Genomic DNA, 111643 nt, shown 5'->3' on the forward strand with positions numbered 1-111643 from the left:
GGTGGAAATATGCCGGCAGCCAAGGCCGCGTGGTGGGCATGGACCGTTTCGGCGAATCGGCCCCGGCCGGCCAGCTCTTCAAAGAGTTCGGCTTCACCGTGGACAATGTCGTCGCTAACGTCGAAGCAGTGCTTTAAACTACTAGGTCGTATGCCCCCCCTTGCCGGCTTGCCGGCAAGGGGATATTTGAATAGTAAGGTAAGGTGGAGAATATGAAAGACACTAAACTAGCCGCTGTCGCTTTTGTTGTATCGCTGCTCGCCGCGCCGTCCGTAGGGGCTGTTGATTACCCGGCGGCGGATTTTCAGCCGAAAGTTGTTTATCGCGATTCTTCTGTTGCTGAAGTGGCGCCTGCTGCGGCCAACTCTGCCGCCGCCGCGAGTAGCGCGGCTCCATGCGTTAACCAGACACAGCAATCCGAGGTCGATCCGAAATTTCCGGCTGCCAATTTTCAGCCCAAGATCGTCTACAGCGGCACGGGATCGTAGCGTTAATAACGGTTTTATGGCACTCTGTTAGTAGTGGTCCGCCGCAGTTGGTGTGTAGGTCGCAACATATAAAAATTATTACATTCAGGAGTATTCTCAAATGACAACAAGCAGTTTGATGAATAGCTTATTCGGCTTTTTATTCGACAAACCTACTGACGACGGTAGCTGGCTGGATGCTGATTCAAGCGTCGGCGATGCGCAACTGACCGGTGTTGCCCGTTATTTGCAAAAACTCGAACCGCCAAAGCCGGAAGTGGACGAAAATGGTGAGCCATTGACAGGAGTGGCCAAGTATTTGGCAATGCAACGGCAAGCTGAACAGGCAGCGCAGTCGGTCGTCGAGGCAACTGAGATCGAGGCGGTCGTTGAAGAGGTTGAAGAAATCGAAGAAGTGGCCGCGGAAATCGAGATTGAACCCGTGGCTGTCGCTGTACCAACTGGCGTCGAGAAGTATCTTAGCCAGCAGGCCGACAATCCGGTGACTCGGGTTACCAAGTACTTGATCAAAGAATCGATTCAAGCCAAGTCCGCGCCTGTTACCGGCGTATCCAAATATGTCACCAAGCATGATCGCGAAGAGCCAGGGGTGACGGGGGTTGCCAAGTATGTGATCCGCCAGAATATGGCGCAGCAACCGGCAGTGACCGGAGTTGCCAAGTATGTGCTCAAAAAAGACCTTGCGGCTAAAGATGCGCCATCGGCAACTTCAGTGAGCAAGTATCTGGCTAAGCAAACCTTGGTAAACAAGGATGCGCCGATTGTCACTGGGGTTGAAAAATACTTGATGCGCCAGGAACGTCTGTTGAAAGAACAGGAGCCGGTAACCGGCGTGGCCAAGTTTCTGGCCGAGCAGGCGCTGGCAGCGAAAAAGGCTGCGGCAGCCGCGCTGGTGGCCCGTTACGTTGAGGCCGAAGCGAAATTACAAGCCGAGAAGGCCGAGGCTCTGATGAACCAATCGCAACAAGAAGAGTTGATTGCCGACCGTGAAGTGATTATCGAGGGCTCGGCCGTCGATCGCTATCTGGCGCGGCAGGCCGCGGCCCAGGAGAGTGCGCCTAAGCCGACCGGAGTGGCGAAATATTTGGCGAAACAAGTGCAGTTGCAAAGCCAGGCAGAGCCTCTTACCGGAGTAGCGCGTTACTTGGTAAAACAAGCAATTGCGGCCAAACAAATGCCCACACCTACCGGGGTGGCTAAATATGTCGCTAAACAACGCCTGACGGTCAATCCGGTGCAACCGCTCAGTTCGGTAGCCAAATACGTGGCAAAACATCACGCGGAGGAAAAAGCGGCCGGTGAGGTCACGGGGGTTGCCAAATACATGGCCAAGCAAGACGTCAGGCAGGTGGAATCTGTCGGTCTTTCCGGCGTAGCCAAATACGTGGCGAAACAAGCGTTGAGCGATAGTGACACCGGCTTTGCCCGGACTACCGGCGTCGAAAAATATTTGCGCAAGCAAGCCTAAGTCTTGCGAGACGGCAAACCGGCATCTCCAGTGAGTTGCCGGTTTTTTTGTGCCCACGGTCTTTTCGGTCGGTAGCAGGCGGTTGCCGATACAGCAGGCGAAAACTGTATTATTATGGCCTACCGTAATTAGCCTCAGAGATTCCGATGCGCCTTTTAATTCGCTGCGTACCGTTTGTTTTCGCTCCCTTCGTCGCAGCGTGGGGGGCGCCGGATGAGCCGGCGCCGGTGCCCGAGCCGCCCGATTTGCCGGCGCCGGTGCAATCGGGCGAGGAAATGGAGCCGGACATCACCATTATTCGCAAAGGTAAAGATACGATTCAGGAGTTCCGGCGTAACGGTAAGTTGTACATGGTTAAGATTCAGCCCCAGGTCGGGCCGCCTTACTATATGCTCGATACCAACGGCGACGGTGAAATGGATGTGAAGAAGAACGACTTGGACGATAACACCAACATCAATAAATGGACCTTGTTCGAGTGGGATTGGCCTTGATGATCCCGGCGCCCTTCACCAGATAGTCAGTTGGGCGCCGAGTGTTGTTAATCCGAAACTTTGAGTAGCCAGCCTTCTTCGGCGCTGCATTTTTCGAATTTCGCTTTCAAACTGACCGATACCCGGACGGTGGTATTTTTGATGTCAGCGGGCAATTTGCCTTTCACCAGATAAAACGTATCTTTATCTTCCACCGTTATCGGAACGGCTTGTTGCTTAATGCTAACGTGGATGTGGCCGGGGCCGTTGCTACCCGACGCGGCAAACGAAAATTCTGAGCCCGGCGCGACGCTGGACAGGTGTTCCGGTTTGATGCGGCTGACTTTGGCTCGAATACAGCCTGACTCGCTGGCGTTGCCGCCATGGCCTATGTGGCCGGTCGATTGGCTCAAGCTCGGTTGGCTGAAACCGAGAGCCAATATTGCTATCAGAATTTTTGAAATTTGCATGGTTCCCCCTTGATTTGATAGTAATTATTGCCAAGCGCCCTCGATTATAGGCTTCGGGATGGTAACTTAGAAGTGGAAGGAGTCATTGGCTGGCCCGGCGACGAGATTGATGTTTCTATGCAAATTGATTACATTGAAATTTGCTGTTTACGATCGGTTTTCATAACAATAAAACGATGAGGATGGAGGGGGCATGTATTTTTTAGCGAAGCTGTTCGGAATCTTAACCTTGGTTTGGTTTTACCTGACGGCAAAAAACCAGAATGCGCCGTTGCTTAACTGGTCGATCATTGGCTTGGTGGGGTATTGGTTGACTTGGTGGCTGGCCAAATTTTTCGTGCTGGAGCCCCTGTCTAAATTGGTTGCCAAACATTCGGTGATGGAAATGGTCTTGACCCAAGTGCCGGTAGCTTGTGCCGTAGTGGCGTGCATCTTGATTCGTAAGAGGTTAATAGCCAGTATTTCGGCAAATTAGAACGCTTGGATGCCTAACGTAGTGCTTGTCACCGGCGCGGCCCGGCGCATCGGCGCAGCTTGCGCCCGTATGTTGCATGCTGCGGGGTATAACGTAGTTTTACACTTTAAAAGTTCGGAGTCCGACGCGATAGCGCTGTGCGAGGCATTAAATAATCTGCGTTACGCTTCGGCGGTATCGGTCAAAGCCGATTTGCAGAGTGTAACTGACGTCGAACGGTTGGCAACGGTGGCTGCGTCAACCTGGGGCGGGCTGGATGCGTTGGTGAACAGCGCTTCGGTGTTTTACCCGCAACCGGTAGGTAAGGTGGTCGAACAGGATTGGGAGCAAGTCTTTGCCGCTAACCTGAAAGCGCCATTCTTTTTGTCGCAGGCGTTGTTGCCTACGCTCAGAGCAAGGCGAGGCTGTATCGTGAATATCGCCGATATTCACGCCGAAACCGGCTTGCCTGGTTTTCCTGTCTATAGTATTGCCAAAGCCGGGTTGTTGGCGATGACGCGTTGTCTGGCCAAAGATGTGGCGCCTGAAGTCAGGGTCAATGCGGTTTCGCCTGGAGCTATTTTGTGGCCGGAACACGGTGGCAGTGAAGCAGAGCGTGCGGCGATCTTGAGTAAAATTGCGTTGGGCCGCCAGGGAGAGGCTGACGACATAGCCAAGGCGGTTAAGTTTTTGATTCAAGACGCCGGGTATATTACCGGTCAAACCATCAACGTTGACGGTGGGCGGAGTTTATACCGTTAGCCGGAATCAGTCCGGCTGCAGGCTTTTGATCTATGGGCCGGTTTCAAGCCTGAGAATTCACTGTCAATTTTTTTTGTTTGACGTCTTTTTTATCGAATTGGTGCCATAGCTCGGCATAGCTTTTTTTGGTATTGGGATGGGTCAAGTTAGGTGCGATTTCGGCCAGCGGTTCCAATACGAACGCATATTTTTCGATTTCATCCCTTGGTATTTGCAGGCGACCGTCGTTGATGATTTCATCGCCGTACAGGATCAAGTCCAAGTCCAGCGTTCTGGCGGAAAACTTTTGGCTGTCCCTGCTGCGGCCGTGGTCAAGTTCCACCTGCCTAAGTAATTTGGCGACGCTTTTGGCCGGCAGATCGGACTGAAACCCAATCACAAGGTTGTAAAAGCTGTCGCCGACGAAGCCGACCGGTTCGCTTTCGTAGATACTGGATACCGTTAGTTCGCCGAATAAGTCGCGCAGTGCGTTTAGGCTCGACGGAATATGGGTTTCCTTGTCGATGTTACTGCCGATGCTGATGTATCCGGTGGGCATGGGCTATTTTTGGCCGCGTTCGATGATAATGCCGACATCTCGAGCTCGACTGATGGCGCCTTTTTTGTTCAAGGTGATTTTTACCCAAGGAATTTGGAATTCGCCCAGCAGAATATTGGCTATTTCTTCGATCAGGGTTTCCACCAGGTAGAATTCGCTGCGTTCCACGAATTCCACTACCCGATCAGAGACGGTTTTATAGTCGAGGGCGTGGGCGATATCGTCGCTGGCTGCCGCTTTGCGGATGTCGAAGCCCATTTCGATGTCCAAGATAACTTTTTGCTTGATTTTCCGTTCCCACTCGTAAATTCCTATCACGGTGTCTATTTCGAGGCCGCCTAAAAAGATGATGTCCATCGTTGCTTTCCGGTTATTATATTTCGTAACAAAATCGCCGCAGTATCGAGGAAATGGCTGCGCTGTACAAGTATTGATATGAGGTTGTTTGAATGATGGAGTGGTTGTTGGTGCCGTTGGCCTATTTGGCCGGTTCGGTGTCGAGTGCGATTATTGTCTGTAAAATGATGGGCTTGGCCGATCCGCGAGAAAACGGTTCCGGCAATCCCGGGGCTACCAATGTGATGCGCATCGGCGGAAAAAAAGCTGCGGCGATTACGCTGGTCGGCGATGCGCTAAAAGGTTTGTTGCCGGTGTTGGTTGCCAAAGCATTGGCGGTCGATAGCTTGGTATTGTCCGCGGTGGTGTTTGCCGCTTTCATCGGTCATTTGTATCCGGTATTTTTTCAATTTAAAGGCGGCAAGGGTGTCGCGACTTCGTTGGGCGTGACGTTGGGAGTGGCTTGGCTGCTGGGTGTGGCTGTCGCCGGAACTTGGTTTATCGTCTATAAATTGGGCAAAATCTCGTCGTTATCTGCACTGGTGGCCGCGACGTTGGCTCCGATCTACACCTGGCTGATCGTCGGTGATGTGTATTTGACGGCCACGTTTACTTTTATATCCCTGATTTTGCTTTGGCGCCACAAGAGCAACATCCAGCGGCTTTTGGTTGGTCAGGAGTCCTGATCACAACTGCGGCAGCTGTTCCATCGGCCAGCGCGGCCGGGCAAAGATTTCCAAGTTTTGCGTTTGTCCGGCCATCAAGCGTTGGGCGCCGGCATAAGCGATCATAGCGCCGTTGTCGGTGCAGAAGTCCGGGCGCGGGAAATAGATCCGGGTATTCGCGCTGTCGGCCATAGCTGAAAGTTGGTGGCGAATTTCGCGGTTGGCGCTGACGCCGCCGGCAACAACCAGGGTTTTCAGGCCGGTGATTTGAAGTGCGCGCCGGCATTTGATGGTCAAAGTTTCGGCAACGGCCTGCTGAAAGGCAAAAGCGATGTCGGCTTTGTCTTGCGGCGATTGGTCGGTTTCGTGCAATGCGTTTAGGGTAAAGGTCTTTAGGCCGCTGAAGCTGAAATCCAGGCCTGGGCGATCGGTCATTGGGCGTGGAAATTTGAAGCGGGGCAGGCCTTGTTCGGCTAGTTTTGCTAATCTGGGGCCGCCGGGGTAGTCGAGCCCCAGCATCTTGGCGGTTTTGTCGAAGGCTTCGCCGGCGGCGTCGTCCAGCGACTCGCCCAACAAGCGGTAATGACCGATGCCGGTAACTTCGATCAGCATTGTGTGGCCGCCGGATATAAGCAGGGCGACAAACGGGAATGCTGGCGGATTGTCCTCCAGCATGGGCGCCAACAAATGGCCTTCCATGTGGTGGACGGCGATGGCCGGTACCTGCCAGGTCCAAGCCAAACTTCTGGCTGTGGCGGCGCCGACTAGTAGCGAACCCATTAAGCCGGGGCCGGCCGTGTAAGCGATGCCGCCGATATCCGTGGCTTGCAGTGAGGCGTCGGCCAGTACGGCTCTGATCAACGGTACTAGTTTGCGAATATGGTCGCGCGAAGCCAGTTCCGGTACTACGCCGCCGTACTCGGCATGGGTGGCAACTTGGCTGAACAGGGTATGGGCAATCAAGCCTCGATTGGCGTGGTAAACCGCGACCGCCGTTTCGTCGCAAGAGGTTTCTAGGCCGAGAACAAACATTAGTTTTTGGAATAAAAGATATTTATGAGTATAATCGGCCGTTTTCGGTGGGCAAGGTTCGCCGATTGCTTGAAAAGATACTAACACAATTCGGATTATTGCTAATGCCATCAGTTAAAGTTAAAGAAAACGAACATTTCGACATCGCGATTCGCCGCTTTAAACGTGCCTGCGAGAAGGCTGGCGTCTTGGCGGAAGTGCGCCGCCGTGAGTTTTACGAAAAACCGACTACCGAGCGTAAGCGCAAGGGTGCGGCGGCGGTAAAGCGCCACCTGAAAAAATTGGCTCGCGAACGCTATGCGCTGAAAAATTTGCGCCGCGGTCGTCCGCAGGTTTAAGGCTGTTAGATGGATGTGTTGAAGGAACGTATCAAGGAAGATATGAAGGCCGCGATGAAAAGCGGCGACAAGGCTCGGCTCGGTGTGATTCGTATGATCTTGGCTGCGATTAAGCAAGTTGAGGTTGATGAAAGGATCGAGTTGAGCGACGATCGAATCATTTCAGTACTCGACAAAATGCTCAAGCAGCGCCGGGAATCGATCAAACAGTTCCGTGATGCGGAACGCCATGATCTAGCCGATATTGAGGAGGCTGAAGTGCTGGTAATACAGGACTTTCTGCCGCAGCAGTTTACCGATGCCGAAATAGATGCCATGGTTGTCGAGGCGGTCACTCAGGTTGGTGCAACTTCGGTGAAAGAGATGGGCAGCGTCATGGCTTTGTTGAAGCCGAAAATGCAAGGCAAGGCCGATATGGCGGTCGTTAGTGCTCGAATCAAGGCGCGTTTTATAGCCTAATGTCCTGTCGGTAATATGTCCGGCAGAATACCTCGCCAGTTTATCGATGATCTGTTGGTGCGGGTCGATATTGTTGATTTAATCGACTCGCGCGTCCCCTTAAAAAAGTCAGGTGCCAATTACGTTGCGCGCTGCCCTTTTCATACCGAGAAAACTCCTAGTTTTTCCGTAAATCGCGCGAGACAGATTTATCACTGCTTCGGTTGTGGTGCTAGCGGTAATGCCATCGGATTTTTGATGGAGTTCAATCATTTGGGCTTCGTTGAGGCGGTCGAGGATTTAGCGAATTTTGCCGGAGTGGATGTGCCGCGGGAGGCGGGCGGCGGTTTTAGTCTGCCGGTGTCTGATAAGCAGGGGTTGGTAAGGCTCTACGATGTATTGGCGGACGTTGCCAGGTTTTACGTCGAGCAATTGCGGTCCAGTCCGGAGGGGCGGCGGGCTCAAGAATATTTGAATAAGCGCGGTGTCGGCGGCGAAATAGCAGAGGAATTTCTGCTTGGTTATGCGCCGGACCGTTGGGATGGGGTGCTGACACGATTCAGTCGCGCTGAGTTGAGCGAAGCTGGGTTGCTGGTAGCCAGAGATGATGGAAAGATCTACGACCGGTTTCGCGGGCGGTTGATGTTTCCGATTCGTGACAAACGTAAGCGTGTTATTGGATTTGGGGCTCGAGTCCTGGATGATTCTCTGCCCAAATATCTGAATTCGCCGGAAACTCCGGTTTTTTCCAAAGGTAAAGAGCTTTACGGGTTATGCGAGCTATTGCAGCGCAATTCCAAGCCGACTCGGATTTTGGTGGTCGAGGGATATATGGATGTTATCGCTTTGGCTCAATTCGGCATCGCTTATGCCGTGGCTGCGCTCGGAACGGCGACGTCAAAGAGTCAGATCGATTTGCTGTTTCGCTTCACCTCCGAATTGGTGTTTTGCTTCGATGGCGACAATGCCGGGAGGCAAGCGGCGTGGAAGGCGGTAGATGCGTCTTTGCCCTGTTTGCGCGACGGCCGGCAGATCAAAATCATGTTGTTGCCGCAAGGGCAAGACCCCGATTCTTTGTTGCGGTCGGACGGAGTAGAAAGTTTTTTGGAACGAATCGGCTCTGCGCAGGTCTTGTCCGATTACTTTTTTGCAAATATTGGGTCGGGTGCCGATAGGGCGACTGTTGAAGGTAGGGCGCAGGTGTTGGCTGCCGCCAAGCCGGCGCTGGATAAAGTCCCTTCTGGTTTTTTTCGGGAAATGATGTTTGCACGGTTGCAGGCTTTGGTGGCGGTGCCCGGAGTCATCGACCTTGGCGAAAAGCGGTCTACACTTAAGGGTGGGCGTGGCGATGCGCCAGCGGTCAAGGACTCGGTCAGGTTATCGCTTCCGCGTAAAGTTATCGCACTGTTGGTGCAGCATCCTGGGCTCGCTATTTTGCTCGAACGGCAGGGTGTCGAGCTTGAAGAGTTGGATTTTTCTGGTATCGCCGTGCTCAAGGATGTGTTGCGGGTTATTGCACTTGAAAAGCCGGAAAACAGCGCCATCTTGTTGGAAGCTTTCCGCGGGTCGGCTCAGGAAAAGACGGTAAAGGCGTTGGCGGCGCTGGAGTTGGGGGTGCCGGCTGGGGGCGAAGAGGCTGAATTCAGTGGGGCGTTACAGCAGCTTTGCCGGCAAACCAGGGAGCAAATGCTGAATCGCCTGATAGACAAGGAGGGTCGTGAAGGTCTGGCGCCTGATGAGAGAGAGTTGCTGAGAGAATTGTTGAAAGAAAAGCTTTAGGGAACTGAGCTGATGTGATGTTTTAAAGGGCAACAGCGCGGGTCTCTTGTTTTGACGGTGGCCGGTGCGAACAATGGCTTTTAGGTGACCGGGTCGGGGTTTATCGTTATAATTTCCTGTTCTGCGGCGCTTGGTGCTGAAAACGTATTGTGAGTAAAGAATGAATCAAGAACAACAGCAATCCCAATTAAAACAACTGATAGCGAAAGGCAAGGCGCAGGGTTATTTGACTTATGCCGAGGTTAACGACCACCTGCCTAGCGATATTATCGATCCCGAGCAAATCGACGATATTATCGGGATGATCAACGACATGGGGATTCAGGTTTATGAGGTTGCGCCCGACGACGACGATTCCCTGATTACCTCCGATGCGGTTGTGACCGCTGACGACGACGAAGAGGTTGCGGAAGTCGCGGCTTTGGCTTCGGTCGACAGCGAGTTCGGTCGAACCACTGATCCGGTGCGGCTCTACATGCGCGAAATGGGGTCTGTAGAGTTATTAACCCGTGAAGAAGAATTAAAAATTGCCAAGCGTATCGAAGAAGGGCAGCGGCAGGTTGTCGGGGCGATTGCTCGTTCCGGTTTTATCGTCGAATCGTTTATCGAGGCTTTCGATTCGGTGAAAGACGACGACTCCGGTGTTCGCCTCAACGATTTGGTGATGGGCTTTGTCGACTTGACCGAAGTTGAAGATATCGACGTCAGCGGCATTGAAATGGAAGCGCCGGCCGAAGAGACAGAAGAAGAGTCTAAAACTATCGACTACGAAGAAGTGAAACTGAAGGTCGATGCGCTACGTAAGGCGTTGAAAGCGGCGTTCGCGTCAGTGAAAAAGCATGGATACGGACACGATAAGTCCGAAAAAGCGTTTGATGCCATGGATGAGATATTCTGCGAGTTCAAGTGGACTCCGCAATACCTGAAAAAAATGGTATCCGTTTCCGAAGAGTTGATGGCCGCTATTCGTGAAGAAGAGCGAGTCATTTTGGATATTTGCGTCAAGAAAGCGAAGCTGCCGCGCAAAGACTTTATCAATGCGTTTTCAGCAAATGAGACTAATCTCGAATGGTTGAATCAGTTTGTCAACAGCCACGCTGCATACGCCGGAACGCTTGCCGAGAATGCAGAGGCGATTAAGGCAGCTCAACAAAGATTGGCGGAACTTGAGACGCGTTACGGGTTGAGCATTGCGGTTCTGAAAAGTATTTGCCGGAACATTTCGTTGGGCGAAGCCAAGGCTCGGCGAGCCAAAAAAGAAATGATCGAAGCCAACTTGCGTTTGGTGATTTCGATAGCGAAGAAATATACGAACCGCGGATTGCAGTTTCTGGATTTGATTCAAGAAGGCAACATCGGTTTGATGAAGGCTGTCGACAAATTCGAGTACCGGCGCGGTTACAAATTTTCGACCTATGCTACGTGGTGGATACGTCAGGCTATAACCCGGTCGATAGCGGATCAGGCTCGCACCATTCGGATTCCGGTGCACATGATTGAGACTATCAATAAGCTGAATCGGGTGTCGCGGCAAATTCTGCAGGAACTTGGCCGGGAGGCAACGCCGGAAGAGTTGGCCGAACGAATGGAAATGCCTGAAGACAAGATTCGCAAAGTGCTGAAAATTGCTAAAGAGCCAATATCGATGGAGACACCGATTGGCGACGACGAAGATTCGCATCTTGGCGATTTTATTGAAGATTCGAAGATGCTATCCCCTGTCGAATCTGCTACAATCGCCGGCCTTCGCGAATCGACGCAGAACGTTTTGGCGGGCTTGACCGCCCGGGAAGCCAAGGTTCTGCGGATGCGTTTTGGCATCAACATGAACACCGACCACACGCTGGAAGAGGTTGGCAAGCAGTTTGACGTTACCCGGGAACGGATTCGCCAGATTGAGGCCAAGGCTTTACGTAAGTTGCGGCATCCGTCGCGCTCCGAACAATTGAGATGTTTTCTCGACGGTGAGTAAGGCGTTGTAGCGTCGTAGATACACCGACAATTTCGGGCCCTTAGCTCAGTTGGTCAGAGCTTCCGACTCATAATCGGCAGGTCGTAGGTTCAAGTCCTACAGGGCCCACCATGATACCAGGCCGTTTAAGCGGCCTTTTTTTATACGCGCAAGTTTTCTTTTGACGAGGGTGTTAACCGTGAATAAAAACTACCTTTTTACCTCAGAATCCGTATCGGAAGGCCATCCGGATAAAGTAGCGGACCAGATTTCCGACGCCGTGGTCGATGCTTTGTTGGCTCAGGACCCTCGTTCGCGGGTGGCTTGCGAAACTTTGGTTAAAACCGGCATGGTCGTATTGGCCGGTGAAATTACCACCAACGCCTGGGTCGATACTGAAGAGTTGGTTAGAAAGGTAGTTTGCGAAATCGGTTACGATTCCGGTGATATCGGTTTCGATGGCAATAGCTGCGCGGTGTTAAACGCAATTGGCAAACAATCTGCTGACATCGCCATGGGCGTGGATGAATCCGAAAACCACGAACAAGGCGCCGGCGACCAAGGCCTAATGTTTGGTTATGCCAGTAACGAAACCGACGTGCTGATGCCAGCACCGATTACCTATGCTCACCGCTTAGTTGAGCGGCAAGCGCAGATTCGTAAAAATAAAACCCTGCCGTGGTTGCGCCCGGATGCTAAAAGCCAGGTGACTTTCCGTTACGAAAACAACAAGCCGGTAGCGATTGATGCAGTGGTATTGTCTACTCAGCACTCGCCGGAAATCGGCGGCAAACAGCTCGAAGAAGCGGTGATGGATGAAATCATCCTGCCGACGCTGCCGAAAGAATGGCTGCATAAAGACACCAAGTATTTCATCAATCCAACCGGCCAGTTCATCATCGGCGGTCCGGTCGGTGACTGCGGATTGACCGGTCGTAAAATTATCGTCGACACCTACGGCGGTATGGCTCGTCACGGCGGTGGTGCCTTCTCCGGTAAAGATCCATCCAAAGTCGACCGTTCGGCGGCCTATATGGGACGCTATGTGGCCAAGAACATCGTGGCCGCCGGCCTGGCCGAACGTTGCGAGATCCAGGTGTCTTACGCCATCGGCGTTGCCGAGCCGACCTCGATCAGCATCGAAACTTTCGGTACCGGCAAAATCGACGAAGAACGTTTGGTCAAAATCGTCCGCGAACACTTCGATTTACGTCCGAAAGGCTTGATCGCTCAACTCGGCTTGTTGAAACCGATTTACCGCCCGACCGCGGCCTACGGCCACTTTGGCCGCAACGAAGCGACCTTCAGCTGGGAAAAAACCGACAAAGCCGAGGCTTTGAAAGACGCGGCTGGCATCTAAATTCAGGATCAGGAAACTCAAATGACTCAAACCGATTACAAAGTAGCGGACATGGCTCTGGCCGATTGGGGCCGTAAGGAAATCAAAATCGCTGAAACCGAAATGCCAGGTTTGATGGCCTTGCGCGCCGAATACGGTGCTCAGCAGCCGTTAAAAGGCGCCCGCATTGCCGGCTGCTTGCACATGACGATTCAAACCGCGGTGTTGATCGAGACCTTGACTGCCCTGGGTGCCGAAGTGCGCTGGTCGTCTTGCAACATCTTCTCTACTCAAGACCATGCCGCAGCGGCGATTGCCGCAGCCGGTATCCCGGTATTTGCTTGGAAAGGCGAGACCGAAGCCGAAGCCGAATGGTGCATCGAACAAACCATTCTGGGCCCTAACGGTTGGCGTCCGAACATGATTTTGGACGACGGCGGCGACCTGACCAACATGATGCACGACAAGTTTCCGGAGCTGATGGCAGACGTCAAAGGCCTGTCGGAAGAAACCACCACCGGCGTATTGCGTTTGACCGAAAGGGTTGCCAAAGGCAGTTTGAAAGTACCGGCGTTCAACGTCAACGACTCTGTAACCAAATCCAAATTCGACAACCTGTATGGTTGCCGCGAATCCTTGGTTGATGGCATCAAGCGTGCCACTGACGTGATGGTCGCTGGCAAAATTGCCATCGTCTGTGGTTATGGGGACGTGGGTAAAGGCTGTGCGCAATCACTGCGCGGCTTGGGTGCTACCGTTTGGATTACCGAAATCGACCCGATTTGCGCGTTACAGGCGGCGATGGAAGGCTATCGCGTGGTAACGATGGACGAAGCCGCTTCACAAGGTAACATTTTCGTCACCGCGACCGGTAACGTCCATGTCATCACCCATGACCACATGAAAGCGATGCGCGATCAGGCCATCGTCTGCAATATCGGTCATTTCGATTCCGAAATCGATATCGCTTCGTTGCGCCATTACACCTGGGAAAACATCAAACCGCAGGTCGACCACGTGATTTTCCCGGACGGTAAGCGAATCATTGTGTTGGCCGAAGGCCGCTTGGTAAATCTGGGTTGCGCAACCGGCCACCCGAGCTTCGTAATGTCCAACTCGTTCTGCAATCAGGTATTGGCACAGATCGAACTGTGGACCAACGCGTCGGCTTACGAAAACAAAGTCTACATTCTGCCGAAAAAACTCGACGAAAAAGTGGCGCGCTCGCATTTGGCGCAAATCGGCGTGAAATTGACCCAGTTGTCGCCGGAGCAGGCCGCTTATATCAACGTGCCGGTCGAAGGTCCGTACAAACCGGAACATTACCGTTACTAAACGGGCATTAATCCGCTATAAAGGGGCGCAAGCCCCTTTTTTGTGTCAGCCATGAACAATAAAACCATTGTCGAACGCGATCTCGCCGTGCTCTGGCACCCGTGTAGCCAGATGAAGGATCACGAGCGCAATATGCCGATGATTCCGATCAAGTCCGGTCAGGGGGTCTGGCTGGAAGATTTCGACGGTAAGCGCTATTTGGACGCCATCAGTTCTTGGTGGGTGAATCTGTTCGGTCACAGCAATCCCAGCATCAACCAGGCGCTCAAGACTCAACTCGACACGCTGGAACACGTCATCCTGGGTGGTTTTACCCATCAAGCGGCGCTGGACTTGGCGGAAAAGCTGGTGGAAATAACTCCGCCGGGCCTGGATAAATGCTTCTATGCCGATAACGGCTCGTCGGCAATCGAAATTGCGCTGAAGATGAGCTTTCATTATTGGCGTAATCTCGGTCAAAGTGGAAAAACCAAATTCATCACGCTGGAAAACAGTTACCACGGCGAAACCCTGGGGGCTTTGGCGGTTGGGAATGTCGCGTTGTACAAGGAGACTTACGGGCCGCTGTTGATGGAGGTCATCACGGTTCCCGGGCCGGACTGTTACTACCGTGAGCCCGACGAAAGTTGGGAGGCCTACTCGATTCGGCGGTTCGCCGACATGGATCGGACGCTAGCCGAGCACGCGGATCAGGCTTGCGCTGTCATCGTCGAACCGCTGGTACAGTGTGCCGGCAATATGCGCATGTACCATCCCTTCTATTTAAAAATGTTGCGCGAGGCTTGCGATAAATACGGCGTGCACTTGATTGCCGATGAGGTCGCGGTCGGCTTCGGGCGGACCGGCACCCTGTTCGCTTGCGAGCAGGCCGGCATCAGCCCCGATTTCATCTGTCTTTCCAAAGGTTTGACCGGCGGCTACTTGCCGTTGTCGGCGGTCTTGACCGGCAATTCGATTTATCAGGCGTTTTACGACGATTATCAAAATTTGACCGCATTTCTGCATTCCCATAGTTACACCGGTAATGCTTTGGGCTGCCGAGCGGCGCTGGCGACCATCGACATATTCCAAACTGAGGACGTTTTGGGCAGAAACCGTAATTTGGCGGCGGTGATGGCAAACGCACTGGATCGTTTTCGCGATCACCCTAACGTCGGCGAAGTCCGGCAAACCGGCATGATTGCCGCGATCGAATTGGTAAAAGACAAACAGAGCCGAGAAGCGTATCCATGGCAGCAGCGGCGCGGATTGCGGGTTTACCGCCATGCGCTGGCGCAAGGGGTATTGTTAAGGCCGCTCGGCAACGTGATTTATTTCATGCCGCCTTACGTGATAACCGAACAGGAGATAGAGCTGATGGTGGATACGGCCTGGCAAGGCATTCAATTGGCGGTGCAAGACTGATGCGGGTATCGCGCTTATACGTTGACCTGGCGCTGAACGTTGGTCGACATATTGAGTTGAACGATGCGGCCGGACATTACCTGCGCACGGTGCTGCGATTGAAACAGGATCAGGAGATCGTGCTGTTCAACGGCCGTGGTGGCGAATACCGCTGCCGGCTCGAGGAAGTGAGCCGGAAGCGGGTAAGCGTGGCCGTCGAACAATTTATCGACCGTTCAGTCGAGTCGCCGCTGGCGATCAATCTGGGGTTGGGTATTTCGCGCGGCGACAGGATGGATTGGGCCGTGCAAAAAGCGGTCGAATTGGGTGTGGCCAGTTTGACGCCGTTGATTAGCGAGCGCTGCGTGATCAAGTTCGACGACGACAAGAAGCAACAACGGCAACAGCATTGGCAAAGCATCATTCAACATGCTGCCGAGCAATCGGGGCGGACGCGTTTGCCGGAATTAGATCCTCCGCTCGCATTAGCTGATTGGGTCGACGGTCAATGCGGGCTCAAGTTGTTTTTGGATCCTTATGCCAAGCAAGTGTTCTCCGAACTTAATCCGGGGGGCCAGGGCGTGACTTTAATGTCCGGGCCGGAAGGCGGATTTAGCGAGCAGGAACGCGAGTACGCCAAAGCGGCCGGCTTCATCCCGGTTAGAATGGGTGGCAGAATTTTGCGCACCGAAACCGCGGTGCTGGCCGCGTTGGCCGCCGTGCAAACCTTATGGGGTGATTTTCGTTGATGCGCGGGTTGGCTTCCGCTCTGGCGCCTTTGCTGTTGTTGGTAATGCTGGCGATGCTGGCCAGCGTGCTGGGTTACGCTGTGCTGAAGCTGGCCGGAGACGTTTTGTCCCTGGCCAAGGTTGTCAGCAAAATTACGCTGGTATTGCTGCTGCTCAGCGTATTTCCGTTAAAAAAGTATCTGCAACTCAGTTGGACGGATTTGGGATTCGCGCCGTTGCCCCATTTTCTCAAGCAAGTCGGCAACGGTTTTGCATTGAGTTTGGTCACTTTGCTACCGGTCTTGCTGATTTTGTACCTGCTGCAAGTGCATGTCTGGGACGATAGCCGGATTTGGGCTTGGGAAGCGTTTGCTGGTAAAGCTTTGCTGGCATTGCTATTGGCGATGTTGATCGCCGTCGGCGAAGAATTGTTGTTTCGCGGTTTGCTGTTGAGCGGCCTGCGCCGGCAAATGCCGTTGTATGCGGCTATGTTTGCCAGTTCGCTGTACTATGCCGCGTTGCATTTCTTGAAAAGTTCGACGCCAATCGCTTATGCCGATATCACACCATTTAGCGGCTTGCCGTTGCTTGCCGAGGCATTTGCCAATTGGTTCAATCCGGCAATCGTTAGTGCCTTTATTGCTTTATTCGCGGTCGGACTATTCCTCGCCGTACTAAGAAGTCGTGAGGGGCAAGGATTGGGGTGGTCGATTGGCTGTCATGCCGGGTGGGTCTGGCAGATCAAACTCAGTCGGGATTTGTGCAACGTCAATTTGCAGGCTGATTCGGTTTATCTGGTCAACACCTATTACGACGGTGTGATTGGCCCACTGGTGGCTGTCTGGCTGACGTCGGTATTGATTGGTTACGGGTTGTATGTCAGCTACATGAGGTCACGCTAAGCCAAGCGGCGGCGGGAGGGTGGATTGAAAAAACCGTTGCAACAGTTCGCACTGTTTTGCAATATTCCGTTTAATTTTTGTTTTTACTGCGTAACAAGAGGACATGATCATGCGCAATAACAACTATCTGCTGGTTTCCCTTATCATGCCCGTTTCGGCGTTGCTACTCGGCGGTTGCGCCAGCGAGCCGGCGCCGAAAGCGTCCGCCGAAAAGATCTTGTCTGGCGAACAAATGCTACGCGACAGCCAGGGCATCGCTCAATTGGGCAGTCGTTGGCAGGAAGGCAAGCAAATGGTCGAGCGCGGGCAGGCCATGCAGCGCGAGGGTCAGATCAAAATCGACGAAGGGCGGAATTTGATTGAAGAAGGCCAGAAAATCATGCGCGAGAGCGAAGAAGGCTACAAAAATCTGAAGCAGTGATCTTGGCTAAAAAACCGGCCCGAAGCCTTGACGGTTGGGCCGGTTTTTTAATGCCGATTGTAGCCGGATGAATGCAGTGGAGAGTATGCCGTCGGATTAAACTGGAGAACAGGTTCTTGGTTTCGGTTTGCGGGCGAGGCGTATGACGGTTTTGGCTTTCGGTTGTTTGGTCGCATGGATTTCAATCGCTTCCGAAACAATATTACTGCACAGCGCGCACAGAGACGTATCCGGCAAAAACTGCAATTCGTCGGCCGTGATGTCGTCACCGCAACGCGAGCAAAAGGTTAGCGGCTTTGAAATCGGTTTCATAATATCCCTCCTGGTGGTCTGACGGGTGAGGATAAACTCAATCCAAGCTACCTTTTGTCGATATGTCGTCACTTCTAAAGATGCACTGTTTGGGTACTGTGAAAAGGTCGAAAGTTCCGGCCTCGAGTCTGCTTAAGCGCGTACAAGTGTTTGTTTTGACTGCTCCCCGAACGTCGGTCCGGCCGCTGTATGATAGCGCTGCGAACGCCAAGTGCATATGATCTTCTAGCGTGAGTGATTGCTGCCAAACCCGTTTTGTCGCATTTGCGAAAAAATGCGGCCTATTTTCGAATTTAATCTTCACCTCGATTCGAAATGAGCGCTATTATTTATTGAAAGTATTCGAAGAATGCTGGTCAATAACCTTGACGACAGTGCTCTGAGCTCTCAGCGTTAAATCGGAATCCAAAAGCAAAAATGAATCGACTTTTCTTGCGCATATCATTACTGACGGTTGCGGCAATTCTACTGAATGCTTGCGGCGGCGCACCGGTCAAGCGCGATAAAATTGCCACTGCCCGTCCCAATTACGTACCGCAGCGCCAGGCTTACCAAGCGCCGCCTCAGAGCTACCGGCCTGCCAGCTATTCTGGGGTTTTTCTGAAGCCGGCGTCGTTGGAGCCGGCCGTGGAATTCTGGCGTAAAACCTATGCAGTCTGGCAGCGTTCCGAAGTCGCTTTCCACGACGACCGCTATTTGGACGTGATTTATGAAGTCATGTCCTTGCCCGGTTACGTTGCGGAAGGTCTGACCGTCGAACAAAAAGATCTGATCAGTCAGCGGCGTGATTACTGGAAGGCGCAATTAGCGGGATTGGAAAGCAAATTGCGCTACGGCGCGGCTTTGACCCCCGGGGATAGGCTGTTGATTGCGAAACTGGAAGCCAACGGGCGTTCTTTGTCCAGTGTGCTGGCTGGTGCAGATGCTCGGGTGCGTTCGCAGCGCGGGACGCGTGAGCGGTTTAAGCGCGGGTTGGAAATTAGCGGGCGTTACGATTTGCAGTTCAGAAAAGTGTTCCGCGATGCCGGTTTGCCTGAAGACTTGGCCTATCTGCCGCACGTCGAATCCTCATTTCAACCGGGCGCCAAGTCCTCGGCCGGTGCGGTCGGCATGTGGCAGTTCACCAAAGCAGCCGCTAAAACCTTTATGCCCGGCGGTGGTGTAGTCGATCAACGTTTCGATCCTTTCGCGTCGGCAAACGGTGCCGCGCGATATTTGAGTTATGCGTATGGAAAACTGGGCGACTGGCCGGCTGCGGTTACCTCCTACAATCACGGTATCGGTGGTATGAAACGGGCACAAAATCAGGTTGGCAGGGATTTCGCTCAAATCGTGGAAACTTACGATGGACCGGCATTCGGTTTTGCGTCCCGGAACTATTACGCGCAGTTTCTGGCTGCACGCGAAATTGCCTCGAATCCGGAACCGTATTTTCCGGAGGGCGTGCGCTACGAAACACCGCTGGCTCCGGGGCAATATTTGGCTGAAGAGTAGTCTTCCCCCTGCTTACCGCCGAAAGCCTCAAGTGGCGACGGCGTTTATGCAGAGCCTAGTCTAGGGTAATGGGCTTTGCTTGCTAGTTGGTTCCAGACAGAGCTCCAGCGACACTATTAGCCAAACGGTTTTTAAGTTGTCGCCGCTTAACCTCACCTCCAATAGCTGGTCGGGAGTAACTTAATGAGTAACCTGGCCCGGAGTTTCAGGCGGTGTTTGGTGGAAAAGGCTCAATTTTTCTCCCAGCGTCAGATGCTCGGTTCGAACTCAGCTCTGCGGCTAAGTCGATGGTGTGCTCAATAGCAGCATGCGCCCGCGGAAAGTTGGCGGAACTCCATTCAAGCTATTGGCTGTGGCTTTGTCGGTTCAGGCACGCTTGGTGCCGAGTTTTTTGTCATAAAAAGGTAATATAGCGCTGCTAAATTCCGCATATTCTCGGAATCATTACACTTAAGATGACTATGTCGAATTTGAACGTCCTGGTTGTGGAAGACGAAGACGCCATTAGGGAAATGCTGGTGATGGTGTTGGAGCAAGCGTCGTTTAAAGTGTTGGCGGTAGCCAGTGCGGAGCAGGCGCGGGAAAGTCTGGCGGATAATATGGTGGATTTGATTGTGCTGGATTGGATGTTGCCCGGAATCAGCGGCGTTGAAATGGCCAGACGCCTGAAAAGCGAACCTGGCTATAAGGATCTGCCAATCATTTTGCTGACGGCGCGCGGCGAGGAAGAGGATAAGATCCGCGGCCTGGAGATCGGCGCCGACGACTACATCACCAAACCCTTTTCGCCCCGGGAATTGATTGCCCGGATTAAGGCCGTAATGCGGCGTAGCGGCAAACTCTCCGAATCGGGTCAATTGAGCATAGGCGACTTGACGCTGGATGCCGAGCAGCACAAGCTGACGATAGACGGTCGAAGCCTGGAAGTCAGCCCGACGGAGTTCAGACTGATGCAGTTTTTTATGACCAATCCAGACAAAGTCTACAGCCGTACCCATCTACTGGACCAAGTTTGGGGGCGTAGCGTTTACATCGAAGAACGCACGGTGGATGTGCATATCCGCCGCCTGCGCAAAATTCTGGCGGAATACGGCCGCGAAGAACTGATACAAACGGTACGCGGCTTCGGTTACCGGTTTTCCTTAGCGAATTAATCTTACATGCAGCGTTGGCGGCGGGAAAGAAACATTGCGATCGCGCTGGTCGTGCCGGCTTTTGTGGCCAGCGTCTTTGTTGGTCATTTGAGCGAATTGCTATTGCTCGTGATTTCTTACCTGCATATCAGCCAGACGGCAAGCATCAATAAATTGGAACGCTGGCTGAGCCAGGGCGGCCAAGGCGAAAAGCCCGATTTCAAAGGAATCTGGAGCGATATTTACTATCACGTCTATAAAATCAGGAAGAGTCAGAAGCGGCGTAAGAAAAAGCTGGGCAAGATGCTGGACAGCTTTCGCAAATCCACTGGCGCCTTACCTGATGCGGTCGTCGTATTGGGCAGCTACGGCGAAATCGAATGGAGCAACAAAGTCGCGCATGATTTTTTGGGTTTGAAAAAGTCCGACAACGGTCAACGTATTCCCAATTTGGTTCGTCATCCCTTGTTCATCCAGTATTTAAAAGAGCAGGATTACCGCCACAAGATTTGCATCCCGTCGCCGGTCAATGAAAACATGTTTTTGCAGATCGGGATCGTGCCGTACGGCTCGGGTTTGCGATTGTTGATGGCTCAGGACATCACATTGCAAAAAAACATCGAACGGATGCGTACCGATTTTGTGGCAAACGTTTCGCACGAACTACGTACGCCGTTGACCGTGTTGCGCGGTTATCTGGAAACGCTACAGGAAATGGACAGCGGCAGTGGGGTTTACAGCCGCTCGTTTCAAAACATGGCAGCCCAGACTGAACGCATGCAGGCTTTGATCGACGACTTATTGCTCTTGGCACGGTTGGAAAGTAAGCAGAAGAAGTCGGAGTCGGTAGCCGTAGCCGCGTTATTGCATGAGGTTTGTCAGGAGAGCGATTTACTGGAAAAGGACGAACGCCGCGTCGAATTGCATGTCGCCAGTGGCGCCAACCTGCTGGGTGACGCCTCCGAGCTGCGCAGTGCCTTCAGCAATCTGTTGGTCAACGCGTTGAAATATTCGCCGGCGACTTCGCCCGTCAAGGTCGTTTGGCAAGACAGCGCCGATGGCGGGGCGTTTTTGGAAGTCGAAGATTTCGGGCCGGGTATCCCTGCAGTCGATATTCCGAGGATTACCGAGCGCTTTTATCGAGTCGATGTGAAACGCAACCAGAAGATCGTTGGTACCGGTTTGGGATTGGCCATTGTCAAGCACGTGCTGGTAAGGCACGATGCCAAATTGGATATCGACAGCCAGTTGGGGCGGGGTAGCCGCTTCCGTTGCCAGTTTCCGAAGCAGCGTATTTGCTGATTCGCATTAGATGTCAACAAGGCTTTCCGCCTTAAATTTCGTCCGTCATGTTGGCGAAGGCATGGCCGGCCGGAGCGCTGCTTTTCAGCGCTTGTGCGGCGACTTGCTGTAAGCGGTCGGCGGCGTCTGCGTCGTCGGGACACACCGCAATCCCGATACGGCAGTACAATTGTAAATCCTGCGCTTGCTCGTCAACCACAAACGGCTCGCCGAGTTTTTGGCTGATCGTGTCGGCGATGCGTTCGATATGATCGATTTTTTCCAGATCGGTCAGGATCAGCCCGAATTCCACACCGTCCATTCGCGCGACTAAATCGGTTTCCCTGACGCTACGCAAGATGCGTTGTGCCGCTTCTCGTAAAATGTGGTCTCCGGCTGTGTAGCCCAAGCGGTCGTTCACCTCCTTGAACTTGTCGATGTCGATCAGCAGCAATGCCAGAAACAGGCCGCTGCGATGAGCTTTTTTGATTTCCTGGTCCAATCGGTCGTAGAACATGCGGCGGTTGCCGATACCGGTCAAAGGATCGAAGTAGGCTTGTTTGCGTAATTGTTCTTCGTTAAGTTTGCGTTGGGTTACGTCGAAAAATAGGCCGATGCGGCGTAGCGGCAAGCCGTTGGCATCGAAAACGGTATTGATGCTGAGTTGTTCGACGTATAGTTCGCCGTTTTTACGACGGTTCCAAATTTCCCCGTGCCACTGGCCCAGGCTGTTGATGGTTTGCCACATGTCCTGAAAGAATCCGGAATCGTGGCGGCCGGAACCGAGAATACTGGCGTTTTTACCAATGACGTCTGCCGCTTCGTAGCCTGTAATCTCGCTGAAAGCCGGATTGACCGAAACAATCGTCGCATCCACTTCGGTAATCATCATCCCCTCGTTGCAATTCTGGTAGAAAAGCATGGCCAATTGGCGGTTTTCGTCGGCAAGTTTTTGAAGCGTGATGTCCTGGATAATCCCCGTCATTCTTGGGTATAGGCTATGGTGGCGACCGGAACCGCGAATCCAGCGAATTTCGCCATCCAATCGGCGAATTTTGCATTCGAAATTCCAATTGCTGCGGTCGCGGCGGGCGTGGCGGAAGTCTTGGTCGACGGTGTCCCGGTATGTCGATACGACGTGACCGAGAAAGGTTTGGTAAGTCCAGACCGGTAACAGGTCGTCGTAGCCGAAAATCCGGTCGTGGATCGGAGTGCGCATCACGGTTTCTGTTTCAAGGTCGAGATCCCAGGCGCCGGTGTCTATGGTTTGCAACGCAAAGCTCAGGCGGTTTTCGCTTTCTTGCAGTGCTTGGGCTTTTTGCTCGCGGTCGTAAAGCATTAACGCCAACGGAATGCCGACACAGGCCAGGACCAGTAAATAGAGCCAAATATTCAGCAGACCGGCTTGCAAATCGCCGGAGGCAAACAGGCCGCACTGGCGTTCCAATCCCCACAGAGACTGGATCGCGGTCATGCCAATCAGGAGCATGACGCCGTGGCGTCCGAAGCGAGCCGCCGCCCAAACCACAAACAGAAAAGTCCAATACCCGCGGGCGTAACCGCTGATTACATCCGGACACCAACTCAGAAATATCGCTTGGCCGCTGAAAAAACTCAGCGCCAAGAAGGTCGCAGTTTCCGGCAGACGTTTGACGACGAACCAGCCAGTTGGCCATTTTCGCCAAATCAGAATGCAAGGGGTTACTAAAGCGATACCAAACAAATCGGCCATCCACCAATGCAGCATGCTCGGAAACAACTGGTCTTGGGTCAGGTAGCCGCCCAGCAACAACGCCATCGGCCCGATCAGCGCACTGAAACAGGCGGCAACCGCGCCGGTGACGGCCAGCCACGCGAAGTCGCTCGGGTGGCGCAGTTTGATCGAAAAACCGGGGTTGCCAAGCAGGAGCCAAGCGCCAATCCACGATTCCAGAGTGTTGCCGGCCGCAATAAAGGCCGAGATTGTCCACGAGTCGCCGACCAATAAACCCGCTATGAAAGCGCCTGACAGTACGCCGGCCCAATAATGTTTGGCATTCAACAAAAATGCTGCCAGCCCCAGGCCAGCCGGAAACCAGATCAGTGTGACGTTTCCGCGGTCGGAAAAAAAAGCCAATACCAGCTTGGCCAAGCCGGCGTAAAGTAGCGCCAAGCCAATGATTTTCAGTCCGATTATCCAGCGGGGCAGGAGCTTCATGGAGTGTCGTAAACGCGGCCGTAGTCCGTCAAAGTGTATATCAGTGCCGCTTATTCTCCATGGTCTGGCGGCCGATATAATGCGACTTGATCGAGAAAAACGCAGACAAACGGGCGGATAATTTTATAATTGCCGCCATTTTGAGCTTGGCCTAGAGGTAGGAATGGTTTCCGAAACGGTTATTGAATTGTCTCGCTCGCAGTTTGCGATCAATGCAGTACAGCATTTTCTGTTTGTACCGCTGACGGTAGGCTTATCGTTTTTCTTACTGGTATTGGAAACTTGGGGGCTGGCTGGCGGCCGGGGCGATTACCAAACCTTATGCCGGTTTTGGGGCAAGTTGTTCGCACTCAGTTTCGGATTGAGTTTAGCGTCGAGTGTGGCCATGCTGTTCCAATTCGGTGGCAATTGGTCGTATTTTGCTCACTATGCCGGCGATGCCTTTGCCGGGCCGGTGCTGGTCGGAGTTTTGGCAGGCTTGTTTACGGCGGCGAACGCTTTGGGCTGGATGTTGTACGGCTGGGACAGGTTGGGTGGCTTTCCGCATCTTCTCGCTACCCTGGCGGTGTGCTTGGGCTGCCATTTGATATTGTTTGGTTTTTCGGTCGCCAGCGGCTGGATGCAATATCCGGTCGGTGCCGAATTCGACGTACAGGCGTTGCGGATGGAGATGGCAGACTGGCGTGCCGTGTTATGCAATCCGGTGGCGCTGGCCAAATTCGCCCATAGCTTGCTTTCCAGCTATGCGTTGGCAGCCGGGTTCGTGTTGGCTATCAGCGCCTATTACCGGCTAAGGTCGGCCGAAACGGGGCTGTCCGGGCCGTCGTATTCCATTGCTGTGGGGTTGGGTTTGCTGGCGATTGTCGCTACCTTGTTGTTGGGAGACGCCGGCATTTACAAACAAAGTTCGTTTCAGCGCGGCAAGCTGATGGCAATTAACGGCCTGCCTGCCGACGACATTCTGGCGCAAAACCGGCAACGAATCGAAAACGGTGTCCGCGCTTACGCCATGTTGCAACAATTGCGCGACGATAACCCGCAAGCGCAATTGTGGGAGGAATTCGGTGCCGCTAAAGCCGATCTTGGTTACGGATTGTTGCTGAAACGTTGGCGAGACGGTGTGGTCGATGCTAGTCCGACGCAAATTGAGCAGGCGGCGCAAGCCAGTTTGCCGCCGGCAGCGCCCCTGTATTGGGGGCATAAGGCCATGATCGTGTTCGGTGTGTTGGCATTAGTGACATTTTTGACAGCCGGTTTCGGTGTCGTCACCGGCAGCCGGCAGCCGTGGGTGCTGAAGTCGGCGATGTACGCATTGCCTGCTACTTGGTTGGCCAGCGTTGGCGGTTGGTTCATCTCCGAATTCGGCGACCAGCCTTGGATTGTGGTCGACATTTTGCCGACGTGGTTGGCGGTATCGACTTTAACGACTAGCGACTTGGTACTCGGTTTGGCTGTTTACGCCTTAGCGTATTCCGGGTTACTGGCCCTGGCGATTCTGCTGGCGATGCAATTGATAAAACAGGGAGCGGCGTCAGCTCAGGAGGGCGGCGATGCTTGATTACGATATTTTGCGCTTGTTGTGCTGGGGACTGCTCGGTTTGTTTACGGTCGGTTTTGCGTTGAGTAGCGGTCTGGAAATGGGCGTGGCGCTGTTGTTGCCGTTTTTGCAGTTGTCCGAACCCCAACGGCGGCAGATCGCTGCCAGACTGGCGCCGCTCAGCGCGGGAAATCAAGCCTGGCTGGCTGCAGTGATCGCGGTGTTGTATGCGGGCTGGCCCACGGTCTATGCCGTGGTGTTTTCCAGCTTCCAGAATTTGCTGTTGTGCGTGATACTGGCCGTCTGTATCAGGCCGATCGGTCTTTACTTTAGAAATAGCCTTGAGCATCCGGATTGGCTGCCGTATTGGGATAAGGCGCTATTTCTCAGTGGATTATTGCCCGTCGTCGTGTTGGGCCTGCTGGCGGGAAATTTGTTGAAGGGCTTTCCGTTTCATCTGAGCAGCGACATGCATATCGCTTTTTTGGGTAGTCTGGCCGGCCTGTTCAACCCGTTTGCAATGTTGGTTGCGGCCTGTTGTCTGGCGTTGTTGGCCGCTTACGCAGCAGTCTATTTGCAATTGCACGGCGATCCTGCGTTACAGTTACGCGCAAAAGCGGTGGCGCAAACTACGGTAATTCTGTTTTTATTGTTATTTGCTTTGTGTGGCGGTTGGATTACCCATTTGGAAGGCTACCACGTCACTACCGAAATCCTGCCGGACGGCGTTTCCAATCCGTTGGCTAAATTCGTCAAGCGCGGCGACGGCTTGTGGCTGGATAATTACGAACACGAGCCGGCGTTGTGGGTGATCCCCGGTCTGGCTTTCCTGGCCGGCATCGGTGCCTGGGTGCTGTGTAAGTTCGATCGGGCGTATTGGGCGTTGTTAGCGCTGGCGCTGGCGCTGGCGCTGGCAGTGCTGACCTTAGGCGTATCCATGTTCCCGTTTCTGGCGCCGTCCAATATATCGTTAAACAGTTCGCTGACGCTTTGGGACGCCAGCGCCAGTCAAACCGCATTGACGGGGTTGCTGGGGTTTGCCGGGCCGGCTCTGCTGGTTATGGCGGTAGCGACGCGGGGGCTGTTCAGAATTCTGCGTTAGGCCGTTTTGACGGAGCCGGGCTAACTGGCGCTTTCTAATCAGGCTTAACTTTGATAAAACCGTGTATCGATAACAACAATAACTAATGAGGTAGGCGCATCATGAAGAAAATTCTGAACCACACCCTGATCGGCGTATTAGCGTTCATTCCGATTATGGTGATCGTGCAAATCGTGCTGTTCGTTAAAGACCGGCTGACCGATTTGTTCCAGTTCGTATACGGTTATTCAGACAACTACTTGGTGACCTTTCTGCTATTTGCGGCCAGCTTCGCCACCATCACTTATGTCGGCCACCGCGTAAGCCTCGGCCGCTTTTCGATTATCGCAATGTTCGAGCATCTGATCGAACGCATTCCGCTGTTGAGTACGATTTACCGGGTCACCAAAAAACTGGTGAACATGATTGCCGGCCACCAGTTGCAGGAACCGCGCGAAGTGGTTTATGTCGAGTATCCGAAAGAGGGCATTTGGGTGCCGGCTTACGTGACCAACAAAACCGACGATCGATACGTACTGTTTGTGCCGACTTCTCCAAATCCGACATCCGGGTTTGCCATCATCGTCCACGAATCGAAAGTGGTTAAATCCGAAATGAGCATCGAACAGGTCACCAGCTTCATCATCAGTGTCGGTGCCGACTTCGAAAAAGTCGGCGAAGTCAAAAAGCTGCCGCAATGATGACCGGTAATAGTGCCGGGAGACGATACTGCTGTGGGCAGGGCTTGGGGCGTTGATGCGCGATCCGGGTTATCTGTTGTCCGAGCAGCTCGGCGAGGGTTTGCGAGGTTTGAACCGGGTATTGGGTTTGGCAGAGTCCTGTACCGGGGGCGGTATCGCCGCGGCGATCACCGATGTGCCGGGCAGTTCCGCTTGGTTCGACCGCGGTTTTGTCACCTACAGCAATGCGGCCAAGGTCGAACTGCTGGGGGTACATCCGCAGACATTGCAACGTTACGGCGCGGTTAGCGCCGAGACTGCCGGAGAAATGGCGGCCGGCGTCCTCGAACACAGCTCGGCTGACTTGGCTTTGGCCGTTACCGGCATCGCCGGCCCGGATGGCGGCACGGCCGAAAAGCCGGTGGGGACGGTTTTCGTCGCCTGGCGGCAGCGGGGGGGCGAGGAAGCTGTGTGCGTAAGAAAGCAGTTTTCCGGCGACAGGCAAAACATTCGGCAGCAGACCGTGTTGTTTTGTTTGCAGCAACTTCTGCAGCTGGTGCGGGCGGGGTAGGCGCAAACCGGCGTCGGTTCGGCTTTTCGTAAGGTCATCTGAGTGCTCAGTTTATTGTGCGCTATCCCCTCCAGCTGGCATAGCCAAAAAGCGTGTAACCCCCTGGCGAGTTAGGCTAAAATGGCCGGCCATTTCTCTGCGGGTAGTTAAGCCATGTTGACTAGAAATTTGCTTATCGCTGCCGGTTTCGTATTGCTCAATAGTTGTGCAACCAGTCCGACCGGCCGCACCCAGTTTATTTACATGCCCGACAACCAAGTCGACCAAATGGGTTTGCAGGCCTTCGACAGCATGAAGAGCAAAAACCCGGTCAGCCGCAATTCTCGCGTCAACCAATTTGCCCAGTGCGTGGCTTATGCAATTACCCAACAAACCGGCGGCCAGTGGGAAGTGGTTGTGTTCGAAGACGAAACCCTGAACGCATTCGCGTTGCCCGGTAATAAAATCGGCGTGCATACCGGTTTGATCAATCTGGTCGACAATGCCGACCAGCTGGCGGCGGTCGTCGGCCATGAAGTGGGCCACGTGTTGTCGCGCCACAGTAACGAGCGTTTGTCGCAGGAAACCGCGGTCAGCACCGGTCTGGCGATGGTACAGGCCGTGACGCAGCCGCAGACAGCCATGGGGCAAACTGCATTGGGCTTGCTCGGTGTTGGCGCCCAGTACGGGGTGATCCTGCCTTACAGTCGGATTCACGAGACCGAAGCCGATACCATTGGTTTGGATTTGATGGCTCGCGCCGGCTTCGACCCGCGGCAAAGCATTAATTTGTGGTTGAAGATGGACAAGGCCGCGCAAGGGGGGCAGCCGATCGAATTCATGTCGACCCACCCGTCGCATGCCAGCCGCATCGACAATCTGCAACAGAACATGAACCGCGCGTTGCAAATTCAACAGCAAGCCTGGAGCCAAGGACGCCAACCGCGTTGTAGCAAATAAAGCATGAATCCGTATTTATCCGCCTTACACCCGTACCCGTTTGAAAAGCTGGCAACGCTGAAGCAAGGCATTACGCCGCCGGCCGACAAAGCTCATATCGCTTTGTCGATTGGCGAGCCTAAGCATGTTACGCCGCATTTCATCCAGGAGGCCTTGCTGCGGCATTTGCATGGCCTGACTCAGTACCCCACCACCAAGGGCCTGCCGGAACTGCGTCAAGCGATAGCCGATTGGACTTGCCGTCGTTTTGGGATTTCGGCGGGTGGTGTGGATGCCGAAACCCAAGTGCTGCCGGTAAATGGCACCCGCGAGGCCTTGTTTTCGCTAGTGCAAGCCCTGGTCGATCCGGCCGACAAGCCGGTAGTGATCATGCCCAACCCGTTTTATCAGATCTACGAAGGCGCGGCGCTGTTGGCCGGTGCCGAGCCGTATTATCTGAACACGGTTGAGGCCGATGGTTATTTGCCGGATTTTGACAGCGTGCCGGAAACGATTTGGCAACGCTGCCAACTGATGTTTATTTGCTCGCCCGGCAATCCGACCGGCACGGTGCTGACACAGGCCGACCATCTGAAATTATTGGCCTTGGCCGACAGGTACGATTTTGTCATCGCCTCCGACGAGTGTTACACCGAACTCTATGACGACGAAGCCAATCCGCCGCAAGGTTTGCTGCAAAGCGCTTACGCGGCCGGCAGTACGGATTTCAAACGTTGCGTGATTTTTCATAGCCTGTCCAAACGCTCGAACGCGCCCGGTCTGCGCTCAGGGTTTGTGGCCGGCGATGCCGAGGTGCTGAAACAGTATTTCAAATACCGAACCTATCACGGCTGCCCGATGCCGGTGCCGACTCAGCACGCCAGCATCGCTGCCTGGAACGACGAGGACCACGTCAAGCACAACCGCCAGTTATACCGCGCTAAATTCACCGCGTTTATCGAGATATTGCAAGACGTTTGCGAAATCGAGCGGCCGCCGGCAAGCTTTTACATATGGCTGAAAACGCCGATGTCCGATACCGAGTTTGCCCAAAAACTGTTTACAGAGCAAAACGTTACTGTACTGCCGGGCAGTTATTTATCGCGCGACAGCGGCGGTCTCAACCCCGGCGCCAATCATGTCCGTATCGCGTTGGTCGCGCCGATTGAGGAATGCGTCGAAGCTGCGCAGCGTATTAAAGATTTTCTCAATGAAAACACCGCGTAGGTTGGGTTAGGCGTAAGCCGTAACCCAACGAGAGGCCTTAATTGTTGGGTTACGCTTCGCTTTTATGCCCTACGGGTAAACCCAACCTACATTCTTTTTTATCCAACCCACGAAATACCATGTCAAACCTGGAAAACATCATCAACGACGCCTTCGAAAACCGCGCCGAAATCAGCCCGTCTACCGTCTCCGCCGAAGTCCGCAACGCGGTTGCCGAAGTGTTGAACATGCTCGACAAGGGCGAAATGCGCGTCGCCGAGAAAAAAGACGGCGACTGGGTTACCAACCAATGGCTGAAAAAAGCCGTGCTGCTATCGTTCCGGATCAACGAAAACAAAGTGATCGAAAGCGGCGACGTGCGCTATTACGACAAAGTGCCGACCAAATTTGGTAGCTACAGCGAGGCTGATTTTGCGCAAGCCGGCGTTCGCGTTGTGCCTAACGCGGTAGCCCGTTACGGTTCCTACATCGCCCCCGGCGCGATCCTGATGCCGTCTTACGTCAACATCGGCGCTTACGTCGACAGCGGCACCATGGTCGACACCTGGGTAACAGTCGGCTCCTGCGCGCAAATCGGTAAAAACGTGCATTTGTCCGGCGGCGTCGGCATCGGCGGCGTGCTGGAACCGCTGCAAGCCAACCCGACCATCATCGGTGACAACTGCTTCATCGGCGCCCGCTCCGAGATCGTCGAAGGCGTGATCGTCGAAGACAACTGCGTGGTATCGATGGGCGTTTACATCGGCCAAAGCACCAAGATCTTCAACCGCATGACTGGCGAAGTCACTTATGGCCGCATTCCAGCTGGCTCCGTGGTTGTCTCCGGTAACCTTCCTTCCAAAGACGGTAGCCACAGCCTGTATTGCGCGGTGATCATCAAGCAGGTGGACGAGAAAACTCGTAGCAAAACGGGGATTAATGAGTTGTTGCGGGATTAACCGCTCTTTTCCTTCGGCGCATGGTGCTTGTTTGGCGCCATGCGCTACAATGCGGGCAACGGCTGGTTCTCTAAGGGCATAGATGTATGAACGCGATACCATTCGACACCTTGAAATTTGCACTACGTTTAAAAGCCGCAGGCTTTACCGAGGCTCAAGCCGAGGTGATTACTGAAATGCAAAAAGAAGTTGTGGACAACACGCTGGAGCAAGCCAAGCACGAATTTCATCTCGACGATGTTGCCACCAAACGCGATTTAAAAGACTTGGAAGGCGTATTGCGTACCGAAATTAAAGCGCTAGAGTCCGAGTTAGTTCACAAAATAGAATTGCTCAGAGCAGACGCCAGCCGCAACCAAGCGGAAACCAGAGCCGATTTAACTCGCTGGATCATTGCTGCCGGGTTTCTGCAAACCACGGTTATTGTCGCAGTGTTGCTGAAAATAGCGCATCTGATTTGATTCATCGCTGCTTCAGTTTTGGCGCTAGAGCAATATAAACAAGCGATGGATTATTACTCGAACCAAAATCCCCGTGACTTAGAAGTACGTTCTGGCTTTTGCGTATTGGGGGCTATGTTGGCACTGTTTGTGTCTTAAATCATGGTTGACTCTTCTATTCCTCTGTTTGCGGCGGGACATGTTCCGGCAAGCGATTGTTCTCGTCAGAGAAGACGGCTATTGTGCGAATTGGGCAAATTGGGTTTGGGTAAGGATTCCCGATCATATGCAGGGGCCTTTGGATGCAATAGGTCATTTGTTGTTTGCATTGGCCTTGGTCTATATCGCTTGGCGTTTGCTGAAACCTCTATTGACTAAGCTAAGCCGGCCTTAGTAAGCACAAGCGTTTCCGACCTTTGCAAGTTTCTTGGGAGCTAGTTGTTAACACTATGATTAATCCAGTATCTCCAATCTCTCCGCCCGAATCGTAAACACCATCAATAACTCCTCGCTCTGTGTTAGCTCCAATGGCGTCGGCAGACCATCTGCGCCGAGTTGTTTGCCGATAATCGGCTCGATACAGACATACTCGGCTTTTTTGTCGCTCCAGACCCCAAATGCCAATGCGACATCGGGCGTCGGTGAGTTGATCTGGCAGCTCAGTTCCATGCTGTATCCGCTGGTGTTGAGCCTGACCTCGTCGAGCACTGAGTTTGCCGGATAAGCCCGCATACTGTCGTGCGGCAGCGTCGCCACGTCTATCCGCGTGCCGGCAATATCCACAAAACTGTTCGGCGTAATCGAAAAATACGGGTGAAAGCCGGGCCGTACCAGCGCGGTTTCCGAGAGGGCGCGGATGGTGGTGGTGACTTTCAGCGTTTTGCTGTGTTGTTCGTCGGTTTCTTCCCAATCGGTAACCACCTCGATGTTGCCCCAGTCGTTTTGGTTGGATGCTGCCAGATTCTTTTGATGCGGCAGCGTGACGTCGCAAACTGTGGTGCGGTATTCGCCGTGCTTGATGCTGAACGGCGGCGACAGTTCCTCGAAATTGGGGATACAAAGATATACCCCGCCGCGCGAGCCGCCGCCCGGCTTGTCGTGGAGCGGTGCGACAACGTCGATATCGTCCAGTTGCCATCTGATCAGAGTGCCGGTATCGGTGAATTGCATGGTGAAGTTTGTCCTTGTCTTTGGCTGGATTTGGGATACAGCCGGTGTCGGGGCTTGCATAGTGCGTAACAAGAGCTGTCGCGTTGTGTTTAAACCGTTAGGTGCCGGCTCGCAGCCGATTATTGTAAACTGCAAGCATTCATATCAGGTAATCGAATGCAGAATAATTTACTTAGGCGAATTAAACCCGACTGTCATTCGTGATTGTTGCCGCTGTTTTTCTATAGGAATTGCATGCGCGTGATCGAGCTTTTTTCTCTGGCCAGCCATGCCGGCGATTACCGGAATTGGCCGCTGCAAACCCGGCTATTACAGCATGGCGTGCCGACTGCTTGCCATGTCCCCGGCTATCGGCTGTTACATCAGTTCCAAACCGAAGCCGGCGACTATTTGCTGATTTGCGATTGGGATTGCCCGTTCGAAGAAGCCAGCGAATTCGTGTTGCTGAACCGGGAATTGCAGGTTTCGGCCCGGCGCAGCCTGGGCCTGCCGTATGCGTCGTTGGTGTTGGAGGGTGTGGAAATCGTCGGCCCGGACGAATTGCGATTGAGCTATTATCCGGATCGAAAATGGGCGCTACGTGTCATGAGCCCCGTCAAATGGCTGCCCGGTTTTCTCAGTCGATGCCGATTTTTCTGGCGTAATCGGCGGCTGCACTTGCGGCGTTTGGCCTGACCCGACAACTCGGTCATCGATGCACTCGGAATGCCGGGATTTTGCCGGTTTTATCCGGCATACTGCCGTTTAACGGCGCGGTGTATCGTTCGCACTTGCCGATCGGCCCCAACAATAGAGACTTGTATGGCATTGAACCTGTTGCTGTTCTGCAAAGAAGACATTTGGCGGCTGGATGAACGGAGCCTGACTTACTGGCCGGCGCTTGGCATCCGCTGTTTGAAAATCGCGTTGTTGGCGGTGCAAGGTTTTCGCCGCGATTTATGCCAACTGCGAGCCTCGGCGCTGACCTTGTACAGCATCCTGTCTATCGTGCCGGTGATTGCGATGTTGTTCGGCATCGCCAAGGGCTTCGGTTTCGAAAAGCTGCTGCAGCGACAATTACTGGAGCGGGCGCCGCAGCAGGACGAGCTGATGTTGCGTTTGATCGGCTTTGCCCAAAATTTGCTGGCCAAGACTCAGGGCGAAGTGGTGGCCGGCATCGGTATCGCGGTTTTGTTTTGGACCGTGGTCAGCCTGATCGCCAATATCGAAGAATCGTTCAACTACATCTGGAAAATCGATCAGGGCCGCAGTTGGGGGCGCAAATGCAGCGATTATTTGTCGCTGATGTTACTGGGGCCGGTACTGCTGATGGCTGCCAGCGGCCTGACCGTGTTCCTGCAAACCCAGATAGGCTGGTTGGCCGGGGCGATACATCTGCCGGCTTTCGGCGTCTGGCTGGTATTGAAAGCCTTGGGGCTGTCGCCGTTGCTGCTGATGATCGTGCTGTTCACGGTGGTATTCGTATTCATGCCGAACCACGCCATCGACTACCGGGCCGGGCTGGCTGCCGGCGCCGTGACCGGCATGCTCTACCACGGTTTGCAGTGGGCCTATTTGAGCCTGCAAATCGGCGTGTCCAGCTATAACGCGATCTACGGCAGTTTCGCCGCCTTGCCGCTGTTTGTGGTCTGGCTGCAAAGCTGTTGGATGATCGTGTTGTTCGGTTGCGAGATGGCGTTTTATATCCAGAACTACCCGATTCACCGCCACGGTGACCGTTTCCGCAATCTGAGTTTTTCGTTGAAGAAAATCCTGGCGCTGCAAATCGCACATGCCCTGGTTAAACGCTTCGTCAACCAGGACGCGCCGCCGTCGGCCGAGGAATTGGCCCGGGATTTGATGATTCCGTTGGCCTTGGTCCAGGCGTTGTTGCATAAGCTGATCGTCAGTCGCATCGTCGTCGAATTCTGCCATCCGGAACAAACCGTTTCGGTCTACCAGCCGGCGGTCGATATCAATATTCTCAGTATCGGTTATGTAGCCGATGCGCTGGAAAGCTGCGGCCAAAACCAGTTGCCGGATATCCAGCCGGAGCAGGCGTTTGCCGAAGCTGTCGAGCATTTCCGTCAGGCGATGGCGGATAGCGCCGGCAACCGCCTGCTGAAAAACATTTGACGCCGAACGCCGCGGTTAACATCGCTCGCCGGCAATGCGTTACAATGCGGCCAAATTTGATGGAGGCGGTACTTGCATGCATGCAACGACTATTGCCGGGTTTAGCTCGGCGCCAATCCTAGCGGCCTCCTGCTCAGTTCTGTTCTTCCATTTCAACCTGCGAGCACACCATGCCAGAAAATATTTCGAATAATGCCTTGATCCTTGCGCTGCTGTCCTTGAACGGCGAAATCGCGATCCAGAAAGACTATTTGGAATCCGACGAGATTCCGGAAGACGAAGTGGCCGACGAGGAGGAAGTGTTGGACGATCTCGAACAAGCGTTTATGGAGTTCGTCGATGTCTACAAAGCCCGCGCGCAGGCCGATAAAAGCTTGCCTAGCCTGGACGAACTGTTGGCCGGCGAGGCATAACCGGCAATGAAGGTGTTGTACGGTATCAAGAACTGCGACACGGTGAAGAAAGCCAGAGCATTGCTGGATTCGCGCCGTATCGAGTACCGCTTTCACGATTACCGGGTGGACGGGCTGGAGCAGGCCTTGCTGCAAAAGTTCGTCGATGCGCTCGGAGTCGATGCCGTTCTAAACCAGCGCAGCACCAGTTGGCGCCAACTCGACGACGAGCAAAAACGCGACTTAACGCCTGAAAAAGCCGTGCAGTTGATGTTGGCAGTACCGACTTTGATCAAGCGTCCAATCCTGGACGACGGCCGACAACTACTGGTCGGTTTCAATCCCGAGCAATATCCCAGCGCATAATGACAGAAACGCTTTCCCTGCTGGAGCAACTGATTCGGCGCGAATCGGTGACTCCCAACGACGCCGGTTGCCAGGATTTGCTGGCCGAACGTCTCAGTAAACTTGGCTTCAACGACGAACGCCTGAATTTTGCCGATACCCAAAACCTGTGGCTGCGTCGCGGCAGCGAGCCGGCATTGTTTGTGTTTTTGGGGCATACCGACGTGGTACCGACCGGGCCGTTGGCGGCCTGGGATTCGCCGCCGTTCGAACCGACTATCCGCGACGGCAAGCTTTACGGTCGTGGTGCGGCCGATATGAAAGGCGGCATTGCCGCATTCGTCACCGCGGTTGAGCGCTTTATCGGTCAATATCCGCAGCACAAGGGTTCGATAGCGATCATGATGACCAGCGACGAGGAAGGCGCTGCCACGCACGGCGTCGTCAAAGTGGTCGAGGTGCTGGAGCAACGCGGCGAAAAGATCGACTGGTGCCTGGTCGGCGAACCTTCCAGCGATAAAGCTATCGGCGACGTGATCCGCGTCGGCCGCCGCGGTTCGCTCTGCGCCAAACTCACCGTATTCGGCATCCAGGGCCATGTGGCGTATCCGGAATTGGCGGAAAATCCGATCCATACCTTCGCGCCGGCTTTGAAAGAACTGACCGAAGAAGTCTGGGACCACGGCAACGCGTTTTTTCCGCCGACCCGGCTACAGGTGTCCAATATCAACGCCGGCACCGGCGCCGAAAATATCATTCCGGGCCAAGCCGAAGTGCAGTTTAATTTGCGGTTTTGCACCGAGCTGGACGAAGCGACCATCAAAGCCCGTACCCAGGCCATTCTGGATAAACACGGCTTCAAATACGACTTGCAATGGCGGCTGTCGGGCAATCCGTTTTTGACGGCGCGCGGCGAATTGATCGACGCCACCCACGCGGCGATCGAAACCGTGTGCGGCTTTCAAACTCAGGACGACACCGGCGGCGGTACCTCGGACGGGCGTTTCATCGCACCCACCGGTGCCCAGGTCATCGAGCTGGGGCCGTTAAATGCCAGCATTCATAAAGTCAACGAGCATATCGGCCTGGACGATTTGGAAACGTTGAGCCGGATATACCAGCAGATTTTGATCAATCTGCTGGTCTAGCCGGGCCTGCGCCGACTGGTCGGCACAACGAAAGAACGTTGTGCCGGACCTAGCCATGCTTCGAAAATCATATACTCTTAAATCCTGAAAATTTGCCGAAAATTCATTGGTGCCAAGCCGATACCGCGGCGTTTGTTTGATCGCAAAACGGGTCGTTGATTTGGTTGCCGTCCGTCTGCCATGATGGTCGAAGCGCTGCGTGCGCTGGTGATTCGAGACAAGTCCTAGAAACCACCCAATAAGCAGCTGATAAGGCGTGGGGGTATGCCATGGTAAGCTCAGTCGGGAAGCTTTCGACGTTGCGTTACCGGCACTATATGCCGGTGCTGTTGGTGCTATCGGTTTCGGCAGCGTTTTTATTTTTTGCGTGGCAAGCTCTCGAACGGCATTATCAACAACGACTTCGCGAATATTTCGAATTCGAAGTCGAGCGCATCACCTCGAATATCAGCGAACGCATGGCATTGCATGCGCTAACACTGCGGAGTGCGGCCGGCGTCTTTGCCGCCAGCAACGAAGTGAGCCGCGCCGACTGGCGGGCTTTCGTCGAAATGTTGGGCTTGGACCAAAACCATCCCGGCGTGCAAGGCGTCGGTTACGCACAGTGGATTCCGGCGAATGAGTTGCAAAGTCATATTTTGCAGATTCGCAGCCAGGGATTTCCGGATTACGTCGTTGCTCCGGCGACTCCGCGGCCTCATTACAGCAGTATCGTTTACCTGGAGCCGTTCTACGGGCGCAATTTGCGGGCCTTCGGCTTCGACATGTTTTCCGAGCCGGTACGGCGCGAGGCGATGGAACGGGCGCGGGATAGCGGAGACTTGGCTTACTCCGGTAAGGTCACCTTGGTGCAGGATTCCAAAGCCAATCCTCATGCCGGAATGTTGGCGTTTTTTCCGGTTTACCGTCATGGGAGCATTCCGCAAACGCCGGAACAACGCCGAATTGCCATCCAGGGTTGGGTCTATATACCTTACCGGATGAATGATTTGCTTCGGGCGATACTCGGAAAGCAATTGTCGGCGTTGCGGCTGGAAATTTTCGATTCCGACCGTGCCGACGCGGAAAGTTTGTTGTACGACAGTAGTGATACCCTCGATTTTCAGCAGCAAAGTCTCGGATTTGGCCATTTGCGTCTGGAGCGGCGGCTGGAGCTGGCGGGGAGGCATTGGACTTTGCGCTTCACCGAATTGGCCGGCTTTAGTAAAGCGAGTAAATTGGAACCGCCTTGGGGCGAATTTCTGGCCGCCGCGTTTATCAGTTTTCTGCCGGTATTTTTCTGCGCGGCCTATATCAAGGCCCGCCGCAGCAGTCTGATCGCGTTACATCTCACCGAATCCTTGAAACAAAGCGAACGTCGCTTCCGCAGTCTGTTCGAGAACTCGCCGGTGGCCTATATGGCATTGGACCGGCACGGTTGCCTGCTGGATGCGAATCCGCAATTGTGCGCATTGTTGGATTACCCGGGCGACGAGTTGATAGGGAAAAAATTGCCGGATTTTTTAGTTGACGACGCCGATGCCGGGGCCGATTTCGGCTTGAAACTGCAAATGTTGAACCATTACGGCGTGTTGGAGTGCGAACTGACGCTGCGCAGAAAATCCGGCGGCACCATCACGGTGATATTGGACGGCCGCCTCCAAAGCCGTAAATCAGGGCCGGCGATCATTCACTGTATTTTGACCAATATTACCGAGCGTAAGCGCGCCGAGGGCAAATTACAGTTGGCGGCACGCGTGTTTGCCGATGCGCACGAAGGGATCACCATCACCGATGCCGACGGGATTATCATCGACGCCAACCCGACCTTTTGTGCGATAACCGGGTATCCGCGCGACGAAGTGATCGGCCGCAACCACAACTTCCTCAAATCCGGCAAACACGATGCCGAATTTTATAAAAACCTGTGGCAAACCCTGCAAACCGAGGGCTGTTGGCAGGGCGAGATATGGAACCGCAAGAAAAACGGGGAATTGTATGTGGAACTGTTGACGATCTCGGCGATGCGCAACCAGAAAGGTGAGGCGGTCAATTACGTCGGTTTGTTCTCCGATATTACCCAGTCGAAGTTGCATCAACAGGCATTGGAGGAGATGGCACATCACGACCCGTTGACGCACTTGCCTAACCGAACCTTGTTTACCGACCGTTTTCAGCAGGCCATGGCACGCTGCAAGCGAGACAATTCCTTGCTGGGCGTGGTGTACATGGATTTGGACGGCTTCAAGCAAATTAACGATAATCTGGGCCACGAGGCCGGCGATCAGTTGTTGGTGGAAGTCGCGGCGCGGTTGCGGGCCGGCTTGCGCGAAGAGGATACTGTGTGCCGTTTGGGTGGCGACGAGTTTGCAGTGTTGATGTGCGGCGTCGAATCGAAGCAGCAGTGCATACAGGCGCTGGAGCGGATTCACCAGAACGTTGCCCGCAGCTACCCGATTGCCGGGCAGCAGGTACAAGTAGGGGTTAGTAGCGGCGTGACCATTTATCCTTACGATCCCAGCAATCCGGATTATTTGTTGCGGCATGCCGATGAAGCCATGTATATCGCCAAGCAACAGGGCCGCAATCGTTTCGAGTTTTATCAGGCCGGCTGCAATGGGGAGTCGGTGCAGCCCGATCAGGCGTTTTCCAATCAGAGTTGATTTTTTGCGGAGAGTTTATGAATTGCCACGAAGTTGATTACCGGATTGTCGGCCACGATATTCAGATGGTCGAAATCGAATTGGATCAGAACGAAACCGTTGTTGCCGAAGCCGGCGCGATGACCTATCTGGAGCAGGATATCGAATTCGAAACCAAAATGGGCGACGGTTCCGGCGGCGTCATGGATAAGCTGTTCGGTATCGGCAAGCGCTTGTTGACCGGCGAATCGGTTTTTCTGACCCATTTCAGCAACCGCGGCGGCCAAAAACGGCAAGTGGCTTTTGCCGCACCGTTTCCGGGCACCATCATTGCGTTAAATATGGCTGAGTTGGGGCAGGAAGTAATCTGCCAGAAATCGGCATTTTTGGCGGCGGCGTTCGGTACCCAGGTCGACATCGCCTTCAACAAACGATTGGGCAGCGGTTTTTTTGGCGGCGAAGGTTTTGTTTTGCAGCGCCTGCGCGGCGACGGGATGGCCTTCATCCATGCCGGCGGTACGGTGGTGCGCAAAGAATTGCGCAATGAAACCCTGCGGCTGGATACCGGTTGTCTGGTCGCTTTCAGCGGCGACATCGATTACAACATCGCCTTGAGTGGCGGCCTGAAAAGCATGCTGTTCGGTGGTGAGGGTTTGTTTCTGGCAACCTTGAAAGGCACGGGATCGGTTTGGATCCAAAGCATGCCGTTCTCGCGTCTGGCGGAACGGGTGTTAAGCCAGTATCGACCGCTAGGTCAGGATAGCCAATAAAGTCGGTTACAGCAGGCCGTGTTCGGCGAACGAGAACGGCGGACCGTCGCCGACGATGAAATGGTCCAACACCCGGATATCGAACAAGCCCAAGGCTTGTTTCAGTTTCTCGGTAATCTGCCGGTCGGCCTGGCTGGGTTCGTTGATCCCCGAAGGATGGTTATGAGCGAAAATCACCGCGGCGGCATGGTGAAACAACGCCCGCTTGGCGACTTCGCGCGGATAGACGCTGGTGCCGTCTATCGTGCCGCGGAACAATTCCTCCCATTGGATCACCCGGTGCTGGTTGTCGAGAAATAGGCAAGCGAAAATTTCGTAACTGTGGCCGCGTAGTTGCGCGCTCAGATAGGCGCGAGTGATATCGGGGCTGGTCAGCGCGTTGCCGCGTTGCAGAATTTCGGCAAAATGGCGGCGGGCCATTTCCAGCACCGCCTGAAGTTGTGCATATTTGGCGTCGCCCAGGCCGTGGCTCTGGCAAAATCGCTGCTGGTCGGCGCCTAGCAGCGCGCGCAACGAACCGTATTCGCTGAGTAGTTCCCGTGCCATATCCACCGCCGATTTACCGGCCGTGCCGGTACGCAAGAAAATCGCCAGCAATTCGGCATCTGTCAAGGCGCTGGCGCCGCGCTGCAACAGTTTTTCCCGCGGGCGTTCGTCGGCAGGCCAATTTTTAATGCTCATCAACTCGCTCCGGCCGTTAAGAAACGGTTTTAAGCGTAGAAGAATCGGACCGACTTTGCCATAATTCCGTAATTAGCCATTTTGGGGCGTGTTATTAACAAGCGAATTTTACTGGGAGTTTGCGGCGGTATCGCGGCCTATAAAGCGGCGGAATTGCTGCGCCTGCTGCGCAAGCAAGGCTGCGAGGTCAGGGTGGTGATGACCGCCGCCGCCGCCCGCTTCGTGGCTCCGCTGACTTTCCAGGCCCTGAGCGGACATAGCGTGCACAGCGAATTGCTTGATCCGGAGCAGGAACAGGCGATGAGCCATATTCAACTGGCGCGCTGGGCCGATCTGCTCCTGATTGCACCGGCAACTGCGGATACATTGGCCAAAATGGCGCACGGATTGGCCGACGATTTGTTGTCGACTTTGTATCTGGCCGCCGAATGTCCGGTTTACGTGGCGCCGGCCATGAACCAGGCGATGTGGGGCAAGCCGGTTACCCAAGAAAATATCGCTCGTTTGCAACAGCACGGAGTGACGGTGATTGGCCCGGCTGCGGGCGAGCAAGCCTGCGGCGAGCAGGGATACGGGCGCATGGTCGAGCCGGCCGAAATCGTCCAAAGCGTATTGATTCAGTCCACTAGCGGTTTACTTGCCGGCCTGAAACTGGTGGTCAGCGCCGGTCCGACCCGCGAGCCGTTGGACCCGGTGCGGTTTATCAGTAACCGTAGTTCCGGCAAAATGGGTTATGCGTTGACCAAAGCCGCTGTCGCCGCCGGCGCCGATGTGACTTTGGTCAGCGGTCCGGTGCATCTGCCGGCGCCGGCCGGCGCCAAATTCATTCAGGTCGAGACTGCATTGCAGATGAATCAGGCCGTGCTGAACGCTTGCGCTGATGCAGACCTTTATATCGGTGCGGCGGCAGTGGCTGATTATCGAGCCAAACAGGTCGCCGGGCACAAACTCAAGAAAGGTGAAGCCGAAGACAGCGTGATTGAGTTGGAAAAGAATCCGGATATCGTCGCCGCGGTTGCAGGACTACTGCCCAAACCTTGGGTCGTCGGTTTTGCCGCCGAAACCGACGACCTTGAGAACTACGCGCTGGGCAAGCTGCACAGTAAAAATCTGGACATGATTGCCGCTAACTGGGTAGGGCGGGCCGAAGGCGGCTTCGATTCCGAGCGCAACGCCTTGCAGGTGTTCTGGCGGGATGGCCGAAAAACGCTGGAGATGGCCGACAAAACCAGTCTGGCGGTGCAGTTGTTGCAATTGATTGCCGAGAAAATGCATGAGAAAAATCCAATTAAAAATCCTTGATTCACGCTTGGGCGAGCAGATCCCGTTGCCGGCTTACGCCACGCCGGGTTCAGCCGGGCTGGATTTGCGCGCCTGTCTGGAACAGGCGTTGACGCTGCAGCCCGGCCAGACTGCATTGATTCCGACCGGTCTGGCGATCCATATCGACGATCCGCATTTGGCGGCAATGCTGCTGCCTCGATCCGGCTTGGGCCACAAACATGGCATCGTGTTGGGTAACCTGGTCGGTTTGATCGATTCGGATTACCAGGGCCAAGTGTTCGTGTCCTGTTGGAATCGCGGCACTGAGCCGTTTACCGTCGAAGTGGGCGAACGCATCGCCCAAATGGTGTTCGTGCCGGTTGCGCAAGTGGAATTCGAATGCGTTGCCGAATTCGATGCCAGCCATCGCGGTAGCGGCGGTTTCGGACATAGCGGTCGGCATTGATCGAGGGCAACCATGGGGCGCATATTCAGCATCGTCGCCGGCATTGCCGTCTTTATGGTCTTATTGGCCGGCGGCGGCGCATATTGGTTCTCGGCGGCCAAAGTCGCAGAGACGCAACAAGCCAGCGTTACAGCCGTAGCGAACGGCATGGCCGTCAGTTTGTCGACCCAAATCGACACCTTGCAACACGTTGTCGATGGCCTGGCACTAGCGCCGGACGTAATTGCCGTGTTCAGCCCCGAGACGCAGGATGCTGCAAACCGCATTAGCGTGGCAGCCAGATTGCAGAGCGTGATCCCGAACGCATTGAAAGTGCGTTTGCTGCCGGCGAATGTCAGCGAACCGGATTTGACTCAAGCACCGAACATGGGGTTTGCCGACTTGGAAATGGTCAGGGCGACGCTCGCCGCCAAACAAAAACCGTCGGTGCAAGGCGAGGGCGAACACCGGCACCTGGCGATAACCAGCTTGGTCATTAAAGATCAGCAGCCGATCGGCGTGATACTGGTCAGTTTGAAACCTGATGCATTGCAATTGTTAATCGGCAAAACCAGTTTCAGCGGCGGTTTTGTCGAAGTTCGCCAAGACAGTGCCGTATTGGCCACTGCCGGCAATTCCGCAGCCAAACTTGACGATCCCCAGACACTGCCGTTGCTTAACAGTCGCTGGCAACTGGATTTGTGGACAGGTGAGGCTACCGAGCTTGCCGATGTGGTGCTGTTTCTGTGCATTATTCTGATCCCGGCGTTGTTGGTGAGTCTGGCGTTTTTTATCGGTTACCGAAAGTTGGCAGACTATTTGCGGCACGACCAGAGCAGTATATTGAAGGCTGCCAAGGATATGATGACCGGCAAAAGTGCGGGGCATTATCCGGTGCAACTGGACGAGATGCGTCCGATCGTGTCCACCTTGGCCCAATTCAAACGCATTCTGGAACATGAAAAGCAACCCGAGAAGCCGATCGAAGTCGACGAAGATTTCGATTTTTTCGAGGAATCGTTCGATATGGATTTTGTCGAGCCCTCCAAGTCTGCCGCGGCTGCGGACCAGTACGCCAGCGTGCCGATAGCGTTGTCCTCGGCGCCGGTTAGTCTGCCCGAGCCGACGCCTGCGGCCGAGGTAAAGCCTGCCAAGCCCGCGGTCAAGAGCGGCGATATTTTTAAAGCTTACGACATTCGCGGCGTAGTCGGTCGCGACCTGACAGCAGAAACAGTGCGGGCGATCGGTTTGGTGCTGGCGAACGAGGCTCGGCAACAGCAGGTCAGGACCATCGTGTTGGGCCGAGACGGCCGTTTGACCAGTCCCGAGTTAGCGGATGCCATGGCTCAAGGTTTGACAGCCGGCGGCTGCGATGTGCTCGACATCGGTTTGGTGCCGACGCCGCTGTTGTACTTTGTCGCTCACCACAGCGAAGGCGCTAGCGGCGTGATGGTGACCGGCAGCCATAATCCGAAAGAATACAACGGCCTCAAACTGGTTTTGAACGGCGAGACCTTATCCGGCGAAAAGTTGCAACAATTGAAACAGCGTCTGGAAGCAGGCGACTACAGCCAGACCGAGCCCGGCTCGATTCAACGCAACAGCCTGTTCGGCAACGAATATATCGGCATGATTACGGAAGATCTGCATCTGGTGCGACCGATGAAGGTCGTCGTCGATTGCGGGAACGGTGCGGCCGGACGGTTGGCGCCGATGTTGCTGAAAACCCTGGGTTGCGAAGTGGTCGAGCTGTTTTGCGAGATCGACGGCAATTTTCCCAATCACCATCCGGACCCCAGCAAGCCGGAAAACCTGAGCGACTTGATGTCTGCCGTCAAACATTACGCGGCCGATATCGGCCTGGCTTTCGACGGCGACGGCGACCGTTTGGGCGTGGTGGATTCGACCGGTAAAATTATCTGGCCGGACCGGCAAATGATGTTGTTTGCCCGCGATGTGCTGACGCATAAGCCTGGATCGGAGATCATTTACGACGTGAAATGCTCCCGGCATTTGCACGATCAGATTGTTAAACGCGGAGGTCGGCCCTTGATGTGGAAAAGCGGCCATTCGCTGATGAAAGCCAAGCTGAAAGAAACTGCGGCGGCCCTGGCCGGAGAAATGAGCGGCCATATATTTTTCAACGATCGGTGGTTCGGTTTCGACGATGCGCTGTATGCCGGCGCCCGGCTGGTCGAGATCCTTTCCAACGATATGCGAAGTAGCGGCGAGTTGTTTGCCGATCTGCCGGACAGTATCAACACCCCGGAACTGCACGTGCCGGTGGCGGAAGGCGAAGGAGCCGGTTTGATGGATCGCTTATTCGCTCAAGCCGAATTCAAGGGCGGAAAAATCGTCAATATCGACGGTATGCGCGTCGAGTTTGCCGATGGCTGGGGCTTGGTCCGCGCCTCGAATACCACGCCGGTGTTGACCGTCCGGTTCGAAGCCGATACCCAGGAAGCGATGCAGCAAATTCAGGCGCAGTTCAGGCAGCTGCTACTGAAAGTGAGTCCCGACCTTCATTTGCCATTTTAATTGTTAGAGACCATGAAAGAAAAAACCGCACACCAGATTGCCCACGTCCTGATCGAAGCCCTGCCGTACATTCAAAAATTCAAAGGCCGGACGGTCGTGATCAAATTCGGCGGTAATGCCATGGTCGACGATGCGTTGAAGCACAGCTTCGCGCGTGACATCGTGTTAATGAAGCTGGTGGGGATCAACCCTATCGTCGTACACGGTGGCGGCCCGCAGATCGGGAACCTGCTGGGGCGGCTGGGCAAGACCTCAGAGTTTGTCGACGGTATGCGCGTGACCGACAGTGAAACCATGGACGTGGTGGAAATGGTTTTAGGTGGCTTGGTCAACAAAGAGATCGTCAATTTGATCAATCTGCAAGGCGGTAAGGCGGTAGGTTTGACCGGAAAGGACGGCAACTTCATTCACGCCCGCAAAATCAATATCACCAAAGCCGGCGCTTCGCTGGACGATGCGCCGGAAATCATTGATTTAGGCCATGTCGGCGAGGTCAGCAGCATCGATCCGGCGGTGGTGGAAATGCTGGGCAACAGCGATTTTATTCCGGTGATAGCACCGATCGGTGTCGGCAAGGACGGTCATTCCTACAATATCAACGCCGATCTGGTGGCGGGCAAGGTTGCCGAGGTGTTGAAAGCCGAAAAGCTGATGCTGCTGACCAATACCCCGGGCATTTTGGATAAACAGGGCAACTTGCTGACCGGGCTGACCTTGACCGACATCGACAACTTGATCGCTGACGGTACGATATCGGGCGGCATGATTCCGAAAACCCGCTGTGCGACTGATGCGTTGAAAGGCGGTGTCACCAGCGTCCATATCATTGACGGCAGGGTTGACCATGCCGTGTTACTGGAGTTGTTTACCGACCAGGGCGTCGGTACATTACTGCTGCGCCGCTAATTGGGATTGGATAAACGGGGCGAACGCTTCGCGAATGGCTTGGGCTTTGGCGCTGGCGCACAGTTCCAAACCGAGGCTGGATTGGCGGCAGCGTATGTCGAGAAATATCTGGCGGACGTCGTTCCTTTCCAGTAGAGACGCCGACAGGCTTAGATCGGTATCGGTTTGCGGTGCCGCCCGCATGATCAGTTTTTCGCTTTCCACGTCTTGGCCGGTAGTGGAGTTGCTGGCGACAAATTCGCCGGCGATTTTCCAGGCCTTTTCGCATTGAACCGCATCTTCGCAGACGAACAAGCCTAGTTCGTTACTGGCGTTGCTGGCGGCTAGAGAGGATTTGTCGGTTTTCCCGGTTTTTTGCGATTGGGTCAAAAACTGAAAGCGGGCAACATCGGCTTTGAACTCTTTTTCGCTGTTTTGCCGTTCCAATTGGTGGCGTTGCAGATCTTGTTTGGCCGCGTCTATTTGTTGTTTGCTGGCGGCAATGTCGCCGAGTAGTTTGTCGGGCAATTTGCTGCCGCTACGTTCTAGATTGGCGGCCTGTTGTTGCTGTTGCCGTAATTGCGATTCCAGTAAATCGATGTTGCCCTCGATCACCTTACGCGCCGCATCGATCGCGGCTAATTTGTTGGCGATCGCTTTTTCCAAATCGTCGACGCTGCGGAAGGTGCTGAGTAAGACTTTATCGTTGGCCGCTTGTTTCGTGATGATCTTCTCCTGCTCCTTGCGCAGTTCGTCCAGGCGTTTTTGCTGGGTGAGTTGCTCTGCGGTTTTGGCTTTTTCTACCACATCCGTCACCCGTGCCTTTTCGTTTAGGGTTTCCCGTTTGTGCTGGACCTGATCGGGCGGAACTTGGTCGGAAAAATAAACGTTACCGCTGTCGTCGACCCAACGATACATTTTTTTGGCAAAGGCCGGATCGGCAGCCAACATCGGCATGACCAGAGCGAGCGCTAGCAGGATGCGTTTGGCGGTGTTGTTCGGTGTGCCCATATTTTTCGGCGATCCGACCTAGCCCAAGATCGTGGCCAGCTGATGTAATGGCGGTAATATCATCATTTTTGCCAGTTGCAACAACACCAGTGCTGCCAAAGGCGACAAGTCAATGCCGCCTAAATCGGGCAATACTCTGCGGCAAACGTTCAGCAGCGGTTCGGTCAAACTGTACAAGATCGATGAGGCGCTGCTGTAACTGCCCGCTGCGAACCAGCTCAGGATCGCTGCGGCAAAAATGGCGTAGACAAAAATGTCCAACAGCATTTTTACTAGGTCGGTAAACGACAGCAACAGCAAAGCGACTACGCTGATCGATAAGCTTTTCAGTGCCAGAATCGAAAAATTGGCGATCATTTGCAGTACCAGCGCCAGAACCAGCGAGGAACTGTCGATACGGCCGATCGCCGGGATAAAGCGCCGCATGATCCTTAACGGCGGATGGGTGATTTTGACCAGAAACTGCGAAATCGGATTGTAAAAATCGGCTTGGGTCCATTGCAGCAAAAACCGCAAGGCGACCGCCAGGATGTAGAGCGAGAACAGGGTGTCGATCAAAAACACCAAGGGATCTGTCATGTAGTTACTGCCCATCAGTCGGCTCCGAGTTGTTTTGACATTTCAATCGAGCGGTCCCTGGCGGCATGCAGGGCTTTCGATACCAAATCGACGAAGCCGTGTTGCAGAAAGGTCTCGACGGCTCGCTGCGTTGTACCGCCTGGCGATGTTACTCGGGCCCGCAGTTGTGCCGGAGATTCGGCGGATTCCAGGGCGATTTTCGCCGCGCCCAACGCAGTTTGCTGAATTAATAAACGCGCGGAATGTTCGTCCAGACCCAATTCCAAAGCGGCCTGCTCCATCGCTTCCATTAACAGAAAAAAATAGGCTGGGCCGCTGCCGGAGACCGCAGTAACGGCGTCAAGTTTGGCCTCGTCCTCGAACCATAACGTCAGCCCGACGGCGCGCAGGATGTTCTCGGCCAGGTCTTTCTGTTCCTCGTTGACTTGCGGATTGGCGTGCAATGCCGTGGCACCGGTTTGAACCAAAGCCGGGGTGTTGGGCATGCAACGGACGATGGCGGTGTTTGCGCCCAGCCATAGCGCCAAGCTTTGTTGACCGATGCCGGCGGCGATCGACACTACCAGAACGTTCTTTTGTTTCAGTTGCGGTGCGATTTGCAAGCAGACGTCTCGCAGAATCTGCGGTTTGACCGCCAGAACCACGACGTCGGCTTCGTTGGCGATATTAGCGTTATCGGCGGAAATATTGACGTGTAATTGATCGGCGTGGGACTTCAGGATGTCGGGAGCGGCATCGGATACCCAGATTTGCTGGGGCGAGTGGCCGCTGGCTATCAGGCCGCGCATCAAGCTGGTTGCCATGTTGCCGCCGCCGATAAAGCCGATTGTTTTAGTGTTCATAGCTTACTGAAAAATAAATTGTATCGTGATGGAAACCGCTGTTGGCAGCGCATTCTACATGACAATGGTGGCGGCGGATTAAATCTCAAGCCGTGACCGATTCTCGGAATCCGATATGCCGCGGGCGGAAACCGGATAGTAGCAGAGCGCTGCCGTAAACGATTATTGCCAAGCCGATTGTCGCCGCCAAGTTCAGGCTGCGTTGAGCGGCGTTCCAATTCAGCCATAAGCCGGCATCGACAAAATAGTACAAAAATGCCGACATGGTTGCGTTTGCCGCCACAATCCGCCCGATATAACCGTACCAACCGGCGCAAGGTTGGTAAATGCGTGTCGTAACCAGGTTGCGTAACAACAGCACTGCGTTGAGATAGGCGGATAAGGTGGTCGCTAAGGCAACTCCGGCATGAGCCAAAGGCCAGACCAAAATCAGGTTGAAGGCTACATTGGCAAGCATCGAATACCCGCCGAATCGTGTCGGTGTTCGGGTATCGTGGCGGGAGGTAAAGCCGGGGGCCAGCACTTTGATTAGCATAAAAGCCAACAAGCCCAGCGAATACGCAATCAGGCTGCGGCCGGCCATCTTGACGTCGCCGCTGTCGAATTCGTTGTATTGGAACAAGGTAGAAAGCAAAGGTTCGGCCAGAAATGCCAATCCCAACGTGGCCGGCATGCCGATCAGTAGCGTCAGTTTCAAGCCCCAATCCAACGCCTTGGAAAATCCAAGCTGGTCCGACGTGGCATGATGCGCCGACAGATGCGGCAAAATCACGGTGGCGACGGCAATGCCGAGGATTCCAAGCGGGAATTCGACCAGGCGGTCTGAGTAATACAGCCACGACACGCTGCCCGGAGCCAGAAAAGAAGCTACCAAAGTGCCGAACAGCAAGTTGACCTGCACCACCGAGACGCCGAAAATCGCCGACGGCATCCGCGTCAGCATGCGTTTTACGCTTGGATCGCGGTAGGCCCAGCGTGGCCGCGGTAGTAGGCCGAGGCGTAATAACGGCGGAATTTGAAATGCCAACTGGATGACGCCGGCCGCGAGTACGCCCCAGGCCAGCGCGACAATCGGTTGGTCCATTAGCGGTGCCAGCCAGATTGCGGCAGCGATCATCGCGAGGTTCAAAATCACCGGTGTCAAAGCCGGAACCGCAAATCGGCCTTGGGCATTCAATATTGCGCCGGCAAAAGCGACCAATGTGACGAAAAACAGGTAAGGAAATGTGATGCGCAGCATTTGTACGGTCAACTCGTACTGGCTGCCTTCCCACAAAAATCCCGGCGCAAACACCAGGATTAACAAGGGGGCTGCAACGACTCCGGCTAGCGCGACCAGAGCCAGTAACGCTGCCAAGGTGCCTGAGCTGCGGTCTATGAACTGGCGTAATGCTTCTCTAGTACCTTTCTGATGGTAATCGGACAGCAGCGGTACGAAGGCTTGAGCGAAAGCGCCTTCGGCAAATAAACGGCGTAAAAAATTGGGAATCCGGAACGCGACGAAGAAAGCATCGGTGGCAGCATTAACCCCGAAAATATTGGCGAACAGCATGTCTCTGGCGAAGCCCATCAACCGCGAAATCAATGTCATACTGCCGACAATGGCGGTTGATTTGAAAAGCTGTTTACTCACGAATCTTCCCGTCTATTCAGAAGCAGCTAAAAATTTGACAATCATAGCATTCAAAAAGATAATATGCGGTTCCAAATTCACTGAAACAAATTGATAGACTATGGCGAATTCACCACAAGCTAGAAAAAGAGCGCGTCAGGCAGAGAAAAGCCGTATTCGCAATGCCGGACAGCGCAGCAACTTACGCACTTTTATCAAAAAAGTGATCGCCGCTGTTAGAGCAGGCGATAAAGAGCAAGCGCAAGCCGCGTTCAAAGTGGCTGTCCCTGTTATCGATTCAGCCGTCAACAAAGGCTTGATCCACAAAAATAAAGCCGCCCGCGGTAAAAGCAGATTGAATAACAGACTGCGCGCCATGGCTTAATTGGTTTAGGCATAATCGATTGCAAAAGGCCCGGATGGAAACGTCCGGGCCTTTTTTGTGCCTGGCGTTTTTTCAGTTGCCGAGTGATGTTTTAGTCGCCGCACTTGGCGCCACGTTTTCGGACAATCGTTTGCTTGCCGCGGAAGACTTTTTTCCAGCCGCGTTTGCGGCTGTTAAACAAGCTGCTAATCTGTTACTGCTTAAGAATATCAGTAAAAGGTAATCGCCATGAATAACCAAGATCAAGCCAAGCTGCGCTGGGGAATACTCGGGGCGGCGCGTATCAACGAGCGCCTGCTGCCGGCTATAGTCGAGGCTCAGAATTCCGAATTGGTCGGGATAGCCAGCCGGCGGCCGGGAGCCGCCGCGCAAACTTTGGCCCAATACGCTCCTTGCCATCCCAATATTCAAAGTTACGACAATTTGGACAGCCTGCTCAACGACGACGACGTGCAAGCCATATATTTGCCGATGGCCAACCACGAACACGCGGAATGGACCCTACGAGCCATCGAGCACCGCAAACACGTACTCTGCGAAAAACCGATGGCTTTGACCGTGGCCGACATCGATGCCATCGAAACCGCTGCCCGCCGCTATCGGGTGACGGTCATGGAAGGGTTTATGTACCGTTTCCATCCGCAGCATGCTCGGGTATTGGAATTGATCGGCTCCGGCTTGATCGGCGAGGTGCGTTCGGTACGAGCTAGCTATTCGTTCATGATGCGGCCGGCGCGGATGTACCGGTTGGCGGAGGATGTTTCGCGCGGCGGCGGTGCGATGTGGGATATCGGCTGTTATGCGATCCATTCGTTGCGGATGTTTTTTCAGCAGGCGCCGCGCACGGTTACTGCTTTATCCAAGTATGTCGAAAGCGGTGCCGACATTACCACCAGCGGGGTGCTGGATTTTGGAGACGGCAAATTTGGCCACTTCGATTTCAGTTTCGAGCGGGCGCGACGTTGCGAATACGAGATCATCGGCACCCGGGGCGGCATAAAATGCCACGTCGTCTGGCAATTGCCGGGCGATATTCCGATTATTTCCTGGTGGACCGAGGACGGCCGCTTCGCCGAAGAACGGATGCCGGCAGCGAACCATTTTCGTTTGGAGATCGAACATTTCAGCGATTGCGTGCTAAACGGCAAGCCGCCGCAATTGTCGTTCGACGATGCCCGCGACAATTGCCGGACGATTGTCGCTGCGTTGCAAGCGGCCGCCGAAGGGCGGACGGTAAAAATTTAGCGGAACCCGCGTCGGCCCGGACTTGAATCCGGGCCGGCGCGGCGGGCTTATTTGCTGAAGGTCAGGCCGTCGTTGGCAACATCGATTTTTATCGTATTGCCCGGCAAGAAACGGCCGGCCAATATTTCGTTAGCCAACGGATTTTCCAATTGGCGTTGTATCGCCCGTTTCAATGGCCGTGCACCGTAGACCGGATCGAAGCCGGCCTCGCCGAGTAGATCCAACGCCGGTTCGCTGACGGCCAAGCCGATCTCCTTCTCTTGCAGACGACGGCGCAGCAAATCGATCTGGATTTTGCAGATTGCCCGAATCTGGTCTTGTTCCAGCGGATGGAACACCACGGCCTCGTCGACCCGGTTGATGAATTCCGGCCGGAAATGCTGGCCGACGATGTCCATTACCGCGTCTTTCATTTCGGCATAGTTGTCTTCGCCCGCCAGTTCCTGAATCACGCTGGAGCCCAGGTTGGACGTCATCACCACCACCGTGTTCTTGAAATCCACGGTGCGGCCCTGGCCGTCGGTCAGTCGGCCGTCGTCCAACACTTGCAGCAAGACATTGAACACGTCGTTGTGGGCTTTTTCGATCTCGTCGAGCAGGATCACAGAGTAGGGCTTACGGCGCACGGCTTCGGTCAGGTAACCGCCTTCTTCGTAGCCGACGTAACCCGGCGGTGCACCGATCAAACGCGCGACCGAATGTTTCTCCATGAATTCCGACATATCGATGCGGACCATGGCTTCTTCGGTGTCGAACATGAATTCGGCCAAGGCCTTGCATAACTCGGTTTTACCGACACCGGTCGGTCCCAAAAACAGGAACGAGCCGTTGGGCCGGTTCGGGTCGGAAAGCCCGGCGCGAGAGCGGCGGATCGCATTGCTGACGGCTTTCAAGGCTTCCGTTTGGCCGATCACGCGTTTGCCCAGTTCTTCTTCCATCCGTAGCAGTTTTTCCCGCTCGCCTTCCATCATTTTCGAGACCGGGATGCCGGTCCATTTCGACACGACTTCGGCGATTTCCTCATCCGTGACTTTGCTGCGCAATAATTTGGCTTCCTGCATTTCGGCTTGCGATGCCAAGTCCAGCTCCTTCTCCAGTTTCGGAATCTCGCCGTATTGCAGCTCCGACATCCGGGTGTAATCCTGATTGCGGCGGGCAGCTTCCAACTCCAGGCGGGCGTGTTCCAGCCGCTCTTTAATCGTCGCCGTGCCTTGCAGCGCCGCCTTTTCAGCTTTCCAGATTTCGTCGAGATCGGAATATTCTTTCTCCAGCTCGGCAATGTCTTCCTGCAAGGTTTCCAGACGCTTTTTCGATGCGGCGTCGCTTTCGTTTTTCATCGCTTCGCGTTCGATTTTCAGCTGGATCAGGCGGCGGTCGAGTTTATCCATCGCTTCCGGTTTGGAATCCATTTCCATCCGAATCCGGCTGGCGGCTTCGTCGATCAGATCGATGGCCTTGTCCGGCAATTGCCGGTCGGAGATATAACGGTGCGACAGCATCGCCGCGGCGACGATGGCCGGGTCGGTAATGTCGACGCTGTGGTGGATTTCGTACCGTTCCTTCAAGCCGCGCAGGATGGCGATGGTGTCTTCGACGCTGGGCTCGTCGACCAGGACTTTTTGAAAGCGGCGTTCCAATGCGGCGTCCTTTTCGATGTATTGGCGGTATTCGTCCAGCGTCGTCGCACCCACGCAATGCAGCTCACCGCGGGCCAGGGCAGGCTTGAGCATATTGCCGGCGTCCATCGCCCCTTCGGCTTTGCCGGCGCCGACCATGGTATGCAACTCGTCGATGAACAGAATCACCTGGCCTTCCAGCTTGGCAATGTCGTTCAAGACGGCTTTCAGGCGCTCCTCGAACTCGCCGCGGAATTTGGCGCCAGCGATCAGCGCCGCCATGTCCAGCGACAACAATTGCTTGCCCTTGATGCCTTCCGGCACCTCGCCGTTGACGATGCGTTGGGCCAGGCCTTCGACGATCGCAGTTTTACCGACGCCGGGTTCGCCGATCAACACCGGGTTGTTCTTGGTGCGGCGTTGCAAGACTTGTATTGTGCGGCGGATTTCGTCGTCGCGGCCGATCACCGGATCCAGCTTGCCTTGCTCGGCCCGCTCGGTCAGATTGATCGTGTATTTTTTTAAAGCTTGGCGCTGGTCTTCGGCATTGGCATCGTTGACGTTCTGGCCGCCGCGCATGTTGTCGATGGCTTTTTCGACGGCCGATGCGGTGACGCCGGCCTTTTTCAGCAGGTTCTGCAAGGTTCCGTTGGTGTCCAGCGCCGCCAACAGGAACAGTTCGCTGGAGATGTAGGCGTCTTTGCGCTTTTGTGCCAGTTTGTCGGTCAGATTCAGCATCCGCGACAATTCGTTGGAAATCTGCACGTCGCCGCCGGCGCCTGAAACGCTGGCCAAACGGTCGATCTCTTTCAACAGATCGTTGCGCAAGGCATTGACCTGAACCCCGACCTGCTGCAACAAAGGTTTGATACTGCCGCCTTCCTGGTCGATCAAGGCCTGCATGACATGCAACGGCTCAATGAATTGGTGGTCTTTGCCGAGCGCCAGACTTTGCGCGTCGCCGAGAGCCTGTTGAAATTTACTGGTTAATTTATCCATTCGCATGCAGCGTACCTCTTTAGGAAAATAAGTTTGGTTGCGACCGACATGGGGCGGCCTGAATCGGTTTTCAAGCGTCGAGGCTTGGGCTGGACAAAATTTCCGCTTAGTCTTCAGGGGAATGCCCGAATATCGCCGGTAGCTTAGACCATTGATTCAAAGTACAATGCCCGCGCTCAGATAATAGATGTTTGCGGCTTATCGCCACTGCTTCAGGCAGCAACGGTTGCCATTAATGTCGGTCTGCGTAACCAATAGTTTTATTTTGTAGGAGTTTTAAGATGGCAACAGGCACTGTAAAGTGGTTTAACAACACCAAAGGTTTTGGATTTATCGAGCCTTCCGAAGGAAAAGAAGATGTGTTCGTACATCATTCCGTGATTTTGGGAGAAGGTTTTAAAACCTTGTCGCCTGGCCAATCGGTCCAGTTCGATATCGAATCCGGCCCCAAAGGCTTGACCGCCACCAATGTGTCGCCCAGATAAACCTTAACGGTTACGGAAACAAAAGGCTCTTGATTGTTCAAGGGCCTTTTTTATGCGCGAAACAAAGTCGTTTCGCTAGGGGACGGCCCGTCCAGCAAGCTATAATGCAGACTCCTTTTCTAAACTGGGATTAGAGTATGGCACGCGAATTTTCATCGTTAAAACAATTGGATATCCCGGTTAAAGTGCTGTTCACCGGTTATTTGACAACGGTGGCGGTCGGTTATCTGGTGGCGTTGATTCAGATCCTGTTTACCCACGGGATGGCCGACGGTAAATTCGGCCTGTCGATAGACGACATCGTGTACAGCTACTACGGGAACCGCTCCGGCACGGTGTTGGAGACCAAACTGAATGGTTCGATGAAGGAAAACGCCTCGGAACAGGAGCGGTTTCAAATTATTCAATGGGTGCGTGACGGCGCCGACCAGGACGAATACGAAGAGTCCGGCGTGGCCAAGATCATTCAGGAACGCTGCGTGATGTGCCACAACAAGGAATCGTCGCTGCCGGATTTCACCGATTTCAAGGTTCTGAAGGAGTTGACCAAAGAGGACGAAGGCGCCACCTTCGGCTCGTTGACCCGGGTGTCGCATATCCATTTGTTCGGCATCAGTTTCATATTCATGTTTGTCGGCTTGATTTTCAGTTTTGCTGAAACCAGTACCGTCAAATACAAGTCGATCGCGATCGGCATGCCATATGTTTTCCTGCTAGTGGATATTTTGTCGTGGTGGTTGACCAAATTGCATCCGATATTTGCTTGGCTGGTGGTATTGGCCGGCGGCGGCATGGCGGTATCGTTTGCGTTTATGTGGACGGTGTCGGTGGCGGAAATGTGGCTATTCGACAAAGTGTTTCTGGATGGGCAGGGCCAACCCAGGCCGCAGTGGAGTACCATCGTCGAAACCAAATTCGAGGAGTTAGGCGGCATTGATGTTTACCGCAAATTGGCCGCTTGGGCCAAGCGGACGGGCTCGTCTGCATGCGCGCTCTGCCAAAGCAAGTTGGCGCCTTACCTGCAAGGTTTGTGTGCAAAAATCTTTAAAAAAGACAAATAGTTAACGAGTGTGATTGCGTCTGCAAAATGCTGACAAAAATTAAAGTTATGGGCTGTCGGCCGCTACGCTAAGCGGTATGATGCAAACCTGTTTTGCAGGAGGTGTACCATGATTACCAACGCTCTGAATAGTGCCACCAGCCTGATCTCGCAAGCTCAGCAAAAGGCCAGTACCGCTGCGCAAACTATCGCAAGTCTGCCGGTTCAGGAGCAGGAGGTCGGTGGTTCCAAAGATGTCGGCTCGGCAGAGATGTTCAAGCCGGTGTTGAGTTTGAAAGAAGCCGAATTGGAAACTTCGGCCGGCGTCAAAATCATCCAGGCCCACGAAAAAATGCTGGGTTCGATATTAGATATTCGCGCTTAATAACTGACGCTGACGTCATAGCCCAGGGCTCTGACGTCGGCTGCCAAAGCATCCATGCTAGCTGCGGATGCTTTGGCCAATTCCGCCGCTTCCGCTTGTAGAGACGGTCGTGCCAAGCTGTAAAGCATGATCTGCTCAATGTCTATTCCCATCTGCCGCAATTGTTTTAACAAACTCAAATAAGCTTGTTTCTCTTGGTCTGACCACGCAAATCGATAGCTGAAAACGCAGGTCTGTAATTTGGTTCGGCAAAGTTTTGCGGCGATTCGCAAGTGCTCCAACAGTTTCTGCTGGCTTTGCCCGGTCTGATTGATCAGCTTGCGGCCCGACTCGGTCGCGCTATCCAGCTTGAACCATAGCTCGCCGTTGTAACGCGCCAAGGTTCTCAGTCCTTGTTGGACCGGGGATTGATGAATCAAACTGCCGTTACTGATCAGTACATAACGACTTCCCGGAAACAGGCCGGCTTGACTGGCGATCCCGCCTACGAGGTCGACGGCGCGGTCGAAATTCTTCAAACTGGTGGGTTCGCCGTTACCGGAGATGGCGATGTCCTTAATCACGCGCTGCGGTTCCGGGATATTGAAGCGCTGATAAAAGTCGCCGTTTAAGACCTGATTCAGGAACTCTCGCAGCTCTTGCTCCAACAACGCAAAATCCAATTCCGGCGCATTACCGCGCTGCAGGCCGGGGACTTGGCAGTAGACGCAATGCCAGTTGCAGGCGTTGTTGGGATTGAAATTAATCCCAATCGACAGGCCGCCGGCGCGGCGGGAAATTACCGGATAAACGTAGCGCAGGCCGGCAATGTTCCGGTCGTGGTCGTTGGTGCTGAGAGTTTTCGGCATTCAAAATAGCTGCTGCCGACCGGGCGGGAGCCGGCCGGCATTGACTGGCCGCTTAAAGTTTGACCAGAATTTCCCCGCGCCCGGCTTCGGCCATATCGCCGCCGAAGCGGCGCACCCGATTGAAGGCAATAGCTTTGTCGGCGAAGCGGGAGTTCAGCGATTTGAACGACGCGAACAGCATCGGCAGGAAGGCCAGCGTATGCGAGCCGCAATCATTGAAAGTGGCAGGCAATTGCGGTTGGTTCCACAATAGCAAAGTGCCGCGCCGCATGGCATAACCGGCGTAACGGCCTACTTGGCCCATCACGGCAATGGTTCCGGCGACCATGCGCGAGCCGCAATAATCGCCGGCATTGCCTTCGATCAAAATTTGGCCGCGGCGCAGGTGGTCGCCGCAACGCTGGCCGACGTTGCCTTTGACCAGGATCGTGCCGCCTTTCATGCCTTGCTTGTTGCCAGGCAGCGCACCGCCGAGGAAATCTCCGGCATCGCCTTCGATTTGAATCAGACCGTTCTTCATTTCACAGCCGGCATAAAGGCCTACATCGCCGATCACGTTGATCGTGCCGCCCTTCATCTGCATGCCCAAATAGGCGCCGGCTTCACCCTGTACGCTGATGCTGCCGTTTGCCAATTCTTTGCCGATGAAATCCAGCTTGCCGATGCTACCGACGATACTGATGTCGTCGGCATTGCTACCGGTAATATGAAACAGTTGAGCGACCCGCAGCTTTTGCTTGCCGCATTGCAGTTCGATCGCTGCAATTTGGTCCAGACTCAGGCCGGCCAGTTTGTGGCAGACCAGCGGCGACATGTCGATGCGCTGCGCCGGCGGCGTTTCGATCAAAGTAAATGTCAACGAGGTCATGCCATGATCTCCTGCAAGTGAAAGTGGAATGGGCCGAGTTTGCCGCCGTAGTTACCGGCGCTGATGCGCTTGATGCCGTTGGCCGCACCCAGATCGCAAACCGCCTGAATGCCGACCCGCATCGCCTTGTCGATGTCTTCCTTGCTCAAACCGTCGATGACGATTTCCATCACCGATTCGATTTCCGGCGACAGATCGGTATTGGTCACGCCTTTCAGCGTCGGGCAAAACGCATCGTTGGTCGAGGCGCTCAAGGCTTTGTATTTGGAACCGACCTTGGAGCCGGAGCGAACCACGCCGCCGGGGAAGGGCATGATCACGTTGGGGATTTTTTTCATCGCTTCGATCGCCGCTTCGCAGGCCGCCAGGGCTTGCGGTTGTGATTCTGCCAATACCAGAAAGTTACCGCCGCCGACCGCGTCAACCATGCCGGTCGTCGCTTCGGTCAGAAATTCGCCGTCCATTACCGGCACCCGCCAGTAACGTTTGCCACCGATTTTTTTTGCAATCTGAAAGCCGTCGCCAAAGAAGCGCAGGTTTTTACCCAGCGGAATCGGCTTGCCGCCTTCGATGCCGGCGAATAGCGCAGACGTCGGCGAGGTTAGCACGCACTGGCCGGCTCGGGTTTCCAATTGTTTGGCCAAGCCTTTGCCGCCCATCGCATAAATCATGATCGCGACGCCGGGGCGGCCGTCCGGGGTTTCGTCCGGACTCAACACCCGTTCGATGCCGGCTTCGCAGCCGCAGGCAATGACCGAGGTGGCGAAGCCGGTCATGGCCTGTGCGGAAATCATCGCCCATTTTTCGTTCTGGGCGGTGATGATGGCGCGCGTCGCTTTCATCGGGAAGGCTTCGGCGAAAGTTTTATCTATGGTGACGCCGTTAATTATCATCGTGGTTACTCATAGTCCGGAGTTCTGTGTATCGATTTGCCGCGGTGGTTTAATCGAATTGGTTTTGATTGATTTGGTAGATCACGTGCCGCCCCGCGTGGTTATAAGTTTCGGCAACGGTGTTTACGTTAAAGCCATACTCGGGCGCGACGTGTTTCGGGTCGTGTTCGGCGCCGACAAAATCGGAAAAGGGAATAAATATCTGCGCGTCCGGCTCCAAATAATCCGGCACTTCGCGAAAAAAGCGGCGCAGTATTTGTTGACCGCCGTCCTCGTTCAAGCCGAATGTACCGTTGGAGGGGTAATAATTGAAATTGAAAACAATCATGCCGAAACGTTTGGCCGGAACCGAGGCAAACAAATCGCTATGCAGGAATGCGTTCGGCGCTATATCCGGATTCAATGAACCGTTGTGGCGGGCACAGGCGACGGCGTCCGGATTAAAGTCGACACCGATAACCTCTTCGCAGCCGATTTTTTTCAATATAAACGCGAAATAGCCGCTGCCGCAGCCCATATCCAGTCCGGTCTTCGCCGGTCTTTGCTGCAGCATGAAGTCGCCGAAAAAGGAGCTGGTCAAGCCGAAATCCGAGGGAAATACATTTTTCGCAATACTCAGAGTAATGCCATCCTGCTCGACCAGATAAGGCTGGCGTGCCAGATAATCGGCCAGCTCGGCTTCTCTGTCGGCGATTGTGATCGATGTTAGAGTCATCTTGTTCCTTGGGTTCCGATTGACCTATACGCCAATATGCAACGGATGCGTCGTCAAACTGCCGCGGCCGTCTTCGCTAATCTCATCATCGCTGATTTTAAAGTTGCCGAGTTTCATGGTCAGGTATTTATCGAAATACGGTTTCAGTTCGTTTTCGATAGACAGGTCGTAGTCCGGTCTGACGATGTGGGTGGTACCCCAGGTGACTTTGACGACTTCGCCGTCTTTTACCACCAGTTCGCCGTCTTTGAATACGTAATCCGGTTTCGAGAACATGGTCTCCCGATTGTCGTTTTCGGTATAGACGGTAATGTCGGCGAAGTTGCCGGGGCTGAGCGCGCCGCGGTCTTTCAGGCCGATGATGCGAGCGGCGCCGGCGCGGGTCATGATGGCAATTTCGTTCAAGCTGTATTCGCGCTCGATCGATGCCAACGTGGTCATCTTTTGTGCTTCCGGATGAATAGTCGCCAGCATGTCATTGCGGAAACTACGGTCCATCAGCAAACGGATCAAATGCGGATAGCTGGTGAACGGCGCGCCGTTGGGGTGGTCGGTGGTCAGGAAGATCCGCCACGGGTCTTCGACCAGCAGGAAGATTTCCAGGCCAATCGCCCATTGCAAGGCGTTGACGAAGTTCTGGTCCTTATACTTGAACGGCACCACGCCGCAGCCGGCATCGCATTCGATGTCCATACACACCCACTTGTTCGGACTGGCGAACTTGTGGTTGGCGTGTTGGCGCATGTTGTCGCCGGAGGCAGTGACGGTCTGGCCGAACAGGATTTGGCCGACGTCGGCGGTGATATTTTTATTCTTGTTGATCGCCTCGGCGATTTGCGCCGCGCCGGAGGAGAATTTGAAGTCGCCTTCGGTGCCGTAGCTGTGGAACTGAATATGAGTCAGATGCATCGGCAGGCCGTCGATGCCTTCGATTGTGTTCAAGGTGGTATCGACGTTGCCGGGGACGCCCAGGTTGCAGCCGTGCACGTGCAGGGGATGAGTCACGCCCAGTTCATTGACCGCGCGGGCCAGGGTTTGCAGCACTTGCCGCGGAGTGACGCCGTAATGAGCGTTTTGCTCGTCCAGCTCCAGCTTGCGTTGGTTGAATTTGAAGGCGTTGATGCCGCCGGCGTTAACCACTTTGACCCCGATGGCTTTGGCGGCGTTCAGCGTCCAGGCCACGTAATCGTTGACGGCTTTCTGGTCTTTTTTGGCGGTCAGCATACGCAGCAAAAAGTCGTCACTGCCCAGCATCACGTAGCCGCCTTTGTCGATGATCGGCGTATCGCCCATTTCCATGTGGGCCTGACGGGCGTTGACCGGTAATACTGCCGGTTCAAAGCAGGCGGTGTAGCCCATTTCGGCGTAACGGTAACCGGTGACGAAACTTGAAGGCATCGCATGACCGGTGCCGGAACGGGTCAAATGAGTGCGGTGCACCGGATCGGCCCGGTGATCTTCCGGCAGCAGGGTACGGGCGATGTTGCCCTTGCCGCCGCCGATGTGGGTGTGCATGTCGATGGCGCCCGACATGACGACTTTGCCGCGCAAGTCGTATTCCCGATCTACCGGACGGCCGTCCTTGGGCGCTTCGACGATACGGCCGTCCTGAATGTAAATATCCTGTTGCTGACCGGCAATGCCGCTGGCCGGGTCATAAATGGTGCCACCTGTGAGTTTTATCAGCATGTCGGTATCCTAAAGTGCTTGTTCAATGGCATTCAGCACCTCGGCGGTGCTAGGCAGACCGGAATCGCGCAATTTTTTCAAGCGCAAGGCCACTACACTATCCATCCGATAAACATGACCGGCGTGATCTATCCCCGGCGTACCGACCGGAATGAATACGTCGGGCTCGGGTTCGAGTTGCATGCCGGAACGGCCGACAACGATGGTCGGCAAGCCTGTTCGTGGTGGCGTCGCCGTTGCGTTATAGGCCTGCACCCATACCAAGGCATCGGCTTCGCCGTTGGCAATCATGGCCTGACTATCGAACAGAAACGGATCGTATTCCGGATAGCCTCTGGCGAAATTGACTCGTGCTGGATAACCGGTGGTCCAGCCGCAAACCTGATTGGCGGTGTAATCGCCTTCCTTGCCGCCCAGCGGCAGGCCGGAGCAACGGGTAGCCTGCATATTGATGTCTTTGACGATATTGCAGATCGTCTGGACAGTTAACTCAGCGTGTTCGAATGCCAGTTTACCTGCGCTCCACAATACGACGCCATAACGTGCCTGGCGTAATCTGTCGGCTACTTTTTGCAGTGCCGAAACCGCAATATTGCCGACGGTTTCAACCTGTAATGGTTGATTCCTGACCAGAGCAGACAGCACCGCCACCACGTCAGGTAGGTCGGCGTCGTCGCAGGCCAGCACGGTTGGTGTTTTGCCAGCAGGCGAAACAGCGGCCTTGCCCGCGGGTGTTTTGCCAAGATAAATCACGTCACGTTGATCAGTGCTTTCTAGGAACATCGCGTGTTCGTTCCATAAAAAGCGTTCGAAAAAGCGCGGTGCAAAGACTTCGGGATCGGTACCGATGATCAACAGCAAATCACAGCGATTCTTGACCTCGGCCAGTGTGGTGTTCATCCAGCCGGAATCCTGCATGGCCAACAAGTTGCGGCGCGCAAAATTGAAGTTGATGTTGTCGACCACCGCGCCAGCCTTGTCCGCCAGCGCCAGCAAGGCGCGCATGCCGTTGACGTCGGTCGCGCAGCCGCCGATGACTGGTTGCCGGGTGTCGCGCAGCAATTCGGCGGCTTTGGCGACGGCAGCCTCCAGGCTGGCAGTTTGGCCGGCGATACGCGGTGCGGTATCGCTAATCGGCTGTTCGAAGGCGGGGGTGTTGACCGCGCAACCGTTGGCGGTTACTGTCACGGCCAAGCCTTCCACCTTGATACTCAGATCGTCGGTGCCGATGCCGCAAAACGGGCTGGGTACCTCGGTGATTTCAGTCATCGTGCTGTCCTCAGTCTTTTTTAATGTATTTGAAACGCGGATCGTCCGGCGTGCCCTCGAAAATGCCGTCGGATTCGGCGGCGGCGTCCCACAACACCACCTGCTCGATTTTTTTTGCCAGTGCGAAATCCATTTCGGTCACGCCTTTGGCGGCATGGGTGACCAGTTTGACGATCACGAATGCGTAGGAAACCGTTAAATCCGGATGGTGCCAAGCTTTCTCCGCCAGATGGCCGACGGTATTGACGACCATCAACGTGGCTTTCCAGCCGCTCGTTTTGAATTTGCGCCGAATCCAGCCGTTCTCGTAATACCAGTGCGGCAAGTCGCGACTCAATCGTTCGGCAATTTCGGCTTCGCTATAAACTTTGAGTGTATCGTGAGGCATTGCCTATCCTCCGGGTTGAATCAATTCAACATTCTATCGCACAGTTTGGCCTGGTGTCTTTATGGCGCGTGGCTTCAGAATAGACTATTTAGCCGTGTCGGTGTAAAGCGGGCGAGTCGTTTTGTAGTTTCCAATGTTCAAGCGTGCTGCGATCCGGATTAGTATAGCGGTTTGGCTTGTAACGACACCAACCAACGCGGTTTTGGTTGGCATGGGGGTAAGCGAAATCTTTGCGGATCGCAGTCACAGTTTGCAAAAGGGCGGATTGCAGGTTTTTCAGTTCCGGCCGCTTAATTGAGTACGCCATGCCGGAGCAATAACGACGATGTCGCTGTTGAACAGGGCGGCATTGAAAAACAGCGTGATCGCCGCCAAGTCCGGCACTGAACTCAAAAACCGCTGTCGCGGTTATTTCACGAAACGGGGGATACAGAAATGTCCACGATGACTTTCGAGGCTTTATTGCAAACCGTGGCCGAACAGGAAGGCCAGATCGCAGAATTGAAAAGCCAATTGATTTGGCTGCAAGCCTTGCTGGAAAACCAGCGCCGGTTACAGTTAGCGCAGGAATTAGTGCAGATGGTCAGTCAGTATCCGGGCAAATTAAATTGTCCGATGGTGGTTTCGACCGAGGTGCACTGATTTAAGCCAGCATGGCTTGGTTTGCTGATGGCCGGCAGGAGAGGCCGATGTTTGGAGCCGATGCGAGGCGCCAAGCAACCGAGCCGATCGTCCCAGTCCGGGACGCAGGGCTCAGCCCTTTGATAGCCACTCGTTGCGCATTTCTTCCACCCGCCGCATCATCTCGTCGAGCGCTTTGACGGATTCTTTGTGGAGCGGGTGAGCGCGGTTATGGACCGGATGCTTGGTATCGTTGAGCAATTCCTCGATAAACCGCTCGTATTCCATCAGTTCGGCGGGTATGGAGTCTGGCTTTTCTTTCATCAGCATAACGACAAGTAGAATTGAAAGTATAAGAACATAAAAAAGCCCACATTGTAGTGGGCTCCGTCCGGTGTTTTTATGTTTTTTTGATGGACGCCTACCCGATGTAGCGGTAGGTTAAAGTGTTGCGATGTTTTTCTTGTTATACCGCCGAAACGGTCGCTTACCTCCTCCCCCTTTTTAAAGATACGCCCTTGCAAGGCGTATTGACCTAAGTCAAGGTGGGCGCATTCTAGTGAAGAAAAATGCGCTTGTCCAGAAAAACGCGACAATTTGTCGCATAATAAATTTAAGGGTTTTGTTCGGCGCTTAAATCCTGTTCGCAAGTCGCGGCCGCAGTTTGATTTGCCTCAATTTGCCGCCGAACTTTTGTGCGGTATAAATGGCCTGGCAACTGACTGGAAACAGGCCGCTGGAGGATAAAACATGGACACCATTCACCACATCGCGATTCAAGTCGACGATATTCAACAAAGCGTGGACTGGTACACCAGCCGTTACCAAGTGCGTGTGGCGTATCAGGACCAAACCTGGGCCTTGCTGCAATTTGCCAACGTAGCGCTGGCATTGGTGCTGCCCAACCAACACCCGCCGCATTTCGCCATCGTCTCCGAACATGCGGAGGATTACGGCCCATTGCAAACCCATCGCGACGGCACTGCATCGGTGTACATTCAAGACCCGGCCGGCAATCAGATCGAGATGATTCGGCTGGCAAAGATGGCCAACGATTAAACCCGGTCGTCTTCCTGCAACATCGCATAGGCGGCATTGATTCTTCGGGTTTCTTCTTCCGCCACTTGCCTGATTTTCGCGCCCAGGTTTTCGACCTTGTCCGGGTGGTATTCCGAAATTTTCTTCTTATAAGCGGCGCGGATGTCCAGCGGAATCGCGTCCGGCTTCACTTCCAGAATTGCAAAGCATTCGTCCATGGTTTTGACCGCGGTATCGTCGTCCGGCAGCTTGATTTCGGTGATATAGACGTTGTTATGCGCGTCGACGTCCAATTTGAACTGTGCCGCGCACTTGCGGCATTGGGCCTTGTTGCTTTTGACCGGTAGCGTGAATTTGATTTGCTGAGCGCAGGCCGGGCAGGAGATGACCCGGTCGTTGGGATTGGGCTTGGCTACGGCCGGTTTCGGCGATTTCTCCCGCTTCTGCTTGATCCGGCGCTTGATCAGCAAGTAGCCTAAGGCCATTGCGGCCGCGAATGCCGTAGCGGCGAAAATAAACGGGTTCATTGGCGGGATGTCTGCGAAGCTTGGGGCGCGGGTTGCGGATGTCGGCAAGTGTAGCCGATAGCGGCACAATAGGTTGCACGGCTCGAAACCGAATCCCGGTCAGCCGCCGCTAGAAAGTCGGGACGCGCGCTTAAACCTCAGCCCACATCCGCAGCAGGTTGTGGTAGCAGCCGGTCAGATTGACCACCGGCTCGCTGTCGCCACCGGTGTTGCGTAACTGCAGGATGGCCATGTCCATTTCGAACAGCAGCCGGCGGCGTTCGGTTTCGCGCACCATGCTTTCCAGCCAGAAAAACGACGCCACCCTGGCGCCGCCCGTCACCGGCTCCACCCGGTGCAGACTGGAGCCGGGATACAGCACCATGTCGCCGGCGGCCAGCTTGACGGCATGCTGGCCGTAGGTGTCTTCGATCACCAGTTCGCCGCCGTCGTAACTGTCCGGATCGGCCAAAAAAATCGTCGCCGACAAATCGGTGCGTACCCGCTGGCCGGTGACCGGACAATGCCGAACCGCATTGTCGATATGGTTGCCGAAGGTGTTGTGTTCACCTTCGTAACGGTTGAATAGGGGCGGGAAGATGCGCTTCGGCAGCGCCGCAGACAGGAACAAGGCGTTGCGATTCAGCGCGTCCAGCAAAATAGTGCGGGCCGCCGCGCTTTGGCTGGATTGTTCCGGCAACTGCCAGTTGTTTTTGACTTGCGCCGACTGGCTGCCGGCTGTGATCCGGCCGTCGGCCCAAGCCGCATCGGCCAGAATCCCGCGGACTCGGCTGAGTTCGTCCGGGTTCAGCACCTGCGGAATTTCGATCAACATGGCTCAAGCTCCGATCGCATCGATGGCGAAATACAGCATCAGGCTCAAAGAGCCCAAGCCCAAACCCGCCGCGGCCAGCCGATTACCGTGCAATCGCGTCCACAACAAAGTGCCGGTCAGACTGAGCAGAATCAGGCCGCCGGCCAGGGTATCGACCAGCAACACCCAGCCCACGCCCACCCCGACGCCCTTGTGCAGATTGTTCAGGGTTTGCAGCAGATTGGCGTCGCTTTGTTTAACCGTGACAAAAGCATTCCCTTCCCAGTAATCGGCCGACAACATATGTTGCGGGTTGCGCAGATTGATCTGCCACGAGGCCGGCTGTTGCACGGTCTGGTTATTCCAGGTCACGGTCCTGCCCGGTTCTTTTCGCGCTCTGGCGTGGCTGGTGTCGACGTTAAGTGTCTGGCCCAGCCAGGCCGCCAGCGCTTTCGGATCGGCCGGTTTCGGCTCGGGCAAGGCGATTTGGAATTCCTTGGGCTCCATCCGGCCGATCGGAATTTTCATCACCTCGCGGTGGTTCATCAAAATCCCGGTAAAACCGAACAGCAAACCCATCGCCGCGCCCCACAGCCCAAGCCAGGCGTGGGTGCGGCGCAGCCATTTCAAAAAAGCGCCGCGCGAAAGATTTTTGGGCAGGAATAAATAGCCGCCGTTGGTTTTCTTCGGCGGGCGGTTGGCTGGCGTGATCGATTGAGTAGTTGTTGTATCCATTAGGTGCTAATTGGTCTGTGTGATTCCCACATCCATGCGCGGCTGGACTGCAAACAGTCTGGGGTGAAAGAACGTACGTGGGTTTTAGTTTGTTGCCATCCCTGGCAGATTCTGGGTTCAAGAGTTTTTAAAACTTCATACTCACGCCGGCATTGACCGCAATCGGCGAGCCTGGGGTGATGTTGGTATTGCTATTGGCGGTTGCGTAGTACTGCTTATCCAAGAGATTTTCGATGTTGACTTGCAACTGGATATTTTTGGTTGCTTTGTAATAAGCAGCGGCATCAAAACGCAGGAAACCCGGCAGAGACACAGCATTGTCGCTGGCTGCAAACATTTTGCTGCGATAAACAGAGCCCAGTCCAACCCCCCATTTTTCGGTGATGTCATAACGATTCCACAATGAGAAGGTATGTTCCGGAACTTGAGCCAGAGTATTGCCCGCAGGCGCGGTGGCGGACAGGCTCTTGGTATATTCGGCATTTTGATAGGCGTAGCCGCCGATGACTTTCCAGGCTTCGGTGATGTTGCCGCTAAATCCAAGTTCTATGCCTCGAGTCCGTTGGCCATCCACCAAAAAGGACACCGCCGGATTGTTTGGGTCAGTGGCAACCGCGTTGAGGCGATCGAGCTGGAAAAACGCCAGTGTGGTGGAAAGATCCGCTGTGATGTCCCACTTGGCCCCCAGTTCATAATTTCTGAATTCTTCCGGTTTGAGTGCCTGGTTTGATAAGGATAGTGAGGATAATTGATCTCCCGCCCTCGGCACATAAGCGATACTGTAGTTGGCGTACAAAGAAAAATCTTCGCCGAAGGGTTTGTAGATCAGGCCCCCGCGTGGCGAAACCAAATCATCATTGGTCGCAAAGTTTTGGCCGTTGCGTTTATTTGTGAAATCAACTTCAAAGCGGTCGTATCGCAAGCCCATAATAGCTTGCCAATGTTCGCTGAGTTGGATTTGATCCTGCACGTAACCCGCTGCTATCGTTGCCACCCCGTGATTATTGGCGTCGGTGGCGCTCTGTCTGAAAACCACATTGCCTCTGTAGATGGGATCAGTCAACTTTACCAAGACAGAGGTCGTGTTGGGGCCAATCTCGTTAAAGTAACCGGTATTGCGAAAATTGTCGGTTTCCTGCCGCCCAAATTCCATGCCTGTCAGAAGCTTGTGTTTGAATGGACCGGTGTTTATTGAAAATGTCAGATCGGTTTGGTTGAAAAAGTTCTCGCGCTGGGTTGCATTGTTATAAGCCGAGATTGTGACCTGTGTGCCGGCAGCGTTGACAGCGCCGGGAAAGATATTTTGATAGAACTTATCGTAGGTGGCGTAACGGGTGCGGTTGCGAACAGATACACCGTTGCCAAAGTCGTGATCTAGCAAAGCATTGAACGAGTCGACTGTCGCGCCGGTCGGGCTACGGTCCGGGTCGCCAAAAAAAGTCGAGGAAGCGGTATTGACTGGCCGACCACCGAAAGACGAGATGCCTCGGTCGGCAGTTCTGGCGTCCTCGTAATGTTCGTAACCTAAAGTGATCTTGGTTTGATCGCTAGGACGCCAGCTTACCGTCGGATTGACACCCCACCGTGCCGCATCAAAGCCCTCGCGATAGCTGCGCGAGTTTTCCCACATACTCGTCAGGCGCACTGCGAAACTGTCGCTAATGACGTGATCGAAGTCTCCGGACAGTCGGTATTTATCGAACGAACCAAATTGCACGTTCATTTCGTGCGTGTTACTCCAGTCCGCCATTTTTGTGGCGCGGTTGATTAAACCACCGGAACCGCCACGGCCAAAGACCATCGCATTGGGGCCTTTCAAAACATCGACTCGTTCGATGTTATACAAGTCGCGGAAATACTGTACGTCATCGCGGATGCCATCGACATACATATCGCCTGTCGAACTGTTGCCGCGAAAAATAGGCGTATCGCGATTGCCTTCACCTTGGGCTATACCCACGCCGGGTACGTAGCGAATCGTGTCGGCGATGCTCTGCATGTTTTGGTCTTTAATCAGGTCCTGGGTAATGACGGTTAAGGATTGCGGAAGATCGATCAGTTTGGTATCGGTTTTGACTGCTGCGTTGTTGGTTTTGGCTTGATAACCTTTTACGGTATTGGCTTTTTTCTCCCGAACGGATTTGACCTTGACATCTTTTAAGATGACTTCCTGGTCCTTGTCGGCAACGGTGTTGGCTGTAGGTTCGGCTAGGGCAATGCCGCTCAAGGCGGCGCCGAGCGGCAGAAGGGCGCCCAGCCGCCATTTGGCGTTGCCGGATTTGCTACGGAGTGGTTTGGTGTCTGACATACGTTCCCCTAAGTTGGCATAGATTCGGTTGGCTGCCTGGCGAGGAACGCTGGGTGGCTATAAAGATGTCTTAATGCTGGTCTCGCGCGCTAATTCGGGCGGGAGCGCAATGCTCTGAGAACGGTGGTGCACGGAGCGTAATTGAAATCGTTCTCAAATAATAACGATTCTCATTTTATGTGTTTCGATTTGCTTGTCAATTGTTGCTGAGTCGCAATGGCTTGGCCCAGACCCTAAATTTCCATTTCAGATAAGCCGGCCCCACAGTCCGCTCGGAGTGCAAAATCTGCCGCCAAAATCAGGAATTACCTGAAGCTTGGCCGCTATCGCTTCGCGCGCGCCTCGGCCTGATTTGGCATTGTTGCGCGCTTTGAAAAAAATAATTTCGCGCAGAGAGGGAAAAGTGCTTTACGACTTAAATGAGAATAATTATCATTTAATTCAAATTCACTGCCTGTTAGCAATCGTGAAACGACTATTTTCATTTTGGGACAAAACGGATTGCGTCAATCTGGCGATTGCGCCGGACGTACTTGCAACGCTGGTCGAAACAGGCCAACTGCATGCCACCGATTTCCGTTGTCTGGATCTGGGGTCCAAGCAAATTGTCTGGAAGATGTTTTTATCGCTGGCCGCCGCAAAACTGGGTGGTCGGCAAGCTTTGGCGGATTTTTCTCTTAAATTAAGGAGCGAGCGATGAGTAAGAAACCCTGCAACCATGAATACCTGGCGGCCACCGAATTCGGTAAGGTCCAGATTTGCCGCGAATGCGGCGTCGTCCACTTGCACGTGCAGAATTTGACGATGCGGTTTGAAGTGGCCGATTTTCTCGGGCTGGCCGATACGTTGGCCGATGCGGCAATCCAGGCCAGAACCGGCGGCGATAAGGACAAGGCCAGACGCGCCGGCTTTACCGTGATCAAGCCCAGCCAGCGTTTGAATTGACCGGGCGAAGCGATGAGTTACCATCCGCAGGCGCTTGTCATCGCCATTTTATCGGCAACGATAGGCTGCAACTTCGTCGTTAAGATCCTGTTTCCGGAAGTCGGCGCCAAAATCGCCGAGGCATTGCAAAGCGATACAGCGCCAGTGCTTGGTGTCGCCGCGGTACTGGTGCTGATCGCCCTGGGACTTTTCGTTAAGTCCAACCGGAGCACCATCGATCGGGTATTGACCGGCGCCGCCGAACCGGCGGAAGTATGGCGCGCGTTTTTCAAACCCAGTGTTGCCCGGCGCCGCGATCCGAAATAGCGGATGCTATTCGTGCTTGGCCGCTGCTGCCCGAATGGCAACAACCCCTTAGAATCGTCCTGCAACAGCGCCGTCTCAATCGCGCAAACCCTCGCGCTGCTTTCTTGCAGCGGGTAGATCGCCAATCGAGCGCATAGACCGAGTCCAACACCAAGCAATCCCCGCCTCGAACACACCCATAACGGCGCGAACAAGCCGCAGTATAGTTACAACTGCCGCCAGACCGATTTTACCGGCGCCCGGTTTGTCGGCTAATCTGTCGCCTTGCCGCTCGTTTCCGGAGTTATCCATATGACCGAACTACCCTTCCCCGTCGCCGTTGCCGCCGAGCAAGTGCCGCCGCGGCCGCGAAAATCCTTGTATCCCCAAGCCATTCTCGATCTACATGGCACCCGCTTGGCGGGGCGGGAAAAGACGCCGCTCGGGGACGTGTTCGGGCTGCAAAACTTCGGCGTCAACCTGACCAAACTGGAACCCGGCGCGATTTCCGCCCTGCGCCACGCCCACGCCAAGCAGGACGAATTTATTTACATACTGCAAGGCACGCCGACGCTCTATACCGACGAGGGCGCGACACGGCTGGCGCCGGGCATGTGCGCCGGCTTCCAGGCCGGCAGCGGCAACGCCCATCGCTTGATCAACGAATCGGCGGGCGACGTGCTCTATCTGGAAATCGGCGACCGCACGCCGGGCGACCGGGTCGAATATCCGGACGACGACTTGCGGGCAGTCGGCACGGCCGACGGTTGGCAGTTTACCCATAACAACGGCGAGCCATATCCGTGACGGCGCCAACACCCGTACGCATCGTTTTGCTGCGGCACGGCCGGCCGAGCGTAGCGCTGACCGGCGTTTTGCGGGCGACCGATCTGGCGCGCTTGGCCGATGCTTACCGCGTCGCCGGCATCGTCGATGCGCCGCCGCCGGCAACCCGCGCAGTGCTAAAAGACATCGGCATGGCCTTGTGCAGCGATTTGCCGCGTTCCCGGCAATCGGCACAGGCACTGGGATTTGGGGAAAATCCGGTCGCCGATGCCCTGTTCGGCGAAGCCCAATTGCCGCACTTTCGCCAAGGCCGGATTCGCCTGCCGGCGGCCTTGTGGCTGACCGTGCTGCGCCTGCTGTGGCTGGCCGGCTTTTCCCGCAACGGCGAATCCTACGCCGCAGCCAAACGCCGTGCCCGCTCGGCCGCGCAGCGATTGATCGATCTTGCCTGTGTTCACGGCAGCGTAGCGTTGGTGGGACACGGCGTGATGAACCATTTGATCGGCCGCGAACTGCGCGCCCAGGGCTGGCGCTGCTGCCTGCGCCCCGGCAAGGACTATTGGGCTTACGCCGTTTATGAGGCGAAATGACGCATGGAGCTAAAGGATGTGGCGGGTGGCGAGGTGTTTCAATCGAGGTAACTCGCGAGCGATGCGCATCTCGTCGTTCGGTACATCCGATAAGTGCATCTTACGGCCTTCGAGGGCAGTGATCGGCCAAAAGCCGACGGTCGGTTTGCTAACGTAGGCTGGGTTGAATGCTAATGAAACCCAGCGTCGAAGGTGATTATTTGAGATGTACAAATGATTGTTTTAAAGCTTTTGCTGGGTTTCGCGTTGCTTAACCCAGCCTACGGCCCTGCCGTCGCCGTCCGGGTCTTCCTGGGCGGCGGTGTTGCCGTAGGGGGCGGTCGGCCAGTGCCAGACCGGCTGGTTCAGGTTGCCGGAAGCGATAAGATTCGCAACCCATGCGATTGATGCGCCTAACAGCAGACATCCTGTCGGTCATCAAATTTAGCGCACGTTATCGCGTTCAGCTGCACCCCACGTCAGCGCATATTACGGGTTGCGATAACCGTCTTTGATATGATTCACCGCCAATTCACAATAATGTCGTCATATTCTGAATAGCTTTTTACTCCGGCAACAGCGGCTTCGACCGAACGCCTGGAAAACACGCCGGTAGTTCGTTCGCATAAATCATCGAGGCGTTCGGTATGCACTCGCCAATCATCGGGCTTCTCGAAAAATTTCAACAAATGCAAATCCCCATTGCCCAATGTCTCGGTTGAAATAGCTTCGGCGGATAAATCGACCAGATTAACGTGGTATTTATTTAGTAATTCATTCGATAGCAACGTGTACCAATACACGCCGGAAATATATTTTTCCAGCTTTCGGCCTATCCCGGCTTGGATGTGGTTTTTGCCTAGCGTAATATAATGGCAATTCCTATACTTATATTCATCATGACTACAGGCATAACCAAAAATTGGCTCGAATTTAGCTAAGCATTGAATAAAATCGATTACTAGATCATTTAATGTTACATCTTCCAGCCACATAGTAACTTCGGCATAACCAACACTATGATTCGATATATTAAAATTAGTTTTATTTTCGGTATACAAGAAAAAACCTAGCGGATTATCTAGCTGAAAATCACGAAATCGTTTCTCATCAGCCAGTACATTATTCTTAATAATCTTGCCTTCATCTTTAGCAAAATAGATCGGCTTTATCGGAGCTGGAAGCTCTTGTAAATTGTTTACAATGCCTTGAGTATCCATGCCTTTTTCAAAATATAAATTAGCAATGATCATTATTGTGGTCCTAAATCGTCGCGTCTAATAATGTTATAGTTGAACGCCTTTTCAGCTTCTCCGTTTACCCGAGTATTCGTTCCAGTAATCAACTCGGGTTCCCTACCCGATGCCTTTGCCGCTTCAGTCTGAATGCGGATTTGTTTGGTGCAAGTAACACACGCGGTATCCTTGATTTCAATCGATTTGTTTTTGGTTAGTGCATCGGGAATGGCATTGCCTTCTGCGGTACTGACCTTTTCCGTATTCTTTTTCAGGCCAAGGTCGTTTAATACTCTGGTTTCGGCTTCTTTGCCTCTAGCCATGGCGTTCGCTGCTTTCTCAGCTTTTTGCGCAGTATTAACCGCCTTCTCGACTTTCTCAACCTTCTGGGCAAAGCCCAAAAAGCTTTTTGCTGAGTTAAAAATAGCGCTAGCAAAACCCCACCATGATGTCCCGGTCGGATCCATATAGTGCACCGGATTGCCATTGGCATAGGTATACACATTAATCCCGCCCTCCAGCTTGAGCAAATCCGGTTGCAGGTAACGGCCGGTTCTGGGGTTGAAGAAACGGGTGTGGTTATAGTGCAGACCGGATTCGGCGTCGTAATACTGGCCGGGGTAGCGCAGATTGAAGGTGACCTTTGCTCCGTCGCCGTCCGGGTCTTCCTGGGCCGCCGTATTGCCGTAGGGGGCGATTGGCCAATGCCAGACCGGCTGGTTCAGGTTGCCGCTGGCTCTGCGCAGGTAGCGCGGGGTGTTGGTGAAGTCGGTTTCGATGAAGTACACTGCCGCCAAGCTGCCGTTGGCGGTTTGATCGACCACCGCCAGCGGGATGTCGCCCAGCCAGACGTAGTTGCGGCGGGCGCCGTTGGCCGATTGTTCGTAAAGCAGGTGGTGCTGGCGGTCATAGACATAGCGCTGGCGGATCCCGGTGGCGATTTTCATGACCCGGCGACGCTCGCCGTCGTAGACGTAACGCGAAGGGTTGTCGCCGACGAAATACACCAGATTTCTGGCTGTATCGTAGCCGAACAATATGTCGCCCAGTGTGCTCGGATAACCGGACAAGTCGTACTGGTAAGTTTGGCCAAAGGCCGGCGTAGGTGTCTGGTTTTCCTGCAACAGGCGGTTGCCGTCGTAGCTCAGCGTATTGCTGGCGATTAGGGTGCCAGCGGTGTTGAAAGCTTGTACCTGTTGCAGATTGCCGTTGGCATCGTGTTGCAACAGGGTGCGCTGTAAGGTATCGCCCAGGCGTTGTTCGGCCAAGTGGTCCTGGTCGTCGTAGCCGAAGCGGATGTCGCCGTAGGCGGCGACCCGGTTTCGGCTGTCGTAGCCGAGATTGAAGTTGTAAAGCGATTGTGTGCCGTTAGAAAGATGGATCGCCGCCAGCCGGCCGCCAGCATCGCGTTTGCGTTCGTAAGTTAAGCCATTGCCGTAGGTTAACTTGGACAAACGATTGATCAGCGGTTGCCATTGGATGTTGCTCGCCAGCGTGAATTGGGTGTCGCCGATACGGCCGTTCAGGGCTTGCGGCCGACCGTCGGCGCCGTAGGTATAACTTACGCGGAGCCCGCCGGGGTAATCGATTTGCGTCGGTTTGCCGCTACCTTCAGCGCCTGCGGTATACGCCGTGGCTGTGCTGAATGTGGTTTGGTTGGTGATGGATTGTACGGTTCCGGTCACATCACCGCGCGCGTTGTAACGGAAGTCGTCGTTGACGGTGAGGGTGCCTTCGCCGGAGAAATTGCTGCGTTGTTGGCGAGCCAGTCGGCCGACATAATTGGCCGATGTTTCGCCGCTCAATGTCGGCGTATCCCATGTCAGATTTAGACGGCTGCTGTCTGCATAGCGGGCTTCCCTTAGGCGGTTGAGGCTATCGTAAATTTTATCGGTAGCGTGGTAGTCGGCATCAATGCGCATACGCTCGTTGCCCGCCCGGTCGAACAATGCATTGCGGGTGCCGAAATCCGGCGACGTTTCCTCGGTGGGTTTATCGATTTCGTTGTAGTCCAGCTCGGCATGAACGCCGTTGGGATCGGCAACTTTACTGACGCGGCCGGCCTGGTCGTACCACAAATCGAACAGCGGGGTTTGCGTCCCCAGTGTGCCGTTACTCATTAGCGGGGCAAAGGCTTGCGAATTGATTTGGTCGAGCGCGGTATAGCCGGTAAGGTCGCAAATCTCGCCGCTGCGGCAGGAACGGGTTTCCAGATTATTGGCATTGTAACTGTAATCGGTATGCCAACTACCGGTGCCGTCGCTGGCACGAATCAGGCGCCCTGCTTCGTCATAGCTGTTTAGCCAGCGTTGCGGCGTTTCCCCGGTCTTAGAGGCAACGGTTTCCAGGATGTTGCCGCGGCTGTCGCGTTTGTACTCAACTTGTTCGGTTGTGGTACCGGAGGTACGGCTGACGGTTTTGACCGAACCGGCTGGCGTATGCGTGTAGTTCAGAGTGGTGCCGTCCGGGCGAGTAATGCTTTGCAGGCGGCCGTTGGAGGTATAGCTGTATTGGGTCAGATCGCCGTCGATCGACACGGCGGTGGGCTGACGCAAGGCGTTGTAGGATATGAGGGTATGCCGGCCGTTGTGATCGACCCGTTCGGTGACTTGTCCATGCGTATTGACGCTAAGGACTTCCTCGACTTGGCCTAGGGCATTGGTGGTTTTCCACAGGTCGCCGTTGCTGCGGTATTCGGTGACCGTACTGCCGTTTTCCGGCATCGGCCCGGTTTTAACGACTCTTAGTACAACGTGGTTGTCAGGATCGTAGCTGTAGTCGTAGCGGATTTCATGGCATGTAAACAACCAAGGCCAAGTCGCTGAGGTCGGGCAACTGTCGTTGACCAGTGCTTGGCTGCTGGGATGGACCATTTCTTTGACGACATGGCCCCGATCGTTGTAACGCCACTCGCGGGTGATACCGCCCCGGGTTTCCGAGGTCTTCAACGGAAAACGGCTGTCCCAAGTGCGGGTGGTGGTGCGGGCTTCGGGGGTGCCGTAGGCTTCGGTTTCGGTTAACGGTAGACCGCGTTCATTATTGCTGAAGAGGCTTGTTCTGCCTAAATAGTCGGTGCGGGAAAGCAGATCGCCATTTTGCGGGTTATAAGAATACGAAATGAAATCTTCTTCACAGTTGGCGCATCGAGCGTGGACTCCACTCGGTCGGAATAGCCAAATAACTTCACTGGGAGTGAGATTTGTGTATGTTCGATAATTGACGAAACTACGATAAGCCCCGGCATCGGAATCGGCAAATTGTTCGATCAATTGGTATTTGGTTGGCACCGATCCGGTCACGTGGCTACGTTGCTGAATCCTGTCTTTGGAATTGTGTCCAGCCTGAGCAATGCGCGAATATGAAAGAAAATTCCCGCAGATACCGAATTCTTGTTTGAGCAGCGTTTTTCCGCCCTCTGATATCGTATCGAGAAAGTTATAAGTGATAAAACTATCGATGTCAGGACCGCAATCTATGCCTCTGTATGTATAGGTCCTGACCAGTGGTGTCGCACCGGCAGACACAGCTGGTAACGTCAGGGTGCTTGTGCTGGCTGTGACGATTGAACTATAGGTATATGTTTGCTCGTTGGGATCGGTCATCGAAACCAGCTGGCCGTTGTTATATCCAATGCTCAAAGCTCGCCCGCTTGGCACGTGGGTAATCCTAATGATCAGGTTGCCGCCATTGACTGGGTGATAACTCACCATGTGTTCTATTCCTGAACGATCGAAGCGAGCTACTAAAAGTCCAAGGCTATTGTATGCTTCGCGAATCCCAGAGTTGAAATGAGTGTAGACCCAGCGATAACTGGTGCCGTTGATCATACTGTTCGCTACAAGAGTGTCGCGCACGTCTTTTGATTCTGGCTTCAGGTTTGAGAGGAATGTTGTGCATATGCCCAATGTACAGACCTTCGTTACGCCTGAAGGGAAGTGGAGCAAACAGCTGGCATAATTGTGCGTCCAGTTGTTGTCGTCACAGTTCGAGTCCGTCTGAGGCGAAACGTAAATGCGGGTAAATTCCAAGGGAAATTGACCATCGCCGCGGTAATCGGTCTCCTTCAACAATGTAGCTCCGTACAGCGGTTCGGTTTGAAACTCCACTTGAGGAACGCGATTTTTTTCGGACAGTTCGACTTGCAGCTGTCCAGCCAATTGTTCGTAGGGCAAGCCAGAGGTAGCGTATGTAAGAGGTGAAAGAAAGAAAATTCCAATGATTGCAATCATTAGTCGGTCATTAAGATAATCAGACATGTTGTCTCCCTAAACAGTATGAATCCAAGAAGGTGTCATTGGGCGGAGCGGGGGAATCATCGGCGCGTCGGGGGCATGATTGCTCCGGAAACTCGGGTACTTTAGCCGGCGTTGATTGCCCAATAAGCCCAGGCCGGCCGCAAACAGCCAGACCGCGCCGGGCAACGGCACCGCCTCGACTTGCCAGCCGATGTCGCGAAAGCCGGCGTAGTCCAAATCAGTCATCAGCTCGCGTTGTCCGCGCACCGTGCTGGGGTCCATCAGCGTTTCTTGCGGTATGCCGAATACCTCGCTGTAGAGGCCTTCCGTCCAGTGGCTATCGAATTGATCCAACGGCACCGGGCCGCCGTAGACGGCGGTGGAGGCCGCGCCGGTGAAGGTATTGGTGGCCGGGTCTATTTGGCTGAACCAGGAGTCAGCCTCGCCGAAGCCAAGGATATGGCCCAGTTCGTGGGTCGCGGTGGTCAAAAAGTCCGGCCGTCCCGGTGACAATTCGTCGGCGTCGGCGCCGAAATACCAGTCCTGCGCGGCGTTGAACCAGATATAGCCGCCCCAAACGCCGTAATCGCTGGCGTTGTCGCCGACGGCGTTGGTCTGGCCGCGCGTCAATACAGCCGAGACGAATGACGCGGAACCGCTGGCGCTCAGGTTGCTGCCGGCACCGGCAAAGCCGAGTACGCCGGGCGCGGACGGCGAGCCGCCGACGAACACCCGAATGGTGTCGGCGGCGACGCTCAGATCGGTCAGCCGCAACGGCGCTCCGCCCAGGCTCGGATGGATTATGGTCACCGACCAACTATCGCCGGTTTGCGGCGCGATAGGCGCCAATTGGTCGCTAAACCCGGCATAGGCGGACGCGGCCAATTTCAGCATCTCTCGCCTTTCGGTCAACGCCGCGCCACTGGCGGTGTCGGTGAAAAAGCCGCAGGTGTCGTAGCGGTAATCGAATTCGATAATCAAAGCCTGGGCTGGATTTGAGGCAGACCAAGCTAGCGCGCCCAGCAACGTCCATACTGCCTGGTGTGTTGTCCCCACGCTCTCGCGTGAGGATGCAGGGTGGCGCCCCAAGCCGGATACTTTATCTCCGCCGGTGCCTGAAAATAAGGGGCATTTGCCGACCGTTGTTCCGGCTAGTCTCGAACTGTACATGTTCATTTCCTCAAAATTAAAGGTGCCGCCATCCCTGGCGGCTTTTGTTAACGCATTCCTCCGAACACGCTAAAACGGGTATTCCTCGGCTCAAGTGAGCGCCAGCCGCATGGACCGACTCTCTCATTGCGCCGGCATGCCGGGCGCGGCTTGCCGTTGCGGTATTACTAACAGCGCCTGCGGGTGTTGCGGGTGGCTGGCGATGCTGACCGGGTAGTCGAACACTTGCCGGATCGATGCGCTGTTCAAGGTTTGTGCCGGGGTGCCGATGGCGGTCAAGCGGCCTTGGTGCAGCAGGGCGATGCGGTCGGCGTAGAGCGCGGCCAGGTTCAGGTCGTGTAACACCGCCAATACCCCGGCCTGTTGCCGGTCGGCAAAACGGCGGGCGATGGCTAACACGGCGTGTTGGTGTGCCAGATCCAGCGCCGAGGTCGGTTCGTCCAGCAGCAAATAACGCTGCAGCGGGTGTTGCGGCTCCCAGATTTGCGCCAGCACTCGCGCCAATTGCACCCGTTGCCGCTCGCCGCCGGACAGCGTGGTGTAGATGCGCTCGGCCAGATGGCCGGTGTCGGTCAGCGCCAAAGCTTGTTCGGCGATCGCCCGATTTTGCGCGGCGCTGTGGGTTTTACGTTGCGGGCTGCGGCCCATCAAGACCACGTCACGCACGCTAAACCTAAAGGCCAGTCCGGAACTTTGCGGCAACACCCCGCGCAAACGCGCCGCTTGCTTGGGCGGCCAGTCGGCTTGCGGCCGGCCGTTCATCAGCACTTGGCCGGCGCTCGGCGCCAGTTCGCCGCTCAAGGCCCGCAGCAGGCTGGATTTGCCGGCGCCGTTGGGGCCGGCCACGGCTAGCACTTCGCCGGGACGCAGTTGCAGCGTCACGCCGGCCAGCAAGGTTTTCGGGCCGGCGCGCAAGCTCAGGTCGATTGCTTGCAGCATGTCAATGCCCCATCAGTTTTTGCCGAAACAGCAGCCACAGAAAAAACGGACTGCCGAGCAGGCCGGTGACGATGCCGATCGGAATCTCGGCCGGCGCCGCCAAGCTGCGGGCCAGATAGTCGGCGCAGATCAGCAGCAAGGCGCCAAGCAAGCCGGAAGCCGGCAACAGCCAGCGGTGATCCGGACCCAACGCCAGCCGCAACAGATGCGGCACCACCAGGCCGACGAAGCCGATCACGCCGGACAAGGCCACCGCGGCGCCGACACCGAGCGCGACCAAAGCCACCACGCCGGTCTTGATCCGTTCCACCGGAAAACCGAGATGGCCGGCTTCGGCCTCGCCGAGCAGCAATGCATTCAGCGCGTCGGCCAGCCACGGTAACAGCAGCAGATTCGCCAGTAAAAACGGCGCACCCAACATGACGCCGTCCCAGCCGGCACCGTTCAGGCTGCCCAGGCTCCAGAAGGTCAAGCTGCGCAATTGGTCGTCGTCGGCCAGATAAACCAGCAGGCCGGTGGCGGAGCCGGCCAGGGCGTTGATGGCAATACCGGATAACAACAGTGAGGCCACGTCCAGCCGGTCGCCGCTGTCGGCCAGCCGGTAGACCAGCCAACTGACGCCAAAGCCGCCGGCAATGGCCGCGACCGGCAACAAATAGGCGCCGAATGCGCCGGCCAGCGCGCCGAACCAGCCGTCGCGCAGCACGATCACCGCCACCGCGGCCAGCGCTGCGCCGCTGGAGACGCCGATCAAGCCCGGATCGGCCAGCGGGTTGCGGAATAAGCCCTGCATCGCCGCGCCGGATGCGGCCAAGGCGGCGCCGACCAGCAGGCCAAGCACCAGACGCGGTGCGCGGATCGCCAACAGCACCGCTTGTTGCTCGGCAGCGAAGGGCCAGGGCAGGACGATGCCGAAGCGGTCGGCGACGATCGCGGCGGCCTGGCCGGCCGAGATCGCCACCGCGCCGCTACCCAGCGCAGCCAAGGCCGCCAAACCCAATAAAAGCGCCAGCAGCCAACACAGGCCGGCCCGGCTCAAGGCTGGTTTTGGCCCCTGGCTCGGTCTGGCGGCCTCGGTTGCGGAACAGGCAGTCATCGATTGGCTCCCGCGTCGGCGGCAACCGCCGGCTCGCGGCGCAATTGCATCGCCAGTTCCAGGATGGCCTGACCGCTGTGCAAACCAAAGCCGAGCAAGGCCAAGGTATCGACGACCCGGATGTTGCGGTTCCGTCCGGCCGGCGTTTGAGCAATGCCGGGTTGTCGGTAGAACGCGTCCAGGCCGCCGATGGCATTGGCGGCGACGTCGGTCAACAAAATCACCTCCGGCGCGGCAGCGATCATCGCCTCGGTACTGATAGGTTTGTTACCTTGCAATTCAGCAGCGGCATTGCGGGCGCCGGCCAACGCCAACACCGCGTCGGCGGCGGTGCCGCGGCCCGACGCCAGCGGTGCGCCGTGGGCGACCGCCATCAAAAACAAGGCCTTGGGTTGCTCGCTGTGTTGCGCGCGCCACTGCGCCAGCCGCGCGAAGTCGGCTTGCACTTGCCCGGCCAGTTCCCGGCCGCGCTCGGGCCGTTCCAGCAAGCCGGCAATCGTATCGATTTTGGCGGCGATGCCGGCAGCGGAATAATCCTCGGCCAGGGTTTCGATCCGTACCCCGGCCGCGTGCAATTGCGCCAATACCGCCGGTGGCCCGGCGTGGGCGCTGGCCAGCAGCAAGTCGGGGCGCAGCGACAGCACGCCTTCGGCGGACAGCGTGCGCATGTAACCGACTTGCGGTAGCGCTTTGGCGGCGTCCGGGGTCAGGCTGGTGCTGTCGACGCCGACCAGACGCGCCTCGCCGCCCAGTGCGTAAACAATCTCGGTCAACGCGCCGCCGACCGAAACGATGCGGGCCGGTGCGGCGGCCGATACCGGCGTGGCGGCCCCCAGCCAGACCAGCGCGGCGAGCGCATTTCGGCCGGCAAGGCTTAGCGATAGGCTGAGTTTCATCTGCAAATCCCTGCCGCTTATGCCGGCGCTTCGACCGGTGCGCGGGACTTGTGACCGACATCGTTCATGTGGCGGATTTGGTTCAGATCGTCGCCTTCTATCGCAAAAGCCTTGGCAAAGCCTTGCACAAAGCTGCCGCGCTGCGGCTGGATGCGGAACAAATGGAAGTCCTGCATGCTCTGCAACTGACGGATGAAGGCGCCGAATTTTTCTTCGAACAGACTCATCAGGTCGTCGAAGGCAGCACTGTCGCGGTCGATTTCGCCGGCCTTGCAGTGGTAGGTGACGCGCTGGCGGGCGAACAGATGCGTGGCCTTGTCCTCGTCCTCAAGGAACAGCAAGCAGACCTTGCCGTTGGCGAGCAGGTTACGGGTGTGGGCCGACAACTCGCTGACGTAAATGTAGTAGTCGCCGTCGTGTTGCAGATAGGCGGCATAACTGGCTTCGGGTTCGCCGTCGGCGCTGACCGTGGCCAGCAAGACCGAGGAAAAGCTTTGCGCCAACGCGCTGTAGCTTTGGCGGATTTGGTCGAGGTCTATCGTTTTTGGATTCATGGTCTTATCCTGTGCCCGGAAAACGCCGGGCCGTTAATTGAAAATACGATTGCCGGGCAGGGCGTCGATGAATTCCTGCCACAACAGATTTTCGCCGTCGACGGGGTCGTAAGCGCCGAAAACGGTCGCCGCGGTGTAGCCGAGGCGGTCGCGTAACAGCAAACCGCGCAGCGTGTGCCGGCCGTGGTCGAGCTGGATGATGGCGGTCTCGGCCACGCCTTTTTCGTTCAGATGCAAATTGAAGCCCTGGTCCAGCACGTTGAACCAAGGCTCGGTAATCCGCAGGTTCTGCACCGGGCCGGTGTGCAACTGCAGCGCGCCGGGGCTGGGGACCAGAATTTGCAGCGGCATCGCCCGCCGCGCCAATTGCTGCAGCAGTTCCCGGAATTGTTGCCCGGAAATGAAGCCGACGGTTTGCAGCCGGCCGGCCAGCGGCCGGCTCAGACGCTGCCATAACTCCGGCAGGCGCTCGGTTGTCGCCCAGTCGATATCGTCGGGTCTGGCAATATTCAAGGGCTCTACCGTCGGTGATTGGTCGGCGGCGGCGAAGCTGGCGACCAAGCGCCGGTAGCGCCCGGCATCGGACTGCTCGGTCAGGTAGATCTTGTGCACGGCCTCGCCTTCGGCGTCGAAAAACTGCAGGCTTTGCCGCGGACCGATCCGGCTTTGCTCGGTCACCGCGTAGCCGGAATGCCAGCGGCCGGTCAGCAGACACAGTTCTAGGTTATGGCCGGACACCAACAGCAGATCGCCGCACAAACGCAGCCGTTCGTACCGGCCGGTTATTTCGTGTACGGCAACGTCGTTGCGGGTCAAGGCCATCACCGGTCCGAGCCCGCCGACGGCATCGATCAGAGCCGGCCAGTCCGGACGCAGGCGGACGGCGTTGTCGCCGCAGCCGGTCGCGACCAGTTCGGCCTCGCTGACGCCAAGGCTGCTGGCTGCGTCGCGCGGCCGCAGATGGGGGTGGTCGGCCAACAGGTCGCGCCAGGCCAGTTTCAATTCGTAGGCGGCGCTGGCGTTTTGGGTAGCGGTCGTATTCAGCATCATGTTTAACTCCGGTTGCTAAAACGCGATGCCGCTGTGGCCGGCATCGCGGTAGTCGGGCTTGGCGCCGGCGGCGCCAAGCGCAAACGGCGGCCTAGGCCGCCAAGCCTTTTTTACGATTGACGCCCAGCACGGCCATCAGCCCGGCGCCGAACATCCACACCGCGGCCGGCAGCGGTACTCCGGAAATTGGGCCGGTACTCGGGCCGATGTCGATTGCGACCTGGGCCAGGCTCATGCTGTGTTCGGTGCTGTTGAAGTCGAATGCGTAACTGGCCGCCGCGGTTGGCAGATCCCAGATCGCCAGATACTGGACCAGATCGACAGGGCCGAAAGAACTGGCGTAGTTGGCCTCGAAATAGGTCGTGTCGACATAGGTCGGCGCAGCGCCGTTCAGCAAAATGCTGTCGTAATCCATTTGTACGCCCCAGGTTTCGAATTGCAGGGCCACGCGTAGCGGGCCTGACGCCGTGCTGCCGCTTAACGACGCGGTGAAGTCTTCAATGACACTGAAGCTGTAGAGATTGCCCGACCCGGCGGCGAAGGTACCGGCATTCCAGGCGATATTGGCGTTGCTGGTGCCGGCGCTGCCGACATCGGGTGCGGCGGTGCGAGTGCCGGGATAGGTACTGTCAATAAAGGTATCCCATTCGGCGTAGAGCGTGCCGGCATCGCCGCGAGTCCAGCCGCCCCAAGCCGCTTCGGTGGGGGTGTCGAAACCGTAGCCGGCGGCGTAGGGGTTCGGGCCGTTGGTGATATCCGCGAAGGCCGCGCCGGACAGCGATAACAGGCCGGCGATCAAAGTCAGTTGATGAGTCGTTTTCATAATGCTTTCCTATGCTTGATTGAATTAGCGTTGCTCTTCGCCGTGAAGACGCAGCGTTGGTTTTGCCAAAAATTGTTTCCGCCGTTTCGGCCCCGTGCCGGCGATCCGCGTCTGTGGTTGCGGTGGCGGAAATTTAAAAATCAATCCGGTTTTCCCGGCTCCGCAGCGGATTGCGCCGCGCGATTTACGCTGGCCGCATCCCGTGCTTGAAAGTCCACGACGTAGCGATACTGTTTGCCGCAGTAAATGATGACTTCCTTCTGGCCGCGTTTTAGCAGGCGCATTTCTACCCGCAAGTCGCCGTAACCGTCGTGGTCCAGCAGATCGCCGAACAGGGTTTCCAGTTTGCGTTGGGCCGCCTGTTTGGCCCTGGCTGTTGTGCTCATCGGTTTGTCCTCGATCAAAATGCCAGTTTCATGGAGACGCCGAGGTTGCGGCCCGGCCGGGAATAGCGGTCTCCCCAATATTCCGAACTGGAGTAGCGGTTCAACGTGGCGTGCGGGTCGTTGCCGCGGGTGTTGATGTCTTCCCAGTCGAAATATTTCTTGTCCAGCAGATTGAACACCCCGACGTTGAAGCTGAGATGTTTGCCGGCGTTGTAGTAAGCGTTGAAATCGATAACCCCGTAACCGCTGGGCAGCAGCCGAGCTTTTGCTTCCACCTCGTCGGCGGGCTGCGGCAGGGTCGAGGCTTGTTTCGGGCCGACCAGGGTCAGAATCAACTCAGAGCCCCAGTCGCCGCCGGGCTGGTCGTAACTCAAACCGATGACGGCTTTCTTCGGGCTGATTTGTCTGAGTGCCTCGTCGTCGCTGCGCTGCGTCTCCAGGTTGATGCCCTGGGTATAAGAACCGCTGACCAGTAGGCTGGCGCCGGTTAGCACCGGTGTCAGCCAGTCCAGATTAAACCGGCTTTTGAATTCGATCCCCTGAATCCGGATCGGGTCGGCGCTGTTGACGTTTTGATACGTCAGGAAATTCAGCGGTGGACACAGGGATTTGACGGGATTACAGATGGTCTTTTGGTAAATGAATTGTTGGTAATCGTTGCGGTAAACGCTGATATCGAACTCTCCGGCCGCGCCCCGGCCGCGTAAGCCGGCTTCGGCTCCGATGCTGGTTTCCGGCTGTAAATTGATATTGGGTATGGTGCTGTAACCGCCAGTGACGTTGGTGAAGCCCAAATTGCTTTCGCTGAAGTTGGGGCCGCGGAAACCGTGGCTGTATTGGCCGTGCACGCTGAAAATATCGGTGAGGTGCAGCAAGGCGCCGAACTTCGGCAGGAAGGCATGGGCGTCGATGACGCTGGGCACAATCGGATCGCCGCCTTCCGCAACCGCGGCATCCGAGGCTTTTTGAAACAGGTAATCCACTTCCGGCAACAAGCGGAAATATTCGAAGCGGCCGCCCGGAATCAGTTCGATGCGTTTGTCGAGTAAGCCGATGTTATCCTCGATGTAAGCGCCCGCTTTGGTGACGGTGGACAGTGGAAAATCCCGTACCGGAAAATCGTCCGGCGTAACCGCGTTGCTGATGCTGCCCTTGGCACAAACTAATGGATTAGGTGAACCGCTGAGGCAGGCACGGCTGCCGTCGCGTTGTTGTTCGATGCTGTTCTTGCTGATTTGGCCGCCGTATTGCAAGGCGTGCCGGGATTCGCCGAGCGTGAAATTTTTGTTCAATTTCAATTCGCCGCCGAAATCGTCGTTGGCGAAATCGAACAGTCGGGTGGTCAGCGTGTTACCTTCGTTTGAATTGGTGCGATCCTGCAGGGTGACTTGGCCGGTGGCGGATTTTTGAGTGTAAAACTTCCACATGGCATCATCGACGAATGCCGTGTCCAGGTGCTTCAGGGCGTGGTCCAACGTCAGCCGCCAACGCGTTTGGGTATCGGTGGTCAGCATGCGGTTGACAAAGCGGCCGCTAAAGTCGGGCTCGCCCATGATGAACAGACTTTCGAGATCGGAACGGCTGTTCAGCCATTCGCCGCTCAGCCGCAAGATGTTGTCATCATCGAACCGGTACAGCAGTTTGGTCAGCAGGTTGTAATTGCCGTTGTCCTGCGGGCTGGGCGCGGTACGAGTACTGCCCAAGGTTTCGACACTGCCTTTGTTGTCGGTTTCGTTGCTGGCCATGTGCGTGAATAGCGCCATGCTTTCCCAGCCGCCCAGTGCGTTAGCGAAGGTGGCGGTTTGGGTAAAGCCGTTATCGGTGGTGTTGTAGTTCAGTTTCAGGCCGGTGTAATAGTCCTTGCCGAACACGTTCAAATAGTCGCGCGGGTCTTTGGTGACGAAATTGACCGTGCCGCCCATGGCGTCGCCGCCGTAAGCGGCCGGGCCGGCGCCGCGCACGATTTCCACTGCCTTCAGTGCATCCATGTCCACCGCGTTGCGAGTGGCGTTGGAGAACGAGCCGATACTGAAAGCTTCCGGCAGCCGCACGCCGTCGATCTGCATCAACACCCGGTTGCCGCCTAGCCCGCGGATCGTAAAACCGCTGGCGCCGAAGCGCTGCGGATCGTTACCGACGTTGACGCCGGGTTCGTAGCGGATCAGGTCTTTGATATTGCGGACCATGCGTTGCTCGATGGTTTTGGCGTCTATCGTCGATTGGGTGCCGGGCGGGGCGGCGGCCGGTTTTTCGGCTTGAGCTTTGACCGTGACGGTTTCCAGCTCGAGTTCTTCGGGCGCCTCGACGACTTCGGCTTCGACGGGCTCGGCCGCCAACGGCGTAGCGGCCAGCAGCCATAGCAGCGTGCACAGTGCGGCGCGGCTGCAAGTCTCGGCAGATTCGGCGCAGGCCGCATAGGGGCAGCGGCCGAGTGTTGTCGATGAGTAATTCAGTTTGGTTGCCATGGCATACAGTGGTTACTGCTGGCTGCCTGGCGCGACGGCTAGGGGGCTGGCGGGTTGTTTCGGTTGGTACTGCTTGCCGGCTATTCGGTGCCGGCTGTTAATTTATCCGTGTAGGGTGACATCCTTGTCGGCCGACGGGTCCTTGTCGGTGTCCTGCGCCGCGCAGCCAGGCGCCGGGCAGATCGGCGCAACGGCTGGCGGCATCGTTGCTACCAGTGCTCGGTTGTCCACCGCCGGCCGGTTTGCAGTGGCACGAAAGCGGTCGGCATGTGTCTTTGCCGGCTTTGGGATATCTGACGTAACGGCGTTTTACTGTTCATACCATGACAACGCGGCGTCCCTACCTCGCCTACGCCAGACATCCCAAAACCGGCAAAGGTCGGAATTTTGTGTACTATTTTTTCTCCGGCTCCGAGACGAAGCCGATCTTGCTGACGCCGGCATTCGCCGCGTCGGCCAGGGTTTCGGCGATAAAGTGGTAAGCCACGTTGCGGTCGGCGCGGATATGCACTTCCGGGGCGTCGGCTTGCTGGCCCAGCGGCTGCAAGCGTTGTTGCAATTGCTCGCGGCTGACGGCGTCCCGGTTCCAGAACAATTGGCCGTCGGCATTTATCGCCAGATTCACCGGCTCGACCGGTGTCGGCGGTTGCACCTGGCTGCTGGCCTTGGGCAGGTCGATTTTGACGCTGTGGGTCATCATCGGTGCGGTGATCATGAAGATCACCAACAGCACCAGCATCACGTCGATCAGCGGCACCATGTTGATTTCGGCCATCGAATGGCCGCCGGCTTTATTTTGGTCAAAGTTGCCGAAGGCCATTATTCCGCTCCCACGCTAACCAGCGTCAGTTTTTGGGCGGGATTGGCCGGCGCGGCGCCGGATGCGATGGCCGAGCCGGTGGTCAGGAACGCGAACAGGTCGTGGGCGAAGGCGTCGAGTTGCGCCAGCAATACCCGGTTGGAGCGGACGCAATCGTTGTAGGCCAGTACGGCCGGGATGGCGACGGCCAAGCCCAGGCCGGTCATGATCAGTGCTTCGCCGACCGGGCCGGCGATTTGTTCCAGCGAACCCTGGCCGCTTTCGCCGATGCCGATCAAGGCGTGGTAAACACCCCAGACCGTGCCGAACAGGCCGACGAACGGTGCGGTGCTGGCGATCGAGGCCAGTACGGTCAGGCCCCATTCCAGCTTGGCGGTTTCCTCGTCGATGACCCGGCGCATGGCGCGGGTCAGGAATTCGCCGGCCGAACCGGCTTCCTGCAGGCGTTGTTTGCCGTGCTTGGCGTGGTGGCGGCTGGCGCTGATCGCGTGATATGCCAGATGCGAAAACGGTTCGTCGTCGCGGTGTTGATGCAGCGAGTGCGCCACTTCGTCCAGCGAGGCGGCATTCCAGAATTGGTTCAGGAAATGTTTGCTGTTTCGCCGCGCCTGCAAGCCGTGCCAGGCTTTGACGGCGATGAAATACCAACTGGTGACCGACATCAACAGCAGTAGCCCGAACAGGGTTTGGCCGACGGTGTCGCTTTGCGACAAAAAATGACTGAGATTTTGGTTGAACGACATGGCTTTATCCCTCAAGGCTGAATGAAATCGGTACTACTACCCAAGCGGCGACCGCTTGTTCGGCGCGTTTGGCCGGCACGAAACGCCATTTTTTGACGGTTTCCTGCGCGGCGGCGTCCAGGCGTTCGTGGCCGCTGGTTTTGCGTAACGTGACTTGATCGACGTTGCCTTCGACATTGACCAAGACCCGCAAATAGACCTTGCCTTGTTCGCCCAATTGGCGCGAGATCGGCGGGTAGGCCGGCGGCGGGTTGTTCAGGTAGTCGGCGTTCAGGTTGGGCAGGGTCAATGGCGCCTGATTGTTGTCGGTTTCGCTGGTTTTGGCCGCGGCCGGTGTGGCTTCTGCTGTCGAAACGGCGGCAGGTGCCGGCAGCTCGGGTGCGGGCAGCGGTTCGGCCGGCATGCTGATCGGCGAGGCGGTTTCGCTGGGCGTGGCCAGTATCGGTTTCGGTTTGGCAGCCTGAGGCAAGGGTTTGGCTTTGGGTTTGACCGCTTCCGGTTTCGCTTGGGCGGCGGCCGGCGGCGGAGCCGGAGTAGGCGCTTTGGCGGCCGGTGCGGCGATCCAATTCACCATGATGGCCTGCGGCGGCGTGATTTTGGGTTCGGGCTGGCTGTCCGGAATCAGGCATAGACCGGCAATGTGCAAGGCAAGGACTAAGCTCAGGCCCAGCCAATGGCCGGATGCTGAAGGCTGCGGCTGCGAACCGGCATGGCGGAACGCGGGTTGCCGTTGCGGACTGGTTGCTACGGCGATGGCTTGTAGAAAACACAGATTGACGGTCATATAGCCTCGACTATTGCGTGGGTTGGTTACGCTTGGCTGGCTACCGTCCGGTTGGCTGGCTATGCGGTACTACGGTTTATTTGGTCAAAATCAATTTGCCGTTGCTGGTGATGCGTAAGCGATATTCTTCGCCTTGGTGCTCGATAATCACTTCGCTCTGTGCGGCGAACAACTCGCGGGTACTGAGGCGCGGGCGGTTGGCGACGGTGGCGGCGATTCGAACGTCTTTGTTTTTAGGGTTAAGCTCATTCATAACAAGGTTCAGTGGTAAACGGCGGTTTGCCGCTGTTGCTGCTTAAGGTCTATCAATTGTTGGGTCACTCCTTGCCAGTGCGTCAGTAGTTGTTGGTATAGCTCGCGGCTTTCGGACCGCGTTTGCGATTGCGGATGGGATAACAAATGGCCGAGCTGGCTGACGATTTGCTGCGACAGTTTCGGGCAATGCCGGCCGCTGATGAACTGAGTCATCAACAGGCAGGTGGTCGCATGCAACCGGGTCAATTCCGCTTGTGATCCGGCCGTGGTTTCGGCTTCGTCCATAGAGACCTCGTTGTCAGGGGGCTAACCCGGCGGCCGCTTTACTGTTAGCGAGGACGCCGGATTAACGGGCTTAAAAAACCGCATTCTCCAAGCGAGACCGAAGATGCGGAGATGCCACCGCGAGAGAAGCAATAGCATTTGATACAAATGATAATGATTCGCAATTATAAGTCAAGCAAAAATATGTTCCCGCGCGAACGCTCGAGCCGGACGCGGCCGAATGCAAGCGTCAGCGGATGAAAATTCGGGATGGATGGGGAGAGATTGAGGTTTGCGCGCCGGCCGGACCAAAGCCGCAGAACGCCAGGAACCAGGACGCCCGCCGGCAAGACCCCGCTAGGGGCGGCTATCGAAGACGCGTAGGTCGAGGTTTGTCGGTTGGTCGCTGGCTTCCTGTAACCGGGCCTGGAATTGTTCCAGCGGCAGCGGCCGGCCGAACAGAAAGCCCTGGTAGAAATGGCAGCCGTGGGCTTTCAGAAAGGCGAGCTGTTCTTCGGTTTCGACGCCTTCGGCCAAGCACTCGATACCCAAATTGTCGGCCATGCCAATGATGGTCTGGACGATGACCGCGTCGTTTTGGCTCACGCCCAGATTGTGCACGAAGGAACGGTCGATTTTTAACTGATCGAACGGCAGCTTGGTCAGGTAATACAGCGACGAATAGCCGGTGCCGAAATCGTCCATCGAAAAACTGACGCCGCTTTCCCTGAGTTGCTGCATTTTGACGATGGTATCGTCGATATCGGCCAATACCAGGCTTTCGGTCAGTTCCAGCTTCAGGCGGCTGGGACAGAGTCCGTGACGCGCAATCGTCCGGCGGACCTGGGCGACGAAATCCGCCTGCCGAAATTGCGGCGCACTGACGTTGACCGCCAGTTGCAGGTTATCGAATCCGCTCCGGTCCGCCCAATGTTTCAACTGGGCACAGGCGCTATCCACCACCCAATTGCCGATCGGCACAATCAGCCCGGTTTCCTCGGCCAGCGGGATGAATTCCGCCGGCCCGACCAGACCGCGTTGCGGATGTTGCCAACGGATCAAGACTTCGGCGCCGACAATGTTGCCGTCCTGGTCGACTTGCGGCTGAAAATAGAGCAGGAAACCGTTTTCTTCCAGTGCCCGGCGTAAGTCGTTTTCCAGTGCGGCTTTGGTTTCCAGCGCTTGTTGCATTGCCGGGTCGTAAAACTGCATGCTGTTGCGGCCGCTGCGTTTTGCCTGATACAGCGCGGTATCGATGCATTTCAGCAGCTCTTCTACCGTGGTATCCGGATCGCGAAACAAGCCGACGCCCATGCTCGCCGAGCAATGGTGCTCGTAGCCTTGCAGCGGGTAGGGGCGGCTGATCGCCGTCAGGATTTTGCCGCCTATCATTTTGGTTTGAGCCGAAGCCTGCCCCGGATCGGTGTTAAGGCCGTTCAAAATCACGACGAACTCGTCGCCCCCCAGCCTGGCTACCGTGTCGCCTTCGCGAACGCTGTCTTCCAGACGGCGAGCCACTTCGACCAGCAACAAGTCGCCGTGGTTATGGCCTTTGGTGTCGTTCAGCGTCTTGAAATTGTCCAGATCGATGAAGAGCGCCGCCCCGTGGCTGGCGGCGCGGGCGTTGGCGACGATGGCCTGATGCAGGCGGTCGTAAAGCAGGCGGCGGTTGGGCAGGCCGGTCAGTGGGTCGTAAAATGCCAGCCGCTCTATTTCGGCTTCGGCTTGTTGCTGGGCCCTGCGGCGGCTGAAGTTGTCCAACGCAATATCAATGTCGGTAGCCATTTCCAGCAACAGGCCGCGGGCGTCGGCGTCGAAAGCGTCCACTTCGTCGGCATACAACACGAACACGCCGGCGCCCTGGTGCAAGGGCAGAGCGGCAGACGCTTTCCAATTGGCTTTTAGCGCTTGGGCTCGCCATGGCAGGGTTAACGGATCGTTTTGAAAGTCCTGACACCAATAAGGCCGTTGTTCGCGGATCGCAACGCTGGTGGGACTGCGGCTGAAGGTGCTGCCGGCGGTCAAGGCCATGTCGATGGTTTGCAGTTCGTCGGCGCCCTCGCCGAAACTGGCGCATGGGCGAAGCGCGCTCCGGTCGGCAGTCAGCAGGCCGACCCATGCCATCTTCATGCCGCCGAATTCCACCGCAGCCTGACAAACGCTGAGGAAAAGGTCCGCCTCGTCGGCGGACTGGACGATGGCTTTATTGCACCGGCTCAATGCGGCGTAGAGTTGCATGTGGCGCTGGATTTTGGCCTGGGCCGCCCGGCGTTCGCTAATGTCGCGGGCGATACCCAGCACGCCGATCAACTTGCCGTTTCGGTCCAGTACCGGAGTTTTCAGGGTTTCGAACAGGCCGCGGTAACCGTTGTCGGCAAATTCCAGCCATTCCTCGTTGGCGCATACCTTGCCGGCCCGCACTGCTTTTTGGTCGTTGTCGCGGAAAAAGTCGGCCAGTTCGGCGGAGACGAAGTCGCGGTCGGTTTTACCGACGATCTCGGCTTCGCTGGCACCGTACAGGCGTTCGAATTGGAGGTTACAGGTCAAATACACCCCGTTCGGGTCTTTCAGCCAGACCAGATCGGGAATGGTATCCAGCAGGGTGTGCAATTGGGTGTGGGCGGAAATGTAATCGTCCAGCGTGGTTCTGAGTTTTTGCTCGCTCCGGTTCAGCTGGCTGCTGCGTTCCGCCACCGCCTCTTCCAGCCGGTTGCGCAGGCGTTCGATTTCCAGATGGGTCCGCACTCGCGCCAGCAGCTCTTCGCGCTGATAAGGCTTGGACACGTAGTCCACCGCACCCAAATGGAAGCCTTGTACTTTTTCTTCGGTTTCCGACAGGGTACTGACAAAGATGACCGGCACTTGCCGCGTGGCCGGGTGCGCTTTCAGCCGACGGCAGACTTCGAAGCCGTCGATGCCGGGCATCATGATGTCCAACATCACCAGATCCGGCGGGTTGTCGAACGCCGATTCCAGCGCCAATTCGCCGTCGATGGCGGAGCGGACCTCGTAGCCTTCCGCCCGCAGCAGTTCCGACAACAGCTTCAGCGATGCCGGGGTGTCGTCGACGACAAGAATTCTGGATTGACGGCTGGTCATGTCGAATCGCCTCGATTGGCTCGCAATGCTTTCAATATCGCTGGATAGTTATAGTTTTCGGCCTGCAGCGCCAGTGCTGCGGCCAGTTGCTCATCATGCGCCCGGACTTGGCCGATGGCATCGGCGATACGTTGGTTTTCCAGGCTTTTCAAGGCATTTTCCAGATCGTAGCGCACCGCAGCCGGCAGCTTGCTCAGGCTGTCCGTGCTGAAGGCCGGCGTCTCGGCGGCCGGCGCATTGGCACAGCGGTAACGTACCCCCAATTGCCGGGCCAGGCAATCGTAGATTTCGGCCGGATGGTAGGGCTTGCCGATAAATTCGTCCATGCCCGCTGCCAAAATTTCGTCGCGCTGTTCGGCAAATGCCGACGCCGACACACCGACGATTTTTACCGCATCGCCGCCCGGTAAGGCCCGAATGGTTTGGGTGGCTTCCAGACCGTCCATCACCGGCATTTGCCGATCCATCCAGATCAGGTGCGGTTTCCAACTTTGGAACAGTTCCACCCCGTCCCGGCCGTTTTCGGCCAATTTGACCTTGAAACCGATGGCTTCCAAGATCCAGGAAAGCAGCAGTTGATTGTCGGTCTGGTCTTCGACGATCAGAATCCGGTACTCCGGTTGGTCCGGCGCCAGCCCCAACACTTCGCGTTCGTCTGCCGCGGCCTGCTGAGCGGCGCCTTTGGCCGGTTCCGATATGCGTAGCGGCAGTTCGACTCGGAACAGCGATCCCTGGCCCTCGACGCTTTCCAGCCCGATACTGCCGTTCATCAATTGTACGAATTGGCGGGTGATGCTCAGGCCCAGACCGGTGCCTTTGCTCGCGGTGGTTTGGCCGATCTGGACGAAGGGTTCGAAGATGCGTTGCCGGTCTTGCTCGGCGATACCGATGCCGGTGTCTTCTACCTCTATCAGCAGGTGCGCAGTGGCGTTAAGTTTGCTGCGCAGGCGAACGGTGACGCCGCCCTTGACCGTGAATTTCAACGCATTGCCGACCAGATTGATCAAGACTTGGCGTAAGCGGGATTGGTCGCCGACGATGAACTGCGGAAACGCCGATGCCGGATCGAGCGCCAGGCTGAGCCCTTTTTCGGTGGCGCGCGCGCGCATCATGTTCAGCACGTCGTCGACCATCGCCTGCAGGTCGAAAGTCGCTTCCGCCAACGGCACTTGGCCGGATTCGATTTTGGCCATTTCCAACACTTGGTTGATCAGGCTGAGGAGATGTTCGCCGCTACGATTGATGATGTCCAGATTGCGCAGATCGCGCTCCGCCAGTTGTGCGCTTTTACGCATCAGGCTGGAGAACCCCAGAATCGCGTTCAACGGTGTGCGCAGTTCGTGGCTCATATTAGCAAGGAATGCGCTCTTGGCTTTATTCGCAGTTTCCGCCGCATCTCGCGCCATTTGCAGTTCTTCGGTACGGTGCTGCACGGTTTCTTCCAAGCGGTCGCGGTAATGGCGCAGTTCTTCTTCGGTTCGCTTGCGCTGGCTGATGTCGCGGCAGATCGCCAAATTGTAAGTTTTGCCGTCGAACTCGAAAGCGTTGCCGGTGATTTCCACCGGAAACACGCGGCCTTGACGGGTGCAATGCATGGATTCGAACTGAATTTGCCGGTGTTCCAACAACTGCGGCCAGAATTCTCGCCACATTTCCGGTGTCCAAGTCGGGTCGATGTCGTACACGCTCATGCCCCCTGTCAATTCGGCGACACTGTAACCCAGGGTATGGGCGCCGCTTTGATTGACGTACAAAAACCGCGGGTCGTTTTCGCCCATCAGCAGGATGGTTTCCCTGACTTTGTCCAGTGCGAAACTCAGCAATTGCAAACGCTGTTGCGCCTGTTTGCGTTCGGACAGATCATAAAACAAGCCGACGAAACCGCCGATCCGGCCGCTTTCGTCGCGCAATGCCGTCACCGAAAGATTGACCGGCAAGCAGCTGCCGTCTCTGCGGATAAACGTCCATTGGCGTTCTTCAGGCGAACGATATTGTGCTAGGGCAGTGAACACGCCGAAGTCCGGCGTTATGGTTTGGCCGAATTGCGCCGAGAGCTCGCCAGCGCAGAGTGCGATCTCTTCGCTATCGTGCCACAACGCCGGTGTTGCCCGCCCGACCACCTCTGCGGCCGGGTAGCCCAACAACCGTTCCGCGGCCGGGTTAAAACTGGTGACGATACCGTCGCAGTTGGTGGATACGATACCGTGGGCGGCGTTGTCCAGAATGGTGCGTTGAAACAGGTTGAGCCGGTGCAAGGCGTCGTCGCGTTGTTGAATCGCCGCCATCATGGCGTTGAAATTGCGGCCGAGCCGGGCCAGTTCGTCGTTGCCGTCGGCCGGTACCCGCTGCCGGTAATCGGCTTCGGCTCGCACCCGCTCGGTGGCTTCGGTTAACGCCGCGATCGGCCTTACCACCGTGCGGCGCAAAACCATCAACTGGCTCCAGGTAACTCCCATCAGGATCAAGACCCCGGCGCCGAATAGCCACAGGGTCTGACGCGTTTCGCGGTTCAATTGTTTCAGATTCATGCTCAGGCGCAGACGGGCGCCGCTGGGGAGGGTTTGCACCCAGTCGGCATGAGCCGAAGCCAGATAAATGCCGTCGCGGTTGTCGACGTCGGCGAGATTGGCTTCCGTCTGATTGCCGATTTGAGCCAGCAGTCGGCCGTCGCTGAGGACGATGTGTGCCCCCAGCAATTGCGGATTGTGTTTCAGCGTATCCAGAATTTCCTGGGCGCGTTGGCCGTCCTCGAAAGCCACCGCGCTGTCGGTGCCAACCGCGATCAAGTCTGCGTAGGGTTCCATGATCTGATGGACCCGTTGCTCCAAAGTCAGGTTTTGATATATCAGCAAACCGCCGCCGAGCAATATGAAGATCAAGACAGCCGATCCCCACAATATCAGAGATAGCCGGTGGTGAATGTTCAATCGCATCGGCATCGCTTACCTCATCCGGCGCAAGGCGCCGTTGAACAGGACGCTGGTGGATACCTCCAGCATCTTGGTTTGAATGGTCAGCGAAACTGCTCGCGCTTGGTCCAGATTGATGCTCATGCCCACCCGGTCATCCACAACGAAGCCCACGACTCCGCCGGCGTCGAGAAAATCCGGCGCGTCGCCGATCGTCAATACCGGCTTGTTGCGCAATTCGGCGAGTGCTTGTTGGCGTTGCCAAGGCTCCGGGTAAGCAATGTAAACCAATTGGCAAGCCGGCAATTCCGCCGGCCGCTGGGCGCGAACGATGCGGAAGCCGCGGCCTTGCTCGGTGCGGTTGCGCAAGGTATCGTCCAGAATCTCGCCGAACGGGTCCGGACCGAGGATGCCGACGCACCAGGGGGCACCGTTGTCCGGCAAGGCTTGGTCCGGCCAGACCACATAATGGGCGAAATTGCGCAGGAAGGCGGCTTTGACCCGGTACGGGTTTTCCTGAGTCGAGGCCGGAGCCGGCGCTAACGCGCAGAGCAGCAGTGTCAGCAGGCCGAATGCCCGGATTCGGCCGGAGCCGCTATGCGAAAACTTGATGCCGTATTGCATGCTCGTGCCGCCGCAGTCAGTACTTGACCGAAAAGTTGACCATCAACTCTTGCGGTCGACCGCGGCTGCTCTGCGACGGCCGGTAATGTTCGTCGAGCAGGTTTTTACCGATCAGGTCGACGCTGATGCTGTGGCCGCCGACTTGCCAGGCGTAACCGAGCAAGGCGTTTAGTAGGGCGTAGGTCTGGTAGGCCGAACTCGGCGTGTCCGGTAACAAGGTCTGGTCGAACACCAAGTTGACGCCACCGCCGATATGCAGCCCTTGCAGCGGGCCGGCGTCGAAATCGTAGCGGGTCCACAGATTGGCCAGATGCGGCGCGCTCATTTGTAGCGGCGCATTGTGAAAGCGCCACGCGTTCTTGTAATAGGCGCGGCCGGTCGCGTCCAGCGTGTTCGGATCCTGGGCCAGGATCGCGGCGTCGTTGCCGGTGAATTCGGTAATTTTGGCATCCATGAAGCTGTAGGACAGGTACAACTGCCAGTTGTCGGCCAGCCTGGCCGTGGCGTCCCATTCGATACCGCGCGAGCGCTGCTTGCCGGTGGGGACGCCGTAGATGGTGGTGATACCCAAGCCGTCGGTTACGGCCAGATCGTTGACGATGTTTTTGTTTTCGATGTCGAAGAAGGTCAGCGTGCTCGACAGCCGGCCGTCGAACAGGTCGGCTTTCAGGCCGATGTCGACCCCGCGGCCTTCGCTCGGTTCAGGGATGCCGCGGCTGCCGTCCAGGTTGTTGACCAAAAACGTGGCGGGAACGAAGGATTCGGCATAGGTGGCGAAGGCGGTCCATTCCGGCGTGATTTTGTAGAGCAGGCCGTACTGGGGCGTGAGTTTGCTGACGCTGGTTTGCGGTTGGGCGACGTTGGTCAGGCCGTCGCTGACTTGGCTGGTCGTGGAAGTCCAGCGCCAGCCGGCCAACGCCAGTAGCCGGTCGCCGAACAGGCCCAGGGTGCCGCCGCCGTAAACCGATTTGTCAACGGCGCCGACGTCCTGGTTGAAGCGGCCGGCGGTCAAGGCCGCTAGCGGAATCGCGGTATTGCGGTTCCAGGTTGCCGGGTTGCCCAAGTCCCACCGCGGTAGCGGCGAGGCGATCGGGTTGTTGCCCAAGGCCGGATCGTTCGGCGCCTGGCCGGCATTGCGGTGGAAATTGCGGTCCACGTACTGGCCGCCGAGCAATAAGCGCAGGCTGGCGAAACCCAGATCGTATTTACCGACGCCCTGAATTTCGACGGTGTCGTCGCGGTTGGTATAGTTTTGCAGCCGTACCCGCCGGCCTTGTATTAGCGTGGCGTTGTTCGACATACCCAGGTTGCCGCTGAACACGGCTTCGATATCGTATTCCAGATGCGAATAGCCGGCGCGCAGATTCCAGTGTTCGTCGGCTTTGACGTCGATCCAACTGCTGAAATTATTGGTTTTGCTGTGGCGGAAGTCGCTGTAGGCCATGCTGTTCCAGGTGTCCGCCAGCCCCTGCACGTCGACGCCGGACAGGTTCGGGTCCGCCGTGCTGGGGATCAGTCCGGCCCAGGTGCTGTAGCCGGGTTTTTGCATCAATTGCGGTTCTTCGATCTTTTCGAAATGTTCGAATTTCAGCGAGACGCTGAGCCGGTCGCTAGGCTGCCACAGCAGGGATGGCGATAGGTTCCAGGAATGGGCGTCGTAAGCATCCCAGTAATGCATGTCCTGGTCGTAGGATGCCGCCAGGCGGTAGGCCAGCGTGGCGGAGGCCGGGCCGGTGACGTCGGCATCGAAGCGGTATTCGCCGTAAGAGCCGTAGCGGGCGTCGGCGCTGGCGGCAAACCGGCGCTGCGGTTGTTTGGTGATGACGTTGACGATGCCGCCCGGCGCGACCTGGCCGTATAAAAACGAGGCCGGGCCTTTAACCACCTCGACCCGCGAAATATTGGTGAAGTCGAATATCGACGGGCCGTGCACGCCGTCACGCAGGATCTGGATATTGCCGCCGGCCAGCGAGCCCACGGTGAAGCCGCGGATGGCCAGATTGGCATTGCCTTCGTTGAAATCGTTGCTGCGGTAGGTGACGCCGGGCGAATAGCGGGCGATATCGAAAATGTCGCGCGGTTTCTGGTCGGCAATGAACGACTCGGTGAAGGCCTGCAAAGCGAACGGCAGCTCGCGGATCGGCGAATCGAAACGGGAGCCGGATACCGAATTGGAGGCGCTGTAACCGCGGTCGAGTTGGCTGGATACTTCGAACGGCGAGACCTTGACGCCGACCAGTTCGTCGATGTCCATGTCGGCGACGTTTTTGGTTGTTGCTGCCGCTTCCGGGGTGGATGCCGGCCGGTAAACCTCGCCGACTTCCGCGCTCGTTTTCGCCGTCGGCGCGACCCCGAGCGCCAAACCGGTCGCAACCGCGCCAAGTCCACCGAATCTTGGCCAACGTCGCGTCATATTTGAGCCTCCCCAACAGCGGTTAGTCAACGTTGCCGTCCGGTTTGGCCGATCAAATTCCTCCAGTCGCTACCCGCTCGGGCAGGGCGATCTAAGGCATCATAGCACGGGGTCGCCGCAACGGATTACTGTTGCACCCGGCTTGCGGTTTACACCGGAAACCGTTCACAGCATATAGTGCCGCCACAGCCGCTCGACTTCGCCGCGCAATTCGGCAAACTCGGCGCCGTCTGCGGTGGCGCTGAGTCCTTGCAGGACCTGGTGGTGGCCGTAATCCCGGTAAGCGCAGTAGGCTTGCTTCAGCAAGTCTGCGTCAGCGGCCGGCATCAAACCGTGCTGTTGCAAGCCTGCTAACAGACGCACGTTGTCGGTGTAGGTGGCAAGGTCCGGATAGTGTGCGGTGCCGGCCAGAATCGAGTATTGGACGATGAACTCGATGTCGGCGATGCCGCCGGCGCTGTGTTTCAGGTCGAATACCGCCGGGTCTTTCGGCGCCAGATTGTCGCGCATCTTTTCCCGCATTTCCCGCACCTGGGTCTGCAATTCGGCCGGATCGCGCGGCAGCGCCAGAATTCGGGCCCGAATCGCTTCGTAATCGGCTTGCAAATGCTTGTCGCCGGCCACGAAACGGCCGCGCACCAGGGCCTGGTGTTCCCAGGTCCAGGCTTGGTCCCGCAGATAGGCTTCGTAGTGGCCGATATGGGTTACGAGCAAGCCGGAGTCGCCATTCGGCCGCAGCCGCAGGTCGGCCTCGTACAAGACGCCGGACAGCATCTTGGTATCCAGGATATGGCGGATTTTCTGGCCCAGCCGTAAATAGAACTGGGCCGTGCCGATCGGTTTTTCGCCGTCGGTGGTAGCGTTGCCGTCGGCGCAATCGTACAGAAACACCAGGTCCAGGTCGGAGCCGTAACCGAGCTCGATGCCGCCGAATTTGCCGAACGCAATCACGGCGAAAGCGGCCGGACCCGGGCCGGTGCCGGGCGGGCAGCCGTGTTTGGCGGCCAGCATGTGCCAGGCCCGTTCCAGTACCTGCTCCAGAATCGCTTCGGCGATCCAGGTCAGATAATCGCTGACGATCATCACCGGAATCGCGCCCATGATGTCGGCGGCGGCGACCCGCAACACGTTCAGGTGTTTGAACTGGCGCAGCGCAATCATCAGCTGTTCGCCGTCCTGCTGGTCGACATTATTCAGCGCCCGCTGCAAGTCTTCGCGCAAGGCCTGTTTCTGCAACGGCTCGTACAGCGAGCGGGTGTCCAGCAGTTCGTCGAACAAGATCGGATACTGTGCCAGATACTCGCAGATCCAGGGACTGGCCGCGGCCAGCGTGATCAGTTGTTGCAAGGCATCGGGATTTTCCGCGAGCAAGGCCAGATAGACGTTACGGCCGGATACGGCTTCGAACAGTTGCAAGATCCGCAGCAAGGTGGTGTCGGCGTGCTCGCTGCCGGCAACCTGTTCGATCAGCTTCGGCATCAGCCGGTCCAGCACGCCGGCGCCTTTGGCGGTCATCCGTTTTACCGCGTGGGAGTCCTTGAAATCGGCGACGGCTTTTTGCATGGCCAGCGGGTCGGCGAAACCGTAATCGGCCAGCGCCTCCAGCGCCTGTTCGTCGTCGGCCCCGGCGGTCCAGATCAGGCGCGCGCTTTGCCGCTTGTTGTCCTGGTCGCTGAGCGAGAACACCTGTTCGAAAATTTCGTGGACCGAGGCGCGCACCCGATCCAGTTCCTGCTTGAATTCCTGCCAGTCGGCGAAATCCAGCGAATAGGCCAGCAGCAGCTGTGCCAGCGGCACGGCGGGCAAATCGTGGGTTTGTTTGTCCTGGTATTCCTGGATGTGGTTTTCCACCCGGCGCAAAAAGCGGTAACCGAATTTCAGCGTGGCGACGTCGTCGTCGCCCATCAATTGCAAATCGCGCAGTACGTCCAATACGGTCTGGATTTCCCGTTGCTGCAGCGCGACGTCCTGGCCGCCGCGGATCAGTTGGAAGGCCTGGCCGATGAACTCCACTTCGCGGATACCGCCGGGGCCGAGCTTGACGTTTTCCATCCGGTCTTTGCGCCGCAATTCCTGCGTGATCTGGAATTTCAACGAACGCAATTCTTCGAAGGCGCCGTAGTCCAGATAACGCCGGTAAACGAAGGGTTTGATCATCGCCGCCAGTTGCTTGCCGCTGACGAAATCGCCGGCTACCTGGCGCGCCTTGATCATCGCGTAGCGCTCCCATTCCCGGGCCTGCGTCAGGTAATACTGTTCCATGCCGTCGAAGTTCATGATCAGCGGGCCGCTGTCGCCGAACGGTCGCAACCGGACGTCGGTGCGGAACACGAAACCGTCCACGGTGATCTCGTCCAGCATTTTCACCAGCGAGCGGCAGAGACGGGTGAAGAATTCCTCGTAGCTGATTTCTTTTTTGCCGCTCAGCACGCCGTCCTCGGCGTAGGCGAAAATCAGGTCGATGTCGGACGAATAATTCAGCTCCCAGGCGCCGAGTTTGCCCATGCCCAATACCACGATATTGAACGGAGTACCGGCGGCCAGCGTCGGCGTGCCCCAGCGCTGGCAGGCCTGGCGGTATAAAAAATCCAGCGCGGTCTGGATGCAGGTTTCGGCCAGTGCGGTCAGATCGGCCAGGGTTTCGTCCAGATCGGACCAGCCGGCCAGATCGCGCCAGGCGATTCTGACCATTTCCCGGCGCCGAAACAGCCGCAACGCGCGGGCCAGAGTCGGTTCAGAATCGGCCGAGCCCACGCTCGGCGCTAGCGCGGCGGCGTAGTCCTGCCGGCGTAGCGGGGCGAACAGGTCGCCCGAGTCGACCAGTTCCGGCAGCAAGCCGGGGTGGCGCAGCCAGTTGTCGCTGATGAACTGGCTGCAGGCGCAAACCTTCAATACCGAAGCGCGGAAGCGGTCGTCGCCGAATGCGGCCAGATGCTCGGGGCTAGAAACCTCGGCCAGTCTGGCGCAAAAATCGCCGGCCCAGGCTTGCAATTCATCGGGTAAATGCGCCGAATGCTGCGACAACGTATCGAAAAGCGTCATTGGCCGGTTCCTGTAGTTGTAAACGGAAGGGCATGATACCTAAACTGCCGAGGTCTGAATAACAATATCCACACTATGATTAAGGCATGTTTCCGCAGTGTTTTCCCGGCATTCCGGTGTTGACGCTTTGCAGCTGCACGCAGCCAGCCCAAAGGGGGCTTTCACCATGAAAAAAATTTACCCGATACTCGTTTTATCCGCGGCAGCGGCGGCCTGTTCGGCGCCGGAGCCAAAAAGCCTGGCTAGCTCAAGCGGTTGGAGCCAAACCGGAACGCCGGCCCTGCATGCGGTTCGCGACGGCAAATTACGTGAACTGATGGATCGAATGGACAGCCTGATGCATGAGCGATTTATGACGGAGACCCAAATCGATGCCGAGCGGCGCAAGTACGCGCGGCAGATTGCCGAGACTGCGCATAGCCTGTCGGCGAACGTCGACACGATCATCGCCAGTATGCCCAGTCTGAACCTGACCGCGGACGAACAAACCGCATTTCGGGCGTTGGCGGCAAAACTGCGTAGCGAAATGAGCTTGTTGCAACAGCAAGCCGAATCGAATCGTATCGATCAAATCAGCGACAACCTGCATGAAATCAACACCACCTGTACCTCGTGCCACGCCTTGTTCCGCAAACTGGGAGGCTAGTGTGAGTAGAGCGGGCGATTTTTTACTGAAATTGGCGGCGCTGCTTGCCTTGTGCGGAGCGTTGTCCGGTTCGGCGGCAGCGGACGACGACATTAAGGCCCTATTGGGGGCGATGAGCCGGCAGATCGAGGACTTGAAACAACAGGTGGCGCAGTCCAATCAGCGCATCGGCCAGTTGGAGCAGGCGCTGAAGGTCTATAAAAGCGAGCAGCAATCGCCAAAAGCCAATTTGGTCGGGGCTGCGGGCGTTCAGCCAGTACCGGCCTCGGCCGCCGGCGCCGGCAATTCCAAGGAAAAAGCGGTTGTAACGGTTGGCGATACTAAAGGCACATTCAAAATTCCGGGGACCGATACTTCGTTAGGTCTGGGCGGTTTTGTCAAAACCGACCTGCTGTTCAACAGCGTCAGCGCCGGTCGCGACCGTTTGGGCGACCAGCAATTGGTCATGTCGCAAATTCCGGTCGGCGCCGCCGGCGAACGCGGGCAGGTTACTTTTCTAGCCAAGGAAAGCCGTTTGTGGTTCAAGTCGTTTACGCCGAGTGAGTGGGGCGACGTCAATACCTTCGTCGAACTGGATTTTTACGGCGATCCGGCCACCTATAGTTATACGCCGCGCTTGCGCCATGCCTACGGTTCGTTCGGCCATCTGCTGGCCGGCCAAACCTGGACTACGTTTTTGAACGCGTCGGCTTTGCCCGACAACCTGGATGTGGGCGGCTCGGCCGGCGCCCTGGCTAGTCTGCGTCAGCCTCTGGTGCGCTGGACCGAGCCGTTTACCTGGCTGGATACGCCGATGGAAGGGCTATTGGCGCTGGAAACGCCGCGCAGCCGGCTATGGGTGGATAACCATCTGGAGACGGGAAGCGCGAACCGGGCGGCGGCCGGCGATCCTAATCTGGATGCCGCCTATTGGACGACGCCGAACGCGGATCGCTATCCGGATTTGGTTGCTCGCCTGAATTTGAACCCGGAATGGGGCAACATGTCTCTGGCCGCATTGGGCAGGCAGTTGCGTTACACCAATAGCAGCAACGGTTATCGCCAGGATGCTTGGGGTGGCGGTGTCAATTTATCCGGCAGGATCAATACCTTCGGCCTGGATAACATCCGCTTCATGGCGCATTGCGGCAAGGGCGACGGCCGCTATGTGTCTACGACCAACACCTTCGCCGATGCGGCGCTGGATAGTCACGGCGCGTTAGAGTTGTCGGAGAGCTACGGCGCTATGCTGGCCTACCAGCATTGGTGGGACAAACAATGGCGTTCCAGCCTGACTTACGGCTTCGCCCAAACCGACTATCCGTACTACGCCAATCCGGTATTGACCCGGCAGGTGCAATCGCTGCACGCGAATTTGTTATGGAGCCCGGTCAGCCAGGCCATGCTGGGCGTGGAATACACCTATGCCGACCGAGAACTGATCGACGGCCGCGACGGGGTGCTGCAACGGGTGCAGTTTTCGGCGAAATATAGTTTCTGAGGTGGGCAAGTTGGCCCAGCGTTTGAGCCTGTAATAAGTCGGAGCCGAAATGTCGCGGCGAATCAGCCCCGCAACAACGGCGATTGCAGGATCAGCGCTGCCGTAATCAGCACCGCGGCGCCGAAGATGGCGCGCAGGGTGCGGGTGTTGTTGCGCTTGAGTTGTTTGCGCAATTGGATCATTTCCTTTTGCTGGTGCTGCAATTGCTGCTGCATATGCGCGGCGCTTTGCAGGGCTTGGAACACCAGGCCCGGCACTTCCGGCAGTTGTTCGCCGATTTCCGGAAACTTGCCCAGCAATTCCTTGATTTTCTTTTCCGGACCGATGCGTTGTTTGAACCAGTTTTCCAGGAATGGTTTGGCGGTTTGCCACAGGTCCAATTCCGGATAAAGCTGGCGGCCCAGGCCTTCGATGTTGAGCAGGGTTTTTTGCAGCAGTACCAGTTGCGGTTGTACCACCATGTCGAAACGGCGCGCGGTCTGGAACAGGCGCAGCAACAGCAGGCCGAAGGAAATGTCTTTCAGTGGCTTTTCGAAAATCGGTTCGCATACCGCACGGATCGCCGCTTCGAATTCCTCGATCCGGGTGGTTGGCGGCACCCAGCCCGATTCGATGTGCATTTTCGCCACTTTCCGGTAGTCGTGATTGAAAAACGCCAGAAAGTTTTCGGCCAGATAACGCTGGTCGCTGTCCGACAAGCTGCCGACGATACCGAAATCCACGGCCAGGTATTTATCCGGCAGTTGCACGAAAATGTTGCCGGGATGCATATCGGCATGAAAGAAATTGTCGCGGAACACCTGGGTGAAGAAAATTTCCACGCCGCGCTCGGCCAGCTTTTTGAAATCGGCCCCGCCGCGGCGCAAGGCGTCGATATCGCCGACCGGGACGCCGTAGATGCGTTCCATCACCAGTACTTTCCGCCGGGTCAATGGCCAATGGATTTCCGGGATGTACAGCATCTCCGAGTTTTTGAAATTGGCGCGGATCGCGCTGGCGTTGGCGGCTTCGCGGACCAGATCCAGTTCGTCGAGTATGGTTTTCTCGAATTCGGCAACGATTTCCATTGCCCGCAGCCGGCGGGCGTCGGCCCAGAAGCGTTCGGCCAGGCGCGCCAGTTCGTACAACAAGCCGACGTCGGAATGGATTTTGTCTTCGATATCGGGCCGCAGTACCTTGACGATGACTTTCTCGCCGCTGGGTAGCGTTGCGGTATGGACTTGGGCCACCGAGGCCGAGGCCAGCGGCGTCGAGTCGAATTCGGCGAACGCTTCCTCGATCGATTGGCCGAGCTGTTGTTCGATGATTTTGCGGGCGGTGTCGATCGAGAACGGCGGCACCCGGTCCTGCAATTTGACCAATTCTTCGGCGATGTCTTCCGGCAGCAAATCCTTGCGGGTCGATAAGGTCTGACCGAATTTGACGTAAATCGGTCCCAGGTCTTCCAGGGTGCGGCGGATGCGCACGCCGCGCGGTTCGCGCGAGTTGCGGGTCCAGTAATTCGGCGACAAAAACGCCAGATAGCGGATCGGTCGGAACAGATGGGTTCTGAGTACGATTTCGTCCAGACCGTGAAACATCATCACCCAATTGATATGCATCAGGCGTAGCAGTATTTTGGGGCGAATCACGGTGTCGGTCCTTTAGTCAGACTCAGAGGTGTTGTCGGAAGTTGTGGTCAGCCGATCCAGCCGGGCGGCAAGGCGGTCGCAATCGCTACGGCAGGCGTCGATGCCGCGGAACAGCAATTCGGCTTCGGCCTTGGCCGGCAGTTCGCGGGTTTCTTCCTGCAGAAATTCTTCCAGGTTTAGCCGCAGCGTATGCAGGCTTTGACCGGTCCAGCGTTTGCCGCCGCGAACGATATCGCCCAGTTGCCGCGCCAGTCGCTCGCCGGTGACGCGGGCCAGTTTGCCCTGCAGATCGATATCGAGTTTTTCGAACAGGCGCTGGAATTTGCGGGCCAGTTGTACGTCGCCGGCCAGGCGCACTTCGCCCTTGAACAGCGAACGCATCGGCGTGGCGCTGAGGCCCATCAGGCCCAGCGACGACAAGGAACCGCTCAGGGTGGCGTCGGCCGCCGCCGGATAACTGTCCAGGATACGGATAGTGTCGCTGCCGGGGCATAAATACAGGCTGCTGCCGAAGGTATCGATCCGCAATTCGATGACCTTGCCCGCCATCGGCGCCAGATATTCTTCGCTGTGGCTGTCCAGCGCCAGATAGCGGACCAGTGCCGCTTCGAGCGCGGATATCAGCAGTGGTTTCAGCGAGCCGGGCATTTATTGAGCCTGCTGCTGCTGTTGTTGCTGCAGATAATCCCGCATGTCTTCGTTATCGATCCGATGGTATAAATCGGCGACGGCTGAGCTCAGACCGACGCTGTCGAAGCTGATATTGTCGTCGAGAGAGGAGTGCGTCGGTCGCCAATCGGCTTCGCTGATCGGATATTGCGCCTGTTGCAGAGCCATCTTCGAATCTCGCTACCGGGTCCGTAGGTCGGCTTAAAACTTGTAACCCCGGTGCACGGCAACGATGCCTTGGGTCATGTTGAAATATTCGCAACGCTCCAGGCCGGCGTTTTCCATCATTTGCTTCAATTCGTCCTGCTTCGGGTGCATCCGGATCGATTCGGCCAGATAGCGGTAACTGTCCTCGTCCTTGGCCACCACGGCGCCGATTTTCGGCAGGATGTTGAACGAATAAAAGTCGTAGACTTTTTCAGTGATCGGGTCGATCGGATGCGAAAACTCCAGCACGATGACGCGGCCGCCCGGTTTCAAAACCCGGTACATCGAACGCAATGCGGCGTCCTTATCGGTGACGTTGCGCAAGCCGAAGCCTATTGTCACGCAGTCGAAAGTATTGTCGGCGAATGGCAGGCATTCGGCGTTGACCTGGGCGTAACGGATATTGCCGGCAACGCCTTTGTCGATCAAGCGGTCGCGGCCGGTGCGCAGCATTTCCGAATTGATGTCGGCCAATACTACCTGGCCGGATTTGCCGACCCGTTTCTCGAACAGCAAGGTCAGGTCGCCGGTACCGCCGGCCAAGTCCAAAACCTTATCGCCCTCGCGAACATTGGCCAGTTGCACCGCAACCCGTTTCCAAATCCGGTGGATGCCGAGCGACATCAGGTCGTTCATCACGTCGTATTGGCGGGCGACCGAGTCGAATACGCCGCGCACCAGCGCGACTTTATCTGCCTTGGGAACCTGTTTGAAGCCGAAATGGGTGGTATTGTCGTTAGTCATGATTCGATTCAGTTGTGTAAGGGCGAGCGGCGGCTGATGCCGGCGGCTTGCAATGCTTCCAGGTAAGCCGACCACAGCAGCGGGAAATCGGAACCGAGCTTGTACAGCAAGTCCCAGCTATAAATGCCGGTGTCGTGGCCGTCGCTGAAGATGAGTTTCACCGCGTAATTGCCGACCGGCTGAATGTCGGTAATGGTGACGTCTTCCTTGCCGGTCTGCAGAGTTTCCTGACCGGGGCCGTGGCCGACCGCTTCCGCGGATTGGGTGAAAACTCGCAGATACTCGCTGGGCATCTCGAAGATGCTGCCGTCGTCGAAATGGATTTCCAAAATCGCCGACACTTTGTGCAGCTTGATTTCGGTAGGTTGGCAATGGCAGGGAGTGATGGCTACGCGCATGGTCGGTTATAAAATGTAGCGGCTCAAGTCTTCGTCGTCGGCCAGTTCCAATAGGTGGGCGTCGACGTAAGCGGCGTCGATGACGACCGATTTCTCCGGCAGATCCGGCGCGCTGAAGGAAATGTCTTCCAGCAGTTTTTCCAGAATCGTATGCAGGCGGCGGGCACCGATGTTCTCGGTCTTTTCGTTGACCTGCCAGCCCAGTTCGGCAATGCGTTTGATGCCGTCGGCGGTAAATTGCAGATCGACGCCTTCGGTTTTCAGCAACGCCTGGTACTGCTCGGTCAAGGACGCATCCGGTTCGGTCAGAATGCGGACGAAGTCGTCGGCGCTGAGTGCGTTCAACTCGACCCGGATCGGAAAACGGCCTTGCAGCTCCGGGATCAGGTCGGACGGTTTGGTTAAATGGAACGCGCCGGAGGCGATGAACAGGATATGGTCGGTCTTGATCATGCCGTATTTGGTGGTGACGGTGCTACCCTCGACCAGCGGCAGCAAATCGCGCTGCACGCCTTCGCGGGAGACTTCGCCGCCGCCCGTTTCCGCGCGTTTGCAAATCTTGTCGATCTCGTCCAGAAACACGATGCCGTGCTGTTCAACCGCTTCCAGCGCCGATTGCTTGATTTCCTCTTCGTTGACCAATTTGCCGGCTTCCTCTTCCTGCAGCAGTTTCAGCGCGTCCTTGATTTTCAGTTTGCGCGATTTGGTGCGGCCGCTGTTCAGGTTCTGAAACATGCCCTGCAACTGGCTGGTCATTTCTTCCATGCCCGGCGGTGCCATGATTTCGACGCCGACCGACGGTGCGGACACGTCGATTTGGATTTCCTTATCGTTCAAATCGCCTTCGCGCAATTTTTTGCGCATTTTCTGCCGGGTGGATTCTTCGGTGTCCGACAGCATGCCGCCCTCGGCGCGCGGCAGCAGAATGTCCAGCACCTTGTCTTCCGCGGCATCGGCGGCCCGGTTTTGCACCTTTTCCATGGCCGATACCCGCGTCATTTTTACTGCGCTGTCGATCAGGTCGCGGATGATGGATTCCACGTCGCGGCCAACGTAGCCGACCTCGGTGAATTTGGTGGCTTCGATTTTGATGAACGGCGCATTGGCCAGCCTGGCCAGACGACGGGCGATTTCGGTTTTGCCGACACCGGTCGGGCCTATCATCAGGATGTTTTTCGGCGTGATTTCGTCGCGCAACTCGGGTGCAACCTGGCTGCGGCGCCAGCGGTTACGCAAGGCAATGGCGACTGAACGCTTGGCGTCGGCCTGACCGACGATGTGTTTATCCAGTTCGCTGACGATTTCTCTCGGGGTCATTTGACTCATGGTTTACTCTTGCGGCGCCGCTTGCGGTTCGGCGTCCAATTCTTCGATGCGTAAGTTGTGGTTGGTATAAATGCAGATGTCGGCGGCGATATTCAAGGCCTTTTCGACGATGTCGCGCGCACTAAGTTCGGTATTTTCCAGCAAGGCGCGGGCGGCGCTTTGGGCGAAGGCGCCGCCGGAGCCGATGGCGATGAAATCGTGTTCCGGTTCGATCACGTCGCCGGTACCGGAGATGACCAGGGAAGTTTTGCTGTCGGCGATGATCAGCAGTGCTTCCAGTTTACGCAGGGCTCGGTCCGTACGCCAGTCTTTGGCCATTTCTACAGCGGCGCGGGTTAGGTTGCCGCGGTGTTTTTCCAGTTTGCCTTCGAAATGTTCGAACAGGGTGAAGGCGTCGGCAGTGGCCCCGGCGAAACCGGCTATCACTTTGTCGTGGTACAAGCGTCTGACTTTTCTGGCATTGCCTTTCATTACGGTGTTGCCCAAAGTAACCTGACCGTCGCCGCCGATCACGACCTTGTCGCCGCGCCGGACCGATAGAATTGTGGTGCCTCTGAAGTTGGTCATAAGCTGGGAAACTGAAAACGGAAAGGCGGCGATTTTACATGTTCTGGGCCCGGATGGGTTAGAAGTTTAGCAAGCGCAGGCCTTGTCGGAAAAAGGTTCGGAGATTGAACAAAGCACTAAAACTGATTAAAGTTGAAACTGCTGGTATTTTAAGGATGCGCCGTTTTATCGGGCGCTTCCAACATTACAACAACAATAACAACAAGAGGCTAGTCATGAATTTGTCGATTCGCTGGAAAAGCGCGCTGCTGTTGGGCGCGATGGTTTTTTCGAGTGTGGCGTTGGCGCTGACACCGGAGGAGGAGGAACGGTTAAAGGAATGCAAACGGCCCAAATTTCGCGATTTCGTTCCGGAACATAAAGCTGAAGTCGATGCTGGGGTCGATATGTCGTTCCATGTCTCGCACAATGCCGATCCGTTGTCCATCAGTGCCGAGGCCCGCGGCGAGAAAATGAAGGTCGAGGTGGTCGATAAAAAGACTTTTTATTTCGTTAAATCCAAATTGCCGCAACTCAGTCCGGGATTCGCCCGGATCCACGTCATGGCCAAATCGGCCGAAAGCAAAGTCGAGTCCGGCTGCTGGGGGCAGGACGGCTGGTTGATCAAAATCAAGGGTGAAGAGGCTGCGGCCAAGCCGGCAGTTCCGGCAGCGGCTCAGTAGCGGATTTTATCGGTCTGGATTTGCCATAAGCGGAACGGTTCCGCGGCAGATTCTAGTGGCAGATGCCGCATAACGATCTGGCGCTGCTCGGCAGGTTTGTCGATTTCAGTGTAAATCAGGCTGTCGTCAAAGCCGGCTTGGGCGGCATCGTCGCGACTACTGGCGAAATAGACTGCGTCCAGCCGGGACCAATAAATCGCGCCCAGACACATCGGGCAGGGTTCACAACTGGTGTAGAGCACGCAGTGTTTCAATTGAAAGTCTTGCAAATACTGGCAGGCTTGGCGGATCGCCAGCACCTCGGCATGGGCGGTCGGGTCCATGTTCTCGGTGACGCGATTGCCGCTGGCGGCGATGATGCGCTGGTCTCGCACGATCAGCGCGCCGAACGGGCCGCCGCCGTTGCTGACGTTGAAGCAAGCCAGTTCTACCGCTTGATGCAGAAAGTCCTGGTGCATCACAGGCCCAGCGGATTGCGCGGATCGACGCCGTCCATGAACGGCAGTCGGCGGTCTTCGTTGGTGATTTGGTAGACCTTGCCCAGCCAGTTGTTGAATACGGCTTTGGCCGAGTCGCGCCAGGTGATGTCCAGACGTTCGACGATTTGCTCCTCCGGCATTGCCGTTAGCTGCCGGCCGCCGTGGCGGGCGGCCTGGACGTGGCTGGCGTAGTCGGCCAGCAGGCGTTGCGCCGCTTCGTCGAAATAGTGTTCCGGATAGGGCGGATAATCGTCGCGTTCGGCGCGGTAATAGCGCAGTACCTCGCGTTTATATTCCTTCAACAAGCTGATGTCGTCGTACTCCGGATGGCCCTGGAAGAACACGATCCGGAAGCCGTCCGGGCTGACCGCCAAATGTACGCCGGCCTGGTCGCTGGCGACTAATACCTTTAAGCCTTGTTTTTCCATGTCGCTACGGAAAACCTCGTTGAACCGAGAATGCGGTACATCGAAGCGGGTATTGATTTCGGCTACCAGCGGGTGGTTGCGATCGACCACCTTGTGCGAGTAGACCCCCCAACGCTTGGCCGGCAGCCGGGTGCGTTCGATACCGTAACAATGCTGAATCAGAGCATGGGTGGCGAGGCAGGAACAGAGCACCGAAGTGACGTTTTCCTTGGCCCACTCGAACACTTCGGTCAGCGGCCGCCAAAAATCCTCTTCCTGTAAATGGTCGTGGGTGACGTTGGCGCCGCTGATGATCAAGGCGTCCAGGCCGTCGCGTTTGATCTGTTCGAAGCTTTCGTAATACTTGGCGATATGCGCCAGAGTTTCCGGGCCGCGCTCCAGGCCGTCGATGGTAAACGGGTGGACGTGGAACTGGGCAATTTGGTTGCAGGCGCCGACCAGACGGAAAAACTGGCGTTCGGTGGCTTCCAGCGCGGCATCCGGCATGATGTTCAACAGGCCGATGTGCAATTCGCGGATGGATTGGTGGGCGGCGCGGTCCGGCGTCAGAATCTCTTCGCCTTCTTCCTGCAAGCGGCGGAAAGTCGGTAATTCGGTATGAGCAACTAAAGGCATGTCAGTGGGCCGCTCAAGCGCTTTGGCGGGCGATCGCCGCGGCGATCAGTTGGACGAAATCGTCCTCGGTTTGCACTTTGGCGGTTTCGTCGGCGCTGATCGTGTAACCGTACTGGGCGGCGATTGCCTCGTAACGCGGCACCCGCGCCTTGAACAATTCCGGAAACACCCAGCTGACGAATTCGTCCGGCGGAATCTGGTCGGTGTTCTGGTAGTTGCGTTCGCGCATGAATTGCGCCAGCTTTTCATCGACGAATTCCGGCCGGTAATACAGCGGTTTCGGATCTTGCTTGGCGCGGTCGATGATGGTCTGTTCCAATGCCGGCGGAATTTTGATGTAAACGATCAGCGTATGCTTGGCCAGGTTTTCCAGCACTTCCGGGCAATCCAGTTCGCAGACGCTGCCGCCGGCGTCGTTGATGAAATGCTTGTAGCCGTAGATGGCTTCGGCTTTATGGATGAAATCCGGCACGTCGTTCATCGCCGCGATTTCGGCTTGATGGTGCAGGGCCTGGCGGCGCTTGAATTCGGCCTGGCTCAAGCCGCCTTTGCCGGGGTCGCCGATTTTGCCGAGGAAGCTGGATACCGGCGCCAGATTGTCGACGGTGATGTTGCTGCAAATATAGATCGAGTCGGACTTAAGCAGGTCCCGCAAAAACGGCACGCCCATCGCTTGCTGTTTGATGTTGTCCAATATCGGTTCTTCCAGGTATTTGGTGCCGATCCGGTAGTCGCCGGAATAATGGAACCATTTGTCTTTGGGCAGTTTGGCCGATAGCGTGGTTTTGCCGGCGCCGGACATGGCTAACAGGGTGATGCTTTTGGACTCCCAGTCCAAAAACTGTTGCGGGGTCATTCTCATAAGGTCGTGTTCAATCCAAAAAGTCGCTGATATCCAAATCTTCCGAATCGGCCCGGCTGTGGCGGTCCGGATCGGTATAGCCGAGATCGTCGGCTTCCAGATCGTCGAACGGTGCGCTCCAGTCGTCCGGATCTTCGATGTAATCGATGGTCGAGCCATACCACGACTCG

At 56.1% G+C, this 111643-nt stretch carries 111 protein-coding genes, 1 tRNA gene and 1 pseudogene (1 of these 113 cut by a window edge); 55 read left to right on the plus strand and 58 right to left on the minus strand.

Going from position 1 to position 111643, the window contains the following annotated elements; translation table 11 throughout:
- The 4 genes from AC0IM9_RS05225 to AC0IM9_RS05240 form a co-directional block, all read left to right on the plus strand.
- Positions 1-137, plus strand: a 137-nt coding sequence (locus AC0IM9_RS05225; protein WP_482803537.1) for a transketolase-like TK C-terminal-containing protein, incomplete at its 5' end; no start/stop codon positions are given.
- A gap of 75 nt (positions 138-212) precedes the next feature.
- The gene (locus tag AC0IM9_RS05230; protein WP_140910916.1) at positions 213-488 is read left to right on the plus strand and encodes a hypothetical protein; all 276 of its coding nucleotides are present in this window, start codon (positions 213-215) and stop codon (positions 486-488) included.
- Positions 489-588: 100 nt separating this feature from the next.
- The gene (locus tag AC0IM9_RS05235; RefSeq protein WP_482803319.1) at positions 589-1956 is read left to right on the plus strand and encodes a hypothetical protein; all 1368 of its coding nucleotides are present in this window, start codon (positions 589-591) and stop codon (positions 1954-1956) included.
- A gap of 146 nt (positions 1957-2102) precedes the next feature.
- On the plus strand, positions 2103-2450 hold the full coding sequence (locus tag AC0IM9_RS05240; protein ID WP_278209568.1) for a DUF2782 domain-containing protein: 348 nt from the start codon (positions 2103-2105) through the stop codon (positions 2448-2450).
- Between the two features lie 47 nt (positions 2451-2497).
- Here the strand turns inward: AC0IM9_RS05240 and AC0IM9_RS05245 are convergent, their stop codons facing one another.
- Positions 2498-2899: a hypothetical protein gene (locus AC0IM9_RS05245; RefSeq protein ID WP_482803320.1), complete on the minus strand. Its 402-nt coding sequence runs from the start codon at positions 2897-2899 to the stop codon at positions 2498-2500.
- Between the two features lie 193 nt (positions 2900-3092).
- Here AC0IM9_RS05245 and AC0IM9_RS05250 point away from each other — a divergent pair, with 193 nt between their 5' ends.
- Both AC0IM9_RS05250 and AC0IM9_RS05255 read left to right on the plus strand, forming a co-directional pair.
- A complete protein-coding gene (locus tag AC0IM9_RS05250; protein WP_140910913.1) occupies positions 3093-3374 on the plus strand; it encodes a hypothetical protein in 282 nt (93 codons plus the stop codon).
- A gap of 9 nt (positions 3375-3383) precedes the next feature.
- Positions 3384-4115, plus strand: coding sequence for a pteridine reductase (locus AC0IM9_RS05255; protein ID WP_482803321.1), 732 nt, complete (start codon positions 3384-3386; stop codon positions 4113-4115).
- A 43-nt stretch (positions 4116-4158) separates the two neighbouring features.
- On the opposite strand, the gene folK is transcribed toward AC0IM9_RS05255, so the two are convergent.
- Both folK and folB read right to left on the minus strand, forming a co-directional pair.
- The gene (folK, locus tag AC0IM9_RS05260; protein ID WP_482803322.1) at positions 4159-4653 is read right to left on the minus strand and encodes a 2-amino-4-hydroxy-6-hydroxymethyldihydropteridine diphosphokinase; all 495 of its coding nucleotides are present in this window, start codon (positions 4651-4653) and stop codon (positions 4159-4161) included.
- 3 nt (positions 4654-4656) lie between these two features.
- Positions 4657-5010: a dihydroneopterin aldolase gene (folB, locus tag AC0IM9_RS05265; RefSeq protein ID WP_278209564.1), complete on the minus strand. Its 354-nt coding sequence runs from the start codon at positions 5008-5010 to the stop codon at positions 4657-4659.
- A gap of 92 nt (positions 5011-5102) precedes the next feature.
- On the opposite strand from folB, the gene plsY reads away from it, so the two are divergent.
- Positions 5103-5675 carry a glycerol-3-phosphate 1-O-acyltransferase PlsY gene (gene plsY / locus AC0IM9_RS05270; RefSeq protein ID WP_482803323.1) on the plus strand — a complete coding sequence of 191 codons (573 nt, stop codon included), beginning with the start codon at positions 5103-5105 and terminating at the stop codon, positions 5673-5675.
- Here plsY and tsaD read toward each other — a convergent pair whose 3' ends face one another.
- Positions 5676-6686 carry a tRNA (adenosine(37)-N6)-threonylcarbamoyltransferase complex transferase subunit TsaD gene (gene tsaD, locus AC0IM9_RS05275; protein WP_482803324.1) on the minus strand — a complete coding sequence of 337 codons (1011 nt, stop codon included), beginning with the start codon at positions 6684-6686 and terminating at the stop codon, positions 5676-5678.
- Positions 6687-6790: 104 nt separating this feature from the next.
- Here tsaD and rpsU point away from each other — a divergent pair, with 104 nt between their 5' ends.
- The 11 genes from rpsU (at position 6791) to AC0IM9_RS05330 (ending at position 17300) form a co-directional block, all read left to right on the plus strand.
- Positions 6791-7024 carry a 30S ribosomal protein S21 gene (rpsU, locus tag AC0IM9_RS05280; protein WP_054760073.1) on the plus strand — a complete coding sequence of 78 codons (234 nt, stop codon included), beginning with the start codon at positions 6791-6793 and terminating at the stop codon, positions 7022-7024.
- 9 nt (positions 7025-7033) lie between these two features.
- A complete protein-coding gene (locus AC0IM9_RS05285; RefSeq protein WP_140910907.1) occupies positions 7034-7483 on the plus strand; it encodes a GatB/YqeY domain-containing protein in 450 nt (149 codons plus the stop codon).
- Between the two features lie 15 nt (positions 7484-7498).
- Positions 7499-9241: a DNA primase gene (gene dnaG, locus AC0IM9_RS05290; protein ID WP_482803325.1), complete on the plus strand. Its 1743-nt coding sequence runs from the start codon at positions 7499-7501 to the stop codon at positions 9239-9241.
- Between the two features lie 160 nt (positions 9242-9401).
- Entirely contained in the window at positions 9402-11213 is a 1812-nt protein-coding gene (rpoD, locus tag AC0IM9_RS05295) for an RNA polymerase sigma factor RpoD (RefSeq protein ID WP_482803326.1), read from the plus strand.
- A gap of 34 nt (positions 11214-11247) precedes the next feature.
- Positions 11248-11324: transfer RNA gene (locus AC0IM9_RS05300), tRNA-Ile, on the plus strand.
- A 67-nt stretch (positions 11325-11391) separates the two neighbouring features.
- Entirely contained in the window at positions 11392-12552 is a 1161-nt protein-coding gene (gene metK, locus AC0IM9_RS05305) for a methionine adenosyltransferase (RefSeq protein ID WP_140910904.1), read from the plus strand.
- A gap of 21 nt (positions 12553-12573) precedes the next feature.
- Positions 12574-13866 carry an adenosylhomocysteinase gene (ahcY, locus tag AC0IM9_RS05310; protein WP_140910903.1) on the plus strand — a complete coding sequence of 431 codons (1293 nt, stop codon included), beginning with the start codon at positions 12574-12576 and terminating at the stop codon, positions 13864-13866.
- A gap of 51 nt (positions 13867-13917) precedes the next feature.
- Positions 13918-15270: an adenosylmethionine--8-amino-7-oxononanoate transaminase gene (locus AC0IM9_RS05315; protein ID WP_482803327.1), complete on the plus strand. Its 1353-nt coding sequence runs from the start codon at positions 13918-13920 to the stop codon at positions 15268-15270.
- Complete coding sequence (locus tag AC0IM9_RS05320) at positions 15270-15998, plus strand: 16S rRNA (uracil(1498)-N(3))-methyltransferase (protein ID WP_482803328.1); 729 nt, start codon at positions 15270-15272, stop codon at positions 15996-15998. The genes AC0IM9_RS05315 and AC0IM9_RS05320 overlap by 1 nt, the downstream gene beginning before the upstream one ends.
- A complete protein-coding gene (locus AC0IM9_RS05325; protein ID WP_482803329.1) occupies positions 15998-16879 on the plus strand; it encodes a CPBP family intramembrane glutamic endopeptidase in 882 nt (293 codons plus the stop codon). The genes AC0IM9_RS05320 and AC0IM9_RS05325 overlap by 1 nt, the downstream gene beginning before the upstream one ends.
- Positions 16880-16988: 109 nt before the next feature.
- A complete protein-coding gene (locus AC0IM9_RS05330; RefSeq protein ID WP_140910900.1) occupies positions 16989-17300 on the plus strand; it encodes a hypothetical protein in 312 nt (103 codons plus the stop codon).
- A gap of 96 nt (positions 17301-17396) precedes the next feature.
- On the opposite strand, the gene AC0IM9_RS05335 is transcribed toward AC0IM9_RS05330, so the two are convergent.
- Positions 17397-17612: a hypothetical protein gene (locus AC0IM9_RS05335; protein WP_482803330.1), complete on the minus strand. Its 216-nt coding sequence runs from the start codon at positions 17610-17612 to the stop codon at positions 17397-17399.
- 432 nt (positions 17613-18044) lie between these two features.
- Between AC0IM9_RS05335 and AC0IM9_RS05340 the strand changes: the two genes are divergently transcribed.
- The 3 genes from AC0IM9_RS05340 (at position 18045) to phoR (ending at position 21541) form a co-directional block, all read left to right on the plus strand.
- Complete coding sequence (locus AC0IM9_RS05340) at positions 18045-19106, plus strand: lytic transglycosylase domain-containing protein (RefSeq protein WP_482803331.1); 1062 nt, start codon at positions 18045-18047, stop codon at positions 19104-19106.
- A gap of 461 nt (positions 19107-19567) precedes the next feature.
- A complete protein-coding gene (phoB, locus tag AC0IM9_RS05345) occupies positions 19568-20260 on the plus strand; it encodes a phosphate regulon transcriptional regulator PhoB (protein WP_140910923.1) in 693 nt (230 codons plus the stop codon).
- A 6-nt stretch (positions 20261-20266) separates the two neighbouring features.
- Entirely contained in the window at positions 20267-21541 is a 1275-nt protein-coding gene (phoR, locus tag AC0IM9_RS05350) for a phosphate regulon sensor histidine kinase PhoR (RefSeq protein ID WP_140910897.1), read from the plus strand.
- A gap of 31 nt (positions 21542-21572) precedes the next feature.
- On the opposite strand, the gene AC0IM9_RS05355 is transcribed toward phoR, so the two are convergent.
- Positions 21573-23717, minus strand: coding sequence for a sensor domain-containing diguanylate cyclase (locus AC0IM9_RS05355; protein WP_482803332.1), 2145 nt, complete (start codon positions 23715-23717; stop codon positions 21573-21575).
- Positions 23718-23880: 163 nt separating this feature from the next.
- Between AC0IM9_RS05355 and AC0IM9_RS05360 the strand changes: the two genes are divergently transcribed.
- From AC0IM9_RS05360 to AC0IM9_RS05395, 8 genes are all read left to right on the plus strand, one after another.
- Positions 23881-25275, plus strand: a complete 1395-nt coding sequence (locus tag AC0IM9_RS05360; RefSeq protein WP_482803333.1) for a cytochrome ubiquinol oxidase subunit I — start codon at positions 23881-23883, stop codon at positions 25273-25275.
- Entirely contained in the window at positions 25268-26356 is a 1089-nt protein-coding gene (gene cydB, locus AC0IM9_RS05365; protein WP_140910894.1) for a cytochrome d ubiquinol oxidase subunit II, read from the plus strand. Before AC0IM9_RS05360 ends, cydB begins: the two co-directional genes overlap by 8 nt.
- Positions 26357-26457: 101 nt before the next feature.
- Entirely contained in the window at positions 26458-27036 is a 579-nt protein-coding gene (locus tag AC0IM9_RS05370) for a DUF502 domain-containing protein (protein WP_140910893.1), read from the plus strand.
- A gap of 55 nt (positions 27037-27091) precedes the next feature.
- Positions 27092-27586: a CinA family protein gene (locus AC0IM9_RS05375; RefSeq protein WP_140910892.1), complete on the plus strand. Its 495-nt coding sequence runs from the start codon at positions 27092-27094 to the stop codon at positions 27584-27586.
- Between the two features lie 153 nt (positions 27587-27739).
- A complete protein-coding gene (locus tag AC0IM9_RS05380; RefSeq protein WP_140910891.1) occupies positions 27740-28525 on the plus strand; it encodes a M48 family metallopeptidase in 786 nt (261 codons plus the stop codon).
- Between the two features lie 3 nt (positions 28526-28528).
- Positions 28529-29731 carry a succinyldiaminopimelate transaminase gene (dapC, locus tag AC0IM9_RS05385; protein ID WP_482803334.1) on the plus strand — a complete coding sequence of 401 codons (1203 nt, stop codon included), beginning with the start codon at positions 28529-28531 and terminating at the stop codon, positions 29729-29731.
- Between the two features lie 119 nt (positions 29732-29850).
- Entirely contained in the window at positions 29851-30669 is an 819-nt protein-coding gene (gene dapD, locus AC0IM9_RS05390; RefSeq protein ID WP_482803335.1) for a 2,3,4,5-tetrahydropyridine-2,6-dicarboxylate N-succinyltransferase, read from the plus strand.
- An 86-nt stretch (positions 30670-30755) separates the two neighbouring features.
- Positions 30756-31130 (plus strand): CCDC90 family protein, encoded by a 375-nt coding sequence (locus AC0IM9_RS05395; protein WP_482803336.1) that lies wholly within the window; start codon positions 30756-30758, stop codon positions 31128-31130.
- A gap of 432 nt (positions 31131-31562) precedes the next feature.
- On the opposite strand, the gene AC0IM9_RS05400 is transcribed toward AC0IM9_RS05395, so the two are convergent.
- Positions 31563-32279: an aldose epimerase family protein gene (locus AC0IM9_RS05400; RefSeq protein ID WP_482803337.1), complete on the minus strand. Its 717-nt coding sequence runs from the start codon at positions 32277-32279 to the stop codon at positions 31563-31565.
- A gap of 240 nt (positions 32280-32519) precedes the next feature.
- Between AC0IM9_RS05400 and AC0IM9_RS05405 the strand changes: the two genes are divergently transcribed.
- The 7 genes from AC0IM9_RS05405 to AC0IM9_RS05435 all read left to right on the plus strand — a co-directional run bounded on the left by AC0IM9_RS05405 (position 32520) and on the right by AC0IM9_RS05435 (position 39670).
- Complete coding sequence (locus AC0IM9_RS05405; RefSeq protein ID WP_482803338.1) at positions 32520-32954, plus strand: hypothetical protein; 435 nt, start codon at positions 32520-32522, stop codon at positions 32952-32954.
- A 126-nt stretch (positions 32955-33080) separates the two neighbouring features.
- Complete coding sequence (locus AC0IM9_RS05410; RefSeq protein ID WP_482803339.1) at positions 33081-34394, plus strand: YihY/virulence factor BrkB family protein; 1314 nt, start codon at positions 33081-33083, stop codon at positions 34392-34394.
- Positions 34395-34564: 170 nt separating this feature from the next.
- Positions 34565-34807, plus strand: a complete 243-nt coding sequence (locus AC0IM9_RS05415; RefSeq protein ID WP_140910883.1) for a hypothetical protein — start codon at positions 34565-34567, stop codon at positions 34805-34807.
- 6 nt (positions 34808-34813) lie between these two features.
- On the plus strand, positions 34814-35152 hold the full coding sequence (locus AC0IM9_RS05420; RefSeq protein WP_482803340.1) for an ArsC family reductase: 339 nt from the start codon (positions 34814-34816) through the stop codon (positions 35150-35152).
- Positions 35152-36279 (plus strand): succinyl-diaminopimelate desuccinylase, encoded by a 1128-nt coding sequence (gene dapE / locus AC0IM9_RS05425; protein ID WP_482803341.1) that lies wholly within the window; start codon positions 35152-35154, stop codon positions 36277-36279. The genes AC0IM9_RS05420 and dapE overlap by 1 nt, the downstream gene beginning before the upstream one ends.
- Positions 36280-36548: 269 nt before the next feature.
- Positions 36549-38921, plus strand: coding sequence for a sensor domain-containing diguanylate cyclase (locus tag AC0IM9_RS05430; protein ID WP_482803342.1), 2373 nt, complete (start codon positions 36549-36551; stop codon positions 38919-38921).
- 17 nt (positions 38922-38938) lie between these two features.
- Positions 38939-39670, plus strand: coding sequence for a TIGR00266 family protein (locus tag AC0IM9_RS05435; RefSeq protein WP_482803343.1), 732 nt, complete (start codon positions 38939-38941; stop codon positions 39668-39670).
- Between the two features lie 6 nt (positions 39671-39676).
- Here the strand turns inward: AC0IM9_RS05435 and radC are convergent, their stop codons facing one another.
- Positions 39677-40351 (minus strand): RadC family protein, encoded by a 675-nt coding sequence (gene radC / locus AC0IM9_RS05440; protein WP_482803344.1) that lies wholly within the window; start codon positions 40349-40351, stop codon positions 39677-39679.
- 81 nt (positions 40352-40432) lie between these two features.
- On the opposite strand from radC, the gene coaBC reads away from it, so the two are divergent.
- Genes coaBC through argB form a run of 4 tightly spaced genes read left to right on the plus strand, consistent with a single transcriptional unit; the run spans position 40433 to position 45503 of the window.
- Positions 40433-41653 (plus strand): bifunctional phosphopantothenoylcysteine decarboxylase/phosphopantothenate--cysteine ligase CoaBC, encoded by a 1221-nt coding sequence (gene coaBC / locus AC0IM9_RS05445; protein WP_482803345.1) that lies wholly within the window; start codon positions 40433-40435, stop codon positions 41651-41653.
- Positions 41625-42080, plus strand: a complete 456-nt coding sequence (dut, locus tag AC0IM9_RS05450) for a dUTP diphosphatase (protein ID WP_482803346.1) — start codon at positions 41625-41627, stop codon at positions 42078-42080. The genes coaBC and dut overlap by 29 nt, the downstream gene beginning before the upstream one ends.
- A 12-nt stretch (positions 42081-42092) precedes the next feature.
- Positions 42093-44597 (plus strand): phosphomannomutase/phosphoglucomutase, encoded by a 2505-nt coding sequence (locus AC0IM9_RS05455; protein ID WP_482803347.1) that lies wholly within the window; start codon positions 42093-42095, stop codon positions 44595-44597.
- 12 nt (positions 44598-44609) lie between these two features.
- Positions 44610-45503, plus strand: coding sequence for an acetylglutamate kinase (gene argB, locus AC0IM9_RS05460; protein ID WP_278209537.1), 894 nt, complete (start codon positions 44610-44612; stop codon positions 45501-45503).
- On the opposite strand, the gene AC0IM9_RS05465 is transcribed toward argB, so the two are convergent.
- From AC0IM9_RS05465 to murJ, 4 genes are all read right to left on the minus strand, one after another.
- On the minus strand, positions 45486-46493 hold the full coding sequence (locus AC0IM9_RS05465) for a DUF4124 domain-containing protein (protein ID WP_260839180.1): 1008 nt from the start codon (positions 46491-46493) through the stop codon (positions 45486-45488). The genes argB and AC0IM9_RS05465 overlap by 18 nt on opposite strands.
- An 18-nt stretch (positions 46494-46511) precedes the next feature.
- Positions 46512-47087, minus strand: a complete 576-nt coding sequence (locus AC0IM9_RS05470; RefSeq protein ID WP_140910874.1) for a YggT family protein — start codon at positions 47085-47087, stop codon at positions 46512-46514.
- Positions 47087-47914 carry a pyrroline-5-carboxylate reductase gene (gene proC / locus AC0IM9_RS05475; RefSeq protein ID WP_482803348.1) on the minus strand — a complete coding sequence of 276 codons (828 nt, stop codon included), beginning with the start codon at positions 47912-47914 and terminating at the stop codon, positions 47087-47089. Before proC ends, AC0IM9_RS05470 begins: the two co-directional genes overlap by 1 nt.
- An 85-nt stretch (positions 47915-47999) precedes the next feature.
- The gene (gene murJ / locus AC0IM9_RS05480) at positions 48000-49547 is read right to left on the minus strand and encodes a murein biosynthesis integral membrane protein MurJ (protein ID WP_482803349.1); all 1548 of its coding nucleotides are present in this window, start codon (positions 49545-49547) and stop codon (positions 48000-48002) included.
- 100 nt (positions 49548-49647) lie between these two features.
- Between murJ and rpsT the strand changes: the two genes are divergently transcribed.
- Positions 49648-49911: a 30S ribosomal protein S20 gene (gene rpsT, locus AC0IM9_RS05485; protein WP_140910871.1), complete on the plus strand. Its 264-nt coding sequence runs from the start codon at positions 49648-49650 to the stop codon at positions 49909-49911.
- Positions 49912-50139: 228 nt separating this feature from the next.
- Positions 50140-51156, plus strand: a complete 1017-nt coding sequence (locus tag AC0IM9_RS05490; protein WP_140910870.1) for a Gfo/Idh/MocA family protein — start codon at positions 50140-50142, stop codon at positions 51154-51156.
- Positions 51157-51203: 47 nt separating this feature from the next.
- Here the strand turns inward: AC0IM9_RS05490 and clpB are convergent, their stop codons facing one another.
- The gene (clpB, locus tag AC0IM9_RS05495) at positions 51204-53777 is read right to left on the minus strand and encodes an ATP-dependent chaperone ClpB (RefSeq protein WP_482803350.1); all 2574 of its coding nucleotides are present in this window, start codon (positions 53775-53777) and stop codon (positions 51204-51206) included.
- 275 nt (positions 53778-54052) lie between these two features.
- Between clpB and AC0IM9_RS05500 the strand changes: the two genes are divergently transcribed.
- The 3 genes from AC0IM9_RS05500 to AC0IM9_RS05510 all read left to right on the plus strand — a co-directional run bounded on the left by AC0IM9_RS05500 (position 54053) and on the right by AC0IM9_RS05510 (position 55680).
- Complete coding sequence (locus AC0IM9_RS05500; RefSeq protein WP_140910868.1) at positions 54053-54256, plus strand: cold-shock protein; 204 nt, start codon at positions 54053-54055, stop codon at positions 54254-54256.
- A 137-nt stretch (positions 54257-54393) separates the two neighbouring features.
- Positions 54394-55317: an Aq_1264-related membrane protein gene (locus AC0IM9_RS05505; protein ID WP_482803351.1), complete on the plus strand. Its 924-nt coding sequence runs from the start codon at positions 54394-54396 to the stop codon at positions 55315-55317.
- A gap of 108 nt (positions 55318-55425) precedes the next feature.
- On the plus strand, positions 55426-55680 hold the full coding sequence (locus AC0IM9_RS05510) for a hypothetical protein (RefSeq protein ID WP_482803352.1): 255 nt from the start codon (positions 55426-55428) through the stop codon (positions 55678-55680).
- Here AC0IM9_RS05510 and AC0IM9_RS05515 read toward each other — a convergent pair.
- From AC0IM9_RS05515 to AC0IM9_RS05545, 7 genes are read right to left on the minus strand one after another with little or no spacing between them, the layout of a single operon-like run.
- Positions 55677-56528 carry a radical SAM protein gene (locus AC0IM9_RS05515; RefSeq protein ID WP_482803353.1) on the minus strand — a complete coding sequence of 284 codons (852 nt, stop codon included), beginning with the start codon at positions 56526-56528 and terminating at the stop codon, positions 55677-55679. The genes AC0IM9_RS05510 and AC0IM9_RS05515 overlap by 4 nt on opposite strands.
- A gap of 52 nt (positions 56529-56580) precedes the next feature.
- Positions 56581-57396: a formylmethanofuran dehydrogenase subunit C gene (locus AC0IM9_RS05520; RefSeq protein WP_140910864.1), complete on the minus strand. Its 816-nt coding sequence runs from the start codon at positions 57394-57396 to the stop codon at positions 56581-56583.
- Entirely contained in the window at positions 57393-58289 is an 897-nt protein-coding gene (gene fhcD / locus AC0IM9_RS05525) for a formylmethanofuran--tetrahydromethanopterin N-formyltransferase (RefSeq protein WP_482803354.1), read from the minus strand. The genes AC0IM9_RS05520 and fhcD overlap by 4 nt, the downstream gene beginning before the upstream one ends.
- Positions 58290-58338: 49 nt before the next feature.
- Positions 58339-59004: a methyltransferase gene (locus AC0IM9_RS05530; RefSeq protein ID WP_482803355.1), complete on the minus strand. Its 666-nt coding sequence runs from the start codon at positions 59002-59004 to the stop codon at positions 58339-58341.
- Between the two features lie 24 nt (positions 59005-59028).
- Positions 59029-60693, minus strand: a complete 1665-nt coding sequence (locus AC0IM9_RS05535) for a formylmethanofuran dehydrogenase subunit A (RefSeq protein ID WP_445372493.1) — start codon at positions 60691-60693, stop codon at positions 59029-59031.
- 9 nt (positions 60694-60702) lie between these two features.
- Positions 60703-61962 (minus strand): formylmethanofuran dehydrogenase subunit B, encoded by a 1260-nt coding sequence (locus AC0IM9_RS05540; RefSeq protein WP_482803356.1) that lies wholly within the window; start codon positions 61960-61962, stop codon positions 60703-60705.
- A gap of 10 nt (positions 61963-61972) precedes the next feature.
- Positions 61973-62350 (minus strand): 4a-hydroxytetrahydrobiopterin dehydratase, encoded by a 378-nt coding sequence (locus AC0IM9_RS05545; RefSeq protein ID WP_140910859.1) that lies wholly within the window; start codon positions 62348-62350, stop codon positions 61973-61975.
- A gap of 435 nt (positions 62351-62785) precedes the next feature.
- On the opposite strand from AC0IM9_RS05545, the gene AC0IM9_RS05550 reads away from it, so the two are divergent.
- Positions 62786-62992 carry a hypothetical protein gene (locus tag AC0IM9_RS05550; protein WP_140910858.1) on the plus strand — a complete coding sequence of 69 codons (207 nt, stop codon included), beginning with the start codon at positions 62786-62788 and terminating at the stop codon, positions 62990-62992.
- Between the two features lie 111 nt (positions 62993-63103).
- On the opposite strand, the gene AC0IM9_RS05555 is transcribed toward AC0IM9_RS05550, so the two are convergent.
- A complete protein-coding gene (locus AC0IM9_RS05555; RefSeq protein WP_186289472.1) occupies positions 63104-63295 on the minus strand; it encodes a hypothetical protein in 192 nt (63 codons plus the stop codon).
- 426 nt (positions 63296-63721) lie between these two features.
- On the opposite strand from AC0IM9_RS05555, the gene AC0IM9_RS05560 reads away from it, so the two are divergent.
- Positions 63722-64030 carry a VOC family protein gene (locus tag AC0IM9_RS05560; RefSeq protein ID WP_140910856.1) on the plus strand — a complete coding sequence of 103 codons (309 nt, stop codon included), beginning with the start codon at positions 63722-63724 and terminating at the stop codon, positions 64028-64030.
- Here AC0IM9_RS05560 and AC0IM9_RS05565 read toward each other — a convergent pair.
- The 4 genes from AC0IM9_RS05565 to AC0IM9_RS05580 all read right to left on the minus strand — a co-directional run bounded on the left by AC0IM9_RS05565 (position 64027) and on the right by AC0IM9_RS05580 (position 68372).
- A complete protein-coding gene (locus AC0IM9_RS05565; RefSeq protein ID WP_482803357.1) occupies positions 64027-64536 on the minus strand; it encodes a J domain-containing protein in 510 nt (169 codons plus the stop codon). The two genes, AC0IM9_RS05560 and AC0IM9_RS05565, sit on opposite strands and share 4 nt — an antisense overlap.
- Before the next feature lie 130 nt (positions 64537-64666).
- Positions 64667-65350 (minus strand): Fe2+-dependent dioxygenase, encoded by a 684-nt coding sequence (locus AC0IM9_RS05570; RefSeq protein ID WP_482803358.1) that lies wholly within the window; start codon positions 65348-65350, stop codon positions 64667-64669.
- Between the two features lie 3 nt (positions 65351-65353).
- The gene (locus tag AC0IM9_RS05575) at positions 65354-66064 is read right to left on the minus strand and encodes a PepSY-associated TM helix domain-containing protein (protein ID WP_482803359.1); all 711 of its coding nucleotides are present in this window, start codon (positions 66062-66064) and stop codon (positions 65354-65356) included.
- Between the two features lie 127 nt (positions 66065-66191).
- Positions 66192-68372 carry a TonB-dependent receptor gene (locus AC0IM9_RS05580; RefSeq protein WP_445372498.1) on the minus strand — a complete coding sequence of 727 codons (2181 nt, stop codon included), beginning with the start codon at positions 68370-68372 and terminating at the stop codon, positions 66192-66194.
- Positions 68373-68688: 316 nt separating this feature from the next.
- On the opposite strand from AC0IM9_RS05580, the gene AC0IM9_RS05585 reads away from it, so the two are divergent.
- From AC0IM9_RS05585 to AC0IM9_RS05605, 5 genes are all read left to right on the plus strand, one after another.
- Positions 68689-69072, plus strand: a complete 384-nt coding sequence (locus tag AC0IM9_RS05585; protein WP_482803360.1) for a hypothetical protein — start codon at positions 68689-68691, stop codon at positions 69070-69072.
- Positions 69069-69317 carry a hypothetical protein gene (locus tag AC0IM9_RS05590; protein WP_278209519.1) on the plus strand — a complete coding sequence of 83 codons (249 nt, stop codon included), beginning with the start codon at positions 69069-69071 and terminating at the stop codon, positions 69315-69317. Before AC0IM9_RS05585 ends, AC0IM9_RS05590 begins: the two co-directional genes overlap by 4 nt.
- Before the next feature lie 12 nt (positions 69318-69329).
- Entirely contained in the window at positions 69330-69623 is a 294-nt protein-coding gene (locus AC0IM9_RS05595; RefSeq protein WP_482803361.1) for a hypothetical protein, read from the plus strand.
- A gap of 291 nt (positions 69624-69914) precedes the next feature.
- Positions 69915-70409 (plus strand): cupin domain-containing protein, encoded by a 495-nt coding sequence (locus AC0IM9_RS05600; RefSeq protein ID WP_482803362.1) that lies wholly within the window; start codon positions 69915-69917, stop codon positions 70407-70409.
- On the plus strand, positions 70406-70978 hold the full coding sequence (locus tag AC0IM9_RS05605; protein WP_482803363.1) for a histidine phosphatase family protein: 573 nt from the start codon (positions 70406-70408) through the stop codon (positions 70976-70978). Before AC0IM9_RS05600 ends, AC0IM9_RS05605 begins: the two co-directional genes overlap by 4 nt.
- Before the next feature lie 500 nt (positions 70979-71478).
- Here AC0IM9_RS05605 and AC0IM9_RS05610 read toward each other — a convergent pair whose 3' ends face one another.
- The 22 genes and pseudogenes from AC0IM9_RS05610 to glnE form a co-directional block, all read right to left on the minus strand.
- Entirely contained in the window at positions 71479-72210 is a 732-nt protein-coding gene (locus AC0IM9_RS05610; protein ID WP_482803364.1) for a hypothetical protein, read from the minus strand.
- Positions 72210-75479: an RHS repeat-associated core domain-containing protein gene (locus tag AC0IM9_RS05615; RefSeq protein ID WP_482803538.1), complete on the minus strand. Its 3270-nt coding sequence runs from the start codon at positions 75477-75479 to the stop codon at positions 72210-72212. Before AC0IM9_RS05615 ends, AC0IM9_RS05610 begins: the two co-directional genes overlap by 1 nt.
- A 663-nt stretch (positions 75480-76142) precedes the next feature.
- Positions 76143-76448 (minus strand): annotated as a pseudogene (locus AC0IM9_RS05620) (DUF6531 domain-containing protein); the annotation flags it as partial.
- A gap of 9 nt (positions 76449-76457) precedes the next feature.
- The gene (locus AC0IM9_RS05625) at positions 76458-77483 is read right to left on the minus strand and encodes a peptidase M10A and M12B matrixin and adamalysin (protein WP_482803365.1); all 1026 of its coding nucleotides are present in this window, start codon (positions 77481-77483) and stop codon (positions 76458-76460) included.
- Between the two features lie 237 nt (positions 77484-77720).
- Positions 77721-78542 (minus strand): heme ABC transporter ATP-binding protein, encoded by an 822-nt coding sequence (locus AC0IM9_RS05630; RefSeq protein ID WP_482803539.1) that lies wholly within the window; start codon positions 78540-78542, stop codon positions 77721-77723.
- Positions 78538-79632 carry a FecCD family ABC transporter permease gene (locus AC0IM9_RS05635; RefSeq protein ID WP_482803366.1) on the minus strand — a complete coding sequence of 365 codons (1095 nt, stop codon included), beginning with the start codon at positions 79630-79632 and terminating at the stop codon, positions 78538-78540. The genes AC0IM9_RS05630 and AC0IM9_RS05635 overlap by 5 nt, the downstream gene beginning before the upstream one ends.
- Entirely contained in the window at positions 79629-80528 is a 900-nt protein-coding gene (locus AC0IM9_RS05640; RefSeq protein WP_482803367.1) for a heme/hemin ABC transporter substrate-binding protein, read from the minus strand. The genes AC0IM9_RS05635 and AC0IM9_RS05640 overlap by 4 nt, the downstream gene beginning before the upstream one ends.
- Positions 80529-80545: 17 nt before the next feature.
- Positions 80546-81082, minus strand: a complete 537-nt coding sequence (locus AC0IM9_RS05645; protein WP_482803368.1) for a HugZ family pyridoxamine 5'-phosphate oxidase — start codon at positions 81080-81082, stop codon at positions 80546-80548.
- Between the two features lie 33 nt (positions 81083-81115).
- The gene (locus tag AC0IM9_RS05650; protein ID WP_482803369.1) at positions 81116-82132 is read right to left on the minus strand and encodes a ChuX/HutX family heme-like substrate-binding protein; all 1017 of its coding nucleotides are present in this window, start codon (positions 82130-82132) and stop codon (positions 81116-81118) included.
- Between the two features lie 91 nt (positions 82133-82223).
- Positions 82224-82955, minus strand: a complete 732-nt coding sequence (locus AC0IM9_RS05655; RefSeq protein WP_482803370.1) for a VPLPA-CTERM sorting domain-containing protein — start codon at positions 82953-82955, stop codon at positions 82224-82226.
- A gap of 140 nt (positions 82956-83095) precedes the next feature.
- The gene (locus AC0IM9_RS05660) at positions 83096-83341 is read right to left on the minus strand and encodes a hypothetical protein (RefSeq protein ID WP_482803371.1); all 246 of its coding nucleotides are present in this window, start codon (positions 83339-83341) and stop codon (positions 83096-83098) included.
- Between the two features lie 14 nt (positions 83342-83355).
- A complete protein-coding gene (locus tag AC0IM9_RS05665) occupies positions 83356-85806 on the minus strand; it encodes a TonB-dependent hemoglobin/transferrin/lactoferrin family receptor (protein ID WP_482803372.1) in 2451 nt (816 codons plus the stop codon).
- 394 nt (positions 85807-86200) lie between these two features.
- Positions 86201-86626 carry an ExbD/TolR family protein gene (locus tag AC0IM9_RS05670; RefSeq protein ID WP_140910836.1) on the minus strand — a complete coding sequence of 142 codons (426 nt, stop codon included), beginning with the start codon at positions 86624-86626 and terminating at the stop codon, positions 86201-86203.
- Positions 86626-87369 (minus strand): MotA/TolQ/ExbB proton channel family protein, encoded by a 744-nt coding sequence (locus AC0IM9_RS05675; RefSeq protein ID WP_482803373.1) that lies wholly within the window; start codon positions 87367-87369, stop codon positions 86626-86628. The genes AC0IM9_RS05670 and AC0IM9_RS05675 overlap by 1 nt, the downstream gene beginning before the upstream one ends.
- 4 nt (positions 87370-87373) lie before the next feature.
- On the minus strand, positions 87374-88153 hold the full coding sequence (locus AC0IM9_RS05680; RefSeq protein ID WP_482803374.1) for an energy transducer TonB: 780 nt from the start codon (positions 88151-88153) through the stop codon (positions 87374-87376).
- Positions 88154-88229: 76 nt separating this feature from the next.
- A complete protein-coding gene (gene hemP, locus AC0IM9_RS05685) occupies positions 88230-88406 on the minus strand; it encodes a hemin uptake protein HemP (RefSeq protein ID WP_278209501.1) in 177 nt (58 codons plus the stop codon).
- Positions 88407-88414: 8 nt separating this feature from the next.
- Positions 88415-88693, minus strand: a complete 279-nt coding sequence (locus AC0IM9_RS05690; RefSeq protein WP_482803375.1) for a hypothetical protein — start codon at positions 88691-88693, stop codon at positions 88415-88417.
- Positions 88694-89029: 336 nt separating this feature from the next.
- The gene (locus AC0IM9_RS05695; RefSeq protein WP_482803376.1) at positions 89030-91771 is read right to left on the minus strand and encodes a two-component system response regulator; all 2742 of its coding nucleotides are present in this window, start codon (positions 91769-91771) and stop codon (positions 89030-89032) included.
- On the minus strand, positions 91768-94704 hold the full coding sequence (locus AC0IM9_RS05700) for a PAS domain S-box protein (RefSeq protein WP_482803377.1): 2937 nt from the start codon (positions 94702-94704) through the stop codon (positions 91768-91770). The genes AC0IM9_RS05695 and AC0IM9_RS05700 overlap by 4 nt, the downstream gene beginning before the upstream one ends.
- Before the next feature lie 9 nt (positions 94705-94713).
- Positions 94714-95304, minus strand: coding sequence for a YfiR family protein (locus AC0IM9_RS05705; protein WP_140910829.1), 591 nt, complete (start codon positions 95302-95304; stop codon positions 94714-94716).
- A 16-nt stretch (positions 95305-95320) separates the two neighbouring features.
- A complete protein-coding gene (locus tag AC0IM9_RS05710; protein WP_482803378.1) occupies positions 95321-97717 on the minus strand; it encodes a TonB-dependent siderophore receptor in 2397 nt (798 codons plus the stop codon).
- A gap of 165 nt (positions 97718-97882) precedes the next feature.
- A complete protein-coding gene (gene glnE / locus AC0IM9_RS05715) occupies positions 97883-100759 on the minus strand; it encodes a bifunctional [glutamate--ammonia ligase]-adenylyl-L-tyrosine phosphorylase/[glutamate--ammonia-ligase] adenylyltransferase (protein WP_482803379.1) in 2877 nt (958 codons plus the stop codon).
- 166 nt (positions 100760-100925) lie between these two features.
- On the opposite strand from glnE, the gene AC0IM9_RS05720 reads away from it, so the two are divergent.
- Complete coding sequence (locus AC0IM9_RS05720) at positions 100926-101405, plus strand: cytochrome c (protein WP_445372519.1); 480 nt, start codon at positions 100926-100928, stop codon at positions 101403-101405.
- Between the two features lies 1 nt (position 101406).
- Positions 101407-102885, plus strand: coding sequence for a DcaP family trimeric outer membrane transporter (locus AC0IM9_RS05725; RefSeq protein WP_482803380.1), 1479 nt, complete (start codon positions 101407-101409; stop codon positions 102883-102885).
- Positions 102886-102947: 62 nt separating this feature from the next.
- Here AC0IM9_RS05725 and ubiB read toward each other — a convergent pair whose 3' ends face one another.
- The 7 genes from ubiB to hslV are packed head-to-tail and all read right to left on the minus strand — an operon-like array spanning position 102948 to position 108427.
- Positions 102948-104516, minus strand: coding sequence for a ubiquinone biosynthesis regulatory protein kinase UbiB (gene ubiB, locus AC0IM9_RS05730; RefSeq protein ID WP_482803381.1), 1569 nt, complete (start codon positions 104514-104516; stop codon positions 102948-102950).
- A 12-nt stretch (positions 104517-104528) separates the two neighbouring features.
- Positions 104529-105164 carry a ubiquinone biosynthesis accessory factor UbiJ gene (locus AC0IM9_RS05735; protein WP_482803382.1) on the minus strand — a complete coding sequence of 212 codons (636 nt, stop codon included), beginning with the start codon at positions 105162-105164 and terminating at the stop codon, positions 104529-104531.
- Positions 105165-105353, minus strand: coding sequence for a hypothetical protein (locus AC0IM9_RS05740; RefSeq protein ID WP_482803383.1), 189 nt, complete (start codon positions 105351-105353; stop codon positions 105165-105167).
- Between the two features lie 33 nt (positions 105354-105386).
- Positions 105387-106136 carry a bifunctional demethylmenaquinone methyltransferase/2-methoxy-6-polyprenyl-1,4-benzoquinol methylase UbiE gene (ubiE, locus tag AC0IM9_RS05745; protein WP_140910821.1) on the minus strand — a complete coding sequence of 250 codons (750 nt, stop codon included), beginning with the start codon at positions 106134-106136 and terminating at the stop codon, positions 105387-105389.
- 8 nt (positions 106137-106144) lie between these two features.
- A complete protein-coding gene (locus AC0IM9_RS05750; RefSeq protein ID WP_140910820.1) occupies positions 106145-106534 on the minus strand; it encodes a gamma-butyrobetaine hydroxylase family protein in 390 nt (129 codons plus the stop codon).
- 6 nt (positions 106535-106540) lie between these two features.
- Positions 106541-107860 (minus strand): ATP-dependent protease ATPase subunit HslU, encoded by a 1320-nt coding sequence (gene hslU / locus AC0IM9_RS05755; RefSeq protein WP_482803384.1) that lies wholly within the window; start codon positions 107858-107860, stop codon positions 106541-106543.
- A gap of 3 nt (positions 107861-107863) precedes the next feature.
- On the minus strand, positions 107864-108427 hold the full coding sequence (gene hslV / locus AC0IM9_RS05760; protein WP_140910818.1) for an ATP-dependent protease subunit HslV: 564 nt from the start codon (positions 108425-108427) through the stop codon (positions 107864-107866).
- A gap of 215 nt (positions 108428-108642) precedes the next feature.
- Between hslV and AC0IM9_RS05765 the strand changes: the two genes are divergently transcribed.
- Entirely contained in the window at positions 108643-109089 is a 447-nt protein-coding gene (locus AC0IM9_RS05765) for a hypothetical protein (RefSeq protein ID WP_140910817.1), read from the plus strand.
- Here AC0IM9_RS05765 and AC0IM9_RS05770 read toward each other — a convergent pair.
- The 4 genes in view from AC0IM9_RS05770 to AC0IM9_RS05785 are tightly spaced (at most 13 nt apart) and all read right to left on the minus strand, a layout consistent with a single transcriptional unit that may run on beyond the window.
- Positions 109083-109547, minus strand: a complete 465-nt coding sequence (locus AC0IM9_RS05770) for a nucleoside deaminase (RefSeq protein WP_140910920.1) — start codon at positions 109545-109547, stop codon at positions 109083-109085. The genes AC0IM9_RS05765 and AC0IM9_RS05770 overlap by 7 nt on opposite strands.
- Positions 109547-110611 (minus strand): homoserine O-succinyltransferase MetA, encoded by a 1065-nt coding sequence (gene metA, locus AC0IM9_RS05775; protein WP_482803385.1) that lies wholly within the window; start codon positions 110609-110611, stop codon positions 109547-109549. Before metA ends, AC0IM9_RS05770 begins: the two co-directional genes overlap by 1 nt.
- A 13-nt stretch (positions 110612-110624) precedes the next feature.
- Positions 110625-111473: an ATPase gene (locus AC0IM9_RS05780; protein ID WP_140910815.1), complete on the minus strand. Its 849-nt coding sequence runs from the start codon at positions 111471-111473 to the stop codon at positions 110625-110627.
- A gap of 10 nt (positions 111474-111483) precedes the next feature.
- Positions 111484-111643, minus strand: partial view of a DUF6763 family protein gene (locus AC0IM9_RS05785; protein ID WP_140910814.1) — the 3' portion only. 143 nt of this gene lie beyond the right edge of the window; only the last 160 of its 303 coding nucleotides appear in the window; its start codon lies off the right edge, out of view; the stop codon is at positions 111484-111486.

This window comes from Methylomonas sp. Uni0011 (genome assembly GCF_056850255.1).

Bases quoted from the DNA above. Each gene is read 5' to 3' on its own strand.
- AC0IM9_RS05565 (WP_482803357.1), bottom strand. From the start codon at position 64,536: ATGAACCCGTTTATTTTCGCCGCTACGGCATTCGCGGCCGCAATGGCC.
- AC0IM9_RS05635 (WP_482803366.1), bottom strand. From the start codon at position 79,632: ATGACTGCCTGTTCCGCAACCGAGGCCGCCAGACCGAGCCAGGGGCCA.
- AC0IM9_RS05555 (WP_186289472.1), bottom strand. From the start codon at position 63,295: ATGAAAGAAAAGCCAGACTCCATACCCGCCGAACTGATGGAATACGAG.
- argB (WP_278209537.1), top strand. From the start codon at position 44,610: ATGAAAGAAAAAACCGCACACCAGATTGCCCACGTCCTGATCGAAGCC.
- dnaG (WP_482803325.1), top strand. From the start codon at position 7,499: ATGTCCGGCAGAATACCTCGCCAGTTTATCGATGATCTGTTGGTGCGG.
- fhcD (WP_482803354.1), bottom strand. From the start codon at position 58,289: ATGATAATTAACGGCGTCACCATAGATAAAACTTTCGCCGAAGCCTTC.
- hslU (WP_482803384.1), bottom strand. From the start codon at position 107,860: ATGAGTCAAATGACCCCGAGAGAAATCGTCAGCGAACTGGATAAACAC.
- phoR (WP_140910897.1), top strand. From the start codon at position 20,267: ATGCAGCGTTGGCGGCGGGAAAGAAACATTGCGATCGCGCTGGTCGTG.
- AC0IM9_RS05465 (WP_260839180.1), bottom strand. From the start codon at position 46,493: ATGGGCACACCGAACAACACCGCCAAACGCATCCTGCTAGCGCTCGCT.
- AC0IM9_RS05780 (WP_140910815.1), bottom strand. From the start codon at position 111,473: ATGAGAATGACCCCGCAACAGTTTTTGGACTGGGAGTCCAAAAGCATC.
- plsY (WP_482803323.1), top strand. From the start codon at position 5,103: ATGATGGAGTGGTTGTTGGTGCCGTTGGCCTATTTGGCCGGTTCGGTG.
- AC0IM9_RS05670 (WP_140910836.1), bottom strand. From the start codon at position 86,626: ATGGCCTTCGGCAACTTTGACCAAAATAAAGCCGGCGGCCATTCGATG.
- folB (WP_278209564.1), bottom strand. From the start codon at position 5,010: ATGGACATCATCTTTTTAGGCGGCCTCGAAATAGACACCGTGATAGGA.
- dapC (WP_482803334.1), top strand. From the start codon at position 28,529: ATGAATCCGTATTTATCCGCCTTACACCCGTACCCGTTTGAAAAGCTG.
- AC0IM9_RS05570 (WP_482803358.1), bottom strand. From the start codon at position 65,350: ATGTTGATCGAAATTCCGCAGGTGCTGAACCCGGACGAACTCAGCCGA.
- AC0IM9_RS05700 (WP_482803377.1), bottom strand. From the start codon at position 94,704: ATGCGATTGAACATTCACCACCGGCTATCTCTGATATTGTGGGGATCG.
- metA (WP_482803385.1), bottom strand. From the start codon at position 110,611: ATGCCTTTAGTTGCTCATACCGAATTACCGACTTTCCGCCGCTTGCAG.
- AC0IM9_RS05510 (WP_482803352.1), top strand. From the start codon at position 55,426: ATGATTACCAACGCTCTGAATAGTGCCACCAGCCTGATCTCGCAAGCT.
- AC0IM9_RS05765 (WP_140910817.1), top strand. From the start codon at position 108,643: ATGAATTTGTCGATTCGCTGGAAAAGCGCGCTGCTGTTGGGCGCGATG.
- AC0IM9_RS05240 (WP_278209568.1), top strand. From the start codon at position 2,103: ATGCGCCTTTTAATTCGCTGCGTACCGTTTGTTTTCGCTCCCTTCGTC.
- AC0IM9_RS05690 (WP_482803375.1), bottom strand. From the start codon at position 88,693: ATGGACGAAGCCGAAACCACGGCCGGATCACAAGCGGAATTGACCCGG.
- AC0IM9_RS05530 (WP_482803355.1), bottom strand. From the start codon at position 59,004: ATGACTCTAACATCGATCACAATCGCCGACAGAGAAGCCGAGCTGGCC.
- folK (WP_482803322.1), bottom strand. From the start codon at position 4,653: ATGCCCACCGGATACATCAGCATCGGCAGTAACATCGACAAGGAAACC.
- AC0IM9_RS05655 (WP_482803370.1), bottom strand. From the start codon at position 82,955: ATGAAAACGACTCATCAACTGACTTTGATCGCCGGCCTGTTATCGCTG.
- AC0IM9_RS05360 (WP_482803333.1), top strand. From the start codon at position 23,881: ATGGTTTCCGAAACGGTTATTGAATTGTCTCGCTCGCAGTTTGCGATC.
- AC0IM9_RS05660 (WP_482803371.1), bottom strand. From the start codon at position 83,341: ATGAGCACAACAGCCAGGGCCAAACAGGCGGCCCAACGCAAACTGGAA.
- ubiE (WP_140910821.1), bottom strand. From the start codon at position 106,136: ATGACTAACGACAATACCACCCATTTCGGCTTCAAACAGGTTCCCAAG.
- phoB (WP_140910923.1), top strand. From the start codon at position 19,568: ATGTCGAATTTGAACGTCCTGGTTGTGGAAGACGAAGACGCCATTAGG.
- clpB (WP_482803350.1), bottom strand. From the start codon at position 53,777: ATGCGAATGGATAAATTAACCAGTAAATTTCAACAGGCTCTCGGCGAC.
- rpsT (WP_140910871.1), top strand. From the start codon at position 49,648: ATGGCGAATTCACCACAAGCTAGAAAAAGAGCGCGTCAGGCAGAGAAA.
- AC0IM9_RS05710 (WP_482803378.1), bottom strand. From the start codon at position 97,717: ATGACGCGACGTTGGCCAAGATTCGGTGGACTTGGCGCGGTTGCGACC.
- AC0IM9_RS05320 (WP_482803328.1), top strand. From the start codon at position 15,270: ATGCGGGTATCGCGCTTATACGTTGACCTGGCGCTGAACGTTGGTCGA.
- AC0IM9_RS05560 (WP_140910856.1), top strand. From the start codon at position 63,722: ATGGACACCATTCACCACATCGCGATTCAAGTCGACGATATTCAACAA.
- AC0IM9_RS05255 (WP_482803321.1), top strand. From the start codon at position 3,384: ATGCCTAACGTAGTGCTTGTCACCGGCGCGGCCCGGCGCATCGGCGCA.
- AC0IM9_RS05540 (WP_482803356.1), bottom strand. From the start codon at position 61,962: ATGACTGAAATCACCGAGGTACCCAGCCCGTTTTGCGGCATCGGCACC.
- dapD (WP_482803335.1), top strand. From the start codon at position 29,851: ATGTCAAACCTGGAAAACATCATCAACGACGCCTTCGAAAACCGCGCC.
- AC0IM9_RS05250 (WP_140910913.1), top strand. From the start codon at position 3,093: ATGTATTTTTTAGCGAAGCTGTTCGGAATCTTAACCTTGGTTTGGTTT.
- AC0IM9_RS05550 (WP_140910858.1), top strand. From the start codon at position 62,786: ATGTCCACGATGACTTTCGAGGCTTTATTGCAAACCGTGGCCGAACAG.
- AC0IM9_RS05490 (WP_140910870.1), top strand. From the start codon at position 50,140: ATGAATAACCAAGATCAAGCCAAGCTGCGCTGGGGAATACTCGGGGCG.
- rpoD (WP_482803326.1), top strand. From the start codon at position 9,402: ATGAATCAAGAACAACAGCAATCCCAATTAAAACAACTGATAGCGAAA.
- AC0IM9_RS05705 (WP_140910829.1), bottom strand. From the start codon at position 95,304: ATGCAATACGGCATCAAGTTTTCGCATAGCGGCTCCGGCCGAATCCGG.
- AC0IM9_RS05545 (WP_140910859.1), bottom strand. From the start codon at position 62,350: ATGCCTCACGATACACTCAAAGTTTATAGCGAAGCCGAAATTGCCGAA.
- dapE (WP_482803341.1), top strand. From the start codon at position 35,152: ATGACAGAAACGCTTTCCCTGCTGGAGCAACTGATTCGGCGCGAATCG.
- AC0IM9_RS05750 (WP_140910820.1), bottom strand. From the start codon at position 106,534: ATGCGCGTAGCCATCACTCCCTGCCATTGCCAACCTACCGAAATCAAG.
- AC0IM9_RS05580 (WP_445372498.1), bottom strand. From the start codon at position 68,372: ATGTCAGACACCAAACCACTCCGTAGCAAATCCGGCAACGCCAAATGG.
- AC0IM9_RS05505 (WP_482803351.1), top strand. From the start codon at position 54,394: ATGGCACGCGAATTTTCATCGTTAAAACAATTGGATATCCCGGTTAAA.
- AC0IM9_RS05675 (WP_482803373.1), bottom strand. From the start codon at position 87,369: ATGTCGTTCAACCAAAATCTCAGTCATTTTTTGTCGCAAAGCGACACC.
- AC0IM9_RS05370 (WP_140910893.1), top strand. From the start codon at position 26,458: ATGAAGAAAATTCTGAACCACACCCTGATCGGCGTATTAGCGTTCATT.
- AC0IM9_RS05470 (WP_140910874.1), bottom strand. From the start codon at position 47,087: ATGGGCAGTAACTACATGACAGATCCCTTGGTGTTTTTGATCGACACC.
- AC0IM9_RS05640 (WP_482803367.1), bottom strand. From the start codon at position 80,528: ATGAAACTCAGCCTATCGCTAAGCCTTGCCGGCCGAAATGCGCTCGCC.
- AC0IM9_RS05520 (WP_140910864.1), bottom strand. From the start codon at position 57,396: ATGACCTCGTTGACATTTACTTTGATCGAAACGCCGCCGGCGCAGCGC.
- AC0IM9_RS05665 (WP_482803372.1), bottom strand. From the start codon at position 85,806: ATGGCAACCAAACTGAATTACTCATCGACAACACTCGGCCGCTGCCCC.
- AC0IM9_RS05535 (WP_445372493.1), bottom strand. From the start codon at position 60,693: ATGCTGATAAAACTCACAGGTGGCACCATTTATGACCCGGCCAGCGGC.
- AC0IM9_RS05645 (WP_482803368.1), bottom strand. From the start codon at position 81,082: ATGAATCCAAAAACGATAGACCTCGACCAAATCCGCCAAAGCTACAGC.
- rpsU (WP_054760073.1), top strand. From the start codon at position 6,791: ATGCCATCAGTTAAAGTTAAAGAAAACGAACATTTCGACATCGCGATT.
- AC0IM9_RS05335 (WP_482803330.1), bottom strand. From the start codon at position 17,612: ATGAAACCGATTTCAAAGCCGCTAACCTTTTGCTCGCGTTGCGGTGAC.
- AC0IM9_RS05575 (WP_482803359.1), bottom strand. From the start codon at position 66,064: ATGGATACAACAACTACTCAATCGATCACGCCAGCCAACCGCCCGCCG.
- cydB (WP_140910894.1), top strand. From the start codon at position 25,268: ATGCTTGATTACGATATTTTGCGCTTGTTGTGCTGGGGACTGCTCGGT.
- radC (WP_482803344.1), bottom strand. From the start codon at position 40,351: ATGAGCATTAAAAATTGGCCTGCCGACGAACGCCCGCGGGAAAAACTG.
- AC0IM9_RS05600 (WP_482803362.1), top strand. From the start codon at position 69,915: ATGACCGAACTACCCTTCCCCGTCGCCGTTGCCGCCGAGCAAGTGCCG.
- hslV (WP_140910818.1), bottom strand. From the start codon at position 108,427: ATGACCAACTTCAGAGGCACCACAATTCTATCGGTCCGGCGCGGCGAC.
- AC0IM9_RS05395 (WP_482803336.1), top strand. From the start codon at position 30,756: ATGAACGCGATACCATTCGACACCTTGAAATTTGCACTACGTTTAAAA.
- AC0IM9_RS05515 (WP_482803353.1), bottom strand. From the start codon at position 56,528: ATGCCGAAAACTCTCAGCACCAACGACCACGACCGGAACATTGCCGGC.
- AC0IM9_RS05400 (WP_482803337.1), bottom strand. From the start codon at position 32,279: ATGCAATTCACCGATACCGGCACTCTGATCAGATGGCAACTGGACGAT.
- hemP (WP_278209501.1), bottom strand. From the start codon at position 88,406: ATGAATGAGCTTAACCCTAAAAACAAAGACGTTCGAATCGCCGCCACC.
- AC0IM9_RS05380 (WP_140910891.1), top strand. From the start codon at position 27,740: ATGTTGACTAGAAATTTGCTTATCGCTGCCGGTTTCGTATTGCTCAAT.
- AC0IM9_RS05315 (WP_482803327.1), top strand. From the start codon at position 13,918: ATGAACAATAAAACCATTGTCGAACGCGATCTCGCCGTGCTCTGGCAC.
- AC0IM9_RS05355 (WP_482803332.1), bottom strand. From the start codon at position 23,717: ATGAAGCTCCTGCCCCGCTGGATAATCGGACTGAAAATCATTGGCTTG.
- AC0IM9_RS05695 (WP_482803376.1), bottom strand. From the start codon at position 91,771: ATGACCAGCCGTCAATCCAGAATTCTTGTCGTCGACGACACCCCGGCA.
- AC0IM9_RS05420 (WP_482803340.1), top strand. From the start codon at position 34,814: ATGAAGGTGTTGTACGGTATCAAGAACTGCGACACGGTGAAGAAAGCC.
- AC0IM9_RS05770 (WP_140910920.1), bottom strand. From the start codon at position 109,547: ATGCACCAGGACTTTCTGCATCAAGCGGTAGAACTGGCTTGCTTCAAC.
- AC0IM9_RS05735 (WP_482803382.1), bottom strand. From the start codon at position 105,164: ATGCCCGGCTCGCTGAAACCACTGCTGATATCCGCGCTCGAAGCGGCA.
- dut (WP_482803346.1), top strand. From the start codon at position 41,625: ATGAGAAAAATCCAATTAAAAATCCTTGATTCACGCTTGGGCGAGCAG.
- AC0IM9_RS05435 (WP_482803343.1), top strand. From the start codon at position 38,939: ATGAATTGCCACGAAGTTGATTACCGGATTGTCGGCCACGATATTCAG.
- tsaD (WP_482803324.1), bottom strand. From the start codon at position 6,686: ATGTTTGTTCTCGGCCTAGAAACCTCTTGCGACGAAACGGCGGTCGCG.
- AC0IM9_RS05720 (WP_445372519.1), top strand. From the start codon at position 100,926: ATGAAAAAAATTTACCCGATACTCGTTTTATCCGCGGCAGCGGCGGCC.
- AC0IM9_RS05430 (WP_482803342.1), top strand. From the start codon at position 36,549: ATGGTAAGCTCAGTCGGGAAGCTTTCGACGTTGCGTTACCGGCACTAT.
- AC0IM9_RS05595 (WP_482803361.1), top strand. From the start codon at position 69,330: ATGAGTTACCATCCGCAGGCGCTTGTCATCGCCATTTTATCGGCAACG.
- AC0IM9_RS05680 (WP_482803374.1), bottom strand. From the start codon at position 88,153: ATGACCGTCAATCTGTGTTTTCTACAAGCCATCGCCGTAGCAACCAGT.
- ahcY (WP_140910903.1), top strand. From the start codon at position 12,574: ATGACTCAAACCGATTACAAAGTAGCGGACATGGCTCTGGCCGATTGG.
- proC (WP_482803348.1), bottom strand. From the start codon at position 47,914: ATGAACACTAAAACAATCGGCTTTATCGGCGGCGGCAACATGGCAACC.
- AC0IM9_RS05610 (WP_482803364.1), bottom strand. From the start codon at position 72,210: ATGATCATTGCTAATTTATATTTTGAAAAAGGCATGGATACTCAAGGC.
- AC0IM9_RS05375 (WP_140910892.1), top strand. From the start codon at position 27,092: ATGCGCGATCCGGGTTATCTGTTGTCCGAGCAGCTCGGCGAGGGTTTG.
- AC0IM9_RS05590 (WP_278209519.1), top strand. From the start codon at position 69,069: ATGAGTAAGAAACCCTGCAACCATGAATACCTGGCGGCCACCGAATTC.
- AC0IM9_RS05415 (WP_140910883.1), top strand. From the start codon at position 34,565: ATGCCAGAAAATATTTCGAATAATGCCTTGATCCTTGCGCTGCTGTCC.
- AC0IM9_RS05410 (WP_482803339.1), top strand. From the start codon at position 33,081: ATGGCATTGAACCTGTTGCTGTTCTGCAAAGAAGACATTTGGCGGCTG.
- glnE (WP_482803379.1), bottom strand. From the start codon at position 100,759: ATGACGCTTTTCGATACGTTGTCGCAGCATTCGGCGCATTTACCCGAT.
- AC0IM9_RS05740 (WP_482803383.1), bottom strand. From the start codon at position 105,353: ATGGCTCTGCAACAGGCGCAATATCCGATCAGCGAAGCCGATTGGCGA.
- AC0IM9_RS05285 (WP_140910907.1), top strand. From the start codon at position 7,034: ATGGATGTGTTGAAGGAACGTATCAAGGAAGATATGAAGGCCGCGATG.
- AC0IM9_RS05235 (WP_482803319.1), top strand. From the start codon at position 589: ATGACAACAAGCAGTTTGATGAATAGCTTATTCGGCTTTTTATTCGAC.
- AC0IM9_RS05330 (WP_140910900.1), top strand. From the start codon at position 16,989: ATGCGCAATAACAACTATCTGCTGGTTTCCCTTATCATGCCCGTTTCG.
- AC0IM9_RS05325 (WP_482803329.1), top strand. From the start codon at position 15,998: ATGCGCGGGTTGGCTTCCGCTCTGGCGCCTTTGCTGTTGTTGGTAATG.
- AC0IM9_RS05230 (WP_140910916.1), top strand. From the start codon at position 213: ATGAAAGACACTAAACTAGCCGCTGTCGCTTTTGTTGTATCGCTGCTC.
- AC0IM9_RS05455 (WP_482803347.1), top strand. From the start codon at position 42,093: ATGGGGCGCATATTCAGCATCGTCGCCGGCATTGCCGTCTTTATGGTC.
- AC0IM9_RS05500 (WP_140910868.1), top strand. From the start codon at position 54,053: ATGGCAACAGGCACTGTAAAGTGGTTTAACAACACCAAAGGTTTTGGA.
- AC0IM9_RS05245 (WP_482803320.1), bottom strand. From the start codon at position 2,899: ATGCAAATTTCAAAAATTCTGATAGCAATATTGGCTCTCGGTTTCAGC.
- AC0IM9_RS05650 (WP_482803369.1), bottom strand. From the start codon at position 82,132: ATGATGCTGAATACGACCGCTACCCAAAACGCCAGCGCCGCCTACGAA.